The 108,527-nt window shown below is 70.9% G+C and carries 90 protein-coding genes; 31 read left to right on the top strand and 59 right to left on the bottom strand.

Annotated elements, in window-relative coordinates:
* The 4 genes from G3I78_RS40040 to G3I78_RS40025 form a co-directional block, all read left to right on the top strand.
* On the top strand, positions 1 to 551 hold a 551-nt coding region (locus G3I78_RS40040), incomplete at its 5' end, for a transposase (RefSeq protein WP_239158342.1).
* A gap of 522 nt (positions 552 to 1,073) precedes the next feature.
* On the top strand, positions 1,074 to 8,858 hold the full coding sequence (locus tag G3I78_RS40035; RefSeq protein ID WP_164434136.1) for an RHS repeat-associated core domain-containing protein: 7,785 nt from the start codon (positions 1,074 to 1,076) through the stop codon (positions 8,856 to 8,858).
* The gene (locus G3I78_RS40030) at positions 8,848 to 9,384 is read left to right on the top strand and encodes a hypothetical protein (protein WP_239158340.1); all 537 of its coding nucleotides are present in this window, start codon (positions 8,848 to 8,850) and stop codon (positions 9,382 to 9,384) included. Before G3I78_RS40035 ends, G3I78_RS40030 begins: the two co-directional genes overlap by 11 nt.
* A 213-nt stretch (positions 9,385 to 9,597) precedes the next feature.
* Positions 9,598 to 10,518 carry a Dyp-type peroxidase gene (locus G3I78_RS40025; RefSeq protein WP_239158339.1) on the top strand — a complete coding sequence of 307 codons (921 nt, stop codon included), beginning with the start codon at positions 9,598 to 9,600 and terminating at the stop codon, positions 10,516 to 10,518.
* Positions 10,519 to 10,745: 227 nt separating this feature from the next.
* On the opposite strand, the gene G3I78_RS40020 is transcribed toward G3I78_RS40025, so the two are convergent.
* The 3 genes from G3I78_RS40020 to G3I78_RS40010 all read right to left on the bottom strand — a co-directional run bounded on the left by G3I78_RS40020 (position 10,746) and on the right by G3I78_RS40010 (position 13,566).
* A protein-coding gene (locus G3I78_RS40020; protein WP_164434134.1) for an IS3 family transposase occupies positions 10,746 to 11,908 on the bottom strand; the annotation gives its coding sequence in 2 pieces (ribosomal slippage) (positions 10,746 to 11,621 and positions 11,624 to 11,908; 1,161 coding nt in all).
* 46 nt (positions 11,909 to 11,954) lie between these two features.
* Positions 11,955 to 12,386, bottom strand: coding sequence for a hypothetical protein (locus G3I78_RS40015; RefSeq protein ID WP_164434132.1), 432 nt, complete (start codon positions 12,384 to 12,386; stop codon positions 11,955 to 11,957).
* A 625-nt stretch (positions 12,387 to 13,011) separates the two neighbouring features.
* A complete protein-coding gene (locus G3I78_RS40010; protein ID WP_164434130.1) occupies positions 13,012 to 13,566 on the bottom strand; it encodes a hypothetical protein in 555 nt (184 codons plus the stop codon).
* A 249-nt stretch (positions 13,567 to 13,815) separates the two neighbouring features.
* On the opposite strand from G3I78_RS40010, the gene G3I78_RS40005 reads away from it, so the two are divergent.
* From G3I78_RS40005 to G3I78_RS39995, 3 genes are all read left to right on the top strand, one after another.
* Complete coding sequence (locus G3I78_RS40005) at positions 13,816 to 14,616, top strand: hypothetical protein (protein WP_164434128.1); 801 nt, start codon at positions 13,816 to 13,818, stop codon at positions 14,614 to 14,616.
* Positions 14,613 to 15,809, top strand: coding sequence for an XRE family transcriptional regulator (locus G3I78_RS40000; RefSeq protein ID WP_164434125.1), 1,197 nt, complete (start codon positions 14,613 to 14,615; stop codon positions 15,807 to 15,809). Before G3I78_RS40005 ends, G3I78_RS40000 begins: the two co-directional genes overlap by 4 nt.
* 177 nt (positions 15,810 to 15,986) lie before the next feature.
* Entirely contained in the window at positions 15,987 to 16,178 is a 192-nt protein-coding gene (locus G3I78_RS39995; RefSeq protein WP_164434123.1) for a hypothetical protein, read from the top strand.
* 154 nt (positions 16,179 to 16,332) lie between these two features.
* On the opposite strand, the gene G3I78_RS39990 is transcribed toward G3I78_RS39995, so the two are convergent.
* The 7 genes from G3I78_RS39990 to G3I78_RS39960 form a co-directional block, all read right to left on the bottom strand.
* The gene (locus G3I78_RS39990) at positions 16,333 to 17,097 is read right to left on the bottom strand and encodes a hypothetical protein (protein ID WP_164434121.1); all 765 of its coding nucleotides are present in this window, start codon (positions 17,095 to 17,097) and stop codon (positions 16,333 to 16,335) included.
* On the bottom strand, positions 17,094 to 17,807 hold the full coding sequence (locus tag G3I78_RS39985; protein WP_164434119.1) for a ParA family protein: 714 nt from the start codon (positions 17,805 to 17,807) through the stop codon (positions 17,094 to 17,096). The genes G3I78_RS39990 and G3I78_RS39985 overlap by 4 nt, the downstream gene beginning before the upstream one ends.
* Positions 17,808 to 17,975: 168 nt before the next feature.
* The gene (locus G3I78_RS39980) at positions 17,976 to 18,548 is read right to left on the bottom strand and encodes a helix-turn-helix domain containing protein (protein ID WP_239158338.1); all 573 of its coding nucleotides are present in this window, start codon (positions 18,546 to 18,548) and stop codon (positions 17,976 to 17,978) included.
* On the bottom strand, positions 18,545 to 19,867 hold the full coding sequence (locus G3I78_RS39975; RefSeq protein ID WP_343243967.1) for a MarR family transcriptional regulator: 1,323 nt from the start codon (positions 19,865 to 19,867) through the stop codon (positions 18,545 to 18,547). The genes G3I78_RS39980 and G3I78_RS39975 overlap by 4 nt, the downstream gene beginning before the upstream one ends.
* Before the next feature lie 705 nt (positions 19,868 to 20,572).
* The gene (locus tag G3I78_RS39970) at positions 20,573 to 21,025 is read right to left on the bottom strand and encodes a hypothetical protein (protein ID WP_164434113.1); all 453 of its coding nucleotides are present in this window, start codon (positions 21,023 to 21,025) and stop codon (positions 20,573 to 20,575) included.
* Between the two features lie 116 nt (positions 21,026 to 21,141).
* Positions 21,142 to 25,623, bottom strand: coding sequence for an RICIN domain-containing protein (locus G3I78_RS39965; RefSeq protein ID WP_239158337.1), 4,482 nt, complete (start codon positions 25,621 to 25,623; stop codon positions 21,142 to 21,144).
* A 719-nt stretch (positions 25,624 to 26,342) separates the two neighbouring features.
* Positions 26,343 to 26,531, bottom strand: coding sequence for a hypothetical protein (locus tag G3I78_RS39960; RefSeq protein WP_164434108.1), 189 nt, complete (start codon positions 26,529 to 26,531; stop codon positions 26,343 to 26,345).
* Positions 26,532 to 26,687: 156 nt separating this feature from the next.
* On the opposite strand from G3I78_RS39960, the gene G3I78_RS39955 reads away from it, so the two are divergent.
* The gene (locus tag G3I78_RS39955; RefSeq protein ID WP_164434106.1) at positions 26,688 to 27,023 is read left to right on the top strand and encodes a winged helix-turn-helix domain-containing protein; all 336 of its coding nucleotides are present in this window, start codon (positions 26,688 to 26,690) and stop codon (positions 27,021 to 27,023) included.
* Here G3I78_RS39955 and coaD read toward each other — a convergent pair.
* Both coaD and G3I78_RS39945 read right to left on the bottom strand, forming a co-directional pair.
* Positions 27,005 to 27,424, bottom strand: coding sequence for a pantetheine-phosphate adenylyltransferase (coaD, locus tag G3I78_RS39950; protein WP_164434104.1), 420 nt, complete (start codon positions 27,422 to 27,424; stop codon positions 27,005 to 27,007). The genes G3I78_RS39955 and coaD overlap by 19 nt on opposite strands.
* Before the next feature lie 40 nt (positions 27,425 to 27,464).
* On the bottom strand, positions 27,465 to 27,863 hold the full coding sequence (locus G3I78_RS39945; RefSeq protein WP_164434102.1) for a hypothetical protein: 399 nt from the start codon (positions 27,861 to 27,863) through the stop codon (positions 27,465 to 27,467).
* Between the two features lie 288 nt (positions 27,864 to 28,151).
* Between G3I78_RS39945 and G3I78_RS39940 the strand changes: the two genes are divergently transcribed.
* A complete protein-coding gene (locus G3I78_RS39940; protein WP_164434100.1) occupies positions 28,152 to 28,562 on the top strand; it encodes a cold shock domain-containing protein in 411 nt (136 codons plus the stop codon).
* A 63-nt stretch (positions 28,563 to 28,625) separates the two neighbouring features.
* On the opposite strand, the gene G3I78_RS39935 is transcribed toward G3I78_RS39940, so the two are convergent.
* The 5 genes from G3I78_RS39935 to G3I78_RS39915 form a co-directional block, all read right to left on the bottom strand.
* Positions 28,626 to 30,269, bottom strand: a complete 1,644-nt coding sequence (locus G3I78_RS39935; protein WP_164434098.1) for a pyruvate, phosphate dikinase — start codon at positions 30,267 to 30,269, stop codon at positions 28,626 to 28,628.
* 45 nt (positions 30,270 to 30,314) lie between these two features.
* On the bottom strand, positions 30,315 to 30,947 hold the full coding sequence (locus G3I78_RS39930; protein WP_164434096.1) for a transcriptional regulator: 633 nt from the start codon (positions 30,945 to 30,947) through the stop codon (positions 30,315 to 30,317).
* Positions 30,944 to 32,089, bottom strand: a complete 1,146-nt coding sequence (locus tag G3I78_RS39925; RefSeq protein ID WP_164434094.1) for a helix-turn-helix domain-containing protein — start codon at positions 32,087 to 32,089, stop codon at positions 30,944 to 30,946. The genes G3I78_RS39930 and G3I78_RS39925 overlap by 4 nt, the downstream gene beginning before the upstream one ends.
* A 116-nt stretch (positions 32,090 to 32,205) precedes the next feature.
* Positions 32,206 to 32,793: a histidine phosphatase family protein gene (locus tag G3I78_RS39920; RefSeq protein WP_164434092.1), complete on the bottom strand. Its 588-nt coding sequence runs from the start codon at positions 32,791 to 32,793 to the stop codon at positions 32,206 to 32,208.
* 152 nt (positions 32,794 to 32,945) lie between these two features.
* A complete protein-coding gene (locus G3I78_RS39915; RefSeq protein WP_164434090.1) occupies positions 32,946 to 34,070 on the bottom strand; it encodes an aminopeptidase P family protein in 1,125 nt (374 codons plus the stop codon).
* A gap of 446 nt (positions 34,071 to 34,516) precedes the next feature.
* Between G3I78_RS39915 and G3I78_RS39910 the strand changes: the two genes are divergently transcribed.
* A complete protein-coding gene (locus G3I78_RS39910; RefSeq protein ID WP_239158336.1) occupies positions 34,517 to 34,876 on the top strand; it encodes a hypothetical protein in 360 nt (119 codons plus the stop codon).
* 17 nt (positions 34,877 to 34,893) lie between these two features.
* On the opposite strand, the gene G3I78_RS39905 is transcribed toward G3I78_RS39910, so the two are convergent.
* The 13 genes from G3I78_RS39905 to G3I78_RS39850 all read right to left on the bottom strand — a co-directional run bounded on the left by G3I78_RS39905 (position 34,894) and on the right by G3I78_RS39850 (position 49,080).
* Positions 34,894 to 35,238, bottom strand: coding sequence for a MazG-like family protein (locus G3I78_RS39905; RefSeq protein WP_164434088.1), 345 nt, complete (start codon positions 35,236 to 35,238; stop codon positions 34,894 to 34,896).
* A 46-nt stretch (positions 35,239 to 35,284) separates the two neighbouring features.
* Complete coding sequence (locus tag G3I78_RS39900; RefSeq protein WP_164434086.1) at positions 35,285 to 36,823, bottom strand: zinc ribbon domain-containing protein; 1,539 nt, start codon at positions 36,821 to 36,823, stop codon at positions 35,285 to 35,287.
* On the bottom strand, positions 36,820 to 37,386 hold the full coding sequence (locus tag G3I78_RS39895; protein WP_164434085.1) for a phage tail protein: 567 nt from the start codon (positions 37,384 to 37,386) through the stop codon (positions 36,820 to 36,822). The genes G3I78_RS39900 and G3I78_RS39895 overlap by 4 nt, the downstream gene beginning before the upstream one ends.
* Before the next feature lie 25 nt (positions 37,387 to 37,411).
* Positions 37,412 to 39,373 (bottom strand): putative baseplate assembly protein, encoded by a 1,962-nt coding sequence (locus tag G3I78_RS39890; RefSeq protein WP_164434083.1) that lies wholly within the window; start codon positions 39,371 to 39,373, stop codon positions 37,412 to 37,414.
* Complete coding sequence (locus G3I78_RS39885; RefSeq protein ID WP_164434081.1) at positions 39,373 to 39,825, bottom strand: GPW/gp25 family protein; 453 nt, start codon at positions 39,823 to 39,825, stop codon at positions 39,373 to 39,375. Before G3I78_RS39885 ends, G3I78_RS39890 begins: the two co-directional genes overlap by 1 nt.
* 55 nt (positions 39,826 to 39,880) lie before the next feature.
* Positions 39,881 to 41,788: a VgrG-related protein gene (locus G3I78_RS39880; protein ID WP_164434079.1), complete on the bottom strand. Its 1,908-nt coding sequence runs from the start codon at positions 41,786 to 41,788 to the stop codon at positions 39,881 to 39,883.
* Positions 41,788 to 42,513 carry a LysM peptidoglycan-binding domain-containing protein gene (locus G3I78_RS39875; protein ID WP_164434077.1) on the bottom strand — a complete coding sequence of 242 codons (726 nt, stop codon included), beginning with the start codon at positions 42,511 to 42,513 and terminating at the stop codon, positions 41,788 to 41,790. The genes G3I78_RS39880 and G3I78_RS39875 overlap by 1 nt, the downstream gene beginning before the upstream one ends.
* A 12-nt stretch (positions 42,514 to 42,525) precedes the next feature.
* Positions 42,526 to 42,948: a phage tail protein gene (locus G3I78_RS39870; protein WP_164434075.1), complete on the bottom strand. Its 423-nt coding sequence runs from the start codon at positions 42,946 to 42,948 to the stop codon at positions 42,526 to 42,528.
* Positions 42,949 to 42,983: 35 nt separating this feature from the next.
* Complete coding sequence (locus tag G3I78_RS53035; RefSeq protein WP_164434073.1) at positions 42,984 to 43,976, bottom strand: hypothetical protein; 993 nt, start codon at positions 43,974 to 43,976, stop codon at positions 42,984 to 42,986.
* A 2,343-nt stretch (positions 43,977 to 46,319) separates the two neighbouring features.
* Positions 46,320 to 46,484, bottom strand: a complete 165-nt coding sequence (locus tag G3I78_RS51365) for a DUF6760 family protein (RefSeq protein ID WP_239158347.1) — start codon at positions 46,482 to 46,484, stop codon at positions 46,320 to 46,322.
* Positions 46,481 to 46,987 (bottom strand): hypothetical protein, encoded by a 507-nt coding sequence (locus G3I78_RS39860; protein ID WP_164434071.1) that lies wholly within the window; start codon positions 46,985 to 46,987, stop codon positions 46,481 to 46,483. Before G3I78_RS39860 ends, G3I78_RS51365 begins: the two co-directional genes overlap by 4 nt.
* On the bottom strand, positions 46,987 to 47,430 hold the full coding sequence (locus G3I78_RS39855) for a phage tail protein (protein WP_164434069.1): 444 nt from the start codon (positions 47,428 to 47,430) through the stop codon (positions 46,987 to 46,989). Before G3I78_RS39855 ends, G3I78_RS39860 begins: the two co-directional genes overlap by 1 nt.
* A gap of 54 nt (positions 47,431 to 47,484) precedes the next feature.
* Positions 47,485 to 49,080, bottom strand: coding sequence for a phage tail sheath subtilisin-like domain-containing protein (locus G3I78_RS39850; protein ID WP_164434067.1), 1,596 nt, complete (start codon positions 49,078 to 49,080; stop codon positions 47,485 to 47,487).
* 245 nt (positions 49,081 to 49,325) lie between these two features.
* Here G3I78_RS39850 and G3I78_RS39845 point away from each other — a divergent pair, with 245 nt between their 5' ends.
* Positions 49,326 to 49,958, top strand: coding sequence for a DUF4157 domain-containing protein (locus G3I78_RS39845; RefSeq protein ID WP_164434065.1), 633 nt, complete (start codon positions 49,326 to 49,328; stop codon positions 49,956 to 49,958).
* 44 nt (positions 49,959 to 50,002) lie between these two features.
* Here the strand turns inward: G3I78_RS39845 and G3I78_RS39840 are convergent, their stop codons facing one another.
* Entirely contained in the window at positions 50,003 to 51,160 is a 1,158-nt protein-coding gene (locus G3I78_RS39840; RefSeq protein WP_164434064.1) for a hypothetical protein, read from the bottom strand.
* Between the two features lie 223 nt (positions 51,161 to 51,383).
* Here G3I78_RS39840 and G3I78_RS39835 point away from each other — a divergent pair, with 223 nt between their 5' ends.
* Both G3I78_RS39835 and G3I78_RS39830 read left to right on the top strand, forming a co-directional pair.
* The gene (locus G3I78_RS39835; RefSeq protein WP_164434062.1) at positions 51,384 to 52,802 is read left to right on the top strand and encodes a hydrolase; all 1,419 of its coding nucleotides are present in this window, start codon (positions 51,384 to 51,386) and stop codon (positions 52,800 to 52,802) included.
* A 4-nt stretch (positions 52,803 to 52,806) separates the two neighbouring features.
* A complete protein-coding gene (locus G3I78_RS39830) occupies positions 52,807 to 54,228 on the top strand; it encodes an RICIN domain-containing protein (protein WP_164434060.1) in 1,422 nt (473 codons plus the stop codon).
* 12 nt (positions 54,229 to 54,240) lie between these two features.
* Here G3I78_RS39830 and G3I78_RS39825 read toward each other — a convergent pair whose 3' ends face one another.
* The 3 genes from G3I78_RS39825 to G3I78_RS39815 all read right to left on the bottom strand — a co-directional run bounded on the left by G3I78_RS39825 (position 54,241) and on the right by G3I78_RS39815 (position 57,888).
* A complete protein-coding gene (locus tag G3I78_RS39825) occupies positions 54,241 to 56,394 on the bottom strand; it encodes an AAA family ATPase (RefSeq protein WP_203616145.1) in 2,154 nt (717 codons plus the stop codon).
* Positions 56,391 to 57,077: a DUF4255 domain-containing protein gene (locus tag G3I78_RS39820; RefSeq protein WP_164434058.1), complete on the bottom strand. Its 687-nt coding sequence runs from the start codon at positions 57,075 to 57,077 to the stop codon at positions 56,391 to 56,393. Before G3I78_RS39820 ends, G3I78_RS39825 begins: the two co-directional genes overlap by 4 nt.
* A 142-nt stretch (positions 57,078 to 57,219) precedes the next feature.
* Complete coding sequence (locus G3I78_RS39815) at positions 57,220 to 57,888, bottom strand: response regulator transcription factor (RefSeq protein ID WP_164434056.1); 669 nt, start codon at positions 57,886 to 57,888, stop codon at positions 57,220 to 57,222.
* Between the two features lie 267 nt (positions 57,889 to 58,155).
* On the opposite strand from G3I78_RS39815, the gene G3I78_RS39810 reads away from it, so the two are divergent.
* On the top strand, positions 58,156 to 60,936 hold the full coding sequence (locus G3I78_RS39810) for an AAA family ATPase (RefSeq protein WP_164434054.1): 2,781 nt from the start codon (positions 58,156 to 58,158) through the stop codon (positions 60,934 to 60,936).
* Here the strand turns inward: G3I78_RS39810 and G3I78_RS39805 are convergent.
* Positions 60,933 to 66,212, bottom strand: a complete 5,280-nt coding sequence (locus tag G3I78_RS39805; protein WP_343243966.1) for a hypothetical protein — start codon at positions 66,210 to 66,212, stop codon at positions 60,933 to 60,935. The genes G3I78_RS39810 and G3I78_RS39805 overlap by 4 nt on opposite strands.
* A 155-nt stretch (positions 66,213 to 66,367) precedes the next feature.
* Complete coding sequence (locus tag G3I78_RS39800) at positions 66,368 to 66,898, bottom strand: DoxX family membrane protein (protein ID WP_164434052.1); 531 nt, start codon at positions 66,896 to 66,898, stop codon at positions 66,368 to 66,370.
* A 178-nt stretch (positions 66,899 to 67,076) separates the two neighbouring features.
* On the opposite strand from G3I78_RS39800, the gene G3I78_RS39795 reads away from it, so the two are divergent.
* Together G3I78_RS39795 and G3I78_RS39790 are read left to right on the top strand one after the other, a co-directional pair.
* Positions 67,077 to 67,403, top strand: coding sequence for a nuclear transport factor 2 family protein (locus tag G3I78_RS39795; RefSeq protein WP_164434050.1), 327 nt, complete (start codon positions 67,077 to 67,079; stop codon positions 67,401 to 67,403).
* Positions 67,404 to 67,457: 54 nt separating this feature from the next.
* Positions 67,458 to 68,438, top strand: a complete 981-nt coding sequence (locus G3I78_RS39790) for an aldo/keto reductase (RefSeq protein ID WP_164434048.1) — start codon at positions 67,458 to 67,460, stop codon at positions 68,436 to 68,438.
* Between the two features lie 27 nt (positions 68,439 to 68,465).
* On the opposite strand, the gene G3I78_RS39785 is transcribed toward G3I78_RS39790, so the two are convergent.
* The 3 genes from G3I78_RS39785 to G3I78_RS39775 form a co-directional block, all read right to left on the bottom strand.
* A complete protein-coding gene (locus tag G3I78_RS39785; RefSeq protein ID WP_164434046.1) occupies positions 68,466 to 69,158 on the bottom strand; it encodes an ABC transporter ATP-binding protein in 693 nt (230 codons plus the stop codon).
* A 66-nt stretch (positions 69,159 to 69,224) separates the two neighbouring features.
* Positions 69,225 to 70,715 (bottom strand): ABC transporter permease, encoded by a 1,491-nt coding sequence (locus tag G3I78_RS39780; protein ID WP_164434044.1) that lies wholly within the window; start codon positions 70,713 to 70,715, stop codon positions 69,225 to 69,227.
* A gap of 342 nt (positions 70,716 to 71,057) precedes the next feature.
* Complete coding sequence (locus G3I78_RS39775; protein WP_164434042.1) at positions 71,058 to 71,822, bottom strand: SDR family oxidoreductase; 765 nt, start codon at positions 71,820 to 71,822, stop codon at positions 71,058 to 71,060.
* A gap of 134 nt (positions 71,823 to 71,956) precedes the next feature.
* Between G3I78_RS39775 and G3I78_RS39770 the strand changes: the two genes are divergently transcribed.
* The gene (locus G3I78_RS39770; RefSeq protein WP_164434040.1) at positions 71,957 to 73,597 is read left to right on the top strand and encodes an alkaline phosphatase D family protein; all 1,641 of its coding nucleotides are present in this window, start codon (positions 71,957 to 71,959) and stop codon (positions 73,595 to 73,597) included.
* Here the strand turns inward: G3I78_RS39770 and G3I78_RS39765 are convergent.
* Positions 73,584 to 74,597, bottom strand: a complete 1,014-nt coding sequence (locus G3I78_RS39765) for a Gfo/Idh/MocA family oxidoreductase (RefSeq protein WP_164434039.1) — start codon at positions 74,595 to 74,597, stop codon at positions 73,584 to 73,586. The genes G3I78_RS39770 and G3I78_RS39765 overlap by 14 nt on opposite strands.
* An 88-nt stretch (positions 74,598 to 74,685) precedes the next feature.
* Here G3I78_RS39765 and G3I78_RS39760 point away from each other — a divergent pair, with 88 nt between their 5' ends.
* The 3 genes from G3I78_RS39760 to G3I78_RS39750 all read left to right on the top strand — a co-directional run bounded on the left by G3I78_RS39760 (position 74,686) and on the right by G3I78_RS39750 (position 78,672).
* The gene (locus G3I78_RS39760) at positions 74,686 to 75,978 is read left to right on the top strand and encodes a multidrug effflux MFS transporter (protein ID WP_164434037.1); all 1,293 of its coding nucleotides are present in this window, start codon (positions 74,686 to 74,688) and stop codon (positions 75,976 to 75,978) included.
* Positions 75,930 to 77,105, top strand: coding sequence for a serine hydrolase domain-containing protein (locus tag G3I78_RS39755; RefSeq protein ID WP_164434035.1), 1,176 nt, complete (start codon positions 75,930 to 75,932; stop codon positions 77,103 to 77,105). The genes G3I78_RS39760 and G3I78_RS39755 overlap by 49 nt, the downstream gene beginning before the upstream one ends.
* A 586-nt stretch (positions 77,106 to 77,691) precedes the next feature.
* Positions 77,692 to 78,672: a small ribosomal subunit Rsm22 family protein gene (locus G3I78_RS39750; RefSeq protein WP_164434033.1), complete on the top strand. Its 981-nt coding sequence runs from the start codon at positions 77,692 to 77,694 to the stop codon at positions 78,670 to 78,672.
* Between the two features lie 9 nt (positions 78,673 to 78,681).
* Here G3I78_RS39750 and G3I78_RS39745 read toward each other — a convergent pair whose 3' ends face one another.
* Both G3I78_RS39745 and G3I78_RS52420 read right to left on the bottom strand, forming a co-directional pair.
* The gene (locus G3I78_RS39745) at positions 78,682 to 79,038 is read right to left on the bottom strand and encodes a DoxX family protein (protein ID WP_164434031.1); all 357 of its coding nucleotides are present in this window, start codon (positions 79,036 to 79,038) and stop codon (positions 78,682 to 78,684) included.
* A gap of 56 nt (positions 79,039 to 79,094) precedes the next feature.
* On the bottom strand, positions 79,095 to 79,313 hold the full coding sequence (locus tag G3I78_RS52420) for a DUF6243 family protein (protein ID WP_239158344.1): 219 nt from the start codon (positions 79,311 to 79,313) through the stop codon (positions 79,095 to 79,097).
* A 109-nt stretch (positions 79,314 to 79,422) separates the two neighbouring features.
* Here G3I78_RS52420 and G3I78_RS39740 point away from each other — a divergent pair, with 109 nt between their 5' ends.
* On the top strand, positions 79,423 to 80,061 hold the full coding sequence (locus tag G3I78_RS39740) for a TetR/AcrR family transcriptional regulator (RefSeq protein WP_164434029.1): 639 nt from the start codon (positions 79,423 to 79,425) through the stop codon (positions 80,059 to 80,061).
* Between the two features lie 153 nt (positions 80,062 to 80,214).
* The gene (locus G3I78_RS39735; RefSeq protein ID WP_164434027.1) at positions 80,215 to 80,952 is read left to right on the top strand and encodes a bifunctional DNA primase/polymerase; all 738 of its coding nucleotides are present in this window, start codon (positions 80,215 to 80,217) and stop codon (positions 80,950 to 80,952) included.
* A 10-nt stretch (positions 80,953 to 80,962) separates the two neighbouring features.
* Here G3I78_RS39735 and G3I78_RS39730 read toward each other — a convergent pair whose 3' ends face one another.
* The 6 genes from G3I78_RS39730 to G3I78_RS39705 all read right to left on the bottom strand — a co-directional run bounded on the left by G3I78_RS39730 (position 80,963) and on the right by G3I78_RS39705 (position 87,448).
* Complete coding sequence (locus G3I78_RS39730) at positions 80,963 to 81,967, bottom strand: hypothetical protein (RefSeq protein WP_164434025.1); 1,005 nt, start codon at positions 81,965 to 81,967, stop codon at positions 80,963 to 80,965.
* Positions 81,927 to 82,799 carry an iron uptake transporter permease EfeU gene (efeU, locus tag G3I78_RS39725; protein ID WP_164434023.1) on the bottom strand — a complete coding sequence of 291 codons (873 nt, stop codon included), beginning with the start codon at positions 82,797 to 82,799 and terminating at the stop codon, positions 81,927 to 81,929. The genes G3I78_RS39730 and efeU overlap by 41 nt, the downstream gene beginning before the upstream one ends.
* Before the next feature lie 3 nt (positions 82,800 to 82,802).
* Complete coding sequence (gene efeB / locus G3I78_RS39720) at positions 82,803 to 84,134, bottom strand: iron uptake transporter deferrochelatase/peroxidase subunit (RefSeq protein ID WP_164434021.1); 1,332 nt, start codon at positions 84,132 to 84,134, stop codon at positions 82,803 to 82,805.
* A 10-nt stretch (positions 84,135 to 84,144) separates the two neighbouring features.
* Positions 84,145 to 85,290, bottom strand: a complete 1,146-nt coding sequence (efeO, locus tag G3I78_RS39715; RefSeq protein ID WP_164434019.1) for an iron uptake system protein EfeO — start codon at positions 85,288 to 85,290, stop codon at positions 84,145 to 84,147.
* Between the two features lie 94 nt (positions 85,291 to 85,384).
* Positions 85,385 to 86,206, bottom strand: coding sequence for a heme ABC transporter ATP-binding protein (locus tag G3I78_RS39710; RefSeq protein WP_164434017.1), 822 nt, complete (start codon positions 86,204 to 86,206; stop codon positions 85,385 to 85,387).
* A 171-nt stretch (positions 86,207 to 86,377) separates the two neighbouring features.
* Complete coding sequence (locus G3I78_RS39705; protein WP_164434015.1) at positions 86,378 to 87,448, bottom strand: iron ABC transporter permease; 1,071 nt, start codon at positions 87,446 to 87,448, stop codon at positions 86,378 to 86,380.
* Between the two features lie 448 nt (positions 87,449 to 87,896).
* On the opposite strand from G3I78_RS39705, the gene G3I78_RS39700 reads away from it, so the two are divergent.
* The gene (locus tag G3I78_RS39700; protein ID WP_164434013.1) at positions 87,897 to 88,541 is read left to right on the top strand and encodes a PhzF family phenazine biosynthesis protein; all 645 of its coding nucleotides are present in this window, start codon (positions 87,897 to 87,899) and stop codon (positions 88,539 to 88,541) included.
* A gap of 3 nt (positions 88,542 to 88,544) precedes the next feature.
* Here the strand turns inward: G3I78_RS39700 and G3I78_RS39695 are convergent, their stop codons facing one another.
* Both G3I78_RS39695 and map read right to left on the bottom strand, forming a co-directional pair.
* Positions 88,545 to 89,192 carry a biliverdin-producing heme oxygenase gene (locus G3I78_RS39695; RefSeq protein WP_164434011.1) on the bottom strand — a complete coding sequence of 216 codons (648 nt, stop codon included), beginning with the start codon at positions 89,190 to 89,192 and terminating at the stop codon, positions 88,545 to 88,547.
* A 113-nt stretch (positions 89,193 to 89,305) separates the two neighbouring features.
* On the bottom strand, positions 89,306 to 90,163 hold the full coding sequence (gene map, locus G3I78_RS39690) for a type I methionyl aminopeptidase (protein WP_164434009.1): 858 nt from the start codon (positions 90,161 to 90,163) through the stop codon (positions 89,306 to 89,308).
* A gap of 58 nt (positions 90,164 to 90,221) precedes the next feature.
* Here map and G3I78_RS39685 point away from each other — a divergent pair, with 58 nt between their 5' ends.
* Positions 90,222 to 90,449, top strand: coding sequence for a hypothetical protein (locus G3I78_RS39685; protein ID WP_164434007.1), 228 nt, complete (start codon positions 90,222 to 90,224; stop codon positions 90,447 to 90,449).
* Here G3I78_RS39685 and G3I78_RS39680 read toward each other — a convergent pair whose 3' ends face one another.
* Both G3I78_RS39680 and G3I78_RS39675 read right to left on the bottom strand, forming a co-directional pair.
* On the bottom strand, positions 90,450 to 91,721 hold the full coding sequence (locus G3I78_RS39680; RefSeq protein ID WP_164434138.1) for an MFS transporter: 1,272 nt from the start codon (positions 91,719 to 91,721) through the stop codon (positions 90,450 to 90,452).
* Between the two features lie 293 nt (positions 91,722 to 92,014).
* The gene (locus G3I78_RS39675) at positions 92,015 to 92,617 is read right to left on the bottom strand and encodes a hypothetical protein (protein ID WP_164434005.1); all 603 of its coding nucleotides are present in this window, start codon (positions 92,615 to 92,617) and stop codon (positions 92,015 to 92,017) included.
* A 102-nt stretch (positions 92,618 to 92,719) separates the two neighbouring features.
* Between G3I78_RS39675 and G3I78_RS39670 the strand changes: the two genes are divergently transcribed.
* From G3I78_RS39670 to G3I78_RS39660, 3 genes are all read left to right on the top strand, one after another.
* Positions 92,720 to 93,793 (top strand): sialidase family protein, encoded by a 1,074-nt coding sequence (locus G3I78_RS39670; RefSeq protein ID WP_164434004.1) that lies wholly within the window; start codon positions 92,720 to 92,722, stop codon positions 93,791 to 93,793.
* Positions 93,794 to 93,830: 37 nt separating this feature from the next.
* The gene (gene npdG, locus G3I78_RS39665) at positions 93,831 to 94,535 is read left to right on the top strand and encodes an NADPH-dependent F420 reductase (protein ID WP_164434002.1); all 705 of its coding nucleotides are present in this window, start codon (positions 93,831 to 93,833) and stop codon (positions 94,533 to 94,535) included.
* Positions 94,536 to 94,598: 63 nt separating this feature from the next.
* Positions 94,599 to 94,778: a hypothetical protein gene (locus tag G3I78_RS39660; protein WP_164434000.1), complete on the top strand. Its 180-nt coding sequence runs from the start codon at positions 94,599 to 94,601 to the stop codon at positions 94,776 to 94,778.
* Here G3I78_RS39660 and G3I78_RS39655 read toward each other — a convergent pair.
* Positions 94,760 to 95,530, bottom strand: a complete 771-nt coding sequence (locus G3I78_RS39655; RefSeq protein WP_164433998.1) for a site-2 protease family protein — start codon at positions 95,528 to 95,530, stop codon at positions 94,760 to 94,762. The two genes, G3I78_RS39660 and G3I78_RS39655, sit on opposite strands and share 19 nt — an antisense overlap.
* 513 nt (positions 95,531 to 96,043) lie before the next feature.
* Here G3I78_RS39655 and G3I78_RS39650 point away from each other — a divergent pair.
* Complete coding sequence (locus tag G3I78_RS39650; RefSeq protein WP_343243965.1) at positions 96,044 to 99,361, top strand: BTAD domain-containing putative transcriptional regulator; 3,318 nt, start codon at positions 96,044 to 96,046, stop codon at positions 99,359 to 99,361.
* Positions 99,362 to 99,391: 30 nt separating this feature from the next.
* Here G3I78_RS39650 and G3I78_RS39645 read toward each other — a convergent pair whose 3' ends face one another.
* The 6 genes from G3I78_RS39645 to G3I78_RS39620 form a co-directional block, all read right to left on the bottom strand.
* Positions 99,392 to 100,213 carry an ABC transporter permease gene (locus G3I78_RS39645; RefSeq protein ID WP_164433994.1) on the bottom strand — a complete coding sequence of 274 codons (822 nt, stop codon included), beginning with the start codon at positions 100,211 to 100,213 and terminating at the stop codon, positions 99,392 to 99,394.
* Positions 100,210 to 101,235 carry an ATP-binding cassette domain-containing protein gene (locus G3I78_RS39640; RefSeq protein WP_164433992.1) on the bottom strand — a complete coding sequence of 342 codons (1,026 nt, stop codon included), beginning with the start codon at positions 101,233 to 101,235 and terminating at the stop codon, positions 100,210 to 100,212. Before G3I78_RS39640 ends, G3I78_RS39645 begins: the two co-directional genes overlap by 4 nt.
* A 140-nt stretch (positions 101,236 to 101,375) precedes the next feature.
* Positions 101,376 to 102,596, bottom strand: coding sequence for an MFS transporter (locus G3I78_RS39635; protein WP_164433990.1), 1,221 nt, complete (start codon positions 102,594 to 102,596; stop codon positions 101,376 to 101,378).
* A gap of 104 nt (positions 102,597 to 102,700) precedes the next feature.
* The gene (locus G3I78_RS39630) at positions 102,701 to 103,780 is read right to left on the bottom strand and encodes an endonuclease/exonuclease/phosphatase family protein (RefSeq protein WP_164433987.1); all 1,080 of its coding nucleotides are present in this window, start codon (positions 103,778 to 103,780) and stop codon (positions 102,701 to 102,703) included.
* Between the two features lie 187 nt (positions 103,781 to 103,967).
* On the bottom strand, positions 103,968 to 104,600 hold the full coding sequence (locus tag G3I78_RS39625) for a TetR/AcrR family transcriptional regulator (protein ID WP_164433985.1): 633 nt from the start codon (positions 104,598 to 104,600) through the stop codon (positions 103,968 to 103,970).
* 293 nt (positions 104,601 to 104,893) lie between these two features.
* Entirely contained in the window at positions 104,894 to 106,480 is a 1,587-nt protein-coding gene (locus tag G3I78_RS39620) for an MFS transporter (RefSeq protein WP_164433983.1), read from the bottom strand.
* Between the two features lie 181 nt (positions 106,481 to 106,661).
* On the opposite strand from G3I78_RS39620, the gene panB reads away from it, so the two are divergent.
* The 3 genes from panB to G3I78_RS53325 all read left to right on the top strand — a co-directional run.
* The gene (panB, locus tag G3I78_RS39615; protein ID WP_164433981.1) at positions 106,662 to 107,528 is read left to right on the top strand and encodes a 3-methyl-2-oxobutanoate hydroxymethyltransferase; all 867 of its coding nucleotides are present in this window, start codon (positions 106,662 to 106,664) and stop codon (positions 107,526 to 107,528) included.
* Between the two features lie 217 nt (positions 107,529 to 107,745).
* Complete coding sequence (locus G3I78_RS39610) at positions 107,746 to 108,291, top strand: VOC family protein (RefSeq protein ID WP_164433979.1); 546 nt, start codon at positions 107,746 to 107,748, stop codon at positions 108,289 to 108,291.
* A gap of 48 nt (positions 108,292 to 108,339) precedes the next feature.
* A partial coding sequence (locus G3I78_RS53325) for a helix-turn-helix domain-containing protein (protein WP_164433977.1) occupies positions 108,340 to 108,527 on the top strand: 188 nt, incomplete at its 3' end.

The raw sequence follows: 108,527 nt of genomic DNA, 5'->3' as shown, positions 1-108,527 counted from the left end.
TCTTCACTCCGCGCTCGACTACGTGCCACCTGCCGAGTACGAACGCGACTTCTGGCAGGGCCAAGAACGAGTCCCGCAGTCCGCCTGAAACAAGATCACCGGACTCTACGAAACTCGGGACAGCTCACCCCCAGGACTGGGACAAGATCGCCAAGCTTCTGAAGCCCGTCTATACGGCGCCGACCGAGGAAGCCGCCCTGGACAGGTTCGCCGTGTTCGCCGACGCCTGGGGCAGGAAATACCCGGCGATCGTGAAGCTGTGGGAGAACGCCTGGGAGGAGTTCACCCCGTTCCTGCGGTTCGACACCGAGATCCGTCGCATCGTCTGCACGACGAACGCGATCGAGTCGGTCAACGCCCGCATCCGCCGGGCGGTCAAGGCCCGCGGGTACTTCCCGAACGAGCAGGCCGCGTTGAAGTGCGTCTACATGGCGATCATGTCGCTCGACCCCACGGGCAAGGGCCAGGCCCGCTGGACCATGCGTTGGAAGACCGCTCTGAATGCCTTCGACATCACCTTCGACGGCCGCCTCTCCGCAGCCCATCAGTAACCGTCAACCCCAGTTACACCGCTCGTTTGACAGACCCGGTGGTCGGTGTCGAGAGCGCGGGCGGCGGCGAAATGGGTGTCGTTGTAAGGGGAGGACCACTCACCTCCGCGCAAGACGCAGTTGGAACCCTGCTCCGGAGCGATCACGGCCTCGGCTTTCAGTATTGAGCCATCGACCATGTCGCGGCTACACGTTCCGCTTGACAGATCTGCTGGCTCACTCACGTCGACTCGACGTGGTTGGGGGGGGGCAGGCCTCGAAGGCGCGGAAGGCATTCCGGTGACCGGTGCGATGAGGCTGATCTGGTCAAACAACCCCATCACGTGTCGCGTACATGACCTTCCGCGCCTACGATGTGACAGCTCGTGCGGGATCGGTGGGGTTCATGGGGCCTGTGCGCCCGATGACGTGCTCTGGGGAGGGCGCATGCGGTCGCAGGGCGAATTACTTCAGGCAGTCAGATCTGGCCGACGGCGGCTCGTAACGGTGAGCGTAGTAATCTTCGCGCTGGTCGCTGGGGCGGTGTCGACCGACGCGGTTTCGGCGGAGTCGGCACCCTCGCGGGCCGAGTTTTCAGCTAACTCCTCTAACTCCTCGGCGCCGGTGCAGGCGGGCCCATCGGTGGGCTCAGGCTCTGCTGATGCGGCCGCCGCATCCACGACCGGAAATGCGGTCTACGCCTACGACGCCGCAGGTCGCCTAGTTGGTGTCACCGACCCTGTCGGCGAGACAGCCCGCTACCGCTATGACGAAGCCGGCAATCGGGTCGGCATCGACCGTTTCGCGTCCAGCACGCTGTCCGTGTTGTCGATGGTCCCGGCCAGGGCCAAGGCTGGGGCCGACATCACCCTGTCAGGTACAGGGTTCTCGACCGCAGCAGCAGGCAACATCGTGATGTTCGGAGATACAGCGGCCACAGTAAGCCGTGCCGCGGCGAATCGTCTCGTCGTCACCGTCCCGGCCGGTGCGGGCCCGGGTCCGCTGTCTGTGAAGGTCGGCAGCGCGACAGCCATGTCCGCCGAGTCCTTCACGCTCGCGCCCTCCGGGCCGGCCGTCACATCGGTGACACCCTCATCTGGCCCTGCAGGCACCGAAGTGACCATCCAGGGCAGTGGGTTCGCGTCCACAGTCGCGGACAACCTCGTCCGGTTCAACGGTGGCACCTTCGCCGAATTGGTCAGCGCCACCGGCACCACGCTCACGGTCAAGGTGCCTGAGGCCACCACGACCGGGAAGATCACCGTCGAGACCGCGGGTGGAAGGACGGTCTCACCCGCTGACTTCACTGTGCCTCTTTCCGAGGACGAGGCACAGTTCGAGACCACCGTCAGCACGTCGGTCACGGACGGCAGTCCGCCCTCCGTCGCCATCACGCAGGCCGGCAAGAAGGCCCGCGTACTGTTCGATGCCGATCAGGGCCAGGACATCTCCGTCGGCTTCACCCAGTCCACGTTCTCCTCCTCAGCCTCGGTGGAACTGGTCGATCCCCGCGGCGACACAGTCGGCAGCGCCGGCTCCGTCTCTACCGGGCCCACCGACTTCGAGGCACGTGATCTGCCCGTCTCCGGGACCTACACCCTGGTGATCGATCCGCCGGCGCAGGTCACCGGCGCTGTGACCGTGACTGTGTCGCTCGCGGCGGGCGGAGAGCTGTCCTTCGGCGGTGATCCGGCCGCCACGTCGATGAGCCGGGCCGGGCAGGACGGGTTGTGGACGTTCGTGGCGTCGAAGGGCGACTCGTTCAGCCTCGGCGTTGACACCGCCGGAATGACCGACGGAATGTACGTGCGCCTGTACCAGCCCAACGAAGACCAGGTGGACTCCGTCTACGTGTCCAAGGCGTCCGATGGATCCATGGACGTGGATGCTCTGCCCGCAAGCGGCCGGTACACCCTCTACCTGGATCCGGCGAGCGGCGCGACCGGCACCGCGACGATCACCATCTCGCATTACGCCGACGCCGGGGCCTTGACGTCCAACGGTGGTCCCACACAGTTGGCGATCACTCGGCCCGGGCAGGACGGTGTCGCCTCCTTCAGTGCCGAGGCCGGCCAGAAGGTGTCCCTCGGCGTGACGTCGACCGGTTTCGCCGGATACACCTCGATGCGGGTGTACGCGCCGGACGGCAGCAGTGTGGACAGCTTCACCATCTCCGCGGACGACACTGCGGAGTGGGACAGTGCCGCCCTGCCGCAGAGCGGGACCTACCGGGTGGAAGCGCAGCCCTCCCACCTTGGCACGGGAACTTTGGCCCTCACGCTGTCCCGCCCCGTGGACGTCGGCCGACTGAGCACGACCGGAAGCTCGGCCGCTTTGGCCGTCACCCGGCTTGGTCAGAACGCCGAGGCCACGTTCACCGCCACTGCCGGAGACGACCTGTCCCTGGGGATCACGGAGAACACCTTCCCAAGTTTCTTCAACCTCACCGTGCTCGCTCCATCCGGCGCCAAGATCGTCAATTCCGTATCCGTGGCAGCTGCCAAGTCGGACACCCGCGGCCTGCCCGATCTGCCGGAGACCGGCACGTACACGGTGATCGTCGACCCCTATGACGGCGTCCAGGGCAGCATCAAGGTGACGCTCTCGGCCGACCTCGTCGTCGACGTCAGCATGGATGGCGCCTCCGTGCCCATCAGTGTCAGCCGCCCTGGCCAGCGGGTACGCGCCCGGTTCAGCGGCCCTGCGGGCGGCCTCGCAGGCGTGGGACTTACTGGCAACAGCATCAACCAGGCCACCTCCATCAACCTGATCGGCTCAGGGGGCGGGGACGGTGACTACCTCGCCTCCATGTCCAAGAACACCGCCAAGGCCGTACACTTGAACGGCCTGGCTACCGGTTCGGTCTACATCCTGCTGCTGGAGCCGCAGCTCGCCGGTATCGGCAGCGCGACCCTATGGCTGTCCACGCCAGTCAAGGCCGGTTCCCTTTCGACGACCGGAGCCACAGGGACAATCGGCAGGCCGGGACAGGCCCTTCAATACACGCTGAACGCCCAGGCAGGGGACGGCGCTGCCGTGGTCCTCAGCGGCACGACGATCAGCGGCAGCACACAGATCGCACTGCTGGAGCCGGGCGCGACCGAGCCGGTCAGCCTCGGCAGCATGACCACCTCGACCACCGACGCCGACCTGAGAGCACCACTGAAGGCAGGCGCTCACCAGCTGCTGTTGCGGCCCGGCAATCCCGTGACCGGGCAGAGCACCGCCACACTGGTGCCAGATGTGAATGCCGGCACCCTCACCGTCGACGCAGGCGCCAAACCCGCCGCGATCTCCACAGCCGGCCAGAACGCCCACTACACCTTCGCCGGTACCGCCGGGCAGAAAATCACCGTCGGTCTGGGCAGCACACCGCCCTACCACTGGTACCTGTCGGTGTACGGGCCGGACGGTAAATGGCTTGTCGACGAGCGGTACCTGACGTCCAGTACGACCTCGTACGCCATGCCAGCGCTGCCCGCCAACGGTACCTACACCCTGACCGTGGATCCCGCGTCGCTGCGCACCGGCACCTACAGCATCAGCCTGTCCACAACCGCCGTGACCATCAGCATCAGACAGGCCGCGAAGAACGCCGCCGAACTGGCGGAGACGCGCGCCCGTGACACCGGTGGCACAGCCCCGACCAGGGCCATCGGCGTGGTACCGACCGGGGCCGATGCCTGGCAGCCGGATCAACACAACCTCAGGGGCCGAGACTGGGTGACTCGGCGCGGTACGGCGCCGAAAGCGCCGCCAGCGCTGCACACGGTCCCGAACAAGACTGCGCTGACTGGGCACGTTCTCAAGTTGGACGGCAAGCCCCTGGCGAAGGTCACCGTCCGGGTCGGCACCCAGACAGCCCGCACGGATACCAAGGGCCGCTTCCTGCTGGCCGGGATCAACCCGGATGCCACCACCCTGGTCGTCGACGGCTCGACCGCCAACACGAAGAAGCGCAGTTACGGCCGGTACGACATCCGTATCCACCCGAAGGCCGGCATGTCCGTGGACCTTGGCTTCCCGGTGTGGATGACGCCGCTGGACACCAAGCACACCGTCACCTTCGACGCGCCCGCGAAGAAGGACATCGTGCTGACCACCCCGCAGATCCCGGGGCTCGAGGTCCGCATCCCGAAGGGATCGGTGGTCCGCGACGAGAAAGGCAAGGTGGTCACCGAACTCGGTATCACAGCCATCCCGATCGACCGTCCTCCGTTTCCGCTGCCGAAGAACAGCGTCGTTCCCGTCTACTTCACCGTGCAGCCCGGCGGAACCTATGTGTTCCCCGAAGGTGCCCAGGTCATCTACCCCAACTACACGCACGAACCGCCCGGCACGCGTGTCGACTTCATGGACTACGACCCGGACGGCAAGGGCTGGTACGTCTACGGTCATGGAGAGGTCAGCGCTGACGGCACCCAGGTGATCCCGGACAAGACGACCCGGATATGGGCCTTTCACGGTGCGATGTTCAACACCTCCGCCGTACCGCCGTGGCTGACCTCCTGGCTGGACGACACCATCAACTGGCTCTCCGGCGACCCGGTGGACCTGTCCACCGGCATGCTCACCGACTCCCGCACCGACCTCGCGATCAACGACCCGCTGACCTCGGTCTCCGTGAGCCGGACGTACTGGCAGGGCGACACCACCAAGCGTGCCTTCGGAATCGGACGCGACTTCGCCTACAACGCGTTCCTGCACTCGCAGGAGCAGTACAAGCAAGTGGACCTGTATCTGCCCGGCGGCCAGAAAGTGCACTACGTCCGCACCTCGGCGGGCACCAGCTTCATCGACGCCGTCTTCGAACCAGCGGGTGCCTCAGGCCAGTTCCGCGGCACGAAGATCGATTGGAACCACAAGTCGGGCTGGGACATGACCTTCCCCGACGGCACCGTCTGGGTCTTCCCCCAGTACTCCCCACTGCACGAGATCCGCGACCGATACGGCAACACCCTGACCCTCACCCGCTCCTACGGAAACCGGGGGAACCTCACCCGTCTGGTCACCTCCACCGGCCGGTGGATCGCCCTGACCTACGACTCCAACAACCGGGTCACCCAGGCCCGGGACAACGCCGGTCGCACCGTGTCCTACACGTATGACAGCGCTGGACGGCTGGAGACGGTCACCGACCCGGCGGGCAAGGCCAGTTCGTACACCTACGACGGCACCTCCAACCGCATAGCCACCGCCAAGGATGCCCGCGGCATCGTCTACATGACCAACACCTATGACACCAACGGGCGGGTGAAGAAGCAGACCCTGACCGAGGGGCAGGAGTACTCCTTCGCCTACACCACCACTGGCACCGGTGAGATCACCGCCACCGAGGTGACCCAGCCCGGCGGCACCATACGGCGGGCGGAATTCGACGGTGGCTACGGCACCTCCGACACTCAGGCATACGGCTCCGCCTTGGCCCGAAAAACCGTCTACCAGCGCGGTACCGGGCATCGCGTCGACGCGGTAGTGGACCCCTATGGGCGGCGCACCGAGTTCTCCTACGATGCGAACGGCCATGTGACGAAGTCGGTGGAACTGGCCGGGACCAGCGATGCCCGCTCTAGCAGCACCGTGGTCTACGACGGCGCCTACGACCAGCCCGGCAGCATCACCGATGTGCTCGGCCACACCACCACGTTCGGCTACGACGCCGACGGTCATCTGAAGGGGACCACCGACCCCGAAGGACGCAAGACCAGCTATACGTACAACACCGCAGGGCAGATCAAGACAGTCACCGACGCCGCGCAAGCGGTCACCACCTACACCTACGCGAGCGGCGACCTCACAGCGATCACCGACTCCGAGGGCCGCACATCCACCCAGTTCACGGACGCCGCAGGTCGGCCGAGCACGCTGACCGATGAGTCCGGCTCGGCCACCACGGTGACGTACGACAAGCTCAATCAGACCCGCCAGGTCACCGACCCGCTGAACCACACCACCGCTTTTGGCTACGACGCCAACGGCAACCTCACCACCCTCACCGACGCCCGCGGCAACACCACCACCTGGACCTACGACGACGCCGACCGCCCCGAGTCGGTCACCGACCCACTCGGCGCACAAGCACGGCTCGCCTACGACACGGCCGGTTTCCTCAAGACAGCCACCAACCGAACCGGTCTGTCGGCCCTGGCCGAGTACGACGAATTGGGCCGGCCCAAGCGCACCCAGTACGGCGTCAACGCCTTGGGACAGGCAGAATCCACCGTCACCTACACGTACTACGACAACGATCTGCCCAAGCAGATCACCGACAGCCAGGCCGGCACACAATCCTTCACCTACGACGTATACGACCGCCTTGCCACCATCACCGGCCCTACCGGCACGGTCGGATACGGCTACGACGCCGGGGACCGGCGCACCCGGATGACCGCCGCCGGGACCAGCACCACCTACGGCTACGACACTTCGGACGTTCTCACCTCAGTCACCTCCGACAGCCAGACGGTCACCTTCGGCCTGGACGCGACCGGCCGAGAGAAGACCGCATCCCTGCCTGGCGGCATCACCCGCACCACCGGCTACGACACCACCGGCGTCATCGCCTCCATCACCTACACGCAAGGCACCAAGACCATCGGCGACCTGGTCTATTCGCGAGATCAGCGAGCGCTGCAGACCGGCTTGACCGGCTCGCTGGCAAAGGTTGCGCTGCCTGCTGCAGAAAGCGGCACACAGTTCGGCAAGGACAACCGCATCAACAGTTACGCCGGACGCACCTTCAACTATGACGCTGACGGGCAGCTCAAGAATGACGGCGTCCGCAGCTATACCTGGAACGCCCGCGGCGAACTCACCGGCCTGACAAAAGCGGGAACTACCTCGGCATTCGGCTATGACCCACTCGGCAGCCGCGTCTCTAAGACCATCGGGGGCATCGCCAGCCGCTATCTGACCGACGGCAGCAACCCGCTGGTGGAGCAGAACGGTTCAGGAGCGACGACGGCGACTACGGCGACCTCGGGACTGGACAGATTCCTGACCCGCACCGAGGGCGGGACGAGTCAGATCTACCTCACCGATGCCCTCGGCACCGTCATCGGCTTGGCCAACACAGACGGCACCATCGCCACCAGTTACTCCTACGACCCGGGCGGAACGCCCACCGCCTCCGCCGCCACTTCGTCGAACCCGTACACCTTCACCGGCCGCGAAGATGACGGCACCGGCCTGCTCTACTACCGCGACCGCTACTACGACCCGCAGACCGGCCGCTTCATCTCCCAGGACCCCAGCGCTCAGGCCGGCGGCATCAACCTTTACCAGTACGCGCTGTCCTCCCCCACCACCTACACCGATCCCTCCGGCAACAATCCCCTGATCGCCGGCTGCGTCGTCGGCGGTCTCATGGACGGCGGCCTGGACTGGCTCAGCCAGCGTCTGTCCGGCCGCAAGGTCAACTGGGGCCAGGTCGGCCAGGCCGCCGCCATCGGCTGCCTGAGCGGCATGCTCGGCGCAGGTCTTGGCTCCATGCTCGAAGGCAGACTCGGCTCCCGAGCCGCCAGCTGTGCCTTTCCCAACAGCTTCACCGGTGACACCCCGGTGCTGATGGCCGACGGAACCCACAAGCCCATCAAGGACGTCGTCATCGGCGACAAGGTCATCGCCGCCGACCCCGAGACTGGTGAGAACGGGCCACGCAAGGTCACGGCCCTTATCCAGGGCGACGGGGACAAACAACTCGTCGACATCACCCTCAATACCGACGGGACCGCCCGAACCAAGACCGGCACGATCACCGCTACGGGCGGCCACCCCTTCTGGGTCCCTCAACTCAACCAATGGATCGAAGCCGGAGACCTGGCCCCCGGACAGTGGCTGCAGACCAGCTCCGGTACCTGGATCCAGATCACCGCCATCCAGCACCGCACCCAGCACACCGCGGTCTACAACCTCACCATCGACGGCCTGCACACCTACTACGCCGCCGCGGGCAATGCGTCAGTCCTTGTCCACAACTGCGGCACCGGCTACAGGTGGGCATCCCCCAACGCCTCGACCGACGTACTCGCCCCCGGAGAGGCCTGGCACCCCGGCCAGGGCACTCCAGTGATCGGGCGGCTTCCGGACACCTCCGTGGGAGGCCAATGGCCCGGCTACGTCAGGCTCGTTGCCGATCCCTGGAATCTCGCCAAGAATGACGCGTGGATTCAGACCATCATCAACCAGCGCGGCACTGTGCATGTCGCTTCTCCTACCGAGGGAACCTACTGGAACGTGGCACGTCAGGAACCGTCGGTCTTCGCACGCGAGATTCAGCAACTACTACAGGCCGGCTACCGGTGGAAAGGGGATTATCTTGTCCCGTAAGTCGAACGGCGATAATGGGCAGGGGCAGGTGGCCGACCTTTCACGCCTTCGCGACAAGCGTTTCAACGGCTACCTCAGGGTTCGGCTCCCCCATGAACTAGACACCGAGGTCGAGACGATCATTGCCGCCTATATGCACGCATCCACGTCAGTCAGACAGAAGATGGCCGACAGCATCGACGTGCGAACCGCCGGTGTATTCAGTGCGTACGGGCAGCGGATGGCATCCACAGCAGTACGGACTCAGTCCGTGGGGCCCCTGAAGCGGGGTCTTGTCTCCGTGAGCCTGGCAGAGGGCCGACTCAACCAGCCGTACGACAACCTGTTCGTGCTGGCAGCCCTCAACGATGCCGCGACCCTCATCGGCTCCACCCTTGAGATCGTCCTTGCCGACGTGGCCCGTGTACTGCCTCAAACCGGGCTGACGGCAATACAGAAATTCAACCAGCGACAAGACCGAGATAAAACACTCGAGTCGATGGGACTCAGAACAACAGGCAGCGGACGGACATTTCTCTACGAATAACGCCTGCTTCGGACCATCCAAGGTAATTTAATGGAACCAAGTAAGACCGACAGAGGTCGCCCCTCCGTACTTCGCAGCCGACGTGGGATGCTGTACACCACCATGACTGCCGCCCTTGGCGCCGGGGGGCTGGCCACGGCGAGCGCCACCGCACGGCGCAGCACGCCGTCCGAGCCCACACAAGCTCCACCCCACCTTCGTGGTACTGCACCCTTGCCCTTCACACAGCTGATCTCCCTCGATCTCGCTGCGGATGACAAGCAGCTGGGCAGCTCGCTGCGCGCAGCACACCGGGTTGTCGGAGCACTCAACAGAGGCAAGACCGCCACCTGGCTGGGTCTGGGCAGCAGCGTGATTCCCGCATCCGCCGACAGACCCCGAAGTCTTAAGCAGATGGCGGCCTTCCTCGGCGATGTACTCGATCCGGCACAGTCGCACGGAGCCCTGCTGCTGCAAATCACAGGGGTAGCGCCGGATGCCGTGCGTAAAGCCGCCGAGCAGGCGCTTGATGGACTGCCGCAATGGCAGATCCGCTGGCGCCTGGACGGCTTTCGCCCTGGAAACCGCACCGAAAACGGCAGAGGACTGGCCCGCAATCCCTTCCACTTCACCGAAGGATACGGAAACCCCGCCACCGCAGCCGCAGTCACCGAACGCGCTGCTGTCGCAGCCGGTCAGGGTGAACCGGCCTGGGCGATCGGGGGCAGCTACCAAGTTGTACGGATCATCAGGCTTGCCACAGACTTCTGGGACCGCGACACGGTCCGCGAGCAGGAGCGCATCATCGGGCGTCGCAGGGACGGCCGCTGGCTAGACGGCACACCCAGTACCGAACAGCCGGCCTTCACCGCCGACCCGCACGGCACCATCACCCCACTCGACGCCCACGTCCGTAGGGCAGCGCCCGACCGGAGGCACCCTCCACCCCTGGTGCGGCGCGGCTACAACTACCACCACGGTCCCGATGACCAGGGCCTGATTTTCTCCTGCTTCCAACGCGACCTGAAGAAGGGATTCGAAGCCGTACAACACCGGCTGCAGGGCGAAGCCATGGCCAAATATGCCCTCACCGTCGGCGGAGGCTACTTCTTCGTCCCTCCCCCCGGCGACAGTTGGCTTGACGCGCTGACCTGAACAAGGCTGGTTGTCCGCGTCCGGCACTCACAAGTACGAGAAGCAACTCGCCCGCGTTTTGGGCCGCTCCACCCGGATGATCACGGACGCGCTCGCCCCTCTCTGGGACGCTGCCCGACGACAAATGGGCCGGGTTGGTGGACACGCAGCTCACCGGCGTGCCGGCAACCCTTGCTCAGCTCTCCAATAGCCCAGGGGTCTGCTGCAGGGTTGGGTGACAGGCTCGGTTACGCGGCCCGGAGGGCCGATGGGGTCGTGACCGTCTCGAACTCGACGGGAGTGAGCCGGCCGAACGAGGCTTGTCTTCGACGTCGGTGGTAGATCCGTTCAATCCAGGTCACGATCGCGATCCGCAGTTCCCCGTGAGTGGACCAGCTTCGGCGGTCCAGGACGTTCTTCTGCAGCAGGCTGAAGAAGGACTCCATGGCCGTGTTGTCGCCGGCTGCCCCGACTCGCCCTATCGATCCGGCCATCCGGTGGCGGGCGAGCGCCTGGACGAACTTCCGCGACCGGAATTGCGATCCGCGATCACTGTGCAGAACGCACCCGGCAACGTCTTCACGCCGGGCCACAGCGTTGTCCAGGGCAGCCACGGCCAGGCGGGACTTCATCCGCGCGTCGATGGAGTAGCCGACAATCCGTCTGCTGAAGACGTCCTTGATCGCACAGAGATACAACTTCCCTTCGCCGGTGGCATGCTCGGTGATGTCGGCGAGCCATAGCCGGTTCGGGCCGGCTGCGGTGAAGTCACGACGGACGAGGTCGTCGTGCACCGGAGGGCCCGCCTTCTTGCCCCGGGAGCGTTTCTTCCCGAACACGCTCCACCAGCGGTTGTCCCGGCAGATCCGCCACGCGGTCCGGTCCGCCATGGCGGACCCGGCACCACGCGCTTCGTCGGCCAGGAAGCGGTAGCCGAACTCCGGGTCGTCACGGTGGGCGTCGAACAGCGCGTTCGCGCGATGCGCCTCCTCCAGCACGGAGTCGGCCACCGGCTTGTCGAGCCAGCGGCAGTAAGGCTGTCTGGCGAGCTTCAACACCCGGCACGTGACCGTGACGGGCAGACCGTCCGCGGCCAGCTCTTTCACGAGCGGGTAGATCCTTTTCCCGGCAGGTGGGCCTGCGACAGATAGGCCGCCGCCCGGCGCAGGACCTCGTTCTCCTGCCCCAGCAGCTTGATCCGGCGACGTGCTTCCCGCAGTTCCGCGTTCTCCTGGCTGGTCGTCCCGGGCTTTGATCCGTCATCGATGTCCGCGCGGCGCATCCATTTCCACAGCGTCATCGGATGGACGCCGAAGTCCTTGGCCACCTGCTCGACCGTCACCCCAGGGCCACGGTTCCTCGCGACCCGCACGACATCCTCGCGGAACTCTTCGGGATAGGGCTTGGGCACAGCGACATCCTTCCCACCTGCCCTACAGGGCAAGCCAGTTCAGATGTCACCCGATCGTGCGGCAGACCCTGATCACGCGGGCGGCCAGTTGCGTCGGAGACCCGAACCCCGGCCCCGCGCCACGGAAGCGGAGCATGATGGGCTTGAACTCTCGGACCGTGTGAGTTGCTCCTTGGACCTCCGCCATCGACTCACTGGTGCTCGGCTTCAACAGCCGTACCAGCAACATGAACCGTTCGATCCGCTGCGAAAGTGGCTTGGCCAGATCGAAGGATTTCACGCCGCTGTCTTGCGCGATGATGACGCTCTCCGGGGGCGCGAAATCGTGCGTCCGGTCTCGGCCGTAGGCGCTCCTCGGGCCAGGGATCACGGTCGAGATGATCCGCTGCAACTGGCCCTCGTGATCAGCTGCTTCCGCGATCACTGGTTCGACGCGGACCTTGGTGAACTCGACCGGCTGGCCGTTCGCCGTGGTCATGTGGGAAACCACTCGGCAGCACGCCACCTCATATGCGTCTGCGTGGACTGCCTGGATCAGGTCGCGCAACGACTGCTCTGCAGCTGGCCCATTGGGAGAGAAGTCCTCGCGCACACGTCAGCCGGGCGATGAATGTCTCTAGGAAGCTGAAGATCAACCCGCCGGGGAATTCACGCTCATGCAAGGGACGTTCAGCGTCGAACCGAGGATGCGAAGCGGCGATCGCCTCTTCAAGTGCTCGGTACTCGCCCAGAGGCTTACGGAGTATCCGAAGTAGTCGCGCCCAACCTCCAGGTACGGGTGAAAAGCCGGCGGAGGAACCACCCGCTCCTTCTGCAGCTGAGCCCACGCCGCAGCCAGGAATGCTTGCCCCGTGTCGTGCAGGCGACTGTCGATATTGTTCACTCACCCAGCATGGACGACCGCTCAAGCACCCGCATTGCTGTTTCGCCCGGTGCCCGTGGGTGAGGAGATCACCCGGAGCGGCAGAGCCGTCAGTCACGGTTGACCCATTCTGCGTCGCCCCTCGTGGACCGAGAGGCGTCGCGCCCAGGCGGACGAGAGCTCGACGAGTTGATGGCTGACTAATGGGTGTGGATCTGCACAGTCGTCTCTTGGAGCAGATTCAGTCCGCAGCGGGGGCTAGGGGCGGGGTGGGTTCGTCGACGGCCTGCAGCAGTTCCCGCAGGCGCTGGCGGTCGTCGGCGAGGTGAAGTACGCGGTACGACTTCTTCGCGAAGAAGATTCCTTGCACCGGCGCAGCGAGCGCTCCGACGCGCCGGGCTCGCTCTTGGAGCGGCAGCTCGGACAGCCACACACCACGCGCGGCCACAACGAACCCCGTCATCAGCCCATGCAGGTCCAGTGGCCGCGAGGGGTAGGTCAGGACGTATTGCTCGGCGTGGTCGATGAGATAGCGGGTTGACTCCTCCACCTGCGACGCCCACCGGTCGCACTCGCCTTGCATTCGGCTGCGCAGTGGTTCGTCTGTCTCGTCGGGGTTCACGTTCTCCAGCCGGGCTGTGGCGGAAAGGATCGTCAGGAGGTGTCCCGAGAAGGCATCCCGCGCGGCCCAGGCCGCCTTGATCCGGACTGACCTGGCCTCAAGGCGTGGAGCGAACCGCGACAGGGCGAACGTGGTCACCATCGCGGTAATCACCGCGATGAGCATCGTCTTCATCCATGGGTCAAGCACGGGTACTCCGAATGTAGTCCCGGCATCGGTGCCGGACGTGCTGTACGCCGGGGCGATCGGTTTCTACCACGCCTGGGGTTGTCGCACCGACAGCTGCGGGCTTCAGCGTCACTTGGTCCGGGAGCCGCCGAATTGTCGGATGGCCGGGCGGATCGGTGCGCTTCATGCCCATCGACACGCCGGAATGGTTCACTCTAGCGCACAAAATACTGGCAATGGTGTAGCTTCATCATCGTGAGTGAACACCAGGATGTCATCGCGGAGTTCGGCGACGCCGGTCTCCTGGCTGGCGTGCGCTGGGCGTATCTGTCAGCTACCGCTCGGGCTCTGGAGACGTACTCCGAGGCCGACGGTCACGACGCGGCCTTGCTCGGCAGTCTCAGGTACACATTGTTCCGTGATCGACTTGACCGTGTGTTCGCTTGTGAGCGTTACGCGGTGCGTTCCGGCAACGACGACGCAGACCTCGACCTGCTGTACGACCAGCTGTCCGAACGGGACATCGACACCATGCCGCAGCTGGACGCGGGGCTGGTGCGACGAGCCGACCTCAACGGCAGCCCCGGCTGGGCGCACAATGAGCGTCGATTCCTGCTCGCCTCATGCGACTTCGGAGAACTTGACCGGCTGCCATGGCCCCGGAAGAGCCCGACCAAACAACAGGTAGCCAGGCAGCGCACCCCCGAGCCACCGCAGCCCTCACTGTTCGAAGGCTTGGAGGCAGAGGAGTTCGGAGGCTTGGAGATGCTGGCGACAGAGCCGGAACCGGACCTCGAAACCTACGTCGTGGCCCACACTCTCGACCCCCTCAGCGGACGGACCGAACTGGTCCTCGGACGACCCCGCCTCAATACCGGCGGGGGACAGGCATGGCACTGGCGACACGACATCCTCAGCACACCGCCGTCCGACGGCGGACGCCGCACGGATGACACGCCGCTGCCGACCGGGCCGAACACCGTGCCGGATGCACCCGTTCGCCTGCGCCGGCCCATGGAAGAACGCCCAGGCAACCGTGCTAGTGGTGAAGGGTGAGTTCTCGTACGTCTACGCTCGACCGAGCGGCGGAGGTCGCCGCGCTCTTCGACAGTGCCCGCCTCAAAATGGCGAGGCACCTGGCGGGCCTGCGCAAAAGCGATCTAGCCGCTCTGGTCGACAAAAGCTCAACCGCGGTGGCGGCCTGGGAGTCCGGAGCCAAACGGCCGACAGCCGCCACAGTGGCGCAACTGGCCCTGAGCCTGTCAGTCGACCCCGGGTTCTTCGCGATCCGTGCAGAGGATGTTGCCGCCCTCTGCACGGCACCGCACTTCCGCTCGCTCCGCTCCACCAGCCAGCTGGCCCGAGATCAGGCCTACGCCTACGGTCAGCTCGCCGTGGACATCACCAACAGCCTTGAACGGCACGTCGAGTTCCCGGATCCTGCCGTTCCCAGCTGTCCCGTGCCAGTGGACGACCCGGACGGCGACGGCCCGGAACATGCCGCTCAACTCCTGCGCCAGGAATGGGCGATGGGGGATGGGCCTGCCGGGCACATCGTCAGGATGCTGGAGAACCACGGCGTGCTCGTGGTCTTCAGCCCCCCGCAGACAGCATCGGTCGACGCCTACTCGTTCGACAGCAAACTGCGCCCTGTGGTCGTCCTCAACCCCATCAAGCGGGACTACTACCGGCAGCGCTTCGACGCCGCGCATGAGTTGGGACACCTGATGATGCACAGCGACGCCGAGCCCGGCGGTCGCATCGTCGAGGCCCAAGCCCATCGCTTCGCCGCCGAGTTGCTCATGCCGGCCGACCAAATTCGAAGCCTGCTTCCCGCCACCATGGGCGGCGCTGCCTGGCAGACACTGGCCCGGCTCAAAGAGCAGTGGGGCGTCAGCATCCAGGCACTTCTGTACCGTGCGCGATGGCTCGGCAGACTCAGCGACACGTCCTACCGCAACGCCATGACGACCATTTCGGCCCGTGGCTGGCGCCGGAACGAGCCGGGCTTGATCAGCGCTATCGAGCAGCCGTCTCTCTTGCCAAGAGCCGTGGAGTTGCTGACGCAAGAAGGCATCGACGAGTCTCAACTGGTGACGCAGTGCCGCATGCCGACGGAGCTGTTCCGCACGGTGACGGCCCGGACGCCGGACGGCGAATGGCCTACCCCGGCGCCGTCGCCTGGCAGCCGCCAGCAGGCGAGCGGGCGAGTGGTCTCCCTGCTGGAACACAGAGGGGGGCGGCCCTAACGCCCCGAAACCGCACAAAGATGGCACCGGTCCGCATGCGGAAAGAAGCTGGAGCAACCTGATCGTCACTGGCCACTGGCCACTGGCGCCCAGCCCCATTCGTCTTTCGTCCTTCGAATCGGGCGGATAGCCCTTGGCGCGCAGCCAGCTGTCGAGGGCGAGCGCGACGATGTCGCCGTGGGGGATGTCGGTGTCGGCGTTACAGCGGCGGATGCGGCGCTGGAACTGGAGGACTTCGGGGACGGCGTAGTTGAGCTGCCCGCGTTTTGTGTGCCGGTTACTGATGACGTCCATGGTGTCGGCGTGCGGCGTGAGGACGTCGTCGCGCGGCTCGAACTCGGTGTCGAGGGCGTCCGCGATTTCACGTAGTCGGGCGGCATAAGGGGAGCGATCAGACACGAGAGCTGCTCCGGGATCGGTCTGGCTAGGCGGATAGCTATCCGCCTAGCGGACTATTGGAATAGTCGGCAGGGGCGGCCGCACCCCGACACGGAGGCGGCCGCCTTGTGCATTGCGGTCGGGCTTAAAACCCGCGGGCGGTGAGCCACTCGTCCAGCGCGACGGAAACGATGTCGCCGATGGGCAGGTGGTCGAGTTCGTTGTCCAGCGCGAAGCGTTTGATCCGCTTCTTCAGTTTCAACGCGGCGGGGACCGACGAGTCGAGACTCTCGCGCGTGATGATGCGCTGGTTGAGGACGACGGCGGCCTCGGGGATGTTTTCCGGACGACCAGGACCGTGGGCGTAGGGCGCCCCCTCACTGGGTGGCTCCTGCGGTCGAGTGTCCGGTGCCTGCAGGGGTCCAGGACCGTCGGGCCTGAACGGGAACGCCGTACTGGCCGCCGCCGGAGGGATCGCCTGGCGGACGGCGACCTCGGCGGTCGGCGCCGTGCCCGAAACTGCGGACGCGGCGTGGAACGGGCTGTGCAGCCCATCGAGTTCGGCTGACTGATCGGGCTGGCTCCCAAGCGCTCCGGACCGGGGAGCCGAGGCCACGGACGGTGGCTGCCGCTCGGCCTGGCCGTCGGCGGAATCCGTCCCCGCCTCGGCAGTATCGACGGTGTGCGCCAGATCCTGAGTCTGTGCCTTGAAGGCAGCCGCAGCAGGAGCGTGCTGAACCTGCGGTGCGCCAGCAGCAACCCCTTCGCTCTGGTCGGTGGCCTGTTCGGCGGCGAACTGCTCGGGCGTGAGCTCGGCGGTAGGCGGCGGGGTTGTCTTCTTGGCCCCGCCCAGGGCACGCCCGCCGGTGCGGCGGGCCGGGGGCTTCGGCCTCTCGTTCTTCTCGCTCATGCGGTGAGCTCCTTCATCAGGTTGGCGTACTCGCTCAGTTCGGTCGGGATCTCACCGAAGGCCTCCATGTAGTGCACCCAGGAGTGGATGGTGGTCTCGGCGAGCGGGAACGGCTCGTCGCGGTCCAGGCCGATGCCCTCGCCCTGGGCGGGCTCTAGCAGATGCTCCTTGGCCCGGCTGGGCAGGCTGGTGCGGTCGTCGGCCTTGACCATCACCACATGGGCGGTGACGCCCTGCTCGTTGCGGGCGGCGGCGCGCTCGGCCTCGTCGAAGGTGGCCACGAGCTTGCGGCGCTCGATCTTGGTGGGGGCGACCGGTACGAGCAGCAGGTTCGCCTCGGTAACAGCCTCGTGGAAGATCCGGGCGCTGCCGCCGCCGGCGTCGACCACGACCGCGCCGAACTCGCCCCGCTGGGTGCGGATGTACTCGGCGATGTCGTCGAACGGGTACCGCTCGACAACCAGGTTGGCCGGGATCTCGAAGCCGGCGGCCTGGGCGACCTTGAACCAGTCGTAGGCGGACTGACTGGTCGCGTCCGCGTCCAGCAGCAGGGTCGGCAGGTCGAGGACGACGGCGTAGTAGAGGGCGATGAACCAGGCGGAGGTGGTCTTGCCGGTGCCGCCCTTGAGCATGCCGACGACGATCACGAACGCGTCCCAGACGTGTTCTGTGGCCGCGGCCAGGGTCTTGTGACGGGTGTTCTCGTTCACGTGTGCGTGATCTCCTGCAATAGGGAATGGGTGCTGTCTGGGTGCGTGCGTTGACGAGTGGGCCGACGACAGGGGGCGCCCGTGCTGTCCTTTGGCGGCCGGCATGGCAGGCGGCCGACTCTTTGATCTGCCAGGCGGGGTGGACAACACCCGCGCGGACGAGGGGGCTCATGGCCGCTCCCTCGGGTCGTGGGTCGGTCCGTGCTTGTGCTGGGGCCGCATGCGAGTGCCTGCTTGATGCAGGAACCGGTAGACCGTGGCGATGGAGTAGCTGTACTCCCTGGCGAGGTTCGGGACCGTGTCTCCGGCCTCGTACCGGGCCCGCAGGGACACCGCAACCTTGTACCGTTCGGCGGCCCGCGCTGCGGCGCGCATCCGCTGCGTCTGCCGGGTCGAGCGCACGGTGCCGCCCGCCTCGATCAGCAGGCGCCGGGCACCGCGCCGCGTCTCTCCCGCCGCCGTGGCGAGCTCGGTGAGGGTGGCGCCGTGCTGCTCGTAGAGAGTGCGCAGATGGGCCGCCAGGCGCCTGCGGGCTTGTGGGTTCTGCCGCATCCGGCGGGTCTGCCAGGAGGTGCGCATGACGGTCCCGGCGTCGTGCAGCCGGTTGAGGACAGTGCCGTAGGACAGGCCGCTGGCAGTCACGAGTTCGTCGACGGTGGCGCCGGACTCGTACTGCTGGCGCAGGGCTTGGGGCGTCACCTCGTTGCTCGGGTCGGAGGTGATCGGGGGTTTTGGGTTCATGCGACGGACTCCCATTCGCTGAGGGCTTCGGCGTGGGCGGCGGCCAGCTCGTCGTAACTGCGCTGGTCGGCGGGCGTGATGAGGATCAGGCGGCCGTCGGTGGCGACCCGCCAGTCAGCGGCCGGGCGACCGGTGAGCGGGTCGAGGACGCGCCCGTCCGGGGCGTGCCACGTCGCCGGGATCTCGTCGGGGCGAGGTACTGGGACCAGGACCTGACGGCCGTCACACACGAGCACCACGGCCCTGCTGCGGTGCTCCGCAAGCCGGTCCAGTGCCTTCTGGTAGGCCGCCCGCTCCGCCGTATGCAGGGCCTTCCTCCGGGCCGCGACGCCCCAGGCGCCGAGTTGCTCGGCGATGTTGGCCCAGCCCTGTGCCAGCGTGTGGCTGTTGCCAGCTTCGTCCGGGAGGCGGAGTCCGAAGCCCTCCAGCGCACGTGGCGCGAGGGTCCAGGTCTCTCCGGTGTGCTGGACGAGACCGTGGTCGGCGAGGCGCCGCAGGGTCCGGTAGGTGGTGGCGCGGGAGACCGAGGACGTACCGACGAGCTCGCTGACGCTTTGGTGGGGGTGCTGGTGCAGGGCGCTGATGATCATGAGGGCGGCGCTGCCGAGGGCGTGGTGGGCGAAGGCGTCGTGGCCCATGAGTTGGCCGAGGATGGTGGAGTCGATGTCGGCCGTCGTGGCCGTCTCAGGGGTGGTCCACTCCTCAAGTGCCGGGTCGGGGGGGAACTGAGTGGACCGGAAACGAGACAGCAGAGCGTGGTCGCCGTGTCCGGGGATGGTGCCCTCGCTCAGGTACCACGTCGAGCCCTCCTGGCCATGGCCCACCCGCAGGAGCCGCAGCCAGCCCCGCGGGCGGAGGACCGTCTCGTAGACGACCCGCAGTGTCGTGCGGGAGACTCCGGCTTCCTCCGCGGTCTGGCGCTCACTGGCGTGGTGCAGGGGTCCGCCCGCGATCTCGGCGAAGTTCAGGTGCGCCCGCAGCACCCGCAGCGCGGTCCGTCCACGCTCCCCGCGCCACGGTGTCGTTTCGATCCGGTCGCGCAGTGCGGCGAGAACTTCGTACGCCTCATGCCGGGAACCCAGCGCCGTGGTGCTGCTGATCGCATCCGAGGCGCTGGCCCACACCCGACGGATGTAGTTCAGGGCGCGCGACTGCCCGGAACGCAGCGCGATGTGCCGGGTGTGCCGTCCGCCTTCGTGCTCGGGGTGCAGCAGGACCTGCGTGAGCTGGTCGATGGTGCCGCCGGCGCGGGCCGCGTGGCAGGCGGTGATCCGGTGACCGTGCTCAGCCGCGCCCTGGCGGTCCGCGCGCAGGACCACGCTCCGGCGGTCGGAGCCGAGCCTGCTGTAGCTTCCCGCCGCGTAGCGGCCGGTGAGGTCTCCGAGCAGAACCAGGTCAGCCGCGGCCGGAGACAGCCGGTGAAGCCCCAGTCGCTCGCTCGGGTGAATGGGCCGTCGGGATGGGTCTGCCTGGTGGGTGTGGTGTGGCACTGTGGGGTCGTCTCGCAAGGACGTGGACGCCACCCAGGCCTGCTAAAACCACGGGTGGAGTCCGGAACCGACCTCCAATCGGTGCCAGCGAAGCCTCCAGGACGGCAATCCTGGAGGCTTTCGTATGCCTGGCTCCGCACGGGAGGCAGGCGTCCCCATCGCGGCTCGACCCCGGTCGATCCAGATGACAGCCAAGGGCATCACGCCTGATCAACACCCGCCCGACCTGGCGCACTCAGGGCCGAAACAGAGGGCGAATGCCTCTGATCGGCTCTGAGCGGGCCGGGGCGAACCAGGGTCGAATCAGAGCGTCTTCCTCCGACTGCCTCCGATCACCTCTGCAACCCGCCTAGCAGGTCACAGCCGATCCGGCCCCCAAAGACACAGGTCAGACGGGTGCTCCAGGAATACCCGGCGTACAGCCTTGCTCGTCTGCTCCCAAGATCCTCTGACCAGCGAAAGTGCTGGACAGAGGATTTTCTGGTGGCATCGATGTCCTCAGGAGTTGGTCCGTCCCGTCCCAAGCGCCACTGCTCACGAAGATGACGGCGTATCGGCGTGAACGTACACATCGCCCTCGGCGACATCGTCGACCTCCTCGGCCGGCACGACGGAGAAGCCGGCCAGCCGCAGGATCCCGATCAATGCCGTCTGCATCAGACGAACCACCTCGGCGTAGTGTTTCCACTCCGGCGCCGTCGGGTCCTGCCGTTCCGTCACCGCCCGCATACCGGCCTCTGCCAAATCCGGGGCGTTCCAGCGGACGTAGAGGCCTCCGGCGTACTCGCCCTGGGTGTCGACTTCCACCCAGACGCCGGGCTGTTTCGGCTCTTCCGGACGCTCGACATGAGCGGGAAGACCGGCGCGGTGGAGTTCTCGGCAGACCCGGCCTGCCAGGTCGTACCCAGCGGCGATGGTTTCCTCCGAGGCATACGGTTGGCCGTCCGCCTCGGCCTTGGCCCGACTCTCGGGGTCTATGTACGTCACTCAGCATCTCCTGGCGTGCGGGCGTTCTGGTGGTACGGGTACGGGAAGTCTCATTCTCCGGTACGCACAAGAAGGGGGGGCGTCAAGGGTTCAGCTCTCCGCCCCCCGTTCATGCGCTACTCAGACGGACTTGCTTTTGTGGTGCGTGCGAACTTTCCACGCTCGAACATGTCGAGCATGTACTTGATCATTTGGGCTGAGCCGGGTCCGTCCGGAGTCGAGTAGGTCACCGGGATGCCCTCCACGAGAGGGGAGCATATGGCCTGGCAAGGGCTGCGTTCGCTGTAGAGTTCTGCGATCTGGCTCTTGTTGAACCCCTTTTCTTCCAGCTTCTTGATGATCAATTCTTCGGAATGAAGCCCCTGGGGGATATTCGCGAAGGCGACGTAATCAGTCTTCGCGCCGGTGGCCTTGGCCCATCCTGGAACCCTTGCAACAGCGACGTTCCGTCCGAACTTGTACCGGAGTCCGCTGTCCACCCGGAACTTGTAGGCGACAATGGCCAGTTCCGTGCTGGCGTACCGGATGATCTCCGCGCAGGGGCCGCCCGCAGAGAGCGCCGCGGAGAGCGCGAACGCGGGCTTGGACCGCTTCGTGCACGTCTCGTACAACTGCTGGAGGGCCCTTGCGCCGATTCCTTCCTTCGCCAGCGGCGCCAGACCCTCCAGACCGCGTAGTGCCTTGAAGGCGTCTTCGAAGCCGATGCCTGTCTTGGCCGCGGCGTCGAGCGCCTTGACAGCGCGTGAGATCGGGGCGAGCAACCCTTCGACCGGCACGTATATGGCGACGCTCCAGGCGCAGGCGCTCTTGCTGCCGTGCCAGCAGTCCAGCAGGTCTTCGGCGAAGAAGGAGAACAGGATCGATCCCGCGACATCCCCGAAGAGGCTCTGCCATCCCGCGCGGACGATGTCCTTGCCGGAGAACTGGTGCGTCCAGCCGTCGATCTTGACGTCCTTCAGCGTGGCCCGCTGGAGGAACTGCCACGCTCCCTTCGGACAGCCCTCGGCCGTGGCCTGGGCCTGCTCGTCGGTGCACAGGTAGAAGTCGGCCTCATAGGAGATGACCAGGTCGTACTTCGCGTTGCAGCCTTGGAAGGCTGCTTCCGGCATCCCCGGGCAGGTACCGATCTGCTTGCTGCTGACGATCTCGACGGTCGACTCGTCCGGAACGGCGAACACACCGGGAATGCCCGTGCCGACTCCTTGCGCCGCCTCCTTGTTGGCTTCCTCCCGTTCCGTGCGGTCAGCGGCGTCCTGGGCTTCCTTGGCGTACTTGTCCGCGTCCTTGGCGGCTTCTTCTGCCTCGGTGGCGGCTGCGTCGGCGCGGTCGGCGGCGGCGCGGGCATCCTTCGCGTCCTGTTCGGCCCGGGCAGCGGCGGAGCGGGCCGCCTCGGCGTCGAGTGCTGCGGTGTCGGCGGAGTCGCGGGCGTCCTTGGCGTAGCCCTCGGCGCGTCCGGCAGCCCTGTCGGCGGCTGCCGCGTCGGCGGCCGCCTGGTTGTCGTACTCGATGGTGCGGGCCAGCGATGCCTGCGCCGCGGCCGCGGCTCTGGCGGCGTTGGCCGCGTAGCCGAGGGCCTCCTTGGAGTAGGTACGGGCGTCGGCGGCGTACTTGGCGGCGTTCGCGGCGTGCTGGTACGCCTCCTTGGCGTCGCCCGTGGCCTGTTCGGCGAGGTTCTTGGCGGCGTCGGCCTCGGCGGCGGCGTTCCTGGCATGCGCGTCGGCGACGGCCTGCTGCTGCTCGGCGATCGTCTTCGACGCCTGACCGGTCAGCACGACCAGGCCGGCGGTGGAATCGGTGTCGACGTACGGAGAGCCGAGCTGGATCGCGTCGTTGGCGGGGTCCGCGACCTGTCGGGCCGCCTCCCCCGCGTCCACCGCCGCACGCGCCGTGACGTGGGCGTAGCCCGCGGCCTTCGCCGCGGCCGCGACCGCTAGGCCGGCCTCCTTCTGGGCGCCGTTGGCTTCGGTCTTCGCATCCTTGGCGTGCTGCTCGGCCTCGTCGGCGAGCTTGACCGCGGTTCTGGCCTCGGCGGCGGCGTCCTGGGACGACTTGATGGCGTCCGCGGCCGCACTGGTGGCGGTCCTCACCGCCGCGTCGGCCCTGAGCTTGTCCGCCTGCGCGGCATCCGCGAGCGAACGGGACCGCTTCGCCGCCGCCTCCGCGCGTGTCGCTGCCGCGTCTGCCTCGGCCGCGGCCTGCGTGGCGGCATTCGCCTCCGAACGGGCATTTCCCGCAGCCGTTTCGGCGTCGCCGGCCGCTTTGTCCGCGTCGTTCGCCGCAGCACGGGCCGCGTCGGCCGCGTCGCCCGCGTCGAGAGAGTTGGCGTAGGCGTCCTTCGCGTCGGCCTTCGCGCGGGCCGCGTCAGCCTTCTGCTCGGCGTCCCATGCGTCGTCCCGCATGGCTTTGGCCTGGTCCTTCGCCGTGACCGCGGCATCGCGGCTGCTTTCGGCGGTCTTTTCAGCGGCCTCCGCCCTGTTCCTGGCATCGTTGGCCTTGGTCGCCTCGGACTCGGCGTTGGTGCGGTGCTGGGCGGCCTCGGCCTGCTTGGCGGCGGCGTTCTCCTTCTCCGCCTTTGCCGTCTTCTCCTCGGCCTCCGCCGCGAGCCGCTTGGCGTGCGCGTCGGCCGCGGCCGCCTTGGCATCGCCCTCGGCCTTCACCGCGACCGCGAGTTTGGCCTCCGCTGTCTCCTTGTCCTTCTTCGCGTTGTCGCGGTGCATCTTGGCGGCGTCCGCGGCCGCCTTGGCCTGTGCCTCTGCCGCCTCGGCGGCCTCTTTGCGGAACTCGGCCTTCGACTGCGCCGCCTGTGCAAGGGCGCGCTGCGTGATGGTCGCGCTGTCTCCGGCTGAGGCGCGGGTCGCGGCCTCGGCGGTCTCGCCCGCCTTCACCAGCGCCTGGAGCGCGGCAGCCGCCCCCTTGGTGACCTGGTCCTTCTGCAGACCGACCAGCAGACCACGGCCCCGCGGGGCGCCGTTGGTGTCGGCGATGCCGTAAGCCGCCTGAAGCGCGGTGTCCGACGAAGTCGCGGCCTTCTGGGCCGTCGCCAGCTGGGTCTTGAGGAGGGCGAGCTGCTTCTTCGCCTCCGCCTGCGCGGCGGTGACGTTGGCCTTGGCCTTGTCCACATCGGCCTTGGCCGGTGCGGGGCCGGTGTGGGTCTTGGCGACGATCCTGAACTTCTGCGCGGTGGAGCCGTTGCACGTCGACGACACGGCGTCCTTGCTGTTGTCGAACGTCGGCAGGTGAAGACACTTGCCGGACGCCGCGTTCACCAGCGGAGTGGCGCTGCGCACGTCGAACTTCCACTGCTGGGCCTTGGCGCTGCCGCAGTCCCGGATCTGGATCTTCGTGCCGTCGGAGGTGCTGCCGTTCAGCACCTCCAGGCACTTGAAGGAGTTCGGGTTTTGCAGGGTGTAGCCGCCGTCGTAGGAGCCCCACAGCTGCCACTTCTGGGCGGCCCCGCCGTTACAGGTGTAGACCTGCACCGGGGTGCCGTTGGTCTTGCCGCCCCCCGCTACATCGAGGCACTTGCCGGCAGCTCCCGGCACCTGGATCTCCAACTGGCCGTCACCGATCCAGTTGAGGCCGCCGTCGGTGTAGTAGTCCAGCCAGCGGGTGGAGTAGTCCGCGATCCACGACTGACCCAGCATCTTGCCCAGAGTGAAGGTGCCGTCCTGAAGCGACTTCGTGGCGGTGCTTGAGGCAGAGAGGATCTGGTTGCGCTGCGTGGCCTGCGAGGCGATCTCCTGCTGCCACTCGCCGGACGCCTGCGCCACCTCCTTGCCGAGTACCCGGTCAGGGTCGATCGGTGTGTGCCACGAGCACGAGGCGAACCGGGACTTCAAGTCCTCGACCGCGATACGGAACTCCGGAGTGCCCGGTGATGGCGCGGTCCTGGGGAAGCCCCCGGAGGCGAGGAAGATCCTGGCGTCGTCCTCGAACACCCGCGGAACGAACAGCTCGTTCGGGACGATGTCTCCGGAGTTCTTCTTCCAGAGCTTCCAGGCCTCCTGCTCCTCGCTCGTCCCACCTGCGGTGTACAGCGGGTCTCCGACAGCGAGGGCAGCCTTCTTGGTCGTACCGTCCGCCTGTGGTGACGGGTCGTAGAGCGGCGACATCAGGTCGACGGCCTTGAAGTACGACTGGTAGAGCCAGGGAAGCATCCCTGTTTGGTCGAAGATCTTGTCGGCTTTGGGGGAGCCGGGGTAGGAGTCCAGGCCGCTGACAGCGTTTTTCCACGACAGGTCGGTGTCCTGGGCTTTCTTCACCCAGGCGTCGGAGTCGTCGCCGTCCTTCTGCCATGCCTGAGCGAACGCACCAGTGCCGTAGGTGCGGTCTGCCTTCTGATGCAGTTGGTCCGAAGGCAGCGGCAGGGCGGCGGCGGCCAGGCCGTACAGGTTCGGCCCGCCTCTGCGCAGGCCGTCGGCCATCAGGCACTGGTCCAGACGCAGTTGTTCGGCGGCCTTGGCATCGAATTCGTCGTAGGAGTCGGCGACCGGGCTGGTGCGCGGATCACGGTCGGTGGTCGGCTCCGGATGCACCACCAGGGTGGCGAGGAGAGCGAAGGAGGCAAGCGGGACGACCGGAGTCGCCAAGACCGCCATCCATCTGGGGCGTTTGCCTTGCTTCCGTGCAGGTCTGCGCAACACGCGCATCCCTCTCTGTAGGGGGTGGCTGCTTCAGGCGCACTCCCAGGAGGGAAACATCAGGCCCGCATGAGCTCTGGGACCTCAAGTTGTGTGGCGCTCCCCCCGTGGACACGCCGGTCACTCCAGGGCAGGCGGACTGGTCAGGTCCTTCCCCCGAGCGGACGTCACCATAGACATGTCGGTGGTTCACAGGGCAAGGACGTTTCCCCGCACGGCAGTTACTCCTGGTAGCCGTGGTGTCGGGGGGATCGGACGGTGCCTGTGTGGAGCCTGGGTGAACGCTGTGTCGACCTCTTGCCGAACCGGCGGCCCTTTCCACTCTCCGTCACTATGAGATCAACGTCACAGTCGGAATGGGCTTGGGGTGACGGAGAGGCCCTTGATCGGTCAATGGCGATCGATCGGCCGTGACAGACATGGTGGCTTCGCTCTGCGTCGCGTACTCGGAACAGCCGTCGCGGTACGGCTCCTGGCTGTGAGGTGCGGCCCCTGTCCTCGGTAAGGCCGTCCGGCTCTCGGCCTCGGCGACCGGCCGGCGTCCCGGCCGCCGCTCGAAGCCGCCGCGCCTCCGCCAGGAAGCAGTCAGGTGGTGAAGCGTGCGGTGGGCCGCCTCCGAGTCCGAGGGAGTGGCGCCGGCGGAAGTGAAGGGGAAAGGAGGACGGGCTGCGCTCGGCTCAGGGCTTCACGTCGACCACGCGGTCGGCGCACAGCTTGCGCATGTCGTCCTCGTCCGATGTGAACACGGTGACCGGGTCGGGCTGCCGCGGGGCGACGGCGGCGAGGGCCGCGTCGATGGCGCACTTGTGGCCGTGCGGACTCGTCTCCTTGACGAGGCGGATGGCCTCGAGGATCTCCTCGGTCACTGCTTCGACAGGATCTGGGAGAGCGCCCACTTCCAGGTCGGGAGATAGCGCGTCGGGTCGTAGGCCTCGATCAAGGTCATCGACGTGGTCATGACTCGAATGTCGGCTTTGAGGGCGTCCTTGATTCGCACGCCCATGCCGCGCTGACTGGACCCGGTGCTGGTCTATCCCGCCAACCGCGGCCTCCAGCTCCTCACGGCGGACCCCGGCACGTCCCAACCCGCCGCGCTCTCCCGCCTGTTGGGCCGCACCCGGGCGGCCGTGCTGGAGGAGATCGCGGTGTCCAACGGCACGACCGGCGGGGCACTCGCCCGGCGGCTCGGCATCTCGGCTGCCTCGGCGAGCGAGCACGTCGAGCCCCTGCGGGAGGCGAACCGGCGGGTGACCAACACTGTGTGGCACACCCTGTCCCCGCTCGGCCACGCGCTGCTCGAAGGGTACCGACCGGACCGCGAGCCGCACCCTCCACCGGCTCAACCCCGGTCCTGTTGACCGACCGTGGTGACGAGGGTGGAGGAGATGTGGGCCAGGGCCGGGTCGGCAGGGATGAAGAACGTCTCGACTCCCGCCAGTTCGTGGTTCATTCGGGCCATCGGCATCTCGTGGTCCAGGTCGGCGACGCCCCGGACCCCGCGGACGACGACGTCGATCCCGGCCCGGCGGCAGTAGTCGACCAGCAGGCCGCCGGTGTGGGAGTCGACCGTGACGTTGTCCAAGCCGGCCGCTGCCGCGCGGAGTCGGTCCAGCCGCTCCGCGACGGCGAAGCGGCCGGTCTTGTTCGCGTTGAACATCACGCACACGACGACCTCGTCGAACAGGAGGGCGGCGCGCCGCAGTACGTCCTGGTGTCCCTGCGTGACCGGGTCGAACGATCCTGGGAAGAGGGCTCGCATGATCGGAGACAGTAACAAGCGGGCGGGCGGGCCGACTTGGCTAGTTGCTGAACACCACGGTCTTGGAGTGGACCTCCTCCGAGTCGGCGCTCGTCCTGGAGGAGTACTCGAGGTAGGTGGTGTAGCCGGTCCCGTTGGAGGCGGACAGATGCCAGGGGCCGTAGTGACCGGTCGAGCAGGGGAGCCAGTTCTGGTACACGAGGTCTGTCGTGTAGTCGTTCACGACGTAGAGGAGTATCGATTCGCACCCGCCCGGCAAGGCGTTGATGTACGCGTCGGGTTTGATGCCCGTGCTGTCGGCGCTGATGCAGGCTTCGATGCCGTTGCTCGTCGTGCAGCCGCCTCCGGTGGACGCGGACGCGGTGGCCGGAATGCCGAGGGTGAGCGTCGCCGCGGTGAGCCCGGTCACGGCGATGGCGAGCATTCGTCGAGTGCGCATGGTTTCCCTTCCCGTTCTGGTGCGACCACGTCCCCGGACCTGTGTGCGGGCACCGGGATACGCGTCGCCGTTCCTGGTGATCAGGTTCTCGGGGTGGGAGGGGGCGCGTCATTGGCGTAGCGTCGCCGACCTCTTGACGCTGGGTCTCCCGGTGTACGGACCGGCTCGTCGAACCCTTGACCGCGAGACCCCGTGGACTGGGCCCCCGGGCGGCGGCTGTGTAAGGTCTCGGACCGGGTACGTGTACGCCGGGGTATCTGGGTTTTGCTGTTTGTGCGGAGGTGCGGTGTGTTGGTGCGGGGCAAGGTCGTGCGGTTCGACGAGGTGCGGGGGTACGGATTCATTCGGCCCGAGGAGGGCGGTGAGGACGTCTTCATGCACGCCAATGACCTGATCGACGAGAAGTATCTGTATCAGGCGGGCAGTGAGGTGGAGTTCTCCAAGGAGCACGGCGAGAAGGGGCTGAAGGCGTCGGAGATCCGGCTCGTCAGGCACGCGTCGCCGGAGCACCGGATCAACCGCGTGGACATCGAGAGGGACGACGACCAGGTCGACCTGCTCTCGGTCGAGGAGTTCCGTATCGATCTGACCGAGGCCCTGCTCCACCGGGTGGAGAGCCTGACGGCCGGTCAGATCAGGGAAGTCAGGACCTGTGTCATCGACATGGTGCGCAAGCACGGGTGGGTCGTGGACGACTGAGGGCTGAGGGCTGAGGGCTGAGGGCTGAGGGCTGGCAGTTGGGGGCCGGGGGCCGCCTGGGCGTCAGGTCCCTGACGGCGGTCGGCGGCGGAGCAGGACGGTCCGTGCCGAGGTGAGGCGTTGTGTCTCGTCGCGGGCCGTGGTGTCGCCCGTGATCTCGTCGGCCCAGTCGAGCAGTCGGTGCAGCTGTGGGTCGGTGGTGGCCGCGGCGACGGGAGGCTCGCCGACGACGACCTCTCCGCCCGTTCCGTCGATGGCGATGAGGGTGCCCTCGGGCAGGGTGCGGCCGTCCACCCGGACGCAGGCGGCGGCGTCGTCGACCACGAGGCTCGCGGCTCCCACCACGGCCGGCTTCCCCATCGCCCGTGCCACCACGGCCGCGTGACTCGTCGGCCCGCCGCGAGCGGTGACGACCCCGGCCGCGGCGGCCAGGCCGTGCATGTCGAGCGGTGAGGTCTCCGGGCGCAGCAGGACGACCGGCCCGTGCGCGGACAGTCGTACGGCGTTGTCGGCCGTGGTCGCCACCCTGCCGACGGCGACGCCGGGAGAGGCTCCCAGGCCGCGCGTGAGGACGTCCTCCGTGCCGCCGACCTCGATCCGCGGTGTGCGTACGTGCTGGAGATGCTGGGGGGCGACCCGGAGGATCGCCTCGTCGCGTTCGATCGTGCCCGCGTCGGCCAGGTCGACGGCGACCCGCACCGCGGCGCGGCCGACGAACCGCCCGGGGCGCACCTGGAGGACCCACAGCTCGCCCGCCTCGAAGGTGAACTCCACATAGCACGCGTCGCGGTAGTGCTCCTCGAGACGGTCCAGGGCGTCCAGCAGCCCGGACCACACGGCAGGCTCCCGGTCGGTGAGTTCACGCAGCGGCCTGGTCAGGGAGCGGCCCGAGACGACGTCCTCGCCCTGGCGGCCGAACAGGACCTCGCCGAACGGGACGCGCTCACCGGTGTTGGGGTCGCGGCTGAACGCCACCCCGGTCCCGCTGTGCTCGTCGCGGTTGCCGTACACCATCGCCTGCACGGTCACGGCCGTGCCGAGGTCCTCCGGAATGCCGTGCAGATCGCGATAGGTCTTCGCGCGCGGGGTGTTCCACGACGAGAACACGGCCGCGATCGCGAGGTCCAACTGCCGGGCCGCGTCCTCCGGTACGGGCTCGCCGCTCCGCTCCCGGACCAGCCGCTCGACGTCCCGGATCACCTCGGCGATACGGTCCGGACCGGTGCCCTCGCCGTCGATCGCGCGGTCGACCGCCGCCAGGCTCTCCTGGCCGATACCGAGGACCTCGGAGGCGAAGCTGGCCAGGAAGCGCAGCCGGGAGTCGAGCGCGAAGCGCGGGTCGCCGGTCTCGTCGGCCAGCGCGGCGGTGGCCTCGGTGGTGAGCCCGAGGTTGAGGACGGTGCTCATCATGCCGGGCATCGACACGCTTCCGCCGGAGCGGACCGACACCGTCAGCGGCCGCTCGCAGCCGCCGAGCCTGCGGTGCGTGGCGGCTTCGAGGTCCGCCACGGCGGCCGCCAGCTCGGTGTCGAGGCCGCTCGGGAGCCCACCGGTGCGGAAGAAGGCGCGGCACGCCTCCGTGCTGATGACGAACCCCGGGGGCACGGGCAGCCCGAGGCGCCGGAGCACGACGAGGCCGTGTGCCTTGCCGCCGAGAAGGTCCGCCGATTCCTCGACGTCTGCCGAGAGCGGGTGAATCCAGGTCATCGCATTGCCGTCTTCGCGTCGGTGTTGCCGGTCCGGCGGGCGGGTTCAGTGGCGCGGGATACCGAGGGTGGCCAGCAGGTCCTCGTGGAGCTGGAACCACACCGTGTGATACGAGGTGGTGCTGTCCGTCACGTACTCCAGTTCACCGGCCTTCGCGCGGGCGAGCGCGTTGCCGAGCCGGACGGGATAGCGCCCGAACCGGGACAGCGCCGCGGACAACTCCGCGCAGACGGGCTCGGCACGCCGGTGGAATTCGGTGAACCGGTTCAGGACCCGGTCGTCGTAGGCGAAGTCGCTGTGGTCGTTCATCGTCATGGCGCCGTCGGTGGGGCGCATCTGCCATGCCGTGCAGAGGTCGAGCAGTTCGGGGTTGAGGACGAGGAAGCGCTCGAAGGCCGCGGTCACGGCGGTCCGGGCGCCGGCCGTCTCCAGTTCGTCGGTGATGCGTGCCGCGTCCGCGGCCCGGCCGGCGTCGGTGAGGCCCCAGCCGCCGAAGTCGCCCGAGGTGTGGTTGACGAGTCCCGCCACGGCGAGGTCGATCAGCTCCGACTCCACGTCGGACTCGGAGAGCCCGGTCACCGCGGCCATCGCGGCGGGGCCGGAGAAACCGGTGCAGCGAAGGGCGTGGAGCACCAGGAGGTCGGTGCTGGTCTGGTGGGACGAAACGGGCTGGGTCATGGAGCGGCCCCATCGGGTGCGGTGTGGGAGATGTCTGAGGTGGTGCGGCCGACGGCCGCCGCGGCGTGCGCGGCGCCCCGGCCGTGGGCGCGGGCGACGATCGAGCCCTGCCGGACGCGCACCGCGTGTTCGGCGCCGTCGTCGGCGTCGGGCACGCCGACGGCCGAGGCCAGCAGGCCGCGGTCGTCGAGGACGAGTCGCAGGCGCGGCCACGCGTCCGGGGTGAACACGCGCCGCAGGCAACGGGTGAAGTCGCTGATCCTGAGCTGGACGAGGCGCCCGATCTCGGCCGGGTCGGTGGTCGCCACGGCCACGGTGACGTAGTCGCCGTCCGCCGCGGCGCGGACGCTCTCCTCGGCGGCGTCCAGACGGTGGCTGCCGAGGAGCACGACCACTCCGTCCTCGCCGAATCCGACCGGCCGCCCGGTGACCAGGTCCCGCAGCCGCTCCGGCGGGTTCCAGGGCTCCCGGCAGACCTGTGCGGGCGGGACGTAGGGCAGGTGCGGGGGGTCCCAGGTGTCGGCCAGGGTGAGTCCGCCCAGATGCGCGCAGGCCTGTGCCACGTCGAAGGGGTCGCCGAACGCGAGCGCCGGGTCCACCGAGGCACTCGGTCCGCCCAGCAGTCTCAGGACCAGCTCGGCCCGCCTCACCTGTCGTACGGGCGGGGTCTTCGCCGGGGTCCGCGCCGGGGTCCGCGACTCCAGCGCGAGGGCCAGCAGCAGCGCCTCCAGGCGGGTCACCTGTCCGAACGCGGCGCGGATCGGCTCGTCGTCCAGCACACCGGCCAGGGAGCGCAGTTGCACCTGACCGAAGGCGGGCGCGTCGCCGGCCAGGGGCAGCCGCTCGAGCCAGGTGCGGGCGAACGCGCCGAGCGCCTCGGCGAGGGCCGGGGGAGAGGGCGGGGCCGGGGACTCGATCCCGTCGGTGACACCGTGCTCGACCATGTCGAGCAGCACCGCCAGATAGAGCGCGCGCTTGCTCGGGAAGTTCGAGTACACCGCGCCCCGGGTCAGCTCGGCGCGCTCGGCGATCTCGTCGACCTTCGCCGCCGCGTATCCGCGCTCGGTGAACTCCGCCCTCGCCGCAGTCAGCACGGCCGCGCGTGTGCGCTCCTGCTGCTGGGCCCGTGTCAACCGGACCATCCGCTGCCCTTCATCTCATTGCCCCCGATGGAGAATACTGTCAACATCCCGATGGCATGAACATCCGGTTTTCCCGTGAAGGACGGGACGGCCCGGTGCGGGTGGAACCGATTCACTCAGGGCCGGATGCCGGGCCCGAATCCCGTCCAACGCAGGTCCGCCGGCAGATGGCTCATGTCGTTGTACAGCAGCAGCGTCGGTTCCGCGCCGTCGTAGTACTCGATCGCCGTCACCGCCGCGTTGCCGCAGCTCATGCCCAGCCACCGGGCCCGCGGCGCGTCCAGGGCGTGCCGGACCAGCCAGGCGACCTGGTAGGCGTGGGTGACCAGGACCTCGAGCGTCTCGGTCTCGGCGGGGCGCGCGAACCGGTTGGTCAGCGAGTCCGCGAGGCGCTCTCCGGCCGCCGCCTCCGAGGGGTCGTAGCCGTCGAAGATCGCCGCCCACGCCGCCGGAAGCTCCTGCGGCACGTACGGGACGTGATCGGTCAGCTCGGGCGCCTCCTGTACGGGGACACCGCGCAGGTGTTCACCGATGAGCTGCGCCGACCGCACGGCCCGGGGCAGCGGGGAGTGCCACACGGCGTCCACGGGCAGCCGGGCCAGGCGCTCCGCCAGCAGTTGCGCCTGCCGCTTCCCCACGTCGGTCAGCTGACCGAACGCGTCCGCTGCGCCATGCCTGACCGCGTACAGGCGCCGAGTCGCCATGGGCAGATCCCTTCCCCGAGGGCTTCTGGATGCCTGGAACATTCAGATGTTACCAACATTCCAACCCGCTTGGGCGGCGCACCGGAAACCCGTGTGCCCGGCCCAACTGTCCGGGGAAGCTTCAGGGCAGGAAACGATCCGCCCTGCCCCTCTCAACCCACGATCGCCATCCCGTGATCGGTCGCGTTCAGCCGCCTCCCCCCGTCCGCCGTGCACGTCACGATGTCCTCGATCCGCACCCCGAAGCGGCCCGGCAGATAGACGCCGGGCTCGATCGAGAAGCACATGCCCGGGACCAGCGGGGTCTCCTCGCCCTCGACCATGTAGGGCGGTTCGTGCGTGGTGACGCCGATGCCGTGGCCGGTGCGGTGGACGAAGTACTCGCCGTAGCCGGCGTCCTCGATGACCCGGCGGGCCCTGCGGTCGACCTCCTGGCAGGTGACGCCGGGGGCGACCGCCTCGAAGGCCGCCTGCTGGGCCGTACGGACGAGGTCGTGGACCGTGCGCTCCTCCGCCGTGGGCTCGCCGACGTGGACCGTGCGGGTGGTGTCGGAGCCGTAGCCGTCCTTGAGGCCGCCGAAGTCGAGGACGACCGTGTCGCCGTGCTCGATCACCCGGTCACCGGCCTCGTGGTGCGGGTTCGCGCCGTTCGGGCCCGAGCCGACGACCGTGAAGTCGACCTGGCTGTGGCCGTGTTCACGCAGCAGCCGGGCGAGGTCGGCGGCCACGTCGGTCTCACGGCGCCCGGCGAACCGTACCGCCAGGATCTCCTCGTACGCCGCGTCCGCCGCCGCTCCCGCCGCCGCGAGCCGGGCCACCTCGTGCTCGTCCTTCACCGCCCGCAGCATCGGGAGTACGGCGGTCAGGGGGCGGTAGGCCGTCAGCGGCAGCGCCTCCTGGAGGCCGAGCAGGTGCAGCGCCCAGGTCGTGTCGGAGACGCCGTACCGGCCGTTCGGGAGGAGCAGGCCGGTGGCCGCGGCGTACGGGTCCTGGCCGTCGCGCCAGTCGGACATGCGCACCGCGCCCGCGCCCGGCGCGGCCTCCGCGTCGGGGCGCTCCAGGGCCGGGACCAGCAGCCGGGGTTCGGAGCCGGGCGTCAGGACGAGGAGGGTGAGGCGCTCGGTGATCGCGGTGGGGCGGTAGCCGCACAGCCAGACCAGGTCCGGTCCCGGGGTGACGAGCAGCCCGGCCAGCCCGGCCTCGGCCGCGGCCCTGGCCGCCCGGGTCATCCGGTCCGCGTGGTCCGCCTCGGTGAAGGGCGCGGGGGTGTCGTTCATGAGGCTCCTCGGGCCGTGGCCGCCGTCCGGTTCATCGTCCGAGGGACGGGGCGCCGGGTGCCCGGGGACGTAGGCCGAACGGGTGAACGCGGCCGTCGGATCCGGTCGCCCGGGCGGCCCACGAGAACCGCGCCGAGCAGCGGCTCCGCGTCCCCGCCGAGCGCGCGGGCTGTGGCGGTCACCGTCTCCTCGATGCCCGCGGGCCCCTTGCCGCTGGTGTCCAGCAGCAGCCGGGTGAGCCGGTGAGTTCGTCGAGGCGGGAGACGGCACGTGGCTCCACGGGCATCTCCTGCGGACCGAGCCGTCGTCGCCCTGCTCCTGTACTGGACCGGCGGTCCGGGTTTCGCGCCCGGCCGTCACCGTCCTCGGCATCGACTGCCCGCCCGGCACCGACTGCCCGCCCGTCGTCGGCTCGGCCGCCGCCGTACCGCCCACCGCCCGCGCCCGTGCCCACCGCCCGTGCCCGCCTGCGCGTCCCGCCGGGCATCGACGCCGGCGCCGCGCTCAAGGCCCTCACCGGCGATCTGACCTGGGCCGCCACCGACGGCCCCTACGCGGCCCTCGGCAGGGCCGTGCGGCAGGTCTACGGCAAGCCCCTCGCCTTCCTCGGCCAGGGTGGCTCCATCCCGCTGTGCAACGTGCTCGCCCGGACCTGCCCGCGGGCCGAGATCGTGCTGATGGGCGTCGAGGAACCGCGCTGTCTCATCCACGCCCCGAACGAGAGCGTCGACCCGGGCGAGATCGAGCACATGGCCCATGTCGAGGCGCTGTTCCTCCAGGAGTACGCGGCCTCGCACCGGAGCTGACGGGGCGAGGGCCGTGCTCAGGTCGGCCGTGCCGACCCGAGCGAGCGTGCCGTCACCCGCTCCAGGTGCCGTTGGAAGACCTCACGGGTGTCCGGGGTGAGCGTGCGCAGGGCGACCAGCGCGGTGATCACCACGTCGCACAGCTCGCCCTGCACGTCCTCCCAGGTGTGGCTGACCCCCTTGCGCGGGTTCTGGCCCACCGCCCCGATCACCGCCTCGGACACCTCCCCGACCTCCTCCGACAGCTTCAGCATCCGCAGCAGCAGCCCCTCCCGCCCGGTGACCGGCTGGTCCTTCTCCAGCCAGTCCCACAGGGCCTCGACGGAGGTCCAGATGTCCGGGGGCGTGCCGTGATCGCTCATGCCCAGCAGCTTGTCACGGACCACTGACACCCCCTCCGGCCCCGCCTCAGGAGGAGTTGGCGCTCGACGGACCGAAGAACTCGATCTCGGCGATGGCGACCTGCTTGGTCGACGAGGTCCCGGTGGCCGTCTCGATCGTGAAGCGGACCGCGCTGACCGTGCCGACGCGGAACGGGATGCGCTGGCTGCCCGCGCCGGGGTCGAGGGTGATCCGGCGGGTGGTGGTGCTGCCGTCCGCCAGGGTGATGGTGGCCTCCAGACGGCGCGGGCGGGCCGACTGGGAGATCTGGTCGGCCCGCTTGGAGACGCCCGGGGTGATCATCAGGTCCAGCAGCCGGGTCGGTTCGTCGAACTTGGCCTGGATCCACTGGCCCGCCCCGACCTCCGCGACACCCGGACCCCACCAGGTGTTGTTGTACTTGTCCCCGACCAGGGACGCCTTGTGGCCCGGGTAGGAGCGGGAGGCGCTCCAGCTGGTCGGATCGACCCCGGCCCGCTTGGCGAAGTGGTCCTTGGTCGCCTGGATGCCCTGGGGGATGTTGAAGGCCAGCACGGTCAGGAGGGTCAGTACGACCGCCACGCCCAGCCAGCTCAGCACGCGGTCGAAGGTACGGCGCAGCCGGGGGCGGTCGCCGGCCCACGGAGTCTCCCGGTTGCCGGACCCCAACAGCCGCCGCCACCAGGGCAGTCGGCCCGGTGCCTGCGTCTCGCCCGCCATGGGCATCGCGCAGCGGGTGCAGAAGTGCCGGTCGGGACGGTTCCTGGTGGCGCACCAGGGGCACGGCGTGCCGCCGTCCGCGCCGGGTTCCTCGCCGGGCGCCCGTACGGTCTGCGGGCGCTGCGGAGCGGGGCGGCCCGGCAGCACGGGGGCCACGGACGGCATGGCCGCGGGGCGCGCCTCCGGATCGGCCACCGGCACGAGCAGCTGACGGGCGCGGTCGGTCATGCCGTCGGAGGCGGAGGTGGAGGCGGGCGCGGCGGCCGGGTGGACCGCGGGTGCGGGGATCGTCGGGGCTTCCGGGGCCGACGGGGCCGACGGGACAGACGCGACAGACGGGTCAGACAGGCCAGTTGGGCCAGTCGGGCCAGCCGGGGTCGGGACGGGTTCGGTGGGCGCGGTGTCGTCCGTGGCCCGGGGAGCGGGATGCGCGGGGGCCGTGGCCGTGGGCGCGCCGAGCAGGTCCCTGCGGGCGCGGGTCAGTCCCGCGTTCCCGTCCGATCCGGCGAAGGCGTTCCAGCCGGGGGAGGCGGCGCCGGAAGCCGCGGCGGGCTCGGGCGAGGAGGGCGCGGCCGACCGGACCGGGGGCGGGGTGAAGTCCCCCGCCGTGGCCGCCGGTTCACCACCGAACCCGGCACCGGCGGCCCCGTCCCGGCGCCCGGCGGCACCGGTATGACCAGCATGGCTGGTATGACCGCCGCCCCGCACAGCGGAATCGGCGCCGCCGCCCGTGCTCGTACCGCCGCCGTCCGGTGTTCCGGCGCGCTCCCGGTCCGTCCAGCTCAGCACGGCCCCGCAGGCGTCGCAGAACGACTGCCCCGGTTCCGCGCGGGTGCCGCAGTCGGCGCAGTTGTGGGTGATCGTCATGGGGCCGGGGTCCTTTCGGCGGAGGGTGCCGCGGTCACCTGGACCGTGTAGGGCATATGGGCGGGGCGGGCTGCCGCGACGAGGGTGTCGAGACGGTGGTGGTCCGCCGCGGTGGGGTCGGGCAGCCGCAAGTGGACGTGCAGATGGGGCCGTGGGGCACCGGGCACCGGGCCCAGGGGGCGGGCGCTCCAGTCCGCCGCCCCGCTCTCGGAGATCTCCGGTACGACGCCGAAGGCGAGCCTGACCGCCTCCGACAGACCGCGTACGGTGCCCCGGACGCGGTGCAGGTACGCGGCGGCGGCGACGGCCGCCCGCAGCAGCTGCTCGGGCTCGGTGCCGTCCGTCTCGGCGCCCACCCAGCCGCCCAGCCACTGGGCGAAGTCGAGCGGGGCCAGCGACGGCCGGAAGTAGGTGTCGAGACAGTCGAGCACGGCGTGGATCGGTGCCACCACCTCGTCCAGACCGGCGACGAAGCGCTGCGCCAGATCGTCGTCCGCGAACACCGCGGGCAGCATCATGCCGATCGGCGCGGACGAGCCGAGGCCGTCGATCGAGCCCCTCATCCGCGGGCCCCCTCAAGGGAGTTCGTCACGCGCTGTCCCCGATCACCCGCACGCGATGGTCGAACGAGAACACCAGGGACGGCGCCGACAGATCGATCCGGTCCGTCGCCTCGCCGCGCTTGCCGGTCAGCGGATCGGCGGGGTGCAGGACCACCTCGTCGACCAGCTCCACACCGGGCACCCGCTGGAGCACCGCGAACACCTCGCCCGACTGGACGGGCCGGCCGAAGGGCCAGCCCGTGCCGTTCGCCCCGCCGGTCAGCGGATCGAGGTGCCGGTACAGGGCGTCATGGGCCTGCCGGCGCACCCGGTCGGTGTCGACGCCCCGGAACGCGTGCACCGTCGCCACCACCGTCACACCCTGGTAGTACGGCGGCCCGACCGCCAACCGGGTCCCGATCAGCCGCCGTTCGTCCAGATGGCGCGTGATGCGGTCCAACAGGGCGTCACCGGGCACCAGTTGCTCGAAGCGCAGCCGGCCGCCGGGGTCCGGCACCGCCTGCGGCACCACCAACACCCGTACCGCGTACGCGCCGTGCTCGCTCTCCTTGCCCTCCAGGCAGGTGATCCGGGCGGTCTCCGGGGCGGCACGGCGGGCCAGCTCCTCGTAGTCGCGCAGGGTCACCGCCCGCTCCTGGGCGCGCAGCGTGATCGGCGCGCGGACCTTCGCCTCCTCGACCGTCTCGCCGTCCACGCCACCGCGCGCGGCCTCGCGATTGACGACCTCGGAGACGTACGGGATGGAGGTGCGCAGGATCTGGACCGTGCCGCGCGCCACGTTCCCGGCCCGGCCGCCGCCCGTGCGGTAGCGGCGGGCCCGGATCGGGGAGCCCTTGGGGGCGGCCGTACCGTACTGGCGCAGTGTGCCGTCAGGTTCGCGGACCGCGGGGCCGAAGGCGATCTCACCGGTCGTGGCGTCGACGGTGATGTGACGGTCGGCGGGTCCCGAGGCCGCGAAGTGCGGCACCACCCGCCAGTCCTCCCAGCCGTCGTGCTCGGCGGTCTGCAACAGCACCGGCGGATCGTCGCCCACCACGGGCGCGTGCGCGAGCCGCAGCCGCTGCCCGGGCAGGCCCGTCGACTCGCCGAGCGCCTCGTCGTACACCGTCTCGGCGTGCACGGCGGCCGTGGTGCCGCCGACGGTGAACGCCTCCGCCGCCCGCACGGTCGGCGAGGTGGTGTAGAAGGGCTGGCCGGGCAGCGGTTCGGTGACCCGGCAGCGGATCCAGCCCGCCTCCAGGCCCGCGTTGCGCGACAGGACGTGCCCGCCGGGGACGTGCAGGACCACCTCGCCGGGGCGGTTGAGACCGCCGGTGCCGTCCCGGTCGACCTCGCAGGGCTGCCAGCCGTCGGCGGTCCACGCCTCCCACACCAGGGGCGGCTGGCGCGGGTCCACGCCGACGCCGTCCACCCGGCTGTCCAGGTCCAGGGCGAGGGCGCAGTGCGGGACGGCCGCGCTCAGCCCGAGCAGCATGCAGTCACCGGGGTCCGGGGACTCGGCGAAGCACAGCAGATCCTTGTCGTCCTCGGCCAGGTCGTGCGTCCGCTCCACCGCGGGCTCGCCCTTGTGCTGCACCAGCAGATGCCGCAACTCGCTCGGTACGACGGCCAGTTCGCGCTCGACGGCGAAGACGACCGCCTCCTCGCTCTCGGTGCGCATGGTGGCCACCTCAGTGCCCACCGGCACCGTGATCGCCTCCTCCTGGGGAGCCGACAGCCAGAACGTGACGTCCGTACGGGCCGCCGAGGGCGGGAAGAGGGTGATGCCGACCAGGTCGAGGAAGGCCAGATGGTTCTTCTCCGGCACCCGGTTGAGCCGGTAGACGAGCTGGTCGGCCATGTGGGCCACCGTCTCGACCAGCGTGACGCCCGGATCGGAGACGTTGTGGTCGGTCCACTCCGGGGCGCGCTGCTGGATGTAGCGCTTGGCGTCGTCGACGAACTGCTGGAAACGGCGGTCGTCGAGGTTGGGGGAGGGCAGGGCCATCAGCGGTCGCTTTCAGGAGCCGAACCGGCGGTGCCGGCCGCACCGGGGCTGTCCGGCTCGTCGTGGGACGGAATGACGTAGAACGGGAAGACGAGGCTGCGCGGGTTGTTGGTGCCGCGGATCGAGTAGCGGACGTCGATGAACAGCACGCTCTGCTCGGCGCCCGCCGTCACCTCGACCTCCTCGACCTCGATGCGCGGCTCCCAGCGGTCCAGGCTCACCAGCACCTCGTGCTGGATACGGCCCGCCGTCTGCTCGTTGACCGGCGCGAACACCAGGTCGTGGATCGCGCACCCGAAGTCGGGCCGCATCGGCCGCTCGCCCGGAGCGGTCGACAGGACGAGCCGGATGGCCTCCTCGATCTCCCGCTCCCCGCTGACCAGGGCGATCCCGCCGGTCGGCCCGATACGGAGCGGGAACGACCAGCCGGACCCGACGAACTGCTCGGCCATCAGAACCCCACCTGCCGTACCGGGAAAGGAAGTTGAGAACACGTACGGACACGGCTCACGGGATCACCATCGGCACGGGGATGGTGGTGACGCCGAAGACGGGCGAGGCGACCAGCGTGGTCGGGGCCTTGATCGTGGTGTTCACGGCCGCGTTGATCTGCACGGTGGCCCCGCCGGTGAGGCTCGCGGCACCGATGGCGCTCAGGTTCAGGATGCCCGCCGCGTTCACCCCGATCTCGCCCGCGGCCCGCACGTTGACCATGCCGCCGCCCTGGATGCTCATCGGGCCGCCGCTCTTGATGGTCAGGGCACGCCCCGCGCTCAGCGTCAGGTTGCCGCCCGCCTCCACCGACACCGAGCGGCTGCCCTTGATGGTGACGTCGCCCTTGCTGTCCACGACGATCTCGGTGTTCGTACGGTCCAGGTTGATGGTCAGCCGCTTGTCCCCGGAGACCAGCCGCACCCCCTGCTTGCGGCCGCCGGTCTTCTGGCTCAGCAGGTCCATCCGGTTGCCGTCCCGGTCGGAGACGGTGTGCCGGCTCGCCTTCTTGCGCACGGTGTCGTGCAACGGCACGTCACCGACGACGGTCGGCTTGTCCCGGCCGTTGTAGAGCCCGCCGATCACGAACGGATGGTCCAGGGCACCCCGGTCGAAGGCGACCAGCACCTCGTCGTTGACGTCCAGCGGGAAGATCCCGCCACCGCCCAGACCGCCCATCTGCACGGTCCGCGTCCAGTCGCTGACATAGGTGTCGTCCAGCCACGGGAACTGCAGCCGCACCCGGCCCTGCTTCAGCGGGTCGTTGACGTCGGTGACCAGCGCGTTGGCCACGCCCGGCAGCCGGGACGCGCCGTCCCCGCCGCCCGAGGCCAGCCCGTACAGCGAACGCCACTGCCGTCCGCTGACCGTCACCCACGACTCGTAGTGCTTGCCGTCACCGAAGACGTGCCGTACGGACGTCACCGTGTACTTGCCCTCGAACGGCACCCCCACGTCCGCGAGCGCCACCGGAACTCCCGGACGCAGCTTGGGATTTCCGCGCGCGACGACCTCCAGCTCGGCGAACGAACCCGTCACGTCGTCGGCGAGCGAGTCCGCGGCGAACTTCACCTCGGACTGCTTGTCGTAGGGCGTGCCCGTCTCGACGAGCTTGGCCGCCTTGAACTTCCCGGCCGCCGCACCCGGCGTGGTGCCGATGCCGATACCCGGGTTGTCGGTCGCGGGGGCGGTCGCGGTGAGCTTCTTCTTGGTCGTCACGTCCCACCCGCGCGACTCGACCTTGGCCACCTGGTCCGCGGCGGTCGCGGCGGCCCGCAGCCGCAGCACGTCGTGCCCGGCCTGCAGCACGAACGGACTCTTGTCGCCGTCGGTGCTCGGCGAGGGCGCCCCGGACGCCGACTTGGGCTTCACGAACTGGAACTTGCCGTCCGCGTCGACCGACATCACCGACTCGTTCTCGTCGGCGAGCCGCGCGAGGAAGTCCCAGTCCGTCACGTTGGACTGGCTGATGAACTCGTAGACCGTGCGCGTCGATTCGATCCGCCCGATCGGCACCCCGTCCTGGGCGGCCAGCTTGCGGGCGATGTCGGAGGCGCTCTGGTTGCGGTACGCCGCCACCCGGCGCTGGCGCAGCAGTCGGTGCCCGAGGTCGTAGCCGCGTACGACGGTGTAGCTGCCGGTGCCGTCGTAGTCCGCCTCAAGTCCGGTCACCTCACCGGTCAGCAGCGGATCGCCGGCCCCCTCGCCGTCGGCGACCGGGGCGAACACCACCTTGGTGCCGAAGGTGATGTTCAGCTTGCCCAGGAGCAGCCGGTAGGGGTCACGGAAGGTCAGCCGGAACGCGGCCGGCACGCCGACACCCTGGTCGACGTAGCTGTCCACGAGGTCGGGCGCGAACTCGGGCGGCAGCTTGGCGCCGCCGATCTTCACGTCGACGACGCTGGAGAAGGAGGACTGCACCATCAGGCACGCACCTCCTCGGTGGCCGGCAGCACGAGTTCGGTGCCGGTCGCCAACTGCCCTGGATTGTCAATACCGTTGGCCTCGGCGATGGACCGCCAGGCCGCCGCGTCGCCGTACTCCCGCCAGGCCAGCGACTGGAGGGAGTCGCCCGCCACCACCCGGTGCACCCGCTGCGCGGTCAGCGCGCCCGACGTCGGGTTCTGCCCCGTGGTCCGGCTGGGGATCTCGTGCAACTGGAGCCGGCAGGTGGCGCGGATGGGCACACCGGTCGTGGAGAACAGCGTGTAACCCGCCTCCACGGCACTGACGTACGCCGTGAACCGGGCCGTCGAGAACGACCCCCACTGGAAGATCACCCACGGCGGCGACGGCTGCTTGGCGGAGATGCTCCGGGGCGTCACCTCGCAGCATGCCAGCAGTGCCTCGACCTTCTTCAGGACGGTGTTGCTGGTCGGCTCGTCGGAGGAGTCGAGGAAGATCTCCACACTCATCTCACGCGGCTCGGCACCCATGAACTCCGGTAGCGGGCCGTCCCGTTCGATCTGCGCCGGGGTCACCTTCCACTGCGCCCGGCGGGTCAGCGACAGCTGCGCCGGGTTGAAGTCGAAGCCGAACGTCTTCATCAGCCCGCCGGGCCGCCTGCTCTTGCCCTTCGGCGGCTCGTGGATCGCGAGCGTGGCCCGTACGAGGCTCTTGCCCGCACCGCCCCTGCTGCCCTTGGCCATTTTCGCCGCCCCTCAGTCCGTGAACCCGTGGTGGGTGATCTCCAGCACCTCGGTCGCCACCGCCGGGCTCGCCGGGTCGAGGGAGGGCCCGGTCCAGCTGACCGGCAGGACGTCGATGAGCCCCCACCGGGCGACCTCCGAACCGTCCGCGCGCAACGCCGAGATCTGCGCCGTGGGCCGCTTGATGCCCGTCTGCACGGACGAGATCCACTTCGCGACCTTCGTGGTGTCCGGGGTCAGCGGCCTGGTCAGCCGGATGTTCGAGAACGTCACGCGCGTCGGCAGCTGCCACACGAACCCGTTGTTGCCGCCCTCCTGCCGCTGCTCGACCTCCACCTGCGACGACAGCCCCTCACATCCGTTGAAGTAACCGAGGCTCTCGCCGTCGATGCTGAGGGAGAACCAGATGGTGGAGCCCGGGTCCTGGCGGGACATCGCGGCCTTTCGTTCAGTGGGGTTCGTGCGGCGGTTCAGTGACGGGGGTCGCGCAGCTTGCCGATCCGTTCGCGGTCCATGCGGAGTTCGGTGCGGATCAGGCGGGTGATACGGCCGATGATCCGGTGCACGAGTTCGTCGAGCTGGAAGTCGGTGAGCTCACGGGGATCGAAGGCACCGGGCGGGACGGCGGTGTACTCCGGGGGTGGGGCGGAGGAGGGTGAGTAAGGGGGCGGGGGGTCCGAGGGGGTGGCGGTGTAGGGGGGTGGTTGTTCGGCGCGGTGGGGGGTGCGGCTGTGGCTGTGGCTGGTGAGCGTGGTGCTCACGGTGGCCGCGGCGGCTGCGGCTGCTGCTGCGAGGGCGCCGGTGGTGGTGTGTGTCGGGGGGTTGTTCTTCGATGCTTTGGACTTGGTCCAGCTGGGGCGGCTCAGGCGTTGGACGGGTGGGCCGGGGAGGGCGGGGGCGGGGGATCCCGGGGGTGGGGTGAGGGGGGCTACGGGGAGGGTGGCGGCTGTGCGGGGGGTGGGGGGTGTCTGGGGTGCTGGGGTGTGCGCCGGTGTGGGTGCGGTGGTTCTGCGCTGAACCGGCGGGGTGGAGAAGGGAGTCGCGGGGGTGGGCGCGGGGCCGAGGGGGTTGGCCGTGGTGGGGAAGTCCGGCGCCGTGGTGGGGCGGGGGGTGAGGGCCGGTGACAGTTGTGCCGGGAGGCGCGGTGCTACGGCGGTGAGGGGCGCCGTGGGCAGCGCGGGCGGGGCCGACGCGGTGGAGGTGGTGGAGACGGTGGTGAGGGGCGTGGCGTTGGAGGGCGCGGCGGTGAGAGGGGCGCCGAGGGGCGTGGCGTTGGAGGGCGCGGCGGTGAGGGGGGCGCCGAGGGGCGTGGTGTTGGAGGGTGCGGCGGTGAGGGGGGCGCCGAGGGGCGTGGTGTTGGAGGGTGCGGCGGTGAGGGGGGCGCCGAGGGGCAGGCGGCGCGCGGGTGTGGAAGCGGGCCGGGTGCGCTGGACTGCGGGGGTGGCCGGGGGAGTGGGCTGCACTGATGCCGTGGAGCGCGTGCCGGGGGGTGTGCCCGGGGTGGAGGGGCGGGCTGTTGGTGCCGAGCCGGCGGCGGCGCGCTGGATGGGGAGGGCGGCCGGGGGGCTTGCTGGTGGTGGGGTGTTCGTGGGGTGTTCGTGGGATGCGGTGGGAACTGCCGTGCGCTGGACGGCGGGGGTGTCTGCCGGCGCTGAGGTGGTCGGTGCGCGGTGGTCGGCGGGGGTGGCCGTAGGTGCCGGGGTGCTGGCGGTGTGGGCTGCTGCGGTGCGCTGGACGGCGGGGCTGGATGCCGATGCCGGGGTGTTGGTGGTGTGGCCCGGTGTGGTGGGTGGGGCGGTGGGGCTGGGTGTCGACACCGAGGGGGCCGCTGCGTGGTGGCTGGTGAGGGTGTCTGGAGGTGTCGGGGTGGGCGAGGTTGGAGTGTTGGCGGGGTTGGTTGCCGACCTCGACGGGGTCACTGCGCGATTGCTGGCGGGGGCGGCTGTATGTGCCGGGCTGGGCGGGGCCGGGGTGTTGGCGGGGTGTGTCGTTGCGGAGGGTGTTGCGGTGCGCTGGACGGTGGGGCGGGGTTGCCAACGGGCCGCGCCGGACCGGGAGTCAGAGGTGGTGTCGGCGCCGGTCGAGGCTGGAATGTCGGCGGAGTTGGTTGCCGACCCCGACGGGGGCACCGCGTGGTGGTTGGCGCGGGCGGCTGTAGGCGCTGGGGCGGGCGAGGCCGGGGTGTTCGCGGGGTGTGCTGCTGCGGAGGGTGCGGCGGTGCGCTGGAGGGCGGGGTTGGTATCCGACGCTGAGGGGGCCGCCGTGTGGTGGTTGGCGGGGACGGCCGTAGGTGCCGGAGTGGGTGATGCCGGGGCGTCGGCGGGGTGCGTCGCGGCGGAGGGGGCCGTGGCGCGCTGGATGGCGGGGTGGGCCGTAGGCGCAGGGGTGGGCGATGCGGGCCGGTGAGTGGAGGGCGACGCGGTGCGCTGGACAGCGGGGTGCGTCGAGGCCGGGTGCGTGGGTGAACTCGGCTGGTCGGCCGGGGGGTTCGAGGTGGCACCCGATGTGTGCGCGGAAGATGTCTGCTGAGGCCTAAAGTTGGTGGCCGTTGTCCCCGAACTCGGCGGCGGAACCGCAGCGTTCGAAGGCTGTGAGGCGATCGGTGCGCCGAGACCGGGACGCGGCTTCGAGCGGGCGGTGCTTCGCTGGACCGGCGATGTCGCGGCGGGCCGAGTGGGCGCCGGGCGCGGTGGGTTGGGCTGGGGGACTTCCTGGACCGGGATGCCGGCCGGGGGAGGAGTCGAACCGTCTGTGGATACGGGCGCGGCTTCCGAAGCGGGAACCCTCGCCGGCTGCGACGCGGATGCCGGGGTGCTGCCGGGCGTGGACTTTCGCTGAACGTCTACCGGCGCGGAGGCGGCTTGACCGGGGCCGGGTGTCGGGCCACCGCTCGCTGCTGCCGACTTCCGCTGCACCGGTGGCAGGGACGCGGTGGCCGAAGGCTTCGCCTCTCCAGGACCCCGCCGCACGGGCTGAACGGGCTGAACGGGCACAGCCAGGGCACCCTCCGGAGCAGGCTCGGCGACCGGCGCACTCTGCACCGCCGTATCACCGCCCCCTCGAACTCCCGCCTCGCCACTGCCGGTTGAAGCCGACACCGGCGTCGAAGAACCCCGCGGAGCCACCGCCAGCGTCCGCCGCTGTACCGCCGCAGCGCCGGTCCGGGCCCGGGTCAGAGGAGCAGCCGCCGGTCGCGAAGGCGGCGGGCCGACCGGAACCGGTGTCACCCTCACCCCAGCAGCAGGCGTCACCGGCACCGAGTCGACCGCCCGCTGCACGGACGACACGCCCGCGCGGACCGTCGTACCGGAAGGCGCCGCCGATCCACGCACGACCGAACCACCCCCCACCCCGACCTCCCGAGGCGGCAGCACCCGCAGCGGCACCGCAGGTACCCGCTGTGCCACCGGCTCCGCGCCGGCCAACGGCAAGGGACCGGCGGGACGTTCGAGCCCCGACACCGGACGGGCCGTCCCGCGCCCCACCGCATCCCCGAGCAGCGCGCTCGACCGTCCGTCCAGGACGGCGTGGGACGCCGTCCCCATGAACGACGGGTTCTGCCACGTGGGCAGCCGCCCGCCGAACCCGGAGTCCGCGACCCCACCCCGCCCGGACCCCAGCGCCCGCTGGATCGGCGGCAGCGCAGGCCAGGACGCCGCAACGACCGTACGCGCCGCTCCCGTATCAGACGAAGGCGAAGGTGAAGGCGATAAGGAAGGAGACGGCGCCGGTGCCACCGCCCCGCTCGCCCCACCCCCCGAAACAGACTCCCCCCGCCCCCGCAGCCGGTCCAGGAACCCCACCCCTCAGCCCTCCGTTCCGGCGGCGGCGCGCGTCACCAAGGACGCGATCTGCTCGGTGAAACGGCGGCGGTCATGGTGCTCCAGGTCGAGGATCTCGTCCATGCCCCAGTGGAAGTGGTAGGCGACGTACGCGATCTCCTCGTGCAGCCGGTCGGTCGCGTACGTCACGATTCCCCCAGGCGGCTCCCGCCGAGTTCCACCTCGAACGGCTCGGAGCAGTGCGGGCACTGGACCGCCGCCCGGGTGTGGCCCTCCGCGTTGATCTGGCGGTAGAAGTCCTGGAGGAACGCCAGGTCGGAGGCGAACATGTTCTCCACGATCCCGTCGTGCACCATCGGGAGCGTGCCGAGCCGGGAGATGACCCGGCCCAGCAGCACCACCGACAGATACGCCGGGTTCTCCTGCACGCGCACGTCCCGCAGCGGCACCAGCTCGTCCCGCGCCGTCGAGAGCCGCATCACACCGTCCCGGTGGACGGTGCCCGACTCGTCGACGTATCCGCGGGGGAGCTGGAAGGGGAACTCCGTGCGCAGGGAGTCCTGTTGGAGGAGTGGGGGCGGGGCCGCCGGGGCCGGTGTCGCCTCCGGCACCCGCGCCTCCGCCTCCGACTCCGCCGTGTCCGGGCCGGAGTACGTGACGGCGGCACCGGCCCTGGCAGCCGTACGCCGCATTACTCGATGACCAGTTCTTCGAACGCGATGGTGACGGTCTCGGTCAGCGCGGCGGCCTCGCCCGCCTTGACCGTGCTCGCGTCGATCTTGTTGCACCAGGCGTTGCGCAGGTGGTAGCGCTTCACCGGGTTGTTCTGGAAGTCCATCATGATGATCGAGGCGTTCTTGCGGGCCGTCGTCATCTGACCGGTGATGGACTCGTTGATCCACTGGGTGAACGAGGCCGACTGGGTCATGCCCCGGACCACCGTGCAGGTGCCGTTCTTCTTCACACCCGGCAGGTTCTTGACCACGTTCTGGCCGTTCGGGGTGTTCTGCTGGTAGGTGATGACGTCCTGCTCGATGCTCAGACCGCTGACCTCGGCGAGGTACTCGACCATCACGCCGTCGATCTGGAGGCCGAAGTTATGTGAGGTGAGGGCGTCACCCGGCTGGAGACTCATGAATTCGCTGTCCTTCTAAGGGTGGTGAAGACGACCTGGGGAGCGGCGGTCCGCCTACTCCTCCAACTCCCCGTTGCCGCTGGAGAACTGGGCCAGCCGGAAGATCACGAACTCGGCGGGCTTGACCGGCGCGATGCCGATCTCGCAGACCACACGGCCGACGTCGACCGACTCCGGCGGGTTGGTCTCCTCGTCGCACTTGACGTAGTACGCCTCCTCGGGCCGCTGCCCGAACAGGGCGCCGCTGCGCCACTCGTTGACCAGGAACGCCGAGATGTTCCGCCGGATCCGGGCCCACAGCGCGTGGTCGTTGGGCTCGAACACCACCCACTGGGTGCCGATCAGGATCGACTCCTCCAGGTAGTTGAAGTACCGGCGGATGTTCAGGTAGCGCCAGGCCGGGTCGGAGGAGAGGGTGCGGGCGCCCCAGACGCGGATGCCGCGGCCCGGGAAGGCGCGGATGCAGTTGACGCCGATCGGGTTGAGCAGGTCCTGCTCGCCGCGGGTGATCTGGGTCTCCAGGTCGACCGCGCCGCGCACGACCTCGTTGGCGGGCGCCTTGTGCACACCGCGCTCGGAGTCGTTGCGGGCCCAGACGCCGGAGACGTGACCGCTCGGCGGGATCAGCCGGGACTGGCCGCTCGCCGGGTCGAAGGTCTTGATCCAGGGGTAGTACAGGGCCGCGTACTTGGAGTCGTAACCAGCCGTCTCCTGCCGCCACACCCGGATCTGACGGGCGTTCAGACCGGGCGGCGGGTCGATGACCGCGACCCGGTCGCCCATCAGCTCGCAGTGCGCGATCAGGCCCAACTGGACGGCCTTGACGGCCTCCAGGTCGATCACACCGCGCTGGTAGGCGGCCATCAGGTCGGGCACCGCGACCATGGAGATCTCGTCGACCGCCTCCAGGCCGCCGAAGCCGGTGCGGTCGGCGGAGTCGCCGAGGTACTCGGCCGGGCCGGGGTGCGAGGCGTCAACTGCCTTGTCCGCCACGGCGGGTGCCGGCGCGAGGGCCGGAGCCGCCAGGGCCACCGTCTGGTTGTCCGGGCGCACCAGTTGCGCGGCCGGCAGGGACTCGGTGACGGTGATGAGCTTGGAGCGCTCCTTGACCTGGGCGACGACGTAGTTGCGGCCACCCTTCTTCGCGGTCACGTCGAAGGTCTCGGCGGTCTTGTCGCCGTCCTTGACGATCAGCCGGAACCGCTCGGCCGGGCCCTCGCCCTCCGGGTCGGCGACCTCGACGCTCAGCGCGCCGTTGCTGCCGGAGGCGATGGCCGTGACGGCGAACGCGCCGAGCTGCGTGGGCTCCGCGGCGGGCAGTTCACGCCGGGCGGCGGACGCGGTGACCGCGGCGGGCGCCGAGCCGTTCAGGGACGCGCCCTCCGCCGAGCCGCCCACGCGGACGACGTACGCCGCCGTGCCGCCGTTCTGGAAGAAGCCGTAGACGGAGTGCGCGAGGTAGTACCCGTCGGTGAACTCGCCGAAGCTCGCCACGTACTGGGTCCAGTTGGTCACCAGCGTCGGCTCGTTCAGCGGGCCGGCCGGGGCGAGGCCCACGAAGGCCGCGACCGACGTGCCCACCCCCTCGATGGGGCGCGAGCCGCTGGCCACCTCCTCGACGTAGACGCCGGGCGACAGGTAGGACGGCATGCTCTGCTCTCCTCGGGGTACGAGACAGGAACGCCTCCCACGTTCCCGCGCGCGCAACCGCCCGGGAAACGTCCTGGGGTGCCTCGGTGGGGGCAATCTCTGTGCCCACAAGGGCAGTTCGCCGTGCGCCCACGCCTCGACGGCCGCGGGGTGCGCCCGCAGGACTGCCCTTTCGGACCTTCCGCCCGAGCGCCCCGCGCGTTATCCCAGGAAGCAGACGTCCCGCCCCGCGACCGGGAAGGCCCATGCGCGCACACGAAGAGAACCGTTCGTCCGCCGACCGCACCCCGGCCCCCGTCCGGTCCGCCACTCCGGTGCCCCCGCTGCTCACCCTGCAACGGGCCGCGGGCAACGCCGCCGTGACCCGGGCGATCGAGGAGGCACGGCACGAGCACGGCCCCGACTGCGGCCACACCGCTTCGGCCGTGCAGCGGGAGGCCGTCCAGCGGGACGCCGTACCGAACGAGGCCGACGGCCCCGCCGTCCAGCGCCGCTCCTCGGTGTACGACGCGATCAGCTCGCCGGGCAGCCCGCTGGCGGGGCACATCCGGTCCAAGGCGGAGCAGGCCTACGGCATGAGCTTCGCCCATGTGCGGGTGCACTCCGGGCCGGTCGCGCAGCGGTCGGCGCTGGAGTACGGCGCCCGTGCCTACACCACAGGGTCCGACATCGTGGTGGGTGAACAGGGCGTGGACGACGAGACGTTGTTCCACGAGATCGACCACGTCCATCAGCAGAGCACCGGTCCGGTGGCCGGCGCCGACGACGGTTCGGGCGCGCGGGTCTCCGATCCCGGCGACCCCTTCGAGCGCAGGGCCGGCGACAACGGCCGCCGGATGGCCCAGGGCCAGGCCCCCGATCTGGGCGACATCGCCTGACCCCACGACACCGACCGCCGGCACGGGCACCGGCGCCCGACGACTTATTCGTCGTCCATGTCGAAGCTCAGCAGATTCTTGTTCGGCTTCTTTTTCTTCTTCGCCGGCTTGCTCGCGGCGGGCTCGGACGCCTCCTCCGGCAGAGTCGGTGACGGCGGCGCCGGACGACGCCTGCTCGCGGCCGAGGGTGCGGCGGCGGACTCCTCGGGCTCCTCCTGGAGGTGCTGGAAGTACTGCTGGAGATGCTCGGGGACGTTCCGCCGGTGCAGCGCGTCCCACTCCTCCCGGTTGGTCTCCCGGCGGCCGTAGGAGAACTCACTCTCGATGAGCTGCCTGCGGGCGTCGAGGTCCATCTCCCTGATCGCGTCCTCGACGCCGTACACGTGCGTGATCGCGCCCGCGGCGATCGTCCCCTTGATGAGCACTTCCTGGTCGTTGGTGGCCATGGAGCCGATCTCCGACGTCTCCGCGAGGTTCGTCTGCCCGTGGATGCCGGGGTCGCCGAGGTTCACCAGCCGGCTCCCGGAGCCGAGCCTGCTCACGTCGATCTCGATCACGGGAGCCCAGTGCCGCACCAGACGCGGCCTCAGCTGTCCTTCCAGGTTCTCGACGGGACCGGCCTTGAAGTTGTACTTGGAGTAGGAGGTGGCCCGCTCGCGGCTCGGCGTGCACGAGATGTACTGCGTGCCGTAGTTGTCGCCCGCCACATGGTGAGCCACGGTGAACGTCGCGCCGGAGTCCACGGGTTCGATGTCCTTGCCCTCGGGCCACTGCCTGAGGGTCTGGTAGATCCGTGCCACCTCCCTGGGCGCCGAGATCCCCTCGCCCAGGTTCCCTTCGGCCGAAGCCGTGATGGTCGACCGGTCCTGGCGGCGCTTGACCTGCGACTCGATCCGGATCGACCGGTACAGCTTCGCAGGCCCGCCGGCCGCGAGGTACTCGGCGACGGTCTGCTCGTAGGAGGGCGACCGCGGCCCGGCCGTCGTCTCCTGGGCGGTCTGTGTCCGCTGGACCATGGCGGTGGCGACCGTGTTCCCGGCCGCGCCCTGGATCAGGCCCATGGCGGCGGGGTTCGCGGCACCCCAGGACCGGGGGTCGACCCCCGCCGGGACGGGACGGGGCGGCGTCGTCCCGCGAGGCGGCTTCACCGGTGTGCGTCCGGCTCGTTGCTCCGTGGCTCTTGTGCCGTCCTGGGCGTGCATGCAACCTCTTCCTGGGCGGGAACGCGGTGGGGCTACTCCTCGATATCCGGGACGCCCGGCCGCCGCCAGGTACGCGAGGTCAGAGTCGCGCGGCCGAACGGGCAGACGTCGTTGCGCGACCCGTGCGGAGCCTGCCGGGGCCCGTCACGCGGTGACCCGAAGGGCAGCGAGCTGTGCACGGAAGACTCCTGACGGCGCGTCGGCGGATCCCTAGCGTGGCCGGGTGAGCCTCTGGACTTCCCTGGAACCCGCCTCCGCGACCGTGGACCCGGGTGGCAGTACGACGGTGCGGTTGCGGCTGCGCAACACCGGTGACGTGGTGGACGAGTACCGCTTCGAACCGGTGGGACCGATCGCGCCGTGGACGACGGTGGAGCCGCCGACACTGCGGTTGTTCCCGGGGACGACGGGGACGGTCGACCTGACGTTCTCCCCGCCGCGCACACCGGATGCGGCGGCCGGACCGAACCCGTACGCGGTGCGGATCACGCCGACGGAGCATCCGGAGGCGACGACGGTCCCGGAGGGGAACCTCACCATCACTCCGTTCACGGAGGTCCGGGCGGAACTCGTCCCCCCGACCGTGAAGGGGCGTTTCCGGGGACGGCCGAGGCTGGCCGTGGACAACCTCGGCAACACCAAGCTCACCGCGTCGATCAGCGGTAGCGACAACGGCGACCAGCTGGCGTACGAGATCCATCCGGGCAGTGTGCAGATCGAGCCGGGTCGGGCCGCGTTCGTGCGGACGACGCTGAAGCCGCGGCAGATCATCTGGTTCGGGTCGAAGGAGCAGCGTCCGTTCACGCTGAACGTGCTGCGATCCGGCGTCAACCCCCTTCCCGTGGAAGGGACTTACATCCAGCGAGGCTTCCTGCCCCGCTGGCTGGCCACCTTCTTCGGTGTCCTCCTCGCCCTCACCATCACCTTCGTCATGCTGTGGATCGCCCACAAGCCCACGGTGATCAGCGGCGCCACTGAGGAGACGGCCGCCGGTGCCACCCTCGCCCCCAGCGCCTCTCCGAGTGCCACCCCGGCCCTGCCGCCGGCCCCCGCTCCGGTCGCGACCAGCGCCGCCCCGTCCGCCGACTCGGGGGACTCGGGAGGGGGCGGAGGCGGAGGCGGTGCCACGCCCACGGTGACCGCCAAGCCCAAGGCCGACACGGCGGCGACCGCGGTGAACCGCCTGGCCGTGAACGACCCCGGCGGACGGCACATCTGCTACCGGGCGTTCGTCGACGGCAAGGGCTGGCAGAAGCCGGTGTGCGACGGCACGATGAGCGGCACGGCCGGTCAGGGCAGGTCCATCACGGCGCTCAACGTGGCGGTGTACGGCGTCCAGGGCTCCGCGGGCACCGCCATGGTCTACGACCCCGACTCGACCAACGGCCAGGGCAAATGGCTGCCGAGCTGGACGGCGATCAAGGCGGACGGCAGGGACAACTACATCGGCAGCTCGAAGGCGGACGCGCCGTACCTGGTGACCTTCGTCTACAACGTCGGCTCCGGTCAGGCCTGCAACTCGGTCAAGGTCCGCTACAAGGAGTGGAGCGACCAGGTCTGCAACAACGCGCGCCCCGACCTCAACACCGCCGGCAACTTCGACAACTCCCGCTTCATCGAAGCCATCAAGCTGACGGTGTGAGGCCGTGACTCTCTGGACTTCCCTGGAACCCGCCTCCGCGACCGTGGACCCGGGTGGCAGTACGACGGTGCGGTTGCGGCTGCGCAACACCGGTGACGTGGTGGACGAGTACCGCTTCGAACCGGTGGGGCCCCTCGCACCGTGGACGACGGTCGAACCACCCTCCCTGCGCCTGTACCCGGACACCACCGGCGCGGTGGAGCTGACGTTCGCTCCGCCGCGTTCGCCGGACGCGGTGGCGGGTCCGAACCCGTACGCGGTGCGGATCACGCCGACGGAGCATCCGGAGGCGACGACGGTCCCGGAGGGGAATCTGACGATCACTCCGTTCACGGAGGTCCGGGCGGAGTTGGTGCCCCCGACCGTGAAGGGGCGTTTCCGGGGACGGCCGAGGCTGGCTGTGGACAACCTCGGCAACACCAAGCTCACCGCGTCGATCAGCGGGAGTGACAACGGTGACCAGCTGGCGTACGAGATCCATCCGGGCAGTGTGCAGATCGAGCCGGGGCGTGCGGCGTTCGTGCGGACGACGCTGAAGCCGCGGCAGATCATCTGGTTCGGGTCGAAGGAGCAGCGTCCGTTCACGCTGAACGTGCTGCGATCCGGCGTCAACCCCCTTCCCGTGGAAGGGACTTACATCCAGCGAGGGTTCCTGCCCCGCTGGCTGGCCACCTTCTTCGGTGTCCTCCTCGCCCTCACCATCACCTTCGTCATGCTGTGGATCGCCCAGAAACCCGCGGTGATCAGCGGCGCCACCGAGGAGACCACCGAGGCGGGGGTGGCGCTGTCGCCCTCCCCTTCGGCCAGCCCGGTTCTCTCGCCCGCCGCACCGGCGCCCTCCCCGTCCGTGCAGACCGACCAGAAAAGCGGCGGCACGGACGGCGGGTCCGGCGGTGGCGGTGGTGCCTCGGCCCCGCCGAAGAAGAAGACGCCGAAGCCCGTCGTACCCGCGACGAACGTGCTGCTGCGCAACCCCACCACCAAGAAGTGCGCGGACATCCCCGGCTACGACCAGGGCACGATCAATGGGCCCGTGCGCGAGTTCACCTGCGACGGCACCGACAACGACAACCAGCTGTGGAACCTGGAAGTGAAGTACGCCAAGGACGGACCCGGCGGCACGGCCCTCTTCCAGATCCGCAACGTCAAGGACCAGCTCTGCATGGATCTGCCCAACTACGGGGCGGAGCCCGTCCGTTCGCCGATCACGGAGTACACCTGCGACGGCACCAAGGCCGACAACCAGCTGTGGTGGATCGAGAAGCAGGAGAGCGGCGCCTACTGGATCCGCAACTTCGCCAGCGACAACAAGTGCCTCGACGTGGCCGGTTACAGCACCGGCGGCGACGACACCGACCTCACTCTGTTCGACTGCTCCAACGACGACGACCAGGAGTGGCTGGTCATCCACCCCCAGCAGGGCTGACGGCGGGGCCGGTCACCAGGTGCCCTCACCCGGCACCAGCCGGCCCGCCTTGCGGTACTCGCGGCGGGCGCCCTCCAGCAGGTCGGCGCCCGTGACGAGGTCGTCCCGGCCGGCGGCGAGATACGCGGCCGTCACCACGGCGCTGCGGATCGAACCGCCCGCCAGCTCGAAGTCGGCCGCCACGGAGTCGAGTCGGACGTCCGGCACACAGGGCACATGGGTCAGGCTGTGCCGCCACAGCGCGATCCGCTGCCCGGCGTCCGGGAACGGGAAGTCCACCACCAGGTCGAGACGGCGGGTGAAGGCCTCGTCGATGTTGGCGCGCAGGTTGGTGGTGAGCAGGGCGATCCCGTCGAAGGACTCCAGCCGCTGGAGCAGATACGCGCTCTCCATGTTGGCGTACCGGTCGTGCGAGTCCTTCACCTCGGACCGCTTCCCGAACACGGCGTCGGCCTCGTCGAAGAGGAGCACCGCGTCGGTACGGTCGGCCTCGGTGAAGATGCGCTCCAGGTTCTTCTCGGTCTCGCCGACGTACTTGTCGACCACCGACGACAGCTGGACCACATAGAGATCCAGGCCCAGTTCGGCGGCCACCACCTCGGCGGACAGGGTCTTGCCCGTCCCCGACTCGCCGGCGAACAGACCGAGCACACCCCGGCCCCGCCCGCCGCCCGCGCTGAGCCGCCAGTCGCCGAGGACCCGGTCCCGGTGCCGGGCGCGCAGCGCCAGTTCGTGCAGCTGCGTCAAGGGCCGCTCGGGCAGCACCAGATCGTCCCAGCCGACGTCCGGCCGAATCCGCCGGGCGTGCTGTTCGAGGCCCGAGGCGGACTGCTGGCGGGCGGCGAGACGCAGATGGACGGGTGAGAGCGGGGTCCCGTCGAAGCGCGCGAGACTCCGGGCCGCGTGGGCGGCACGGGCGATGCGGTCACCGGGCAGGTGGTACGGGGCGACCGTGGCCGCCAGGTCGAAGTCCGGCTCCTCGCCCAGCGCGGCCGACCAGGCGCGCAGCGCGCCCGTGTGCTGCGGGGGCACGTCCAGCGCGAGCGGGTCCCGGTCGCACCAGTGCGGGTCGTAGGGGCGCGGACCCGCGATCAGTACCGGGACGTCCGTCGTGTCCCCCAACTCCCGGACCAGCTCGGCGGGTTGCTCGGGCAGCCCGGTGACGACGACCGCGAGCCCGCCCAGCCGTGCCTCCCGCAGCAGGTCCGGGACCCGGTCGCCGGGGCCCGAGAAACGCACGGCGGGGACCCCGGCGGTGTGCAGCGCGGCGGCGGCGCAGGCGAGCCCGTCGCCCTCGCGGCGCTCACGGAGGTAGACGACCAGCGGGACACCGGCGCTCAGCCGCGCGGCCAGCCGGTCCGTGAAGTGGGCGAACCCGCCGTCGGGCAACGGCTCCTGGCCGTCGTACGACCGTGTCGGCGCGGGCAGCGGATGGAGGTGACCGGCGAGTGCCGCGTCGGGGGTGTCGTCGCCCAGCAGATGGGCCACCAGCCGGTCCGGGACGCGCAACGAACGGCTGGGGAAGGGGCGTTCGGGCTCCTCCACGGTCAGCAGTCCGAGCCGGCACAGCGGGGCCGTGGGGTGCAGCCGGGCCCGGGCGCCGGGGGAGTGCAGGGGTGCGCCGAGCAGGTCGAGGGCGAGCGAGACGGTGGCCCGGCGGCGGCTGACGTCGTCGTTGAGATAGCCGTACAGCGGCTCGAAGCCGCGGTCCAGGTCGGGGGCGACGGCGATGAGCAGCAGCGCCGCGTCCAGCTCGGTGAGTCCGAGCCGCGCGCACAACTCCGCCAGTCGGTCGTGCGGTTGCTCGGCGAGTGCGGGCAGGGCGTCCGGGTCCGGCGGCTCCACCGGCCGCAGCAGATGCCGTACCGCCTCCTCCGGCAGATACAGCCCGCGCAGCGGGTCCCCGGCCGTGGGGTCCCCGGCGGACCGGTGCTCCACGAGCAGGGCGACCCGGTCGCGCAGCGCCTGAAGCCGGACGAGGAGCGCGTCGGCGGCGTCGGCGGAGTCGCGGTCCGCTGAGGCCGGTGCCTCTGAAGCCGGTGCCTCTGAGGCCGGTATCTCTGCGGCCAGTGCCTCTGAGGCCGGTGTCCCCGACGCCAGCGCCTCTGAGTCCAGCGTCCCCGACGCCAGTTGACCGCCCGCATGCTCCGGCGTGCGCGTCGTCATCCGACCGGTCCCGCTTCCCGGCCGCCGCGCCCGGCCGCCGCGCGGGCGTCCTTGAGCGCCGCCACCTGTGCGGGGCGATGGGCGCGTTCCTCGGTGACCGGGGTGTCGTCGCCCAGGGTGCGGACGCGGACCGCGGCGCCCTCGGTGACGGGCGGCCCCGCGTCGTACTCGGGGTAGGCCGGGAAGGGCGCGGTGACCACGAGGTCGAGGGAGGGCTTGAGTTCACCGCCGAGGGCGGACCAGATCTCCGCGAGCGACCGGGCCTCGGTCTGGATGCCGGCCACCGACACCGGCACCGTGAGCCCCAACTCGCCGAGGGCGCCCGGAAGTTCCGAGGGCGCGATCAGCTCGCGGGGGATCAGAGTGGCCAACACGGCGGACAGCAGCCGGTGTTCGTCCTGCGGCTGCTTCGTCCACGCCGTCACCAGGTACGACAGCCGGAACCAGCGCGGCGGTTGGCGCCGCTTGACCACGACGTCCCGCTCGTCGACCACCGGAAGATGCCCCCGCTGACGGCGGTTGACGTCCTCGCGGATGTCGTACAGGTAGGCGTTGACGGCGGGGCCGGTGCGCCGGGCCGCCCAGTCCCGGGTCGGGGCGTCGAAGGCGACGTCGATGCCGGAACCCGCCAACGCACCGCCCCCGAGCAGCCTCTTGAGGACCTCGTCCACTTCGTGGATCACTTGTCGCACTCCCGCCCGCACCGCATGGAACCGCCGCCGTACCCGATCCTCCCCGCGCCCGGGCCGTCCGTGCAGGCACGCGAGGGACGGCCGAGGGGCCCGGCCGCGCTGCCCGAGGGGGCGGCGCGGGCTGCCCTTCCGGTCAGATGTAGCCTTCCCGCAGGGCATAGGCGACCGCGTGCGCCCGGTTGCGCAGATGCAGTCGGGTGGTCAGCCCGTGGATCACGTTCTTGACCGTGCGTTCGGAGTAGGACAGCTTGCCCGCGATCTCTCCGGTGTCGAGCCCCTCGGCGACCAGCCGCAGCACGTCCACCTCACGCGAGGTCAGCCCCGAGGACGGCACGCCGGTCCGGCCGCCGGTACCGCGGTGCAGCGCCCCCACCTGGCTGATCAGCCGCCCCAACAGGTCGGCGGGCAGGTCCCCGTCACCGCGCGCGGCCGCGAGCACGGCCTGCACCAGGCGGCTCGCGGTGGCCTCGTGCCGCCACACGATGGCGCCGACCCCGCACTCGATGACCTCCAGCAGTTCGCTCTCCCGCAGCGAGGTCACCACGAGCACGGCCCGCGCCCCCTCGCTGCGCACCAGCCGGCGCAGCCGGGTCAGCGCCGCGTCGTCGAGGACGTCGTCCACGAGGAGCGCCACCGTGCCGGGGCCCGAGGCGCTCTCCTCCCGGAGCTCGACCTCCGGATGCCGGCGCAGCTGGCCGATCGCACCTTCGCGCAGGATCGGATCGAGGGCGTGCACCGCCACGGGTATCCGCTCCGGTACGTCTGCCGTCCCGGTACGTCCGGTCCGCGATGAGCTGAACAAGCCTTTCCCCCAGATTCACGTGCCCGTCGCCTCTCGGGGGTTGGTGACGGACGTGTGGTGTCCACACTCCTGTGACGGATGGGGCGGGGCAATCGTGGACCACCACGAACAGCACCACGAGATCGCCGTACGACTACCACGGCCGTGTCGGTCCGCCCGGTTCCCGGACGACCGGTTCCGGCCACCGTGGGATGTGTCACGCCACCGCCCGGCGGCCTGATCCGTCCTCGACTGCGGTGCACGTCACGTCCGAGCAAGGAGGCAGCAATGTCCGAGGCCACGCCCGAGCAGCCACGCGGACACCGGGAGGCCGCCGCGCTGCTCACGGCAGCGGCCGCCCGCGCCCGGGCCGGCGCGGGGGGTCTGGTGCTGCTGCGCGGGGCCACCGGGACGGGCCGCACCACGGTCCTGGAGGCGGCCGCGGGGGCCGCCGCGGCGCACGGCATGCGCATCCTGCGCGCCCGCTGCACCCCCGGCGAGTCCACCGTGCCCTACGCGGCGTTATGCCAACTCCTGGGCCCGCTCAACGAGTCGGGGAAGGCCGCCGTGCAGCGCGCCACCGAGCGGGAGACCGGAACACTCCTGCGCGGGCTCCTGCGCCGGCACGCCGAGGCGTCCCCGCTGCTGCTCGCCGTGGACGACGTCCACCTCGCCGACCCGCCCTCCCACCGCTGGCTGGTGGAGACCGCCCGGCACGTGGACCACCTGGCCATGCCGGTCCTGCTGGCCGTCACCGAGCGCAGCCAGTACGACATCGACCCGCCCGCCGCGGGTTTCAGCCATACCCTCTCGCCCGCCCTCGTCCGCACCCGCACCCTCCCCCCGCTCACCCCGGACGCGGCGGCCGAACGGGTACGGGCCGCGTTCCCCGAGGCCCCCGCCCCCTGGGTCGCCGACTGCGTGCGGGCCGGCGCGGGCAGCCCCCTGCTGCTGCGCGCCCTCCTGGACGACCTCGCCGGCACCGACCGCGGCCCCGCCGTCCCCGAGACGGCCGCCGCCCTCTACCCCGGCGAGTACCAGGCGGCCGTCTCCTGGTGGCTGGACAGCGCGGGCCCCGGCACGACGGAGGTGGCCCGCGCCCTCGCGGCCCTCGAAGAGGGCTGGGACCGGGGGAACACCGCCCCCGAGCACCTCGGCGCGCTGGTCGCCGAACTGGCCGGGGTCGACCCCGCGCGGACGGCCGGCTGGCTCACCGCCATGACCGGACTCGGCCTGCTGCGGACCGACCAGGCCGGCCGGCCGTGCTACGCCCACCCCCTGTTACGGGACGCGGTGCTCACCGGCGTGCCCGCCACCCGGCGGCGCGCCGCCCGCCGGAGCGCCGCGGAGGCGATGCTGCACCGCGGTGCCCCCGTCGAGACCGTGGCCCGACAGTTGCTCCAGGCCGACCCGGTGCGCACCCCGTGGGCGCCGTCGGTGCTCCAGGACGCCGCCGCCCTCGCCCTGCGCGACGACCGCAACGACGACGCCGTCGCCTATCTGCGCCGCTCCCTCGACGAACCCCTGCCCGACGACCGCCGCCAGCGGCTGCTGACCGAACTGGGCTCCCTGGAGGTGGCGGGCGACCGGTCCTCGGCCGGCATCCCGCGGCTCACCGAGGCGCTGAAGCTGCCCGGTGCCCCGCAGGACCGGGTGCGCGCCGCGGTCGCCCTGGGCACCGCGCTCGCCGGACGCGGCCGGCCCCGCGCCGCGGTCGAGATGCTGCGCACGCTGGACGAGGAGTTCGCGGGCCGCCCGGAGCTCACCGGCCGCCCCGACCTCACCGGCACCCTGCAGAGCGCCTCCGCCCTGCTGTCCGACCACGACCAGACGGTCCGCCGCGAGGTGTACGACCGTATCTCCGACACCGTCGAACACACCCCGGAACTGGTCGGCCCGGCCACCCACGTCCTGCTCGTGCGCCACGCCGTCACCGCCGGACTCACCTCGGCGCGGGAGGCGATGCGACGGGTGCGGGCGCTGCTCGCCGAGCCGGCCGACCCGCTGACCGAGCCGTTCCTGGTGGGCACGGCCGCCGTGGTCGCCCAGTGGGCGGACGAACTCGACGAGGCACAGCGGCTCGTGGACCGGGGCATGGCCGGACAGCGCCCCGGCCTGCTGCACCCGATGCACCACTCCCTGCTCAACACCCAGGCCGACATCGCGGCGGCCCGCGGCGAGTACGGGAGCCTCCCCGCCGAACCGCTCCTGCTGCCCGCCGGCGGCCCCTCCAACGTGCAGGCGCACACCCTCATCGGCCTCGTGGAGCGGGGCCGTACAGCCGAGGCGCGGCACCTCGCGGACGGCTTCGACCTGGGCGAGGCGTCCGACTCCTGGGAGCTGAACCGGTTCCTGTACGCGCGGGGCATCCAGCGCCGCGCCGACGGCGACCCGGCGGGGGCGCTCCACGACTTCCTGGAGTGCGGCCGCCGCCAGTCCGCCCGCGAGGTGCTCAGCCCGGTCGTCACACCGTGGCGCTCCGCCGCCGCCGAGTGCCGCCTGACTCTGGGCGACCCCACGGGCGCGCTCACGCTGGCCGAGGAGGAACTGCGCCTGGCCAGGGAGTGGGGCACGCCCCGCACGGTCGGCCGCGCCCTGCGCGCACTGGCCGCGGTCACGGGCGGCCGCCGGGGTCTTGAGCTGGCCGAGGAGGCCGTACGACTGCTGCGGGCGGCGTCCGCCGAGGTGGAGCCGGAGTTGGTGGCCGCGCTGATCGCGCAGGGCCGGCTGCTGACCGCCGCCGGGGAGCGCGCGCGGGGCCGCAAGTGCCTGCGGGAGGCGGCCGAACGCGCCGAACGACTGGGCTCCGTACGCCTGCGAACCCTCACCGAGGAGGCCCTGGGTGAGGGCGGTGCCCGCCGCCCGGCCCTCGCCCGCACCGGCTCGGGCTCCCTCACCGGCAGCGAACTCCGCGTCGCCATACTCGCCGCCGACGGCCGCACCAACACCGAGATCGCCGACCTCCTGCACCTGGCCCGCCGCACCGTGGAGACCCATCTCACCAGCACCTACCGGAAGTTGGGGATACGGCGGAGGGGCGAGCTGCGGGAGGCGCTGGGCGCGGGCTAGCCCTCCGGCGGCGGGGCGACGGCCGGGGTCGTGCCGAGATGGTTGCCGGGGTCCTGGAGGAGCGTCCGCTGTGCCGTCAGCATCCGGCGGACCACGGGCTCCGGCATCCGGATCACCACCGGCCTGGTGAGGGTCGTCTCGCGTTCCGCCGTGCCGGTACGGCCGCTGCGGACCCGGTCGGTCACCCGGGCCACCGCCTTCACGTCCAGCGTGAACTGGACCAGGACCGACCGCATTTTCGGCTTGTGCAGCGGCATCGAGCCGGAGGAGTTCGCCGTCGCGTCGGTCGCGCCGGCCGCCCCGCCCGAGTTGCCCATCAGCTGGTTGAGGCGGAACTCGTCGGCGTTGAGCACACCGGCGCCCCCGAGACCCCGGGCCTGCCGGCCGTGGTCGGTCGAGCTCTGGCCGTCCGTCTGGGTGGGGCGCGGTGCCGACAGGCCGCTCTGCCCGACCGTCTCGAACGTCATCTTGTCGCCGACGCCCAGGACCCGCCCCTCGCGCAGCCGCGCGTGCAGCGAGGCGCGCAGGTCCTGGCCCGACGCCCCGGTCGCGTGCACCGGCGGCAGGTCGATCCCGGCGGCGGTGAGCAGCGGCAGCGCCGAGATCATCCACTCGGTGGAGACCGCCTCGTTCAGGGCGTAGGCGGCGGACTGGCCCCGGTCGCGGAACCGGTCGCCGCCGCCCGCCTCCCGTACGGCCGCGGCCAACGACTCCCGTACCTGCGCGATCCCCTGGAAGCCGTTGACCTGGGCCTCCATCGGCAGCCGCACACCGGCCGCGCGCCAGGCCCCGAGTCCGGCCGGGCTCCGGCCGGTCGCAGGCGCAGGCGCAGGTGCAGGTGCAGGTGCAGGTGCAGGCGCGGTCGCACTCGCTGTAGCTGTAGCTGTAGCCGTAGCCGTCTCCGTGGCCCGGCCGGTCACCGGTGGCCGGTCCGTGGGGGCGACCACCCGGTTGAGCGCCTCCAGGTCCTTCATGAGGACGCGATGGGTCAGCGCCAGTCCGCGGTGGCCGAGCAGGGCCAGCCCCAACCGCTTGTCGCCCCGGTACAGTTCGAGGCTCGCCCGGATCGGCACACGGATCTTCGCCGACGGCGCCGCGCTCGCCTCGGCGACCGTCTTCATGCCGAGCTGCCCCCGGCTCGCGGTGCCGTCGCGCCGGGAGCCGCCGGACGCGAACCCCAGGCCCGCGGCGCCCCCGGTGCTCTTCAACTGGCCCACCCCGCCCTCGGGTTTGCCCGATCCGGCGAACACGCCCTCGGCACCGGTCAGCACGCCCTGGTCGTGGGAGGCCGCGCGCTGCGAGACCGCCGAGGTGATGTACTCCATGTCGCGGCCGTCGTCCGCGGTGCCCGCGAAGGTGCCGGGGCCGTTGCGGGCGATCTTGAACACCGCCCAGTACGGCGTCCTGCGGCCGTCGAACAGCTCGACGGTGACCCCGCCGTCCATGGCGCCGGACAGCAGTCCGGCTGAGCCGTCCCGGTCCAGGACCCGCAGCAGCCGCTGCACGTTGTCGTTGCGGTCCTTGAGCTGCTGCCGGGGCAGCAGGTCGTCGGCGAGACCCCGCCCGCCCTGCCGGGCCAGGCTCGACCGCAGCATTCCGAGCAGCGGGACGAAGTCCGGCAGATCCTCGACCATGCCGAAGCCGAGGGCCGCGTCACCGCTCAGCGACGGACCGGCGGCCGCCCGCTCCCGGCCCGTACGGGAACCCTCCGCGGAACTCTCGCCCGGCACCGCGGCACGCCTGCCCGCAACGGCCGGGCGCTCGCCCTCCACGGCCGGGCGCTTGCCCCGCGCCCGGGACGACATGGGCAGCTCGGCCTCGGTGTCCAGCCCCAGCTGCCGTCTGATCCGCGGCGGCAGCTGCGCCTCCGACAGCCACACACCGGCCGCCGCCCGCAACGTCCGCGCCCCCTTGGCCACATGGGGACCGCCGACGGTGGTGCCGACCTCGGCGACCATGTTCACCAGCACATCGCACTGGACCAGATACAGCGGCGCCTTCTTCTTCGTGTGGGCGTTGCGCTCCACCGTGCCGGAGACCGTCGCCGCCTCGGAGTCGCCCTCGCTCCAGGTGCGGAAGCCCGTCACACCCTGCCCGGTGCGCCACTCGGTGCCGTTCTCCGCGACCGTGAAACCGCCCTGCAAGGTGCTGCTGGTGCCCTGACCGGTCTGCCCCGCGGACTGGTGTCCGCCCAGCACGAAGGTCTCCGTGCCGGGCCCCGCGCCCTGGTGCAGGAACCTCGGGTTGGCGAGGGCGATCCGGGTGCCCACGGCGCCGTTGAGGGCCGCGAGACGGCGCGGATAGCGGAGGTTGCGCACCACCCAGCCCGAGGACGCGGCCTGCCGCAGCGCCGCCTGGATCGCCCGCTCGCCGAACCGCTCCTCCACCGCCTGCCGCGGCGCGAGCCCCTCCGACTCCAGCGCGGTGTCCCGGAGCGCGCCCTTGTTGCCCGCGGCGGCCCGCGCCAGCAGCTCGAAGGCGAGGGCCCGTACGGGTTCCCCGTCGAGGGTCTCCACCAACTGCCAGTCCTTCAGCACGCGTCCGGCGGACGGCTTCGGGGTGAGCGCGGCCAGGTCGCCGATGCCCTCGGCGGCGAAGGCGTGGTCGGGCGCCGCGGGTCCGGCCCGGCGGGCGCCGACCGTCGCGTCGAGCCGCTCCTTGCCCTCCCGGTCAAGGGTGAACTCCGTCGGCGTGAGCAGCCGTACGTCCTGCTCCGGCAGGTTCAGCCCGCCCAGCAGCCGGGACTCCGGCGCGTCCCGGCCGGGGGAGCCGACGCTCAGGCCGCGGGCCAGTTTGCGTGGTCGTGAGGTCATCGTGACGCCCACCTCCAGCCGCAGCGGGGCCGTGAAGGCGCTGGCCGACTCCGAGCCGTTGGCCACGATGTCGCTGCGGCTGGAGGGACCCGCCTGGTTGCGCCGGGAGCCCGAGCTGTGCCGCTCGTAGCGGGCCGAGCCGGTCAGGACGCCGGGCACCAGCCGGGCCTGGCCGAGCACCAGACCGCCGATCGAGCGCGAACTGCTGCGTCCGCTGAGCGAGTTGGCGGTGACCCCGGAGTGCGAGCGCACCAACCAGTCCTTGACGTCGCCCTGGTAGGCGGTGTCGCCCAGCTCGCCCGTGACCCGCAGCTGTACGTCATGGGAGTGCAGCGTGGTCTTGCGGCGCAGCCGGACCGCGATGCCGGTGGACAGCAACTGGTCCTTGTTGACACGGAGGTTGGTCTCCGACAGGGCGGTCATCAGCTCCCGCTGGTTGCGCAGCTGGGCCGCGGCCTCCTCCTCGCTGGTGCGGGCGGCGGGCGGGGTGGCGCCGAAGGCGGGCAGATAGCCGGCGAGCCTCGGGTCGGTGGCGAACATCTCGTACACGGCCCGCACCATGGGGCCGGTGTCGATCTGGCTCAGCGCGACGCTCGACCCCCGGCCGCCGTAGGCGAGGTGCCGCTCCACCTCCACCTCGCCGCCGTCGCCGTCGGCCCGCCTCGGCTTCTCGGCGAACTCCCCGGCCTGCGTACCCGGCGGCAGCGGCAGCCCGAGGCTCTGCGCCTCGTCGGCCCGCAGGCTGATCCACACGTTCATCGTGTGTGTGGCGACCCGGCGCGCGGGATCGAGGACCATCTCGGCCGACCGCGGACCCGTGCCCTCGGCCGTGAACAGCACCGACCCGTGGTAGAGCACCTTCCCGCCCCGGACCTCGGCACCCTGCCGGCTGGAGACGGTCTGCTCCGCCGCGGTGAAGCGGGCCTGGCGGGCGCCGACGACCGGCATCGTGGTGCCCCGCAGCACGGCCGCGTTCCCGGAGGCGCCCAGCCCGAACGCCGGGCCCACGCCCCCGGTGACGGCCCGCCCCTTGCCCGCGCTCTCCGTGACCGAGGTCTGGGTCTGCTGGTGGGTGCGCAGCTGGGTGTTGCCGGTGCCCCAGCCGGGGGCGAGCGAGGTCAGGGCGGCGCTCAGGCGGTAACTGCCCGTCGTACGGCCGTCCTTGGAGTTCAGGTCCTCGCCGAGCACACCGTCCCGCAGCAGCCGGGGCATGTCCTCCAGGACCGTCGACGTGGCGGTCGCCTCGTACAGCCGGGCCAGGCCCGGTGCCCCGGGCGCGGTCAGGGCGGGGTGCAGGACGGACCGGACCGCGTCGAACAGACCGTGCCCGCCCTGGTGCGGGGCGGCGGTGTCGGTCACCGCGAGCGGCGCGAGCGAGTCGGCGAGGGAGACCCGCCGCGGGGTGGGGTCGTCGGCGGCGAAGGGCGCCGGGACGGGCGGAGTCCCGGTCCCGGCCGGGACCAGATGCTCGGTCGGTACCCGCTGGGTGAGCCCGCCGGAGCCGCGCAGGGTCTCCGTGTCCTCCGAGCCGTGCTTGCGCACCCGCACGACGTACTGCACCCGGCGCGCCACCTCGACCGAACCCTTGTCGCTGCGCAGCACCCGGGGCTCGGCGACACTGCGCTGGCGCCGCGACTCCCGCGAGGACTGCCAGGGCTGCGCGCTCCCGGTGGCGGCCCCGCCCAGCCACAGCCCCGGCACCACCGGCGCCAGCCCGAACACCGCGCCGCCCGCGCCGGTGCTCGACGAGCCGCCGGCCGTGGTGCTCGTGGTGGCGGCGGTGTTGTGCTGGACGTCGACCTTGGTGTCCTTGCCCTCGCTGTCGTCGTCCAGGCCGACCACCGGGGCCCCGTCCGCGTCCGGGACGGCATCGCCCACCTGGTCGTTCGGGTAGTGCACCGGCGGGCGGTCGTCGGGGGCCGGGGCGATGCGGACGGTGACGTCCCACCACTCCTTGCCCTTCACCCCCGCCACGGCGAAGGCGCGGCCCTGCCCGAAGAACGTCTCGGGCCGCCCGGCCAGTTCGGCGGCGATGTCGGAGACGGTCCCGTCACCGTGCCCGACGACCGCGGCGACCGCGTTCTTCACGAACTCGTGCCCGGTCAGCCCGTAGGCCGTCGACAGCCCGGCCGCCGCGAGGTCGTTCAGATACGGCGGCAGCACCAGGCCCGGGCGCGGCGCGGCGGTGGGTACGACGGCGGGCGGCGGCGCGGGCGGACGCGGCCGGCCCCCTTCCCGTTCCTGGCGCAGCGCCTGGGTGGTGGCCGCGTTCCCCGCGGCCTGCCGGAAGGCGAGCACGGAGTGGGGAGGCGCGCCGGAGAGGGCCGGTGCGGCGACGGGGGCGGATGCGGTGACGGAGGCCGGTGCGGTGACGGAGGCCGGTGGGGCGGCGGCGGGTGGCACCCGGGGCGCCGCCTGGGAGTCGCCGGTCCTGCCGTCCCCTGACTTCTGCTGTGTCCGCACTGCCTCAACGTAGCCACCCCAAAGGGGACTTCAGGCCCCTGGCTCAACTCCCGTCACTGTTGCCGCACTTGGTTCACCTGAGGGTCAAGTCCCCTGCACCTTCCGGTAACGCGCTACTCCCCGAAGAGCGCCTCCTGCTCCTCGAACAGCGCCGTCTAAGTGTCGTCGTCGCCGTCCTTCTCCCGCAACCGCCGATTGCGCGCCCCCACGACCAGCGCCGTCACCAGCCCCGTCGCCCCGAGGGCCACCGGAACCATCCACCCCCGGTTCACCGTGTGGCCCAGCGCGTGGTCCAGGGAGAGCCGGCCGGGTCCGGTGATCGCCAGCCCGGCCGCCGTCAGGCCCAGCGTGGCCGCGTACTCGTAGCCGCCGCTCGCGTTGAAGAAGCCGTTGGGCGCGTGCACCGCGGACGCCCCGGCCATCGCCCCGGCCGCCGCCGCACCCGCGGCCGGGGTCGCGAGCCCCAGCGCGAGCAGGGCGCCGCCGCCCGCCTCGGCCAGCCCCGCCGCCGTCGCGCTCTCCCGCCCCGGCGCGTAGCCGACGGACTCCATGAACTGGCCGGTCCCCTCGATACCGCCCCCGCCGAACCAGCCGAGCAGCTTCTGCGCACCGTGGGCGGCCAGCACACCCCCCGCCCCCAGCCGGAGCAGCAGCAGGCCCAGATCACGTCGGTCGTAGCAGGTCACGATCGCTCCAGGGAAGAACAGTGGAGAACAGAGAAGAGCAAGCCAGAACGGTGAAGACGGAACCCCACGGGTTTCCGCACCCCACGGGTTTCCACCGTCGCACCCCCCACACCCGCCCGACCGGTCCGCGCCGCCGTTCGGGTGGCGCACCCGGGGGAGCGGTGTGAGTCTGGCTGGCATGACGATTCAGACCGCCAAACTCAGCGACCCGGCCGTCCGCGCCTTCGTCAGCGCCGTCAACGCCCATGACCGCGAGGCCTTCCTGGCCCTGCTCGCGCCCGGCGCCACCATGGCCGACGACGGCACCGACCGGGACCTCGACGACTGGATCGACCGGGAGATCTTCTCCAGCCACGGTCATATGGACGTCGACAACGAGTCCCGGGGCGGCCGTGACCTCATCGCCCGCTACCGCAACGACACCTGGGGCGAGATGCGCACCCGCTGGCGCTTCGAGGTCGAGGACAGCGGCCGGATCTCCCGCTTCGAGACCGGCCAGGCATAAGATCCCGTACCCCTCTTGCCTTCGTGTGCACTCCAGGTCCTAGCGTTCTCGGACATGGAGATCACACGCACTCTCGGCCGCTCCGGCATCGAGGTCAGCGCGCTCGGCTTCGGCTGCTGGGCGATCGGCGGGGAATGGCAGTCCGCCGACGGCAACCCCCTCGGCTGGGGCAAGGTCGACGACGAGGAGTCCGTACGGGCGGTCCGGCGCGCCCTCGACCTGGGCGTCACCTTCTTCGACACGGCGGACACCTACGGCGCCGGACACAGCGAGCGGGTGCTCGGCCGCGCCCTCGGCAAGCGCCGGGACGACGTCGTCCTCGCCACCAAGTGGGGCAACGTCTTCGACGAGGAGTCCCGCACCCTCACCGGCCGCGACCACACCCCGGCCCACGCCCGCCGCGCGCTCACGGCCTCCCTCGCCCGGCTGGGCACCGACCGCATCGACCTCTACCAGCTCCACCTCTCCGACCTGGACCCGGCGCTCGCGGCCGAACTCCGGGACCAGTGCGAGGAGTTCGTGACCGAGGGCCTGATCCGCGCGTACGCCTGGAGCACCGATGACCCGGCCCGCGCCGGGGTCTTCGCGCGGGGGGAGCACTGCACGGCCGTGCAGCACCAGCTGAACGTGATGCAGGACGCGCCCGAAATGCTGGCCCTGGCAGGGGAGTCGAACCTCGCCAGCGTCAACCGCAGTCCCCTGGCGATGGGGTTGCTGGCCGGCAAGCGCCAAGGGCCGCAGGACGCGGGCGACATCCGCAGCAACCCTCCGGCCTGGCTCCAGGGCTTCGGCGACGGCGCTACGGCCGACCCGGAGTGGCTGAAGCGGATCGACGCGCTGAAGGAGATCCTGACGAGCGAGGACCGTACGCTCGCGCAGGGCGCGCTGGCCTGGATCTGGGCCCGCAGCCCGCGGACGGTCCCGATCCCGGGCTTCCGTTCGGTGGCTCAGGCGGAGCAGAACGCGGGCGCGATGGCGAAGGGGCCGCTCACCGCCGACCAGTTGACCGAGATCAACAAGCTTCTGGGGCGGTGAGCGGCCCGGGTCGTCCTGGCCCGGCTCCTACTGGGCGTACGACTGCTGCTGCTCGGTCAACGTGATCTGCCCGGCCTTGATCGTCGCGAGCCGAGGCGCCCGCCGGGCGATCGACGAGTCATGCGTGACCATGATGAACGTCAACCCGTACTCGTGCCACAGCCCTTCGAGCAGCGCCATGATCTCGTCCCGCATGGACTCGTCGAGGTTGCCGGTGGGCTCGTCGGCCAGCAGCACCTTCGGCTTCTTGACCAGCGCACGGGCGATCGCCACCCGCTGCTGCTGACCGCCCGACAGTTCGGAGGGCGCGTGGCTGAGCCGCTCACCCAGACCCACCGAGCGGAGCGCCTCCGCCGCGCGCTCCCGCCGTTCCGCCGGCTTCACGCCCAGCGGGACCAGCGCGGTCTCCACGTTCTCCTGGGCGGTGAGCGTGGGAATGAGGTTGAACGACTGGAAGATGATGCCGATCTTCTCGGCCCGCAGCCGTGTCAGCTTGGCCTCGCTGATGCGCGCGAGGTCCACGCCGTCCAGCTCGACGCTGCCCTCGGAGGGACGGTCCAGGCCGCCGATCATCTGGAGCAGCGTGGACTTGCCGCCGCCCGTCGGGCCCTGGATGACCAGCTGGTCGCCGTCCTCGATGGCGAGGTCGACACCGCGCAGTGCCTCGATCGTCTCCTTGCCGCGCGAGTAGCGCTTGGTGACGCCGGTGAGTCTGTACATGAGAGCTCCGTTGGGGATTCCGTAGCGAAGGGGGAGCGAAGCGGGGAGGGGTGTGACGGGGCGGCGTTACGAGACGCTGCGCAGCGCGTCGGCCGGCCGCATCCGGGACGCCCGCCAGCCGCCCATCGCGCCGGCGATCAGACCGCCGGTCACCGCGAGGCCCACCGCGAGCGCGATGGTGGTCATCGAGACCGGCGCGGACAGCGCGATCTCCATGGTGTTCTGGGAGGCCTGCTGACCCGGGCCGCCGCCACCGCCGGGGCCGCCGCCCATGCCGCCGCCACCGCCCCCGGTGCTGCCGAGCTGCGCGGTCAGCTTGGGGCTGATCATGGTCACCGCGTAGGCGGCCGCGAGGCCGAGGCCGATGCCGAGAACACCGCCGAGCAGGCCGTTCACCATGGACTCGCCGACGACCTGCCGGGTCACCCGGCGGCTCGGCCAGCCGAGCGCCTTCAGGGTGCCGAACTCCCGCACCCGGCGGGAGACCGCCGAGGAGGTCAGCAGCGCGGCCACCAGGAACGCGGCGACGAGCACGGCGATGGAGAGCCACTTGCCCACGCTGGTCGCGAGGTTGGAGGCGGTGGACAGTGAGCCGGACACGGTCTCCGCGAGATCGGCGGAGGTCGTGACGGTCGTACCGGAGATGTTCTTCTGGATCGCCGACTTGACGGAGTCGATCTGCTTGGAGTCGGTCGCCTTGACGTAGACCGTGGTGACCTGGTTCTTGGCGTCGGCCAGCGTCTGGGCCTGCTTCAGCGGCAGGTAGACGTCGGTGGTGGACTCGCTGCTGTCGGGCGTCGCGATGCCGATGACCGTGTACTTGGTGCCGGAGATCTTGAAGGTCTTGCCGACCTTGTAGGAGTTCTCCTTGGCGTACGACTTGCTGACGACCGCGACCTTCGCGTCGGTCTGCGTGGCGGTGAAGGTCTTGCCGGAGGTGATCTTGGAGCCGGCCAGCGGGCCGAGGGTCTGGTCGGTGACGTCCACGCCGGCGACCGAGTAGGAGTTCACGTCGAAGTTGGCGCCACCGCCCTGGACCTGGGGCGCGGCGGTGCTGTTGCCCGAACCGCCGCCGGAGCCGCCGCCCGGACCGCCCTGGCCCTGTCCCTGGGAGGAGCCGCTGCTCTGCGACTGGGCCTTGCCCTGGGTGAAGGACCCGTCGACCTTGGTGACGTTCAGGGTGAGCGCGCCCACCGCGCTCGCCACCCCGCTCTGCTTCGAGACCTTGGTGACCACGCTGGACGCCAGGGCCTGACCGCCCTGTGTCATCACACGGTCGGAACTCTGGGTGTCGTCGCTGTCGTTGGAGCTGGCGTCGAACTGGAAGTTCGGTCTGCCCGAGCTGTTGTCCGTGGGCGCCGACCTCGCCTTGGTGACGGTCATGTCGGTGCCGAGGCCGTAGAGCGACTTCAGGACCTTGTCCTGAGCCTGTGTCATACCGGCCGACACCGAGTTCACGGTGATGACCAGGGCGATTCCGAGCGCCAGACCCAGTGCGATGACCAGAGCCGCCTTCTTGCGCCGGCCCAGTTCGCGCTTGAGATAGATGCCAAACATCCCGTTCCTCGAAGGTTCTTGGCGCCCGCTGTGGGCGCTGCCTCAAGGTAGGGAGACAGGATTGAGCTGCCGTGAGTAAGGGATGTGTGAGGGCTGAGAAGGGATGTGCGTGAGCTGAGAATGTGTGCGGCGGCCGTCCACGGTCCGGTGCGTACCTCGCGGTCCCTCGCGAGATCCACCCCCACCCGGCTCATGGACGGCCGCCGCCCTCCCCCCTCGGCGGTCGGCGGAACGCCACTCCTCCAACTGTGAAGCTCTTGTGGAGGAGACGTGATGAGCATAAGCCGCCGACCGGCTGCGACGAGGGCGGAAGGACATATTCCGCTTGTGTAAATCGACCGCTCAACCACGCCCCACGTACGGCATGGCCGTCGCCAGTACGGTTGCGAACTGCACGTTCGCCGCCAGCGGCAGCTCCGCCATGTGCCGCACCGTGCGCGCCACGTCGGCCACGTCCATCACGGGCTCCGGCGCGACCTCCCCGTTGGCCTGCAATGCTCCGGTCTGCATCCGCTCGGTCATGTCGGTCGCCGCGTTGCCGATGTCGATCTGCCCGACCGCGATGCCGTACGGCCGGCCGTCGAGCGACAGCGCCTTGGTGAGGCCGGTGAGCGCGTGCTTGGTCGCGGTGTAGGCGGCGGAGTGCGGCCGGGGTGTGTGGGCGGAGATGGAGCCGTTGTTGATGATCCGGCCGCCCCGCGGGTCCTGCTCCTTCATCTGCCGGTACGCCGCCTGCGCGCACAGGAACGCCCCGTTGAGGTTGGTGTCCACCACGTGCCGCCAGGCGTCGTACGACAGCTCCTCCACCGGCACCCCGCCGGGCCCGAACGTCCCCGCGTTGTTGAAGAGCAGGTCCACCCGCCCGAACCGGCCGACCGTCGCGGCGAACAGCGCGGCCACGTCCTCGGGCCGTGAGACGTCGGTGCGCACGGCGATCCGGGCGCCCTCGGGCGCGAGGGCCGCCGTCTCCTCCAGCGTCCCGGTCCGCCGCCCCGCCAGCGCCACCGACCAGCCCGTGCGCAGCAGTTCCACGGCGACCGCGCGGCCGATTCCCGAGCCCGCGCCGGTCACCACCGCGACCTTCTCAGCAGCTTGCCTGTCGTCCATGGGCCGCAGCGTAGGCGAGAGTCCGCCATCTGGAACTCATTCGTCCGACACCTGGCTGTTGTGTACGCGCCAATCGGGAGTAGTTCTGGACCACTCCAATTGGTTTCTGCATCCATCAGTCAGGGGAGGACCGGATGACACACGACACCCGCACGTCGCAGCATGCCCCCGAACTCCGCGCCGCCGCACGCCACTTGCACCGCCGACGCTTCCTGACCGTGACCGGCGCGGCCGTCGCGCTCGCCTTCTCCGTGAACCTGCCGACCGCCGGAGTGGCGAGCGCCGCCGAGCTGGACGCCGCGAAGATCACCGAGAACCCCTTCACGCTCGGCATCGCCTCCGGCGACCCGCTGCCCACCTCCGTGCTGCTGTGGACCCGCCTCGCCCCCACCCCCTACCAGCCCGACGGCGGCCTGCCCGCCGAACGCGTCCGGGTCCACTGGGAAGTGGCGTACGACGAGAAATTCCGCCGGATCGCCAGACGCGGTACGGCCGTCGCGCACCCCGAGTTCGACCACACCGTGCACGTCGAGGTGGACCACCTCGGCTCCGACCGGGTCTTCTACTACCGCTTCCGCGCGGGCCGGTGGATCAGCGAGACCGGCCGCACCCGCACCGCCCCGGCCGCCGGCGCCCGCAACCGGGAGCTCACCTTCGCCGGGGTCTCCTGCCAGGCGTACACCGACGGCTACTGGACGGCGTACCGCCATCTCGCCGACGAGGACGTCGACGCGGTCTTCCACTTCGGCGACTACCTGTACGAGTACGCCGTCAACGCGGTGGGCGGCTACCGCAACTACACCGACCGGACCGTCCCCGACATCTTCAACCACGAGACCATGACGCTGGAGGACTACCGGCTGCGGTACGCCCTCTACAAGACCGACCCCGACCTGATCGCGGTCCACGCGGCCCACCCCTTCGTGGTCACCTGGGACGACCACGAGGTCGAGGACAACTACGCCGACGACATCCCCCAGAACGACGTCCCGCCGGAGGAGTTCCTGCTGCGCCGGGCCGCCGCCTACCGCGCCTACTGGGAGAACCAGCCGCTGCGCCGCCCGCAGCTCCCGGTCGGCCCGGACGCCCAGCTCTACCGGCGGCTGCACTGGGGCCGGCTCGCCCAGTTCGACATCCTCGACACCCGCCAGTACCGCTCCGACCAGGCCTACGGCGACGGCCTGGACCTGCCGGGCCCTGACATCGACGACCCGGCGCGCACCATCACCGGCGACGAGCAGGAGCGGTGGCTGATCGACGGCTGGCACGCCTCCCGGGCGCTGTGGAACGTCGTACCGCAGCAGGTGAACTTCTCCCAGCGCAAGCTCGACGTGGCGCCCGTCGCCCGGCTCTCGATGGACGCCTGGGACGGCTACCGGGCCTCGCGCCGCCGGATCCTCGACGGCGCCAAGGACGCGGGCGTCGAGAACCTCATGGTCCTCACCGGGGACGTGCACGTCGCCTACGCCTACGACATCAAGGACGACTTCGACGACCCGGACTCCCGCACCCTGGGCACCGAGATCGTCCCCACGTCGATCTCCAGCGGCCGGGACGGCGCCGAACACCTCCCGACCTGGGAGACGTACACCCGGGCCAACCCGCACATGAAGTTCTACGACGGCCGGCGCGGCTACGGAATCATCCGGCTCGACCGCGAGCAGGCGCGCGCCGACTTCAGGGTCGTGCCGTACGTCACCACGCCGGGGGCGCCCGTCCTCACCGCCGCGTCCTTCGTCACGGAGGTCGGCAACCAGGGGCTCAGGCAGGTGTGAGGTCCGCCTCGTGGGGATAGCGGACGCCGATGCGGTCGCGCACCGCGTCGAGCGTCCGCATCACCGCGAGCGTGCCGTCCAGCGGGACCAGCGGGGACTGCTTCTCGCCGGCCCGCAGCGCCCGCATCACCTCGCGGGCCTCGTGCTTGAGGCTGTTGCGGGGCCCGTCCGCCGGGTCGGCGGTGAACTCCTCGGGGTCACGGCCGTCCCGGTGCAGGACGAAGCGGTCCGGGTGGAAGAAGCCGTTCGGGATGTCGATCCGGCCCAGCGAACCGGTCACGGAGGCGATGGTGGCGGTGCCGCCGGTCAGCGAGCAGTGCAGCGAGGCCAGCGCCCCGCTCTCCCAGGACAGCAGCGCGCCCGTCTGGAGGTCGACGCCCTCCTCGGACAGCACCGCCTTCGCCATGACCTCCGACGGCTCCCCGAGCAGCAGATGCGCGAACGACACCGGGTACACCCCGAGGTCCAGCAGCGCGCCGCCGCCCTGCGCCGGGTCCCGCAGCCGGTGCGCGGCCGGGAAGGGGCCGGCGAGACCGAAGTCGGCCTGTACGGTGCGGACCTCGCCGATCGCGCCGTCGTCCACGAGCGCCTTCAGCCGCCGGATCAGCGGGTTGCAGTACATCCACATGGCTTCCATGAGGAAGCTGTCGTGCTGTTCCGCCAGGCCCACCAGCTCTTCGGCCTCGCGGGCGTTGAGCGTGAACGCCTTCTCGCACAGCACGTTGCGCCCGGCGGCCAGGCAGAGCCCGGCGGCCGCGCGATGCGCCGAGTGCGGGGTGGCGACGTACACGACATCGATGTCCGCGTCCTCGGCCAGGGCGTTCCAGTCGCCGTACGCCCGCTCGATGCCGAACCGCTCCGCGAACGTCCGCGCCGAGGCCTCGGACCGCGAGGCCACCGCCACCACCTCCGCGTCCGGCAGATCCACCAGGTCCGCGGTGAAGGCGGCCGCGATCCCGCCCGTCGCCAGAATCCCCCAGCGCACGCTCTGCTCCGTCATCCCCGGCTCCACCCTCGCTCACGCGACCATCGCCACCTTGTACGAGCTGAGAGCATAGGTGGCGCAGCACCGGGAGAGGGAGGGGCATATGCCCGAGCAAGGGCACCTTGAGGAACACGTCGAGCGGACGGCCGTACCGGCGCCGGAACCACCGGCCGCCGTACGGCGCACCGGGCTGCTCGTCACCCTCCTCCTGGGCGGCCTCACCGCCACGCCCCCGCTGGCCATGGACATGTACCTCCCCTCGCTCCCGGAGGTCACCGACTCCCTGCACGCGCCCGCCACCACCGTCCAGCTCACCCTCACCGCCTGTCTGCTCGGCATGGCGCTCGGACAGCTGGTGGTCGGCCCGATGAGCGACCGCTGGGGCCGCCGCCGCCCGCTGCTCGCCGGTCTCGCGGTCTACGTCCTCGCCACCGCGCTGTGCGCCCTCGCGCCCACGGTCGAGGTCCTGGTCGCCTTCCGGCTGCTGCAAGGTCTCGCGGGCGCCGCGGGCATAGTGATCGCCCGGGCCGTGGTCCGGGACCTGTACGACGGCGTGGCGATGGCCCGCTTCTTCTCCACCCTCATGCTCATCGGCGGGGTCGCCCCGGTCGTGGCGCCGCTGATCGGCGGGCAGATCCTGCGGGTGACGGACTGGCGGGGCGTGTTCATGCTCCTGACGGTCATCGGGGCGCTGCTCGCCGGACTCGTCTGGGCGAAGCTGCCGGAGACCCTGCCGGCCGCCGAGCGCCACACCGGCGGTGTCGGCGAGGCCCTGCACTCCATGCGCCGCCTCCTCGCCGACCCGCCGTTCACCGGCTACCTGCTCACCGGCGGCTTCGCCTTCGCCGCGCTGTTCGCCTACATCTCGGCGTCCCCGTTCGTCATCCAGGAGATCTACGGCGCCTCCCCGCAGACCTTCAGCCTGCTGTTCGGCGTGAACTCCGTCGGGCTCGTCATCGTGGGCCAGATCAACGGCAAGGTGCTGGTGGGACGGGTCGCGCTCGACAAGGTGCTCGGCCTGGGCCTGCTGATCGTGATCGCCGCCGCGGCCGCCCTGCTGCTGATGTCGACCGGCGTCTTCGGCGAGGTGGGCCTGGTACCGGTGGCCGCCGCGCTCTTCGTCCTGATGTCGGCCATGGGCATCACCCTGCCCAACGCCCAGTCCCTCGCCCTGCTGCGCACCAAGCACTCCGCGGGCTCCGCGTCGGCGCTGCTCGGCACCTCGTCCTTCCTCATCGGCGCGGTCGCCTCCCCGCTGGTCGGGATGGCCGGGGAGGACACCGCCGTCCCGATGGCGGTCGTCCAACTGGCCGCCGCACTGGTAGCGCTTGCCTGTTTCATGGGAATGTGCCGTCCTTGGAACAGACGTGCGAGCGTGGAGGGAGCAGAGAGCTGAGCGCACCGAGACTGCGCAGCGACACACCGGAACGGGCCGGACTCGACCCCGGGGAACTCCGCGACCTCGTCGAGGAGTTCCACGCCCTCACCACCGGCGACCGCCCCTGGGCCGCGGGCGCCGTCCTGGCCGCCGGACGCGGCCCGGTGATGGCCGTGGAGGAGGCGGCGGGCTGGGCCGTCCGCTACAGCTCCTACGACCCCGAGGCCGACGCGGGCGTCGAGCTGCCGCCTCAGGCCCGGGTCCCGGTGCGCGTGGACACCCCCTTCGACCTCGCCTCCCTCACCAAGCTGTTCACGGCGGTCGCCGCGGTGCAGCAGATCGAGCGGGGCACGCTGGGCATCGACGCGCGGGTCGGGGCGTACCTGCCGGACTTCACGGCGGCGGCGACCCACGGCATCACGGTCCGCGAGCTGCTGACCCACACCTCGGGCCTGCGCCCCGAACTCCCCCTCCACGACTGCGCCGACGACGAGGAACGCCTCGCGCTGCTCCGCGCCGAGGTCCCGATCGGCGTCCCGGGCACGTACACCTACTCGGACCTCAACCCCCTGCTCCTCCAGCAGGTCCTGGAACGCATCACCGGCCGCCCCCTCGACGTCCTCGTCCACGACGGCATCACCCGCCCCCTCGGCATGACCTCCACCCGCTTCGGCCCCTGCCCCGGAGCGGCGGCCACGGAGGACCAGCGCCGGCCCTGGGCCAAGGCGGACCGGGGCATGCTGCGGGGCGTGGTCCACGACGAGAACGCCTGGTCCCTGGGCGGCGTGGCAGGCCACGCGGGCCTCTTCTCCACCGCCCGGGACCTCGCCGTCTTCTGCCGCACCCTCCTGGCCAACGGCGCGTACGGCCCCGCCCGCATCCTCGGCCCCGACTTCGTGGAACTCCTCCTGACCCCACCCGGCCTGGGCTTCGCCCTGGACCAGAAATGGTTCATGGGCGACCTCGCGGGCCAGGGAGCAGCAGGCCACACCGGCTTCACCGGCACCTCCCTCGTCCTCGACCCCGCCACCGACACCTTCGTGGTCCTCCTCGCCAACACGGTCCACCCACGCCGCCGCCCCCCGGACAACAGACCGAGAGCGGCGGCGGCGACACGGGTGGCACGGGCGGTTCGGGAGACGTGAGCGGTGTGACTGCTGGAGACCGGTCCGGGTATCTCAGCCCGTCCGGCGTTCGAGGACGAGTGACAACCGTCCCGAACCCCCACCCACCCGTGGGCGCTTCGCCCCTGAACACCGGCCTGTTTCTCGCGACCCGTCCGGTGTCCGAGGCCGCGACCGATTTCCATCCCAAGCCCCCACCCACCCGTGGGGGCTTCGCCTCTGAACACCGGCCTGCTTCTCGCAACGCGTCCAGTGTCCGAGGCCGCGACCGATTTCCATCCCAAGCCCCCACCCACCCGTGGGGGCTTCGCCTCTGAACACCGGCCTGCTTCTCGCGACCCGTCCGGTGTCCGAGGCCGCGACCGATTTCCATCCCAAGCCCCCACCCACCCGAGGGGGCTCCACCCCTGGAACACCGGCCCAGGCACTTTCAGCCCGTCCGGCGTTTGAGGACGAGGCCGCTCAAGGGCCGACGGGGGTCTGGGGGCGCAGCCCCCAGGGGCGGGGTCGAAGGGGCGGCAGCCCCTGGGGACGGGACGGGTAGGGGCGGCGGGGGCGAGGAAACAGCGAGGTCCGCCCAGTCACCGGCCGCCCATAGAATCACCGGGTGACCGCCCCCGCACCCCCCTCCGAGACCCTCCGAGCCACCCTCGCGACCCTCCTCGACGGCCTCCCCCCGAAGCAGGCGACCCAGGCGGTCGACAGGCTCATCGCCACCTACCGCGGAGCCACCCCCACCGACACCCCCATCCTCCGCGACCGAGCAGACGTGGCGGCCTACGCCGCCTACCGCATGCCCGCCACCTTCGAGGCGGTCCACACCGCCCTGCGAGCACTCGCGGACACCACCCCCGGCTGGACCCCCGCCAGCCACACCGACGTAGGCGGTGGCACCGGCGCGGCCACCTGGGCCGTCACCGCCACCTGGCCCGGCGACCGCCCGGTCACCGTCCTGGACTGGTCCGACCCCGCCCTCACCCTCGGCCGCGAGATCGCCACCGCCAACCCCGCCCTGCGCACCGCGGACTGGCGCCGCGCCAGAATCGGCAAGGACCTCACCCTCGCCCCCACCGACCTGGTCACCGTCTCGTACGTCCTGAACGAACTGACCCCCACCGACCGCACCGCCCTCGTGACCGAGGCCGCCACCGCGGCGCGGACGGTGGTGATCGTCGAGGCCGGCACCCCCGCCGGATACGCCCGCGTCATCGAGGCGAGGGACAGCCTCGTGGCCGCCGGCTTCCGCGTCGCCGCCCCCTGCCCGCACAGCGCCGCCTGCCCGATCGTCCCCGGCGAGGACTGGTGCCACTTCTCCGCGAGGGTCAGCCGCTCCTCCCTGCACCGCCGGGTCAAGGGCGGCTCCCTGCCGTACGAGGACGAGAAGTTCAGCTACGTGGCGGCCACCCGCCTCCCCGCCACCCCGGCCCCCGCCCGGGTGATCCGCCGCCCCCAGATCCGCAAGGGCCAGGTCCTCCTCGACCTCTGCGAGCCCGACGAACACCTGACCCGCCGCACGATCACCAAGCGCCACGGCGACCAGTACAGGACGGCGAGAGACACCGACTGGGGCGACAGCTGGCCCCGGTGAGGCGTGCCGTCACCACAGACCGTGGTGGAGCACCCCCAGCGTCAGCGCGGCCACCGCGGTGGCGAGGAACACGATCCCGCCGACGATGTCACGGGACCCCACCCGCAGGTGCGCGATGATCGCGCCGATGAAGTAGAGCACGAGCCCGGCGGCGGCCAGGGTCCCCAGGACCGGCACGGCGAACCCGGCCAGCAGCCCGACGGTGCCCGCGGCCAGCAGTGTGCCCAGCACCGGCACGAACTTCCGGGGTATGCCCTTCATGTCCGCCTGGGACTTGGGGTACTCATGCCCGATCAGGTAGGTGACGGCGGCGGCCCCGTTGAAGACCGCGCCGAGGACGATGACCGTGACGTAGGCGACGAACACACTCTCTCCGGTTCTGTTGAGGACAGCGGGCACCCCGTCGCGGGATGCCCTTCTCCTCAAGGATGATCCGGCGACTCGATGTGTGACATCGGCACTCGGTCGGCTGCGTCCCGCTCCCGCTCCCGAAGCCTCCGCAACAACTCCCGCTTCTGGGCCTGAGGATCCTCCGCACCCCCGACCCCCCCCCCCCCCCCGCCACCCCGCAGCGCCTTCCGCCCGAGGTTGCTGCGCGTACCGCCGACCCCGAGCATGTTCCCGGACCCACCTCGCGCCATGACCTGCTCCTCTCGCTCACCCAACACCACACGAGACGTCTCGTCTCGCATGAACCCACACCACTCTCCGGCGAGACGCACCGTCTTGTCAACCTGTTAGATTCGACCCATGACGCCGCAGAAGTCCGCCCGCCCCACCCCCCCCCCCCCCGACGCCACCCGCCGCAGCGAGAAGTCCCGCCGCGCGATCTACGACGCCGCCCTCGAACTCGTCGCCGAGGTCGGCTACCCCAAGACCACCGTCGAGGGCATCGCCGCCCGCGCCGGCGTCGGCAAGCAGACGATCTACCGCTGGTGGTCGTCGAAGGCGGAGGTGCTGATGGAGGCCTTCCTCGACCTGAGCGACCAGGCGGCGCGCGAGGCCGGCCCTCAGGACAGCTACGCCATCCCGGACACCGGCGACCTCGCCACCGACCTCAAGGCCGTGCTGCGCCTCACCGTCGACCAGCTCAAGGACCCCCGTTTCGAGGCCCCTTCCCGCGCCCTGGCCGCCGAGGGCGTCGTCAACGAACAGGTCGGCCGCGCCTTCATGACCAAGCTCCTCGAACCGTCGCTCCTGCTGTATGTCGACCGGGTGCGCGCCGCCCAGCAGGCCGGCCAGGTACGCCCCGAGATCGACCCGCGCATCGCCCTCGAACTCTGGGTCTCCCCGCTCGCCCAGCGCTGGCTCCAGTACACCGGCCCGATCTCCTACGACTACACGGACACCCTCGTCGACTACGCCCTGCACGGAATCGCACCCCGCTGAGCGGTGCCGTACGTCATGAGATAGCCGGTCATAGCGCCTGATTCCGGTGTGAGGCAGCCCCTACCGCTCATGTCCGTTCCCGGCCCCCCGGAGCGGAGGAAGATGGGACCATAGGGCATGCTGTTCCGCACGACAGCGAGGCGAGGGCGATAGATGAGCGCGGAGTGGGGCGGCCGAACCGGCCGGCAGGGCAAACTCTCCCAGTGGCTGCGCGGACGCCGGCCGAAGGAGGAGACCGCCGGGGACGAAGGCGGTCGTGAGGCCCTGCTGCTGGCCGCCGCCGAAGCGGGTCTCCCGCTCGCGCCCGCCGCGCATCCCGCCCCCGGCTACCGCTGCTCCTGCGACCGGATCGGCTGTCCCACCCCGGCCCGGCACCCGGTGTCGTTCGCCTGGCAGACCCAGTCGACCACCGACCGCGCGCAGATCGAGCGCTGGGCCCGGCACCAGCCGCAGGCCAACTTCATCACCGCGACCGGCATGGTCCACGACGTCCTGGACGTCCCCCTGCCGGCCGGCCAGGAGGCCCTGGAGCGGCTGCTCGCCTCCGGCGTCGAGGTCGGCCCGGTCGCCGAGAGCGACGACGGCCGGCTCCTCTTCTTCACCCTCACCCGCGGCACCCCCGAGGACGAGGACGAATGGTGGCCGTGCGAGCTGGACTGCCACCCCGAGACCGCCGACGAACACCCCGGCCTGCGCTGGCACTGCCGGGGCTCCTACGTCCTGGTACCGCCCGCCACGCTCCCCGGCGACCAGGCGGTGCACTGGGTCCGCGGCCCCGAAAACCCGCTGCCCGACCCGCTGACCCTGCTCGAATACCTCACCGACGCCTGCGCCCGCCACGCCGGCCAGGAACCGGACCACGCGAGCACGGCCTGGCCCCTGCGCCGCTGACGGACCTCTCCTACGACCCCTCCGCGGACGTCAGCCCCTGGATGCGGCCGAGCACCGAGACCTTCTGGTCGCCGCCGCTCTTGGGCGGGTCGAGGGCGACCTGGTTGGAGATGATGTCCATGGTGATCGACTGCTTGATCTCACCGGTCGTCAGGGCGAGGACGTCGGCGCTCTGCGCCGGGATCGAGGAGCCCGGGTAGGCCGTCTGCTTGACGTAGTGGTGCGAGGTGAAGAACACCAGCGCCCCGCCGTCCTCGGTGCGCAGCGCGAGCGGCGCGTAGTCGCCGTCGTTCAGCGGCTCGTCGATGTACTGCGTGGCCAGGCCCGGCTTCTGGGCGTCCTTCTTCCGCTTCGCGATCCACCCGCTGGTCTGCGCGCCGTCGGCGAAGGCGGCCCCGCTGCCGCTCTTGAGATAGGACGTGTAGTCCTTGCTCAGGGTCCCGGGCGCGACGGCCAGGTCCGTCGAGTTCGCCGGCACCGCCTCGGCCCAACCGTCGCCGTCCAGCTTGAACTTCGGCATGTCGCCCCGCGCCACCAGCGTCAGATACGACGCCTGCCAGGTCTCGTTCAGACCGTCGCGGGTGAACACCAGCACCCAGCGCGCGTCGCCGCCCTTGTTGCCGGCCGTGTCCGCGACGAACCAGCGCGGCCAGCCCGCCTTCTTGGGGATGGTGAACTTCGCGTCCGACAACTCCAGCGGCGTGTGCGAGGGGTTGCCGCCCGGGTTGTTCTTCGCGCCGGCCTTCAGCCGGGCCGCGTCGATCGCGGAGAGGGCGCCGCTGACATGGGCGGAGTCCAGTGAACTGTCGTACGCCTTGTCCGCCTTGTTGTACGCGGCTGTGAACTGCTGGAGCGCCTTGGCGGCCTCCGCCTTGGTGGTCGCGGGCAGCACCTCACGCTCCCCGTGCACCACCATGCATCCGCTCGCCGTCAACGACAAAGCGGTCACAGAGGCCGCTATCAGTGCGCTCCGGTCAAGCCTGCGGGGCCTTCGAGGGCCGAGATCCCTGCTCATCAGGTTCCTTCACCTTCCCCTTCCCGGAGGCGAACCCTACCGGGGCGAGGAACAGCGCGAGCGTCGGGATCAAGTACAGCAGCCACACCGTGACCTGAAGCACGGTCGGGTCCGGCTGGAAGTTGAACACGCCCTTGAGGAGGGTGCCGTACCAGCTGTCCGGCGGGATCGTGCCGCTGATGTCGAAGGCCCTGCTGTTCAGGCCGGGCAGCCAGTTCGCCTCCTGGAGGTCGTGGAAGCCGTACGCCAGCACACCCGCGGCCACGACGACCAGCATGCCGCCGGTCCAGGTGAAGAACTTGGAGAGGTTGATGCGCAGGGCACCCCGGTAGAACAGCCAGCCCAGGACGACCGCCGTCAGGATGCCCAGGGCCACCCCGATCAGCGGGCGCGGAGTGCCGTCACCGGCCGCGCGCACCGACGCCCACACGAACAGGGCGGTCTCCAGGCCCTCCCGGCCGACGGCGAGGAACGCGGTGGCGACCAGCGCGCCCGTGCCCATCTGCAGGGCCGCGTCGAGCTTGCCGTGCAGCTCCGCCTTGAGGTGCCGGGCGGTGCGCCGCATCCAGAACACCATCCACGTCACCAGGCCCACCGCGACGATCGACAGCGAGCCGCCGAGCGCCTCCTGCGCCTCGAACGTCAGCTCCTGGGAGCCGAATTCGAGCGCGCACCCGAAGCCGAGCGCCAGGACGACCGCGACGCCGATGCCGATCCAGATGGGCCTGAGCGCGTCCCGGCGGTCCGTCTTCACCAGGTAGGCGATGAGGATGCAGACGACGAGAGACGCCTCCAGGCCCTCGCGCAGTCCGATCAGGTAGTTGGAGAACACGGGTCACGCCTCCTTGGAGAACAGCGTGCTGCCCCACCAGTCGTCCTTGTCGCGGACGCCTGGCGGGACGGCGAAGACCGCCGAACCCACATGCTGGATGTACTCGTTGAGAGCGTCGGTGGACAGATGGCGCTGGACGCGGACGAAGCCGTCACGGACGTCCTTCTGGTACGCCAGGAAGAACAGCCCCGCCTCCAGGCGGCCGAGGCCGTCCGTGCCGTCGGTGAAGGAGTAGCCGCGGCGCAGGATCGTCGCCCCGTGGTTGGAGTCGGGGTGCGCGAGCCGGACGTGCGCGTCGGGCTTCATCGCCGGCAGGAACGGCTTGTCGCGCTCCTTGGCCTTGCCGACCGGGGCACCCTCGCCCTTGTCCCGGCCGATGATGTCCTCCTGCTCCTGGAGCGAGGTGCGGTCCCAGGTCTCGATGTGCATCCGGATCCGGCGGGCGACGAGATACGAGCCGCCGTCCATCCAGCCGGGCCCCTCGGCCCAGACGAACTTCTCCAGCCGCGCGGTCTCCGTCCCCGCGATGTTGCGGGTGCCGTCCTTGAAGCCCAGCAGGTTGCGCGGGGTCTGCGCGTCGGGGGTCGTGGACGAGGTCTTCCCGAAGCCGAGCTGCGACCAGCGGATGACGACCTTGCCGAAGCCGATCCGGGCGAGGTTGCGGATCGCGTGCACGGCGACCTGCGGGTCGTCCGCGCAGGCCTGGACGCACAGATCGCCGCCGCTGCGGTTCTTGTCGAGGTTGTCCCCGGCGAACTGCGGAAGGTCGATCAGCGCCTCCGGCCGCTCCTTCGCCAGGTCGAACTTCCCGAACAGGGACGGCCCGAAGCCGACCGTCAGCGTCAGCCGTGACGGTTTGAGCCCGAGCGCCTCACCGGTGTCGTCCGGCGGCGCCTCGGCGAGACCGCCGTACGCCCCGTCCCCGACGGGCTTGCCCGCGGTCATCCGCCGGGCCGCCGCCGTCCAGTCCTTCAGCATCCGCACGAACTCGGCGCGGTCGTCGGTCGTCACGTCGAACGCGGCGAAGTGCAGCCGGTCCTGCACGGGGGTGGCGATACCGGCCTGGTGGGTGCCGTGGAAGTCGACCGCGGCACCCGCTTCGGCGGCCGTGGGGGAGATGTCGTCGCCGGTACGGGTCATCGCGACCGCGCCACCGGCCGCGGCGGCGCCGAGCGCGAGCCCGGCACCGCCCCAGCCGATCAGCGCGCGGCGCGAGGGCGCAGAGGACTGCGAGGGTGCCGGGGGTTCCGAGGACGCCGGGGGATCCGAGGGGGTCGGGGGTTCCGAGGCGGGCGGGGGTTCCGAGGGGGGCGGGGTTTTCGTCTCGTCCGTCATGGCCCCTGCCTCAGGAGGACTTGGTGACGACGGCGGCGGCGAGCTTGGACAGCGGCTCGGCGAGCGCGTTCACCCCGTCCGACAGCTTCTTGCGGTCGGCCTCGCCGACGGTGTCGTACGAGACGAAGCCGTCCGAGGTCTTGTCGCTGCGGTACTGGTCGAGGAGCGTGTTCAGCGCCGCGAACTGCTTGTCGAGCTCGGTGACCAGGGCCGCGTCGTTCTCCTTGGCGACCGGCTTCAGCAGCTCGTACGCCTGCTGCGCGCCGTCGACGTTGGCCTTGAAGTCGCTCAGGTCGGTGTGCGAGTAGCGGTCCTCCTCGCCGGTGACCTTGCCGGTGGCGACCTCGTCGAGGAGTTCCTTGGCGCCGTTGGCCATGGAGGTCGGGGTGATGTCGGCCTTGCCGACCCGCTTCTGCCAGTCCTTCAGGTCGGTGACCAGCTGGTCGGCGAGGGTCTTCTGCTCGGCGCCGATCTTCTTGTCCTGCCAGAGGGCCTTCTCCAGGACGTGCCAGCCGGTCCACTTCTGGCCCTTCTCCAGGCCGTCGGCGCGGGTGTCCGTCTTGGGGTCGATGTCCCCGAAGGACTCGGCGATCGGCTCGGTGCGCTCCCAGCCGACCCGGGAGGGCGCGTAGGCCTTCTTGGCCGCGTCGAGGTCGCCGGCCTTGATGGCGTCGGCGAACGTCTGCACCTTCGGGATCGTCGCGTCGGCCTGCTCCTGCGCGTACTTGCGGTACGAGGCGACGGCCGCGTCGAGGCGCGGGTCGCGCTTGGCCACGGTGCCGCCGGTCGCCTTCACGGCCTGGCGGATGCCGTCGCCGGTCATGCCGGGCTTGCAGGCGATCGTGTAGTCGCCGGCCTTCACCTCCGCGGTCACCTTCTGCTTGGTGCCGGGGCCGATGTTCTCGCGCTCGGTGACGATCCGGTCGTCCGGGAAGAGGACGTAGACCTCGGTGACCTTGGAGCCCTTGTTCTCGATCGCCAGCTCCACGTGGCCGGCCGGGAACTCCTTCTTGGAGACCTCGCACTTGCTGTCGGTGGCGGTCACGTCGATGACGCGGTCGCTGTCGCCCGAACTCCCCTTCTCCGTGCAGCCGGTGACGGCGGTCAGCGCCGCCACGGCGGTGGCGGTGACGAGGGACAGTCTGACGGCACGCATACGAGCTCCTGAGGGTTGGTGAGGCTCGCCTAACTTATCTGAGCCTTATCTACATATGGCTCAAAATAACCGTCAAGTAAAGGTCAAAGGAGATTCAAAGGTTCCGTCTCGGAGCCACGAGGAGAGACCCGTTCCGCGGGTGCGGAAGCACCTCGACGGGCTGGTCGTAGACCTCCGACAGCAACCGGTCGTCGAAGACCTCCCGCGGCGGCCCGTCGGCGGCGACATGACCGGCGCACAGGATCGCGACCCGGTGCGCGTACGCGGCCGCGAGCCCCAGATCATGCAACACCACGACCACCGCGTCACCGGCGTGCGCCCTTTCCCGGCAGACCCGCAGCACCAGCTCCTGATGCTTGAGGTCCAGCGCGGCGGTCGGCTCGTCGAGCAGCAGCAGGGGCGCACGCTGGGCGAGCACCCGGGCGAGCGCGACCCGGGCCCGCTCCCCACCGCTGAGCGCGGAGAACGACCGGTCACCGAAGCGCGTGACCTCGGTGGCGGCCATCGCGTCGGCGACGGCCCGATCGTCCCCCTCGGGGTCCACCGCGGCCCAGGGCGCCCGCCCCATCCGTACGACGTCCTCCACGGAGAACGGAAAGGAGACCCCGGTGGCCTGCGGCAACACGGCCCGCCGCAGGGCGAGTTCGGGAGCGGACCACTCCGTCGCGGGCCGCCCGTGAATCCGTACGACCCCCTCGGCGGCGTCGAGATCCCCGGCGAGAGCGCCGAGCAGCGTGGACTTCCCGGCCCCGTTGGGCCCGACGAGCGCGAGCACCTCACCGGCACGGGCGGCGATGTCGACACCCTGGAGGACGTCCCGGGCGCCGAGCCGGACGTGGAGCGCTTGGGCTTCGGCGAGGACGTCTCCGGGTTGGGAGGGGGAAGTGGCCGAGGGGCGGGGGCGGAGGAGTCGCATGGCGGGTCCTTGGGGGCGGCGGAGGGGGAGGGAGGGGGTGAGGTGAGACCTTTGGCTGGGGGCGAGGTGACTCTTCTCGCGGGTCGAGGTGAGTGCTTCTAGGGGGCCGAGGTGAGTGCTTCTAGGGGCGCGGGGAGCTGTGTGACGAGCCTTCACGCAGCCGCACACGGCTCACGCCCACCCTCCTTGCCGCCGCCGGGTCCTTCGCAGCAGCCAGAAGAAGAACGGGCTCCCCAGCAGTGCCGTCAGCACACCCAGCGGCAACTCCGCCGGTGCCGCCACGGTTCGCGCGGCGAGATCCGCCGCCAGCAGCACCACCGCTCCGCCCAACGCGCTCCCCGGAATCAGGAACCGATGCCCCGGTCCGGCCACCATCCGCAGCAGATGCGGCACGACCAGGCCCACGAATCCGATCACTCCGGACACGCTCACGGCCGCGGCGGTCAGCAGTGCGACCACGAACATCAGGAGGATCCTGAGCCGTTCCACCTCGACTCCGAGGTGGCGCGCGGGCCGGTCTCCGAGGGCCAGCAGGTCGAGCCGGCGTGCGTACAGCGGTGCGACCACGAGGCCCGCCGCCGCGCACGGCAGTACCGCCAGTACCTTCGGCCATGTCGACTGGGCGAGTGATCCCAGTTGCCAGAAGGTGATCTGGTTCACCGCGGCCGTGTCCGCGAGGAAGATGAACAGTCCGATCAGGGCTCCGGCGAACGCGTTCACCGCGATTCCCATGAGGATCAGCGTCACGACTTCTGTCCGGCCGCCCGACCGGGACATGGCGTACACGAGCAGCACCGTGCCGAGGCCGGCGACGAACGCCATCGACGGCAGCGTCCATGTTCCGAGGAAGTTCAGTCCGAGCGAGATCGATGCGACTGCGCCGACCGCGGCGCCGAGTGAGACGCCGATCGTGCTCGGTTCGGCGAGGGGGTTTCCGAACACTCCCTGCATCAGGGCTCCCGCGCACCCCAGTGACGCGCCGATGAGCAGCGCGAGCACGATCCGGGGGAACCGGACGTTCCAGAGGACCGACTCGGCGACTCGGTCCAGCTCTGTGCCGCCGAGGCCGGTTCTGTGCTGCACGGAGGCGAGGACGTCGGTGACGGGGACGGGGTAGGCGCCGGTGGCGGCGGCGAGGGGGATGAGGGCGAGGAGGGTGGCGGCCAGGGTGGTGGTCAGCAGCCAGGTGGTGGTGTGCCGTCTTCGGATCGGTCTCTCAACCGTGGTCTCCAGTACGGTCATTGGCCACCCTTCTTGTAGCGCCGCGGCCTTTCTTTCGGCCGGTGTCGCTTAGGTTAGCCTTGCCTTTGTCTGCGGGTGCGGTGGGGGCGGGCGTTTTGCGCAGTTCCCCGCGCCCCTGAGGCCTGCGGCGGCCACTTTCGCCCCGGTGGGGGCGGGTGTAGCGCGTTCGGTTCGGTGGTGGGGTCGGGGCCGGGGTGGGGGGTATCCGTCCTCGGTCCGGCGGCTCGGTCTCTTGAGTTGTGCTCGGTTATGGACGCCGGCCGCTGCGGGCGGACACCCCCCACCCCGTCCCCTGCGCGCCGTACGCGACTGACGGCCCGTCGTGGCGCAGGCCCGCTGCAGCTAGCTAGGGGCGCGGGGAACTGCGCGACAAGCCACGACGCACCCGCACCCGCCCCACAACCGAACCCCCCACCCCCTCGCGCAGCTCAAGTGTTTCAATGCCCCCGTGACTGACTACGACGTGCTGCGTGTCTTCTGTGCACCGAATGGCGGCTACGGCAATGAGCTGGGCGTCGTTCGGGAAGGGTCCGTGATGGTGGACCGGGACGAGCGGCAGCGGTTCGCTGCGAAGCTTGGGTTCAGTGAGACCGTGTTTGTGGATGATCCGGAGCGGGGGGTCATCGACATCTACACGCCCTCCGTGCGGCTGGCGTTCGCGGGGTATCCGTGTGTCGGGGCGGCGTGGTTGCTCGATGTGCCTGAGTTGGTGACCGCCGCCGGGGTCGTGGGGACGCGGCTGGACGGGGAGTTCAGCTGGATCGAGGCGCGGGCGGAGTGGGCGGCGCCGCGGACGTTCCGGCAGTACGGGAGTGCCGCCGAGGTGGATGACCTGATCGTGCCGCCGGCGGGGGAGTGGGTCTACGCGTGGGCGTGGGAGGACGAGGCCGCCGGGCGGATCAGGGCCCGGGGGTTTCCGGGGCGGGGGGACGGGGTCGAGGAGGACGAGGCCACCGGGGCTGCCGCGCTGCAGCTGACCGCGGAACTGGGCCGCGCCCTGAACATCGTCCAGGGCGCGGGGTCGCAGATCCTCACGGCTCCGCAGCCGGGGGGCTGGGTCGAGGTGGGCGGGCGGGTCTTCCTGGAGCGCTGAGGCTCACGCCGACAGCGGGAACTCCTCGCCCAGGGCACGGAAGACGTTGGTGTTGAGTGCGAACGCCTTCTTGCACTCGGTGACGATCCGCTGCTTCTCCAGGTCGTCCGCGCGCACCGCGTCCAGCAGTTCGCGGTAACCCCGCTTGAACGCGGCCGGGTTGGAGATCTCCTCGAAGACGTAGAAGCGGACGCCGTCGCCCTTCTTCTCGAAGCCCCAGGTCTTCTCCGCCTTGTCGCGGATGATCTGGCCGCCGGAGAGGTCGCCGAGGTAGCGGGTGTAGTGGTGGGCGATGTAGCCCGCCGGCCACTGTTCGGCGCACTCGCGCACCCGGTCCGCGTAAGCCCGCGTCGCGGGCAGGGCCGACACGCCCTCACGCCACTCGGGGCCCCGCAGATGGGCCAGGTCCCGTTCGAGTGCCTTCAGGCGGAACAGCTCCGGCTGGATGAACGCCCCGGCCACCCGGTCCGCCGCCAGCCTCTCGGCGCCGGCCTCCAGCGCCTCGTAGACGAACCACAGTTGCTCGGTGTAGCGCGCGTACGCGTCGACGCCGAGCCGGCCGCCCAGAAGGTCGCTCATGAACGTCGAGGTCTCCGCCTCCACGTGCTGTTCGTGGGACGCGGTGCGGATGAGTGTCGAGAACGAGTCCATGGCTCAGATTTTCTATGGTTAGGCTTACCTAAGTCAATGCTTTTGCCGACGCGTTGTCGGTAAAAGCGTACAAGAAAAAGACCCGCCCCAGCAGGGGGCGGGTCCAGGAGCCGTCACGGCAGCGTCAGGATCTCCGCGCCCGTCTCCGTCACGACCAGCGTGTGCTCGAACTGGGCCGTGCGCTTGCGGTCCTTCGTGACGACCGTCCAGCCGTCGTCCCACATGTCGTACTCGTGGGTGCCCAGCGTCAGCATCGGCTCGATCGTGAAGGTCATGCCGGGCTGGATGACCGTCGTCGCGTGCGGGCTGTCGTAGTGCGGGATGATCAGGCCGCTGTGGAAGGAGGAGTTGATGCCGTGACCCGTGAAGTCGCGGACCACTCCGTAGCCGAAGCGCTTGGCGTACGACTCGATCACGCGGCCGATGATGTTGATCTGGCGGCCCGGCTTGACCGCCTTGATCGCGCGCGCCAGGGACTCACGGGTGCGCTCGACGAGCAGCCGGCTCTCCTCGTCGACCTCGCCGACCAGGTAGGTGGCGTTGTTGTCGCCGTGCACACCGCCGATGTACGCCGTCACGTCGAGGTTGACGATGTCGCCGTCCCTGAGGACCGTCGAGTCCGGAATGCCGTGGCAGATCACCTCGTTGACGCTGGTGCACAGGGACTTCGGGAAGCCCCGGTAGCCGAGCGTCGACGGGTAGGCGCCGTGGTCGCACATGTACTCGTGCGCCACCTTGTCCAGTTCGTCGGTGGTCACCCCGGGGGCGATCAGCTTGGCGGCCTCGGCCATCGCGCGCGCCGCGATGCGGCCGGCGGTCCGCATCGCCTCCACGGTCTCCGGGGTCTGCACCTCCGGCCCCGTGTACGGCGTCGGCGCGGGCTTGCCGACGTACTCGGGGCGCCGGATGTTTCCGGGCACGGAACGGGTGGGGGACAGCTCCCCGGGCACGAGCAGCGACTGGCCATACATGCCGACGAGTCTATCCAGCGGCGATGGGGGAACATGTCGGTGGCGAGAGGAGCAGGTCATGGCCTTGTTCAAGAAGCGCACTGTCGGCAAGCCGGGGGAGTGGTACTACTGCCTCCAGCACAAGAAGGTCGAGGAGGGCCCGGAGTGCCCGGCCAAGGACCGGTTCGGGCCCTACACGAGCCGTGCGGAGGCCGAGCACGCCATGGAGACGGCCCGCGAGCGCAACCTCGAATGGGAGAACGACCCCAAGTGGCATGACGCCCCCGCGGGCAAGGACGACAGCTGATCACGCCTGCTGCGGCGCCGGCGCGGCTGCCTCGCGCTGTGCGCGCAGCCGCGTCGCGTGCTCGTTCGTGCGGACGTCGTACGACATCAGCCTCGGCAGACAGAGGGCCAGCAGGCCCACCGCCCCGGCGCACAGCAGACCGCCCGACCAGACCGACGTCCGTATGCCCCACCACGCGGCGAAACCGCCTGACCTGACCTGTCCGACGGTCGGGCCCACCGAGTACGACAGCAGTTCGATCCCGGCGAGCCGCCCGCGCAGCTCGTCCGGGATCGTCTGGTTCCACATGGCCCCTCGGAAGATCCCGCTGACCATGTCGCAGCCGCCGGCCACCGTCAGGAACAGCAGCACCAGCCATACGTCGTCGACGACACCCGCGGCCGCGATCGCCAGGCCCCACAGCGCCGCTGCGAGGACCACCATGCGGCCGTGGCGGTGGATCCGTGAGGTCCAGCCGCCGGTCAGGCCCACCAGCATCGCGCCGAGCGGGACCGCGGCGTACATCAGCCCCAGCGACCACTCCGCGTGCAGTTCGTCCGCGAGGAACGGCAGCAGCGCGAGCGGCATCGCCAGGAACATCGCCGCCAGGTCGACCGCGTAGGTGCCCAGCAGTTCCTTGCGGCTCCAGGCGTAACGCGCACCCTCCATGATGGCCGTCAGGGACGGCTTCGCCGCCTCGTGGGACGCCGGGGACGACGCGATACGGACGATCAGGACCACCGAGACCACGAAGGTCAGCAGGTCGGCGCCGTACGCCCAGCCGAGGCCCGCGTACGCCACCACCACACCCGCCAGCGCCGGGCCCGCGACCCCGCCGACCGTCCAGCGCAGGGCGTTCAGCGAGGCCGCCGCGGGGAGGTGGTCGTGGGCCACGATCCGGGGCCAGAGCGAGTCGAGCGCGGGGCGCTGCACCGAGACCAGGGCGGAGGAGAGTGCCGCGACGACGTACAGCGGCCAGACGGCGGGCTCCGGGAGCAGCGCGTTGAACAGCAGGACCACGCTGAGCAGGCCCTGGCCCGCCTCGGTCCACATGATCAGCTTCCGCTTGTCCCACGCGTCCGCGAGCGCGCCGCCGTACAGGCCGAAGACGAGGAGCGGGATCAGTTCCACGGCGCCGATCGCGCCCACCGCCGCCGTCGAGTCCGTCAACTCCTTGAGCTGCACCGGCAGCGCGACGAAGGTCAGGAAGCTGCCGAAGTTCGAGATCAGCCCCGCGTACCACAGCCGCCGGAAGTCCCGCGAGGCCTGCCAGGGCGCGAGGTCGGGGAGCATGGCGCGCAGGCGGGAGGGGGGTGGGGGTGGCGGTGGGGGTGGGAGTGGGGGTTCGGGGGCGTCGTCGGTCACGAAGGGTCATCGTCGGCGGAGGGGTGGGGGCGGGGCAAGCGCTTTTCCGGGCGGGGCGGGGTGGTGCGGGGGCGGTGAGACTGGCTCGGTGGCTCGGTGGCTCGGTGGCTCGGTGGCTCGGTGGCTCGGTGGCTCGGTGGCTCGGTGGCTCGGTGGCCAACTGGCCAGGTGGTCCGGTGGCCAGGTGGCTCAGCCACTGGGCCTCTCAGTGCGAGTGTGGGTCACCAGCGGGTCGGTGGGGGTGCCGTCAGCTGGTCGGCCAGTCTCGACAGGCGGTCCCGGAACCTCCGGCGGCCCCGGGGCGCGGGTACCGCGTTCTCGCCCGCCGCCGCGCTCACCAGGTGCTGCACGGTGTCCAGGTCCAGGTCCGTGCCCTCCGGGACGGCCAGCGACTCGTGGGCCAGCGCGGCCAGTTCGCCCGCGCCGGGGCCCAGCGAGAGGACCGTCGCCCCGGCCCGCCGGGCGTCGTGGACCCGTTCCAGGAGGGGGGCGTGCGGGTCCTGCGGGGACACCACGAGGAGCGTCTCGCCGCGCCGGGCCGCCGCGAGCCGGCCCGGGCCGACCGACAGGTGCGCGGGATCGGAGGGACGCGCGTCATGCCGTACCAGAGTCGGGGCCAGCTCCGGAGTGCCCGACCAGGCGGCCTCGTCGACCAGATGGGCCGCCAGGTGCCACGGCTCGTACTCCGGGGTGCCGACCAGCAGCAGTCCGCCGCCGTGCGAGACGACCGACCCCCGCAGCACGCCCGCGAAGCGACGCGTGGCCCCCAACCACTCGGTCCCGGCGAGCACTTCGCGCAGCAGCGCGACCCGTACGGCGTCCATGGACCGCATCCTGCCGCAAGCGGCCGTTCGTGACCCGCGGTTCACCCCGAATTCGCCCGACCTGGGCAAGAAGTCGGTCCGCTTCCAGCAAGGAGTACGTCGATGGCCGAGACCACCGTTCCCTTCCGCGCCGGACACGAGGGGTACGCGAGCTTCCGTATCCCCGCGGTCGTGCGCACCGCCGCCGGGACCCTGCTCGCCTTCTGCGAGGGCCGGGTCGAGGCCGCGCGCGACTGGGGGCACATCGACATCGTCGTGAAGCGTTCGACGGACGGCGGGCGGACCTGGGGGCCGCTCGCGGTCGCCGCGGACAACGGCACCGACCTGGCAGGCAACCCCGCCCCCGTCGTCCTCGACACCGGGCGGATCCTGCTCGTGCACGTCCGCTCCGCCGCCTCCGCGAGCGAGGACCTCATCCTGCGCGGCAAGGTGTCGGACGCCGACGGCCGCCGGGTCTGGGTGCAGCACAGCGACGACGACGGGGTCACCTGGTCGAGCCCCCGGGACATCACCGGGTCCGTGAAGAAGGCCGGCTGGCGCTGGTACGCCACCACCCCCGGGCACGCCCTCCAGTTGAGCACCGGGCGGGTCGTCGTCCCCGCCAACCACAGCCTGCCGCCCACCGGCACCGACGTGGGCAACGAGGCCAAGTACAACAGCGGCCACTGCCTGCTCAGCGACGACCGCGGCGCCACCTGGTCCCTCGGCTACCTCGACGAGAACGCCGACGGCTACATCAACGCCAACGAGACCACCGCCGCCGAACTCCCGGACGGACGCGTCTACTTCAACACCCGCAACGACTCCACCTCGCCCGGCAACCGCGCCGACGCCCACTCCGAGGACGGCGGCAGCACCCTGACGGTCCCCTTCCGTCCGCAGGCCGGGCTCGACGGACCTGTCTGCGAGGGCAGCCTGCTCCAACTCCGCGACCCCGACGTCCTGTTGTTCTCTGGGCCCGCCCTCCCCGACGCGCGCGCCCTGATGACCGTCCGCGCCTCCGCCGACGGCGGCCGCACCTGGCGCCCGGTGTACACCGCCGACGGACTGCCCGCCGCCTACTCCGACCTGGTGCGGATCGACGACTCGACCGTCGGACTCCTCTACGAGACCGGGGACTTCGGCGCCTACGAGCGGATCGCCTTCCGGCGGGTGCCCGTGACGCGGCTCACCTGACCGCTCGGGCCCGGCGGGGCGCACGTAAAGTCGGCCCATGACCTCTACCGACAGTGCACAGAAGGCCCCCGCCAAGGACCCGTGGGACCTCCCCGACGTCTCCGGGCTCGTCGTCGGCGTGCTCGGCGGGACCGGCCCGCAGGGCAAGGGCCTGGCCTACCGGCTCGCCAAGGCGGGCCAGAAGGTGATCATCGGCTCGCGGGCCGCCGACCGCGCGCAGGCCGCCGCCGACGGGCTCGGGCACGGTGTCGAGGGTGCCGACAACGCCGAGACCGCGCGCCGCAGCGACATCGTGATCGTCGCCGTGCCCTGGGACGGCCACGGCAAGACCCTGGAGTCCCTGCGCGAGGAGCTGGCGGGCAAGCTCGTCGTCGACTGCGTCAACCCGCTGGGCTTCGACAAGAAGGGCGCCTACGCGCTGAAGCCGGAGGAGGGCAGCGCCGCCGAGCAGGCCGCCGCGCTGCTGCCGGACTCCCGGGTCGCCGCCGCCTTCCACCATCTGTCGGCCGTGCTGCTCCAGGACCCCGAGATCGACGAGATCGACACCGACGTGATGGTGCTCGGGGAGGAGCGGGCCGACGTCGAGATCGTGCAGGCCCTCGCCGGGCGCATCCCCGGTATGCGCGGTGTCTTCGCGGGGCGGCTGCGCAACGCCCACCAGGTGGAGTCGCTGGTCGCCAACCTGATCTCCGTGAACCGGCGGTACAAGGCGCACGCGGGGCTGCGGGTCACGGACGTGTGAGGCGATGGGGGACACTGGTCGTCGTAGCGCAGCAGTGTCCCCCCGAAACAGGAGCCCGTGGAAATGCCCCGCCTCGCCCTCTACGCCCTCGCCGTCTGCCTGCTCGCCGTCGCGGCGGCGGTCGTGTCCTTCGTGCAGGGCAGCTGGCTGGGGGTCGTGTGGGTGCTGCTGGCGGGGCTGTCGTCCAACATGTGCTGGTACTACCTCAGGCGGGGCAGGGCCGCTCAGGTCCAGAAGCGGTAGAGGCTCCAGCCGTACGACGCCTCCACGTCACTGACGCCGAGGCCGCGCAGGACCGCGTCCACCACGTCGAAGAACACGCTGTTGACCTGCGGCAGCCACAGCAGCGCGAACACGAACAGCAGGCCGAACGGCGCGAACGGCTCCACCTGGCGCTTCACGTTGTACGACAGCCAGGGCTCGATGACGCCGTAGCCGTCCAGGCCAGGGACCGGCAGGAAGTTCAGGATCGCGGCGGAGACCTGGAGCAGGGCGAGGAAGGCCAGCGCGAAGCGGAACTGGAGGGGGACGCCGTCGAGGGCGTTCAGCCAGAACGGCGCCGTGCACGCGACCGCAAACAGGACGTTCGTCAGCGGGCCCGCCGCCGAGATCAGGCTGTGCCGCCAGCGGCCCCGGATGCGGTCGCGCTCGATGAACACCGCGCCGCCGGGGAGGCCGATGCCGCCCATGATCACGAAGATCACGGGGAGCACGATGCTGAGCAGGGCGTGGGTGTACTTCAGGGGGTTCAGGGTGAGGTAGCCCTTGGCGCCGATGCTGATGTCGCCGCTGTGCAGGGCGGTGCGGGCGTGCGCGTACTCGTGCAGGCAGAGCGAGACGATCCAGGCGCCGGTCACGAACAGGAACACTGCGATGCCGGGCTCCTCGGCGAAGCCGGTCCAGGTGGCCCAGCCTGTCACCGCGGTCACGGCGACGATCCCGATGAAGACGGGGCTGATCCGCCGGTCGCTGTGGCGGGTGGTGGCGGTGGTCATGGGGCTCCCTGAGCTGGACGCGCATGCGGTGGGACTGCCCGACGGTACCGGGCACAGGTGAAATCGTCTCGGGGTGGGGGGCTGGTGGTTGTCTGCGGGTGCGGTGGGGGCGGGCGTTTTGCGCAGTTCCCCGCGCCCCTGAGATGCCTGCGGCGGCCTGCTCGGCTTCGGTGGGGGCTTGTGTAGCGCTTTCGGTCCGGTGGTGGGGTCGGGGCCGGGGTGGGGGGTATCCGTCCTCGGTCCGGCGGCTCGGTCTCTGGAGCAGTTCTCGGTTATGGACGCCGGCCGCTGCGGGCGGACACCCCCCACCCCGTCCCCTGCGCGCCGTACGCGACTGACGGCCCGTCGTGGTGCAGGTCCGCTGCAGGTAGTCAGGGGCGCGGGGAACTGCGCGACAAGCCACGACGCACCCGCACCCGCCAAACCACACCGCGAGGCACCCTCATAGGCGCCCCGACACCCCGCCCCCCAATCCCCGTGACCCGCCCCGACGACACCAGAGACAATGGACCCGTGCGCTATCGCATCCTCGGCACCACACAGGCACTCCGTCCCGACGGCACCTTCCTCCCGCTCGGCGGAGCCCGGCTGCGTGCGTTGCTCACCGTGCTCGCTCTGCGGCCCGGTCGGACCGTCCCCGTGAGCGTCCTCGTGGGCGAGGTGTGGGACGACGACCCGCCCGCCGACGCGACGGGCGCGTTGCAGGCGCTGGTGGGGCGGCTGCGGCGGGCGCTCGGGGCGGGTGCGGTGGATTCGGTGGAGGGTGGGTACCGGCTCGCCGCGGGGGCGGAAGAGATCGACCTGCACCGTTTCGAGCGGCTCACCGGGGACGGTTTGCGCGCGCTGGGTGACGGCGATCCCGCGAAGGCGGCCGTGGTGCTGGACGACGCCCTCGCGCTGTGGCGGGGCCCGGCCCTGGCCGACCTGCCCGACCGTACGGCCGAGGCCGCCCGTGCCGAGGCGCGTCGGCTGGACGCCCTCCGCGCCCGGCACACCGCCGCGCTCGCCCTCGGCCAGGCCGACCAGTCCCTGCCCGAGCTGACCGCCCTGTGCGACACCCACCCCCTCGACGAACCCCTCCAGGCCCTCCGGCTGCGCGCCCTGCGCGACTCGGGCCGTACGGCGGAGGCGCTGGCCGCCTACGAGTCCGTACGACAAGTTCTCGCGGACCAGTTGGGAGCCGATCCGGGGCCGGAACTGCGGTCGCTGCACGGGGAGTTGCTGCGGCCGGAGCCGGCCGGTGCGGGCGAGGCCGACCTCGGTGGCGGCGGCGGGGCACGGCACGATGTCTTCGTGGAGGGCGGGTCGCCCGTGCCCGGCAATCTGCGTGCCCGGCTCACCTCCTTCGTCGGGCGGGAAGCCGACATCGATGCCATCCGGGGCGACCTCGCGGCCGCGCGGCTCGTCACGCTGCTCGGGCCGGGCGGGGCCGGGAAGACCCGGCTCTCGCAGGAGGCCGCCGAGGCCGTGCGGTACGCGGCGCGGGACGGGGTGTGGCTGGCCGAACTCGCGCCGGTCGACGATCCCGGCGCCGTGCCCGAGGCCGTGCTCACCGCCGTCGGCGCCCGGGAGACCGTGCTGTACGGCGGTGGCGCCGAGGCGATGCGGGTCGCCGGGAGCGAGCGGCTCGACGATCCCGTCGACCGCCTCGCCGAGCACTGCGGAAAGCGGCGCATGCTGCTGATCCTCGACAACTGCGAGCATGTCGTCGAGGCCGCCGCCCGGCTGACCGAGGCGCTCCTGGAGCGCTGCCCGGGGCTGACCGTGCTGGCCACCAGCCGTGAACCCCTCGGCGTACCGGGGGAGTTGCTGCGGCCGGTGGAGCCGCTGCCGGAGCCGGTCGCGCTGCGGCTGCTCGCCGACCGGGGCGCCGCCGCCCGGCCGGGGTTCCGGGTCGACGCCGACGCGGAGACCGCGGCGGCCTGCGCCGAGATCTGCCGCCGCCTCGACGGACTGCCGCTCGGCATCGAACTCGCCGCCGCCCGGCTGCGGATGCTCACGCCACGCCAGATCGCCGACCGGCTCGACGACCGCTTCCGGCTGCTCACCTCCGGCAGCCGTACCGTGCTGCCCCGCCAGCAGACCCTGCGGGCCGTCGTCGACTGGTCCTGGGACCTGCTCGACGAGGAGGAACGGGACGTCCTGCGGCGGCTGTCGGTCTTCGCGGGCGGCTGCGACCTGGCCGCCGCCGAGGCCGTGTGCGGTCCCGCCGCACTGGAGTCGCTGGGCTCGCTCGTCGACAAGTCCCTGGTGGTGGCGGCCCCTTCGGGCGACGGCGAGATGCGCTACCGGCTCCTGGAGACCGTCGCCGAGTACGCCGGGGAGCGCCTGGACGAGACCGGCGGGCGGCGGTCCGGCGCCGAGCGCGCGCATCTGGCGTACTACCGCGAACTCGCCCGCACCACCGACCCGTTGCTGCGCGGACCCGGTCAACTCGCCGCCATCGCCCGCCTGGAGCGCGAGTACGAGAACCTCCGCACCGCCCTGCGCCGGGCCGTCGCCGACCACGACGAGCAGGAAGGGCTGTGTCTGGTCCTGTCGCTGGCCTGGTACTGGCAGATGCGCGACCTGCGCATCGAGGCCCGCAACTGGTCCCGTGAGGTCCAGGCCCTCGGCCCGGACCCCTTCGCCGGGCCCGGCACCCCCGCCGTACCGGTGTGGGAGCGCTGCACGGACACCCCGCCGCCGTGGACCGGTGAGATCCTGGAGGAGGCCTGGCGCGGTGTCCACCTCGTCCATCTCGCCTGCATGGACACCGAGTTGGACGCCTGGCAGAGCGAGCACGCGCAGGCCAAGCTGCGCGCCATCGCCGCCACCTACGAGCCCGGCATGCCGCAGACCTGCCGTACGCCGGGCTCGCTGTGGATCTTCGCCATCATGCTCACCGGGAACATGGACCGGTTGCGCGAGGTCGTCGGCGCGACCGTCGACACCTGCCGGGCGGCCCCCGACTACGAGTGGGAGCTGGCCGCCGCCCTCCAGTGGCGGGCCAACCTGCTCGCCAACCGGTCCGACTGGGCGGGCGACGCCATCCGGGACGCCGAGGAGGCGCTGGGGATCTACGAGCGCCTCGGCGACCAGTGGGGCACCGCCGAGGCGCTCTCCGCGCGCGCCGAGGCCCATGAGCGCAAGGGTGACTGGGCCGAGGCCGCCGCCGACTACGAGCGGGGCGTCGAGCGGGCCGAGCGGCTCGGGGCCCGCGCCCAGGTGTCCGTGCTCAACGCCCGGCTGGGCAGTGTGCTGCTGGAGACGGGGGACGCGGTGCGCGGCGAGCGCCTGCTGCGCGAGGTGATCGCGGGCGGGGACGGCGCCCGCAACGAGGCGATGCCCGCCTCCCGGATGTTCCTCGCCGGCTGGCTCGGGCTGACCGGCCGGATCTCCGAGGCACGCGAACAACTCGGCTTGCTGCGCGAGCAGTTCGGCGTCGCGCACTTCGTCATCTTCGACGCCTTCCTGCTCGGCTCGGAGGCCTGGCTGAACGTGCTGGAGGGCCGCCACGAGGAGTGCCTGGCCCTGGCCCGGCAGGCGCTGGCGCGGTCCGGGGAGGCGCTGGCCCAGTACATCGCGCCCCATATGCGCACCATGTATCTGCACACCTCCGGGATCGCCCTCGCCGCGGCCGAGGGCGGCGCCCGCGCCCGCGACGGGGCCCGCTGTCTCGCCGCCGGTGACGCCCTGCTGCCGCCCAGCCATGCTCCGACGGCCCTGGAGCGCGAGGTGCGCGGCAGGGCCGAGCGGGAGCTGCGGGCGGTGCTCGGCGACGCGGCCTACGAGGAGGCGTACGCGGAGGGCGGCGGCCTCTCCCCGGAGGAGGCCGCCGCCCTGGTGTGACGCGCACCGACGCCCGGGCGCCGGGGCCGGTCAGTTCTTCGTGCGGAACTTGTGGACCGCGTACGGTGCGGCGACCGCGGTGATCGCCGCCGACCAGGCGAGCGTCACCCACAGGTCGTGCGCCACCGGGCCGCCCACCATCAGCCCGCGGGCCGCGTCGGCCAGCGTGGACAGCGGGTTGTAGTCGGTGAAGTGCTGGAGCCAGCCCGGCATCGAGTTCGTCGGCGCGAAGATCGACGAGCCGAACTGGAGCGGGAACAGCACCAGGAAGCCCATCGCCTGCACGGACTGGGCGTTCTTCAGGATCACACCCAGGGTGAGGAACACCCACATGATCGAGGAGGCGAACACCGCGGACAGCCCCACCGCGGCGAACAGTCCGGCCCAGTGGTTGATGTCGAACCCGACCAGGACGGCGACGATCATCAGCACGGTGGTCGCGAACAGCATCCGCAGCAGTTCCACGGAGATCTTCGCGAACAGCACCGAGCCGCGCCCGATCGGCAGCGACCGGAACCGGTCCATGACACCGGAGTTGAAGTCCTGGCTGAAGCCGGTGCCGACGCCCTGGGAGAGCGTCATGCTCATCATCGCGATCATGCCCGGGATGACGTACTGGACGTAGCCGTCCTGGCCGCCGCCCAGGGCCTGCCCGATCGAGCCGCCGAAGACGTACACGAACAGCAGGGTGAAGACGACCGGCATCAGCAGTGCGTCGAACATCGACTCGGGGTCCTGGCGGATCCAGAGCAGGTTGCGCCGGACGAGGGCGCCGGTGTGCCGCAGGTGCCCGCGCAGCGGGATCCGGGCGTCGGCGTCGGGCACGGTCACGGTGGCGGTGGCGGCGCTCATGCGGCGACCTCCTCGCGGGTCTCGGCGGGCACGGCGTCCTGCGGGGCACTGGCACGGTGGCCGGTGAGGGACAGGAACACCTCGTCCAGGCTGGGCAGTTCGGTGGTGATGGAGGAGAGCGTGATCCCGCGCGCGGTGACCGCGCCGACCACGGCGGTCAGCTGCTCGTCGCTGAGGATCGGGACGAGCAGGGAGCCGCCGGCGGTGTCCACGGTGCTGGTGGCGAGCCCGGTGATGCCGAGTTCGTCGATCCAGCCGGCGAGCGGCCGCAACTGCTGCGGGTCGACGGGCCGCACCCGCAGCGAGCGCCCGCCGACCTTCGCCTTCAGCTCCTCGATGGCGCCCTCGGCGATGACCTTGCCGTGGTCCACGACGGTCAGCTCGGAGGCCAGCTGCTCGGCCTCCTCCATGTACTGGGTGGTCAGCAGGACGGTCACGCCGTCCCCGACCATCCGCTTGACCTCGTCCCACACCTCGTTGCGGGTGCGCGGGTCGAGACCGGTGGTGGGCTCGTCCAGGAAGAGCACCTGGGGGCGGCCGATCATGGAGGCGGCGAGGTCGAGGCGGCGCCGCATACCGCCGGAGTAGGTGCTCGCGGGCCGCTTGGCCGCGTCCGTCAGCGAGAACCGCTCCAGCAGCTCGTCGGCCCGGGTGCGGGCCTCCTTGCGGGACAGGTCGAGCAGCCGCCCGATCATGTACAGGTTCTCCCAGCCCGGCAGCTTCTCGTCCACCGAGGCGTACTGCCCGGTGAGCCCTATCACCCGGCGCAGCTGGCGGGGCTGGCGCACGGCGTCGAAGCCGGCGACGGTCGCCTGCCCGGCGTCGGGCGAGAGAAGGGTGGACAGGATCCTGACGAGGGTGGTCTTGCCGGCGCCGTTCGGCCCGAGCACGCCCCTCACGGTGCCCTCGTGCACGTCCAGGTCGACGCCGTCCAGCGCCTTGGTCTCGCCGTAGTGCTTGACCAGCCCCCGTACGGACACGGCGGTCTTCCCGCCCTTGGGGTTGTTGTCGATTCGCGTCATGGAAAGGACAGTGCCAGCCGCCACCGACAAACCGCCGACAGGTCACCGACAGGCGCCGACAGCCCACCGACACCGCCCGGCGGGGGACACGGGAAGGGGGCGCCCGGAGTCACCGGGCGCCCCCTTCGTCGTACGACGGCTCAGTGCCGTACGGCCTCCACCTGCTCCGGCAGATGGGCCGCGACCAGCCGTTCCCGGCCGGCCGGGACGTCCACGCGCCGCCGGTCCACGACCGTCGCCACCCCGGCGACACCGAGGCCGAGGACGGCCAGGGCCGCGCCCGTCAGCGCCGGGGACGTGGTGCCGAGGCCCGCGGCCAGGGCGAGGCCGCCGATCCAGGCGCCGCCCGCGTTGGCGAGGTTGAAGGCGGCCTGGTTGGCGGAGGAGGCCAGGGAGGGAGCCGCGGCGGCCTTCTCCATGACCATCAGCTGGAGCGGGGAACCGGTGACGAAGGCCGCCATGCCCAGCAGGACCACCGCGACCGCCGCGCTCCACTGGGCGGACATCAGCGCCGGGAACAGCGCGAGGACCACGACCAGCGAGGTCAGGCCGCCGAACAGGGTGCCGCGCAGCGAGTGGTCGGCCAGCCGGCCGCCGACGAGGTTGCCGATCGTCGCGCCCACGCCGAACAGGGCGAGGAGCAGGGTCACGCTGGAGTCGGCGTATCCGGCGGCGTCCGTGAGCATCGGCGTGATGTAGCTGTACGCGGAGAACAGGGCACCGAAGCCGGCGACCGTGGTGCCGAGGGCCAGCCAGACCGGGACGGACCTCAGGGTGACCAGTTCGCGGCGCAGGCCCACGGCGGGGGCCTGTGTGTGGTCGCGCGGGATCAGCAGGGCCAGCGAGGCTATCGCCGCCAGGCCGATCGCGCTGACGCCGAGGAAGGTGGCCCGCCAGCCGAAGTGCTGGCCCATGAGGGTGGCGACGGGCACGCCCGCGATGTTGGCGAGGGTCAGGCCGAGGAACATCAGGGACACCGAGCGGGCCTTGCGCTCCGGCGCCACCATGTTCGTCGCGACGACCGCGCCCACCCCGAAGAAGGCGCCGTGCGGCAGACCACCGAGGAAGCGGGCCGCGAGCAGCCACCCCTCGCCGGGGGCGAGGGCGGAGAGCGCGTTGCCGGCCACGAACAGTCCCATCAGGCCGATGAGGACCGTACGGCGGGACATGCGGGCGGTGACGGCGGCGAGCAGCGGGGCACCGATCACCACGCCCAGCGCGTACGCCGAGACCAGGTGACCTGCGGTGGGGATCGAGATGCCCAGGTCGTTCGCGACGTCGGGCAGCAGGCCCATCATCACGAATTCGGTCGTACCGAGACCAAAAGCGCCGACGGCCAGTGCGAGCAGGGCCAAGGGCATGGGAAAGCCGAGCCTTTCGGGGGAGAGCGTCTGGGGGAGCGGAGTTCCGTACCAGCTTAAGTTCAGTATCGGAACAAAAAACGCCGTCCCAGGCTTCCCACGGGTTACGACGACGTGGCGATGTTCACACGCGCCGCCACCGGCAGATGGTCGCTGCCCGTCTCCGGCAGCGTCCACGAGCTCACCGGGTCGATGCCCTGCACCATGATCTGGTCGATCCGCGCCATCGGGAACGACGCCGGCCAGCTGAACCCGAAGCCGCTGCCCGCCGCGCCCTGCGTGGAGCGCATCTGCGAGGTGACGGCGTTCAGCGCGCGGTCGTTCATCGTGCCGTTGAGGTCGCCGAGCAGGATCTTCCTCGGCAGCCGCTCGTCGGCGATGGCCTCGCCGAGCGCGTTGGCGCTCTTGTCGCGCTGCCGGGCGGTGAACCCCGCCGCCATCTTCACCCGTACGGACGGCATGTGCGCCACGTACACCGCGACCTGTCCGTCCGGGGCGGTCACCGTGGCGCGCATCGCCCGGGTCCAGCCCAGCTTGATGTCGACGGCCCTGACCGCGCTCACCGGGTACTTGCTCCACAGCCCGACGGTGCCCTCGACCGCGTGGTACCGGTACGTCGACGCCATCGCCTTCTCGTACACCGGCACCGCCGAGGTGGTCAGCTCCTCCAGGGCCACCACGTCCGCGCCGGAGGCGGCCACGTCGCGGGCGGTGCCGGACGGGTCGGGGTTGTCGGCGTTGACGTTGTGGGTGGCCACCGTGAGGTCGCCGCCGGTGCCGGCCTTGTCGGTGAGCAGCCCGCCGAAGAGGTTCAGCCACACGGCCGCGGGCAGCACCACCGCGATCAGCGCGGTCGCCGATTTGCGGACCAGGGCGAGCAGGAGCAGCAGCGGCACGAACAGGCCGAGCCAGGGCAGGAAGGTCTCGGTGAGCGAGCCGAGGTTGCCCACCGCGTTCGGGATCTGCGCGTGCAGCAGCATGACCAGGGCGACGACCACCGCGAGGGCGGAGAGCACGATCCCGCGGCGCCAGATCCGCCGGTCGCCGCGCCAGTGGGTGCCGGGGCGGTCGGAGCCGGGGCGCTCCGGGCCGGATCGGCCGAGCAGGCGCCGGAACCGGTCTCTGCGCCGCTCGGGTCCCGAGCCGCCGTCCACCGTCTCCGTCACGTATGCCTGCTGCGCCATACCGTCGCCTCACTACCTGCCGTGCACACCGTCGCCCCCGTGCCTCACTACGACCCTAGGGGATGATCGGTTCCGTTCCCGCCGTGCCATGACGGCCGTACGGGGGCGAGGACGCACAAGTCGCCCGGCGGAGTTCCGCTTTGCGCCGGGGGAAAGCGCGCTCTGTGACGCAACGCGCACACGCGTGCTACGGAACGCGCGAACTGACGGGCCGTAGCCCTTCGAGGACGCTGTCGACGATCTGCTCCGACAGCCCCTCGGGCAGGTCGGCGTCGGGCTGCATGACGGTGCGGAGCAGCATGGGGCCGACGAACAGGTCGTTGAGCAGCTCGATGTCGACGTCCGCGCGGAGTTCGCCGTTCGCCTGGCCGCGGCGCAGGATGTCGACCTGTTTCCGCCGCCGGGGCGCCACGACGATCTGGTGGTAGGCGTTCCAGACCTTCGGGCTGCTTTTCATCTGGGCGAACACGCTGTGCAGCAGCGCCGACGAACGGGCCATCAGGCCGCGCTGGCGCAACTGCTCCAGGAACGCCACGAGATCGTCCCGCATCGAGGTGCCCGGCAGCTCCGGATCGGGCGGCTCCGCAGTGCGTACGACGTCGACGAAGAGCTCCTCCTTGCCGTTCCAGCGCCGGTAGATGGTGGCCTTGCCGACGCCCGCGGTACGGGCGATGCGCTCGATGGACAGCTCGGCGAGCGGTACGCCGTCCTCCAGCAGCTTGATGACCGCCTCGATGATGGCCCGCTCCACGGCCTCGCTGCGGGGCCGCCCCCGCACGGGCCCCGCCTGCCCGGACTGACTCTCGGCAAGGCCGCTCACGTCGCTCGGTCCTCTCTGTGGCTTGGGCTGATTCTCCCTGGTGTACGAGGGTGAGGGCAGCGGGGGTTCGGCCGGACTCCCGCTGCTGGGCTGCCGGGGCGGTGGGCCGCTTCGGGGGTGTCGCCGGGTGTGGTCGGGTCCGGTGTTCTCCGCAGGGGGGCTTCGGGGGTCTCGCCGGGTGCGGTCGGCGGTCGGTGTGTCACCCGGTCTCGCCTCCTTCGCCGCTCGCGCCCCCGCACGCCCTTGCCGTACGGCAGCGCCGGCCGAAGCCGGCCCCGCCGGCCACCGCTCCGCTACTCGCCCGCCGTCACCAACTCCTGTTCCTCCCGCCCCTGCTGAGGCTCCGTCGGGCGCCCCGGCAGGAACAGGGCCACCACGACCGCGCCGACCAGGGCCACGCCCGCTCCGCACAGCGCGGTGACGTGCATGGCGTGCAGGAAGGCGTCGTTGGCCGGGCCGACCAGGGCGTCGCCCCGGGGGCCGAGCTTCGCGGCGACGCCGAGGGTGGCCTCGATGGACTCGCCCGCGGTGTGCCGTACGCCTGCCGGGAGCAGGGCGAGGTGGGACTCGATGCCGTTGCGGTAGGCCGTGGAGAGCACCGAGCCGAGGACGGCGATGCCGAGCGCGCCGCCGACCTGGCGGAAGGTGTTGCTGAGCGCGGACGCCGAGCCCGCCTTCTCGCGCGGCAGGGCCTGCATGATGACCACGCTGGTCGGCGTCATGATGTGCGCCATGCCGGTGCCCATGAGGAAGAAGATGACCTCCAGGAGCCAGATCGGCGTGTCCGCCTCCAGCACGGCGAACGCGCACAGCATCGCGGCGATCAGCAGCATGCCTCCCGTGGTCGTCGCCTTGTTGCCGAACCGGTCGACGACCAGCCGGGCGCGCGGCGCGAAGATCAGCTGGGCGACGGCCAGCGGCAGCATCAGCAGACCGGTCTGGAGCGGCGAGTAGCCGCGCACGCTCTGGGTGTAGAAGACCGAGAAGAAGGTCACGCCCATCAGCGCGAAGAAGACCAGGCCGATGGCGCCGATCGCGGCCGAGAAGACCTTGTTCTTGAAGTAGGTGACGTCGATCGACGGATGGCTGCTGCGCTTCTCGAACACCACGAAGGCGACGAGCACGGCGAGTCCGGCCCCGATGGTCGCCAGCACGGTCGCGTCCGTGAAGTCGGCGAGCTGGCCGCCCTTGATGATGCCGTAGACGAGCAGGACCAGGCCGATGACCGACAGCACCACACCGAAGGGGTCGATCCGGCCGGGGTTCGGGTCACGGGAGTCCGGCACCAGCCACAGCATCAGCGCGAGCGCGAGCACCACGATCGGCACGTTGATGAGGAAGACCGAGCCCCACCAGAAGTGGTCCAGGAGCACCCCGCCGGTGATCGGGCCGATCGCGATGGCGAGTCCGACGCCGCCCGCCCAGATGCCGATGGCCTTGGGCTGCTCCTCGCGCTCGAAGACGTTCATCAGCACCGCGAGCGTGGCCGGCATGACGAAGGCCGCGCCGAGACCCATCAGCGCGCGGAAGGTGATCAGCTCGCCCGGTGAGCCGGAGGAGGCCGCGAGCGCGGAGCCGACGCCGAACACGACCAGGCCGCCGAGCAGCACCTTCTTGCGGCCGAGCCGGTCGCCCAGCAGCCCCGCGGTGAACAGGAGGCCCGCGAAGACCAGGGTGTAGGCGTTGATCGCCCACTCCAGCTCGCTCTGGGTCGCGCCGAGGCCGGTCGGGGCGGGGGTCGAGATCGTCTTGATCGCGACGTTCAGGATCGAGTTGTCGAGCACCACGATCAGCAGGCTCAGCATCAGCACGCCGAGGATCGCCCAGCGGCGCCGGTGCACCGCTTCCGGTATCCGGGAGTCAGGGACTGCGGTAGTCATGCGGTCGAGCGTAGCCCCATTACGATACGGAACCGTCTCGTATCGTAATTCTTTGCCGAGACCTTACGTGCCTGAACGGTCACACCGACCACCCCTGGCCCTGACTGGCACGAGGTGCCACCATGGAGGTGATCCGGGGACGCCGTCAGGGCGCCTCGAGATGACGTAAGGAGCCGTTGCAATGACGCAGCTTTCGGCTGTCCAGAACAAGTCCTCCGACGGCAGCAAGGCGCTGTACGGGGGCAAGGGCACCCGCCGCATCACTGTCAGGGACATCGCCCTCGCCAAGGAGCGGGGCGAGAAGTGGCCCATGCTCACCGCCTACGACGCGATGACCGCGTCCGTCTTCGACGAGGCCGGCATCCCGGTCATGCTCGTCGGCGACTCGGCGGGCAACTGCCACCTCGGGTACGAGACCACCGTGCCCGTCACGCTGGACGAGATGGCCATGCTGTCCGCGGCCGTCGTACGGGGCACCGCGCGCGCCCTGATCGTCGGCGACCTGCCCTTCGGGTCCTACCAGGAGGGTCCGGTGCAGGCGCTGCGCTCGGCGACCCGGCTGGTCAAGGAGGCCGGTGTCGGCGCCGTCAAGCTGGAGGGCGGCGAGCGCTCCCACGAACAGATCCGGCTGCTGGTCGAGTCCGGCATCCCGGTCATGGCCCACATCGGCCTGACCCCGCAGTCCGTCAACTCCATGGGCTACCGCGTCCAGGGCCGCGGCGAGGAGGCGGCCCAGCAGCTGCTGCGCGACGCCAAGGCCGTCCAGGACGCGGGCGCCTTCGCGGTCGTCCTGGAGCTGGTCCCGGCGGAGCTCGCCGCCGAGGTCACCCGGGTCCTGCACATCCCGACGGTCGGTATCGGCGCGGGCCCCGACACCGACGCGCAGGTCCTCGTCTGGACCGACATGCTCGGCCTCACCGGCGGCCGGGTGCCGAAGTTCGTCAAGCAGTACGCGAACCTGCGCGAGGTGATGGCCGGCGCGGCCAAGGCCTTCGCGGACGACGTCGTCGGCGGCACGTTCCCGCAGGAGGAGCACTCCGTCCACTAGGGCCTCGGTCCACCGGGACCTCCGTGCACCAGGACCTCCGTCCACCCGGGGCCCCCGTCCACCAGGACCGGCGGCCCGGCAGAGCCACAGCGGCACCAAAGCGCCCCGCCGATCTTCCCCCGTCGGCGGGGCGCTCTCCGTATAGGACAGGAACTGGCCTATTGAGCCCCTAACGTCATCGACGTCGTCCACGTCCGACGCCGATGAAGGGGCAGACATGACCGAGCAGACCAGCGCAGCACCCGAGGGCTACACCTCCGTCGCCCCCTGGGTCGTCACCGACGACACCGGAGCCTTCCTCGACTTCGTCACCGAGGTGTTCGAGGGCGAGGAGCTCGGCAGGGTGGCCACCGAGTCCGGCGCGATCGGCCACGGCGAGATCCGGATCGGCGACACCGTCGTCCTGGCCTTCGACCGGGGCGCGGACTGGCCCGTCATGCCGAGCCTGCTGCGGGTGTTCGTCCCGGACGCCGACGCCGCGTTCGCCCGGGCGGTGGCGGCCGGCTCCCGGGTCGTGACCCCCCTGTCGAACAGCGCCTTCGGCCAGCGCGGCGGCCGCGTCAGGGACCCCTTCGGCAACATCTGGTGGGTGGTCGCCCACGTCGAGGACGTCCCCGAGGAAGAGATGTGGAAGCGGCTGGGGATGCCCGAGTACGCGGAGTCGATGCGGGTGGCGCAGGAGACGTTCGACGCGGAGATGACAGGACGGCAGAAGGGCCGCAGCAGCGCACCGGTCGCCCCCGCCGGCCCTCCGACGGTCTGACGACAGGCCCTAGTGTCCTGGTCTTGAGTTCTGCGGTCTGATGGTGGTGTGCCTGGACCGCGGTTAGACCCGCTCGTGCTGTCCGAGGATGAGCGGAGGGTGCTTGAGGGATGGGCGAACCGCCGGAAGACCGCTCAGGGCTTGGCCAAGCGGGCGCGGATCGTCCTGGAGTGTGCCACGGGGCAGTCCAACAGTGCCGTGGCGCGGGAGTTGGGGGTGGCTCGCTCCACGGTGAA

This window comes from Streptomyces sp. SID13726 (assembly GCF_010548375.1).
Taxonomy (GTDB): domain Bacteria; phylum Actinomycetota; class Actinomycetes; order Streptomycetales; family Streptomycetaceae; genus Streptomyces.
Note: the sequence above shows the minus strand (reverse complement) of the source record. Positions and strands in the feature narration are given on the sequence as shown.

What these genes read in the sequence shown, in the direction of transcription:
- G3I78_RS40015 (WP_164434132.1), bottom strand. Translation starts at nt 12,386, where the DNA reads ATGACCACGGCGAACGGCCAGCCGGTCGAGTTCACCAAGGTCCGCGTC.
- G3I78_RS40010 (WP_164434130.1), bottom strand. Translation starts at nt 13,566, where the DNA reads ATGAAGACGATGCTCATCGCGGTGATTACCGCGATGGTGACCACGTTC.
- G3I78_RS39990 (WP_164434121.1), bottom strand. Translation starts at nt 17,097, where the DNA reads ATGAGCGAGAAGAACGAGAGGCCGAAGCCCCCGGCCCGCCGCACCGGC.
- G3I78_RS39980 (WP_239158338.1), bottom strand. Translation starts at nt 18,548, where the DNA reads ATGAACCCAAAACCCCCGATCACCTCCGACCCGAGCAACGAGGTGACG.
- G3I78_RS39965 (WP_239158337.1), bottom strand. Translation starts at nt 25,623, where the DNA reads ATGGCGGTCTTGGCGACTCCGGTCGTCCCGCTTGCCTCCTTCGCTCTC.
- coaD (WP_164434104.1), bottom strand. Translation starts at nt 27,424, where the DNA reads ATGCGAGCCCTCTTCCCAGGATCGTTCGACCCGGTCACGCAGGGACAC.
- G3I78_RS39945 (WP_164434102.1), bottom strand. Translation starts at nt 27,863, where the DNA reads ATGCGCACTCGACGAATGCTCGCCATCGCCGTGACCGGGCTCACCGCG.
- G3I78_RS39935 (WP_164434098.1), bottom strand. Translation starts at nt 30,269, where the DNA reads ATGACCTGGATTCACCCGCTCTCGGCAGACGTCGAGGAATCGGCGGAC.
- G3I78_RS39930 (WP_164434096.1), bottom strand. Translation starts at nt 30,947, where the DNA reads ATGACCCAGCCCGTTTCGTCCCACCAGACCAGCACCGACCTCCTGGTG.
- G3I78_RS39925 (WP_164434094.1), bottom strand. Translation starts at nt 32,089, where the DNA reads ATGGTCCGGTTGACACGGGCCCAGCAGCAGGAGCGCACACGCGCGGCC.
- G3I78_RS39920 (WP_164434092.1), bottom strand. Translation starts at nt 32,793, where the DNA reads ATGGCGACTCGGCGCCTGTACGCGGTCAGGCATGGCGCAGCGGACGCG.
- G3I78_RS39915 (WP_164434090.1), bottom strand. Translation starts at nt 34,070, where the DNA reads ATGAACGACACCCCCGCGCCCTTCACCGAGGCGGACCACGCGGACCGG.
- G3I78_RS39905 (WP_164434088.1), bottom strand. Translation starts at nt 35,238, where the DNA reads ATGAGCGATCACGGCACGCCCCCGGACATCTGGACCTCCGTCGAGGCC.
- G3I78_RS39900 (WP_164434086.1), bottom strand. Translation starts at nt 36,823, where the DNA reads ATGACGATCACCCACAACTGCGCCGACTGCGGCACCCGCGCGGAACCG.
- G3I78_RS39895 (WP_164434085.1), bottom strand. Translation starts at nt 37,386, where the DNA reads ATGAGGGGCTCGATCGACGGCCTCGGCTCGTCCGCGCCGATCGGCATG.
- G3I78_RS39890 (WP_164434083.1), bottom strand. Translation starts at nt 39,373, where the DNA reads ATGGCCCTGCCCTCCCCCAACCTCGACGACCGCCGTTTCCAGCAGTTC.
- G3I78_RS39885 (WP_164434081.1), bottom strand. Translation starts at nt 39,825, where the DNA reads ATGGCCGAGCAGTTCGTCGGGTCCGGCTGGTCGTTCCCGCTCCGTATC.
- G3I78_RS39880 (WP_164434079.1), bottom strand. Translation starts at nt 41,788, where the DNA reads ATGGTGCAGTCCTCCTTCTCCAGCGTCGTCGACGTGAAGATCGGCGGC.
- G3I78_RS39875 (WP_164434077.1), bottom strand. Translation starts at nt 42,513, where the DNA reads ATGGCCAAGGGCAGCAGGGGCGGTGCGGGCAAGAGCCTCGTACGGGCC.
- G3I78_RS39870 (WP_164434075.1), bottom strand. Translation starts at nt 42,948, where the DNA reads ATGTCCCGCCAGGACCCGGGCTCCACCATCTGGTTCTCCCTCAGCATC.
- G3I78_RS39860 (WP_164434071.1), bottom strand. Translation starts at nt 46,987, where the DNA reads ATGCGGCGTACGGCTGCCAGGGCCGGTGCCGCCGTCACGTACTCCGGC.
- G3I78_RS39855 (WP_164434069.1), bottom strand. Translation starts at nt 47,430, where the DNA reads ATGAGTCTCCAGCCGGGTGACGCCCTCACCTCACATAACTTCGGCCTC.
- G3I78_RS39850 (WP_164434067.1), bottom strand. Translation starts at nt 49,080, where the DNA reads ATGCCGTCCTACCTGTCGCCCGGCGTCTACGTCGAGGAGGTGGCCAGC.
- G3I78_RS39845 (WP_164434065.1), top strand. Translation starts at nt 49,326, where the DNA reads ATGCGCGCACACGAAGAGAACCGTTCGTCCGCCGACCGCACCCCGGCC.
- G3I78_RS39840 (WP_164434064.1), bottom strand. Translation starts at nt 51,160, where the DNA reads ATGCACGCCCAGGACGGCACAAGAGCCACGGAGCAACGAGCCGGACGC.
- G3I78_RS39825 (WP_203616145.1), bottom strand. Translation starts at nt 56,394, where the DNA reads ATGACGACGCGCACGCCGGAGCATGCGGGCGGTCAACTGGCGTCGGGG.
- G3I78_RS39810 (WP_164434054.1), top strand. Translation starts at nt 58,156, where the DNA reads ATGTCCGAGGCCACGCCCGAGCAGCCACGCGGACACCGGGAGGCCGCC.
- G3I78_RS39795 (WP_164434050.1), top strand. Translation starts at nt 67,077, where the DNA reads ATGACGATTCAGACCGCCAAACTCAGCGACCCGGCCGTCCGCGCCTTC.
- G3I78_RS39790 (WP_164434048.1), top strand. Translation starts at nt 67,458, where the DNA reads ATGGAGATCACACGCACTCTCGGCCGCTCCGGCATCGAGGTCAGCGCG.
- G3I78_RS39785 (WP_164434046.1), bottom strand. Translation starts at nt 69,158, where the DNA reads ATGTACAGACTCACCGGCGTCACCAAGCGCTACTCGCGCGGCAAGGAG.
- G3I78_RS39780 (WP_164434044.1), bottom strand. Translation starts at nt 70,715, where the DNA reads ATGTTTGGCATCTATCTCAAGCGCGAACTGGGCCGGCGCAAGAAGGCG.
- G3I78_RS39775 (WP_164434042.1), bottom strand. Translation starts at nt 71,822, where the DNA reads ATGGACGACAGGCAAGCTGCTGAGAAGGTCGCGGTGGTGACCGGCGCG.
- G3I78_RS39770 (WP_164434040.1), top strand. Translation starts at nt 71,957, where the DNA reads ATGACACACGACACCCGCACGTCGCAGCATGCCCCCGAACTCCGCGCC.
- G3I78_RS39765 (WP_164434039.1), bottom strand. Translation starts at nt 74,597, where the DNA reads ATGACGGAGCAGAGCGTGCGCTGGGGGATTCTGGCGACGGGCGGGATC.
- G3I78_RS39760 (WP_164434037.1), top strand. Translation starts at nt 74,686, where the DNA reads ATGCCCGAGCAAGGGCACCTTGAGGAACACGTCGAGCGGACGGCCGTA.
- G3I78_RS52420 (WP_239158344.1), bottom strand. Translation starts at nt 79,313, where the DNA reads ATGGCGCGAGGTGGGTCCGGGAACATGCTCGGGGTCGGCGGTACGCGC.
- G3I78_RS39740 (WP_164434029.1), top strand. Translation starts at nt 79,423, where the DNA reads ATGACGCCGCAGAAGTCCGCCCGCCCCACCCCCCCCCCCCCCGACGCC.
- G3I78_RS39735 (WP_164434027.1), top strand. Translation starts at nt 80,215, where the DNA reads ATGAGCGCGGAGTGGGGCGGCCGAACCGGCCGGCAGGGCAAACTCTCC.
- G3I78_RS39730 (WP_164434025.1), bottom strand. Translation starts at nt 81,967, where the DNA reads ATGAGCAGGGATCTCGGCCCTCGAAGGCCCCGCAGGCTTGACCGGAGC.
- efeB (WP_164434021.1), bottom strand. Translation starts at nt 84,134, where the DNA reads ATGACGGACGAGACGAAAACCCCGCCCCCCTCGGAACCCCCGCCCGCC.
- efeO (WP_164434019.1), bottom strand. Translation starts at nt 85,290, where the DNA reads ATGCGTGCCGTCAGACTGTCCCTCGTCACCGCCACCGCCGTGGCGGCG.
- G3I78_RS39710 (WP_164434017.1), bottom strand. Translation starts at nt 86,206, where the DNA reads ATGCGACTCCTCCGCCCCCGCCCCTCGGCCACTTCCCCCTCCCAACCC.
- G3I78_RS39705 (WP_164434015.1), bottom strand. Translation starts at nt 87,448, where the DNA reads ATGACCGTACTGGAGACCACGGTTGAGAGACCGATCCGAAGACGGCAC.
- G3I78_RS39695 (WP_164434011.1), bottom strand. Translation starts at nt 89,192, where the DNA reads ATGGACTCGTTCTCGACACTCATCCGCACCGCGTCCCACGAACAGCAC.
- map (WP_164434009.1), bottom strand. Translation starts at nt 90,163, where the DNA reads ATGTATGGCCAGTCGCTGCTCGTGCCCGGGGAGCTGTCCCCCACCCGT.
- G3I78_RS39685 (WP_164434007.1), top strand. Translation starts at nt 90,222, where the DNA reads ATGGCCTTGTTCAAGAAGCGCACTGTCGGCAAGCCGGGGGAGTGGTAC.
- G3I78_RS39680 (WP_164434138.1), bottom strand. Translation starts at nt 91,721, where the DNA reads ATGCTCCCCGACCTCGCGCCCTGGCAGGCCTCGCGGGACTTCCGGCGG.
- G3I78_RS39675 (WP_164434005.1), bottom strand. Translation starts at nt 92,617, where the DNA reads ATGGACGCCGTACGGGTCGCGCTGCTGCGCGAAGTGCTCGCCGGGACC.
- G3I78_RS39670 (WP_164434004.1), top strand. Translation starts at nt 92,720, where the DNA reads ATGGCCGAGACCACCGTTCCCTTCCGCGCCGGACACGAGGGGTACGCG.
- npdG (WP_164434002.1), top strand. Translation starts at nt 93,831, where the DNA reads ATGACCTCTACCGACAGTGCACAGAAGGCCCCCGCCAAGGACCCGTGG.
- G3I78_RS39660 (WP_164434000.1), top strand. Translation starts at nt 94,599, where the DNA reads ATGCCCCGCCTCGCCCTCTACGCCCTCGCCGTCTGCCTGCTCGCCGTC.
- G3I78_RS39655 (WP_164433998.1), bottom strand. Translation starts at nt 95,530, where the DNA reads ATGACCACCGCCACCACCCGCCACAGCGACCGGCGGATCAGCCCCGTC.
- G3I78_RS39645 (WP_164433994.1), bottom strand. Translation starts at nt 100,213, where the DNA reads ATGAGCGCCGCCACCGCCACCGTGACCGTGCCCGACGCCGACGCCCGG.
- G3I78_RS39640 (WP_164433992.1), bottom strand. Translation starts at nt 101,235, where the DNA reads ATGACGCGAATCGACAACAACCCCAAGGGCGGGAAGACCGCCGTGTCC.
- G3I78_RS39635 (WP_164433990.1), bottom strand. Translation starts at nt 102,596, where the DNA reads ATGCCCTTGGCCCTGCTCGCACTGGCCGTCGGCGCTTTTGGTCTCGGT.
- G3I78_RS39630 (WP_164433987.1), bottom strand. Translation starts at nt 103,780, where the DNA reads ATGGCGCAGCAGGCATACGTGACGGAGACGGTGGACGGCGGCTCGGGA.
- G3I78_RS39620 (WP_164433983.1), bottom strand. Translation starts at nt 106,480, where the DNA reads ATGACTACCGCAGTCCCTGACTCCCGGATACCGGAAGCGGTGCACCGG.
- panB (WP_164433981.1), top strand. Translation starts at nt 106,662, where the DNA reads ATGACGCAGCTTTCGGCTGTCCAGAACAAGTCCTCCGACGGCAGCAAG.
- G3I78_RS39610 (WP_164433979.1), top strand. Translation starts at nt 107,746, where the DNA reads ATGACCGAGCAGACCAGCGCAGCACCCGAGGGCTACACCTCCGTCGCC.